This window comes from Lysinibacillus sp. GbtcB16 (genome assembly GCF_019091145.1).
Classification (GTDB): Bacteria; Bacillota; Bacilli; order Bacillales_A; family Planococcaceae; genus Lysinibacillus; species Lysinibacillus fusiformis.
On record NZ_JAGXJV010000001.1, the window covers coordinates 1034459 to 1149801 of the forward strand.

Genomic DNA, 115343 nt, shown 5'->3' on the forward strand with positions numbered 1-115343 from the left:
AGAAAAGGTACAAGCCATTTTTGATCAAGTAGAAGCGGGTACGCTAACGAAAGAAGAAGCGATGAAGCAACTTGATGCTGCGCTAGGGCTGAAGGACGATAAAAATAAAGTGAGTGGGCCAGCAAGTAAACCTGTAAAGTAGCTTTCAAGAAACCTCAAAAGCAGAGAAACTATCCATTATAAACCAAGTAACAGGTAACCTAATATGTAAGAAATAAAAGTAAAAGTGACAATATAGTAATAAGAATACAGAAGCACCGATACATTCGTAGTTTTTTTACATGTATTGGTGCTTTTTAAAATGAAAGTTATAAGAAAACCTACTGTTCGCAGCACGTCAACAAATATACAAATGCCATCCATTTACGTCCTTTATCTTTATTTTAGGGTGAAGCCTAATGATTCAATGATGATGGGCGTTCCTCTAAATAATGTGCCATCGTAAGGAGTAATGGTTAAGGCCGTGTTTGATAGGGAATAAATACCGCCCTCTTGCATAACGGCATTAATATACAAGTTGACATAGCCATTCGGTGTAAAAATCACGAATTCAGAAATGGGATCTGTCTGATCATTCCAAAAGAGAGTAGCGGGTAGGGTTGCTCCGTTTGTTAAATCAAGATCGCTTGTTAAAATATAAAAATATCTATTAATCGTTGGAATGACTACGCCTTCTGGGACAACTTCAATGGGAGGAACGATTGGACCGTAAGAGGCTTTTATACGGGGCCAAATAAATCGATCCTCATTGTTACAATCACAGCTTTTATTACTTATTTGACAATGTTTAGGGTTGACCATGTGTTATCACACTCCATTCTTGTAAATTTAACCTTTGCCCCGAATTCAGTTACTATAAAATATGAAGAAAATAATATTCAATCTAGTTGAGCATCTATCATTCGATAAGGATTATTTCAGACAATCATGCTTTTTTTATAAATGCTAGTTGGATAGAAGCGTTGGCATACATGCTTTTTACCGTAAATTAGTGTTATACTTTGCTAGTTGAATAAGGTAGAATACTAATTATGAATAATTAACGAAAAAGGGGTTACTGGTTTCATGAAAGATTTTGATCAACAATTGGAGGGGCTACTAAAGCAAGCCGCTTTGCAATACATAATATATCAGCATAATGGTGATACGGAGCGCATGGATAAAACATCACTTTTTGCTCGGAAAATTCAGCAAAAAGAGTATGTGATTGGGTTTGCAGGCCATTTCTCAGCCGGGAAGTCGAGTATGATTAATGCGCTGTCTGGCGAGAATTTATTAGCAGCAAGTCCGATTCCAACAAGTGCAAATATCGTTAAAGTGCATAAATCAGAGGAAGACTTTGCGATTGTTTATATGCACAATGAAAAGCCTGTTAAATTTGAGGCAGGTTATGATTTTAAAACAGTCAAAGAGCTTAGTAAAAATGGGGATTTGGTATCGCAAATTGAAATTGGTCATAGTGCGTCAACACTACCGTTTGGCGTTACCGTGATGGATACACCTGGAGTAGACTCCACAGATGATGCCCACCGTATGTCGACGGAATCTGCACTCCATATTGCCGATATCGTATTCTATACAATGGACTACAACCATGTGCAATCGGAGTTGAATTTCCAATTCACGAAGCAATTAATGAAATATAATCCAAATGTTTATTTGATTGTTAATATGATTGATAAGCATAAAGAAAATGAGTTGAGCTTTGAAGAGTTTAAAGCAACTGTTCATAATTCCTTTGCGGCGTGGGGCGTTGTGCCGAAGGGTGTATTTTTCACATCATTGAGAGAGCCTGACCACCCACATAACGATTTTGAAGCCGTCAAGAAAATTGTGATGGATAGTATGAACGATTGGCAGGATCAGCTTGTCCAAACAGCAACAAATACATTGCGTTTATTACAAAGCGAGCATGACCATTATTTAATGGAAGAAAAAGAGGATCGTCTAGCGTTAGATGAAGAGATTTTAAGTGCAGATGACTGGGCAAACCACCAAGATATTTTAGAGCAATACAACAAGTTAAATCGTCAAGTAGAGCTGTTCTCTGTCGAGGCGTGGAACGAAACATTTGAGGAGCAGCGCAAAGAATTGCTTGCCAATGCTGCCATTATGCCAGCTGACTTACGTGATCGCTTACGTCTTTATTTAGAAAGTATGCAGGAGGGCTTTAAGGTAGGAGGGCTCTTTACTGCGAAGAAAAAAACAGAGGAAGAGCGTTACCGTCGTAAAGAAGATGCTTATAGTGCCTATCAAAATGTTGTCCATGCGCAAATTACAGGGCATTTAAAGGGTCTTATGAAAAATGCATTGAAGGACGTCGGTGCCTTAAATGAAGAACGTGCGTCAGCTATTGACGCTTATCCATTTGACTTGCCTTTTACATTAATTGAACAGCAAGTTCAAACAGGAGCATTGTTAACAGGTGATGCAGTATTAAACTTTGCCAACCGCGTGGCAGAGGCAACAAAGCGCTATTTTATTCAGGAAACAGATAGCTGGAAAAAAGCACAAGCGACAACATTAGAAGCGGTTGCAACCGAAACGGCGGCTCCTTCGAAGTTAAAAATGGCAGGCATGCAGGATAAAGTGGATGCTATTAAGGCTGTACTTGAAATCGAAGGCTACCAACAATATAGTGCGAGCATTATGCATCAAGCGAGCAATGAAATCCGCAAAGTTGCCAATGAGCAGCTAACAAAGTGGGAAAATTCCTTTAAAGAGGATTTAGCAGAGATTCGTTTGTTTGATGAGTCCATGCTACAACCAAAAGAACAAGTCATTCAGCAAGAAGAAGCACAGCAAACTGTTAGTGCGACGAATCTGCCAATCGACGGTGTGATTAATCGTGCTCTACATACCGCCAATGCTGTAAAAGAAGTACAAGGTTTTGCTGAAGTTGCTCAATATCTAGAAAATAAAGTAGAACGCCTACAGAAAAAAGACTTTACGATTGCTTTGTTTGGGGCTTTTAGTGCTGGGAAATCATCCTTCTCGAATGCATTGATGGGAGCGAAGGTATTACCTGTATCGCCAAACCCAACAACCGCAGCTATCAATAAAATTCGTCCAGTTACACCAGAGCATCCTCACGAAACGGCCGATGTCCAGCTTAAAACAGCCGAACAAATGTTAGAGGATATTCAAGGGTCGTATGCAGCGATTGGCTTATCCGTCCACTCATTGGAGGAAGCGTATAATCGTGCTGACGAAGGGCTTGCTGTCCAGTTGACAGATGAGCGTTTAAATGTGCACAAATCATTTATTCGTGCCTATAAAGAGGGGTATCCAACGTTCAAGTCTGAGCTTGGAACTATTATTCGAGTGGATCGCGTTGAATTTGAAAAATTTGTTGCGCAAGAAAATAAATCATGCTTTGTGGACAATATCGACTTCTATTATGATAGTCCATTAACGCGCATGGGCGTTACATTGGTGGATACGCCAGGAGCAGACTCCATTAATGCTCGACATACAGGTGTAGCTTTTGAATATATTCGGAATGCGGATGCCATCCTATTTATTACGTATTATAATCATGCATTTGCCAAAGCTGACCGTGAGTTTTTAATTCAGCTTGGTCGTGTAAAAGATGCATTTGAACTGGATAAAATGTTCTTTATTGTAAATGCTATTGATTTAGCGACAACAGATGAGGAGCAGGAAGATGTAAAAGGCTATGTTCGTTCAGAATTACAGCGTTTTGGAATTCGATTCCCACGACTGTATGGTGTATCAAGTCTTCTAGCGTTAAATGAAAAGGTAGAAGGTTCAGACTTAGCATCTGGTATGCCACCGTTTGAAAATGACTTCCATACATTCTTAAATGATGAATTGAGTGCATTAGCAGTGCAGGCTCTTGCAGAGGAAGTTGATAAAACAGAGCAACGTTTAGCGGACCTTATTGCGCAAACAGAGGAAAACCTAAAACGTAAGGATGAACGTTTAGAGGAATTAACAGTACTTGAAAAGCATGTTCAATCGAAGTTTAGTGTGCTGAATACAAGTATGCTGGAAAGTGAGACAAAGCAAGAGCTTGATGAGCTTCTCTATTATGTTCTACAGCGTGTCTACTATCGTTACCCTGAATTCTTTAAGGAAGGGTATAATCCTTCAACATTTGCGGCTATGCCAGCACAGCAGGCATTGGATCATGCATTGAAGGAAGTAATGCAAAGCTTACGTTTCGACTTTACACAGGAAATGCGTGTTACAAACTTCCGTTTATCACAGTTTATTAGCAAGAAAATGCAGCATCGCTTTAAAGATGAAGTACGTGAGCTAAAAGAGCTTAACCGTAGCTTCTCGTTCTTAGCATTTGAATCTTCTGAGCCAAATTTACTTGATTTTGAAGGTCCATTTGGTGAGATTTCGAAATATGCGAGCGTAAAATCTCACTTCCGCAATCAAAAAGCTTTCTTTGAGAAGAATGAAAAAGTGAAGCTGAGCGAGGCATTAGAAACATTGACAAAACCAGATGCGCAGGATTATTTAGATGCACAGAAAGTTTCTCTCATGACATGGGCGATTACGTTTATTGCAGAGGAAGCAGAACAATTACGTTTATATATTTATCATCAAGCGCTTGAGCAAATCGAAACAGAAAGATTGGCGCTTCAAGAAGAAAGCCGTTTAGCTTCTTGGAAAGCGATTTACGCACAATTACAATACGCATGAGGTGATTCCTATGGGAAAAGTATTCAAATCAGTGGATGAAATTCAGTTTGATGGTGTCCGTTTTATCGATACTCGTTTTGATTTACAAGACAAAGAAGCTGGAAAAAAAGCATTTGAAGAAGGTCATGCAACAGGAGCCATCTATATTGATTTAGAGCAGCAGCTATCTGATATGGACAGTAAAGATGGTCGTCACCCAATGCCGAACAAAGAAAAACTAACGTCGGTATTTCAAGAATTAGGCTTACGTTATGAAGATCAAATCGTTATCTATGATCAAGGAGCAGCACCATTCGCTCCACGTGCTTGGTGGATGCTGACGTATGCTGGTTTCCCAAATGTGGTCATTGTTAATGGGGGCGCATCTGCATTGGAAATGAAAATACCGTTTACAAAGGATGTCGTTAAATACCCACCAACCTTCATTGATTTTGTCTGGAAGGATGAGCTTTACGCTCCACGCCAAGCGGTAAAGGCAATTGTGGACGGTGAAGTCAAAGCAACTTTACTAGATGCTCGTGCGGCTGAGCGTTACCGTGGGGAAGTCGAGCCATTAGATAAAGTAGCGGGCCATATACCAACCGCGAAAAACTTTGACTGGGAGCAATTAAAAAATGAGGGTCAATTGCAGGCCAATGATGCATTGCGTCAAAAAGTGACACCAGATGAACATATAGTTGTCTACTGTGGCAGTGGTGTAACCGCATCCCCACTCTATGCAGTATTAGCAGATGAAGGCTATGAAAACATCCAATTATATGTAGGTAGCTTTAGTGATTGGATTACACAATATGATGTTGAAAAAGGTACAAATGAGTAAGGATCACAGCAAAAACGCTCACTAAGGTGAGCGTTTTTTTGTGGAGAGGTGGATCTAGTACGGGGAGAATGGTGGATAGAATAACAAAAGTAACGGATAGAGCGGAAAAAGAGCTGTCTAGCTTGCTTGATATGCGTAGGTAGAGCTGCTAAATGCTTGAATCCTGGAAGCGGACGGATAGAAAGCCAAAAGTGACGGATAGAGCCAAAAACGTCTCCCGCCTAGCTCGCTCGAAACAAATAGAGAGAGTTGCTGAATCTATGGCTAAAATGCAAAAATAACGGAAAGCCAACCCTTAAAAAAGCCGATCAAAATCAAAATGACTCACCATTCATTTTATGCTACACTCTTTTAAAAGGGGGAAAGTGGATGTTTAAACGTGAGACGAGCATAGTTGTTCAACACCACGGTGATGTACAATGTGCACTTGGAAAGGTAGCAATTCAGGGCTTCGGTATGAGTGTGTATAGTTTTTTTGTGGATGGTTTATTAATTGATACAGGCTCAAATTCGCTGGCACAGGAGTTTCAATCTTTTTTTAAAGACTTACCAATGGAGCAAATTGCCTTAACTCATGCGCATGAGGATCATGCGGGAAATGCCGCGTGGCTTCAGCAACAAAGGGATGTACCTATTTATCTTCATGGTGAGTCTCTTCAGATTTGTACGAAGGATGGGGATTATCCTTTGTACCGTCAAGCATTATGGGGGGAGCGGCCAGCTTTTCTAGCGCAGCCGATAGGGACTACATTGCAGTCGAAAACAGCTGTCTGGGATGTTATTGAAACACCTGGACATACAACAGATCACCTAGCTTTCTATAATCGCCAAACAGGTGCTATGTTCACGGGAGATTTATACATTCAAACGAAAACCAAGGTAGTGCTCGATGAAGAAAATATTGTACATACCTTAGCTTCCTTAAAGAAATTATTAAACTATGACTTTAACGAAATTTATTGTTGTCATGCAGGCTATTTAGCCAATGGACGAAATAGAATACTAGAAAAAATAGCGTATATTGAAGAAATGGAAGAGAAGGTCCGTCACTTGTTTCAACAAGGTTATTCAGTAGAGGAGATGACGTCCAGTATTTTCCCTCGAGAATATCCCATTGTTAAAGTGTCTGGCGATCAATGGTCCTCTAAACATATAATCAATGCATTTATCCGTCACTTTACAAAAGAGTCCTTGCAATAGGACTCTTTTTTGTTGGGCTTAAAAGCTGTAATAGCAATAATAAAAAACTTTGTGAAAAAATGTGGATAAATTGTGACAAACTCAATTGGCTCAATGGATACGCTTACATAAGTTTGTGAAAAAAATCTCATTTACACAAGAAAAATACTATGTGAAATATTGAACAGCTTGAAAGGCGATAGTTGTACATTTTTCACTACTTCTTATAGGATGTTAATTATTTCGAAATAATTGATTGTGAAAAGTTTAATTTGACAGAAAAATGTATAAGAAGTCTTGTAACAATGCATTTTCCAAAGGAAAAATAAATTGACAGAAAATTCATTGACTATATTTTCACAAAGTAATATGATTCTAAAATATAATGAAAAACAAAGGGAAAAGGATGGGATGGAATGGATGTCATGAAGAAAGCTTTAGAAATGCATGCACACTATAGTGGTAAATTAGAGGTGATTTCAAAAGTACCAGTACAGGATTCTTATGATCTAAGCCTTGCTTATTCACCTGGAGTGGCCGCACCGTGTGTGGAAATTGAAAGAAATCCATCGTTGGTTTATGACTATACAATGAAGGGGAATATGGTGGCAGTTGTATCAGATGGTACAGCAGTTTTAGGATTGGGCGATATAGGGCCTAAAGCTGCATTACCAGTTATGGAAGGGAAAGCGATTTTGTTAAAGCGTTTTGCCAATGTTGATGCTTTTCCAATATGTTTAGATACAAAAAGTGCGGATGAAATCGTCAGCATTGTGAAGGCGCTTGCCCCTACGTTTGGGGCGGTAAATTTAGAGGATATTTCAGCACCTAGATGTTTTGAAATTGAGGATCGGCTGCGTCAGGAATGTGATATCCCGGTATTCCATGATGATCAGCATGGGACAGCAATTGTAGTAGGTGCCGCTATGATTAATGCCAATCGTATTGTGCAAAAGGATATTGCCACAATGAAGGTTGTCATCAATGGCGCTGGTGCGGCAGGGATCGCTATTTTACGAATCCTTGTGCAAATGGGTTATAAAAATATTTTTATGTGTGATACAAAAGGTATTATTTATGAGGGACGAAAAGAAGGGATGAATCCAATTAAAGAGGCGGTTGCTCATTTAACAAATCCAGAGAAAATACATGGTACGTTGAGTGACGCGCTCGTTGGTGCAGATGTCTTTATCGGTGTTTCGGTAGCTAATCTATTAACAGAGGCACATATTGCATCTATGAATGAAAACCCGGTGGTCTTTGCATTAGCTAACCCAAATCCAGAAATTACGTATGAAAATGCGAAGGCGTGGGGAGTACGAGTTATGGGTACAGGTCGTTCGGATTATCCCAATCAAATTAACAATGTCCTTGCCTTTCCTGGCATTTTCCGTGGGGCATTAGATGTACGTGCGACGGATATCAATGAAACCATGAAGCTCGCTGCAGTGGAAGCAATTGCTTCTCTTGTGAGTGATGAGGAGCTCGCGGAGGAATATATTGTTCCGAAATCTTTGGATGAGCGTGTTGTTGCAATTGTCTCTCGTGCAGTTAGCGGAGCAGCGGTCGAATCTGGCGTGTCGGAACTATTCCAACAAACTACTGCGCTATCAGTTTAACAAATAAAAGATATTGAAATACAGCAGATGTAGAAAAGCAAAGATATGCTTTTCTACATTTTTTTATCGAATTTGCTCGAAAAATGTTGTTGTTTAGTTTTTTATGTAATAAAATTGGTGAGTACAAGGTAATAACTTGTGCGGTAGATTAAAAAGTATAAATACATAATGTTGTAATGTTTTTAAATAAAAATAGGTCTTTAGTCTATAAAAGAGGAGATAAAATACATGAAAACATTCGTTCAATTCCGGTCCATTAAAGCCAAGTTGATTGCTTTCTCTTTATTGCTTTTAATGATTCCCCTTATTACTTTAGGCTATCTAAGCTATCAACAAAGTAAATCAAATTTAGAGTCGGTGGGAAAAGAAAATTTAAGAAACAGTGTGGAAATGACCATTGCCATGATTGAACAATTTAATCAAGAAGTAGAGGCAGGCAATTTATCTTTAGATGAAGCACAAGAGAAAGTGAAGGTCGCTATTTTAGGTGAAATGGATAGTGAAGGAAAGCGACCTATTAATAAAAATATTAAACTAGGTGAGAGTGGTTATATTTTTGTTGTGGACCAAAAAGGGAACTCTATTGCGCATCCAAATATCGAGGGAAATAATGTCTGGGATGAGCAGGATGACAATGGGGTTAAGTATATGCAGGAAATCATTGCGAAGGGGAATGAAGGTGGTGGATTTGCCTCGTATTCGTGGCCATTACCAAATTCTGATCAACTAGAAGAAAAAGGGGTCTATGCAGAAACGGATCCGTATTGGGGATGGGTGATTGGTGCCAGTACGTATTTAGCAGACTTTAATAAGCCCGCAGAGAGTATTTTGAAATTAACGCTTGTTGTGATTGGCGTGGCTATTATTATCGGGATATTTGTTATTTGGCAATACGCGAGTAGTATGGCTAAACCAATTAACCGAGTGGTCCAAGCGATGGAGCGATTTGCGGAGGGTGATTTGACGCAAGAAAGTATGTCGATTCGCTCAAAAGATGAAATTGGCAAACTGGCAAACGCTATGAATCAAATGCAAGCTAAATTGAAGGATATGATACACAATATTGCTCAAGCGTCTGATTTAATTAATACATCCAGTAAGGAGCTATCACAATCAGCTAATGAAGTGAATATGGGTGCCGAGCAAGTAGCAATTACGATGAATGAATTAGCATCTGGTGCAGAAGGACAAGCGCATCATTCTAATGAACTAACGTCCTTGATGGAACGTTTTACTGCGGATTTACGTGAAACAAATCAGCATGGGGAGCATATTCATCAATCTTCTGTTGAAGTATTAGGCTTAACCAATGAAGGAAGTCAGCTCATGACATCTTCGAATTCTCAAATGAGTAAGATTGATGGCATAGTACAAAATGCCGTAGAGAAAGTAAAAAATTTAGATGCCCAAGCACAGGAAATTTCAAAATTGGTGGTGGTCATTAAAGATATTGCCGATCAAACGAATTTATTAGCTTTAAATGCCGCGATTGAAGCTGCTAGAGCTGGGGAACATGGCAAAGGATTTGCGGTAGTTGCGGATGAAGTACGTAAGCTTGCAGAACAAGTAGCCTTTTCTGTCAATGATATTACATCAATTGTCACAAATATTCAGCAAGATTTTGATGTCGTTACGAGCTCATTAGAGGATGGCTATCAGGAAGTAAAAGAAGGTACCAATCAAATTAAAGCTACGAGTGAAACGTTTACGACGATTAGTCATTCTATTAATGATGTAGTAGAAAGTGTTCAATTGATTTCCAGCAATTTATCAAAAGTAACTGAAGATGGTCAAAAAATGAATAGCGCTATTCAAGAAATCGCTGCGGTCGCAGAAGAATCTGCGGCAGGTGTAGAGCAAACAACGGCGACAACAGAACAGACAAGTAGCTCAATGGAGGTTATGGCGGGGAAATCAGCCCAATTATCAACATTAGCTTTAGAATTAAAGACATTGATTGCCCAATTTAAACTATAAAAAAATCTCCCCCTCTCTTAAATGAGAGGGGAGATTTTTTTACATCATGCCAACACCAATAATCCCAACGAGAATAATGAAGAAAAGAACGAAGAACAAGATGAATAAAATAATTCCAGGAATAAAGATAGTGAAAAAGGCCATCCAATTAGAGATTTGGTGTGCTTCTGCTACCACACCGACTGAAATGACGAAAGACCAAATCGTTACAACAATAGAAGCTAAAATAGCTGGCCAAAAAATCCATGGCAGTGAGCCCATAAAGTTTGGATCTAGTAAAGATTCTGGTGAAGTGAATAACCATATTAAATAAAATGGAATAAGCACTATAAATGGTACAGCTGTAAGGCTCAGCCCTTTAAATAAGTCTGAATACGTGCCAGTACCCTTAAATAGTTTACCAAATAGCCATGTGATTAGAGCGGATATAGCTGTCCCGATAATACCAGCGATTGGAGCAAAAATTACACACAATAAAGCCAATAACCAAGGAGAAAGATCAGTGAAAATCTCCGAATCCGTCAGCCCTGACATGATAGAACCGATATAACCGATGGACATAATCAAAATAGCAAAGCCGATTGATTTTTCGTTAATCATATAGCGAGCGGTTTGCTTTGGATGTAACCAAACAGATATAAACGGATTCACCTTTGGCCTTTCTTCTTTCTGTGTGTCATTAAAGTTTTCCATCAAACTACCTCCAAAATAATAGAATAATTGCATGTTACGCATAGTTAGTATACGAGTGATACAGTGAAAAGTTTCGTAGAAAGTAAAAATAAGTTATTTTTATAACAAAAGAGCCGCACAAAGGCGGCTCTTATTAGTGACTTAACATCATTTTTTCAAGCTCTAATGGTTCAATGTATTGCTCACCTTTGTAAGCACGCATATTGCCACCAGAAATTTCATCGATTAATAAAATTTCGTTAGTTTGGGCATCACGGCCAAACTCCAATTTAATGTCATAAAGCGTTAAGCCCTTTTTAGCCAGCTCAGTTCCAACAAATGTAGAAATTTCAATTGTACGTTGTTTTAAAATGGCATATTCTTCGTGTGTTAACAGGTTCAACATGGCTAATGCATCTTCAGAGATCGGAGGATCTTGGCGCTCATCATCTTTAATGGTAACTTCCACAAAGGCATCAAGGTCTTGGCCTTCCTTCACATAGGCACCGTAGCGTCGTAAGAAGGAGCCAACAGCCTTAAAGCGGCATATTACTTCCAAACCGTTTCCGAAAACTGTTGCAGGCTTTACAGTCATTGTTGCATCATCAAAGTTGGCATCTACATAGTGAGTAGGAACACCTTGTTCATTTAATTTAGAATAGAAATAAGAAGTTAAGCGTAAACCCGCTAAGCCAGCCCCATCAATTGTTAAGCCAACCGTATTAGCGCCTGGGTCGAACACGCCGTTTTCACCTGTTACATCGTCTTTAAATTTTAATAAATAATGACCATCTTCTAATTTGAACACATTCTTCGTTTTCCCTGTATACATTAATTCCACAAAAAGACCTCCCAATATTCATAGTACTCTAAAATTATAACACGAATATTTTAAATGCTTAACATTAAAAATGTTCGTTTTGTGTGTTTATTTCTATCGTTTATTGCTGATTTATAATAAAAACACAAGGTGATAACGAATAATCGTCATCGCCTTGTGTTTTTGAAATGCTTCGTAAACTCGCTGGAGGATTTATGCTAGATAGCTAGGGCAGTTATTAATAAATGCCTTCAGCCAGCATTCCATCTGCCACTTTAATAAAGCCAGCGATGTTTGCCCCCATCACTAAGTTGCCAGGGAAGCCGTATTTTTCAGCAGCAGCTTTACTATCTGAATAAATATCTTTCATAATTTGATGAAGTTTCGCATCTACTTCTTCAAATGACCAAAATACGCGACTTGAATCTTGTGCCATTTCAAGAGCTGATACAGCAACTCCTCCAGCATTCGCTGCTTTTGCTGGTCCGAACAATACACCAGCATTTAAGAATTCATTAATTGCTTCAAGATCAGAAGGCATGTTGGCACCTTCGCCAATTGCTTTGACCCCATTAGAAATTAATGTACGAGCTGACTCACCATTAATTTCGTTTTGAGTAGCACATGGCAGAGCGATGTCACAAGGAATCGTCCAAATGCCTGTGCAGCCATTTGTAAAAGTAGCATTTGGTCGGTAACTTACGTAAGTTGAAATACGATCACCTTTAACTTCTTTAATTTCTTTAATAACATCTAAATCTAAGCCTTCTGGGTCATAAATATAGCCTGCGGAATCAGAGCAAGCAACTACTTTTGCACCATATTGTTGTGCTTTCTCAATCGCATACGTCGAAACATTTCCAGAACCAGAAACAACCACTGTTTTTCCTTCAAATGAATCGTTCGCATCTTTTAACATCTCATTCACGAAATAAACTGTACCATAACCCGTTGCCTCTTTACGTGCTAAGGACCCACCATAACCAGGGATTTTCCCAGTTAATACACCTGATTCACTAGCTTTAGTTAGACGTTTATATTGCCCCCATAAATAACCTACTTCACGAGCACCTACACCAATATCACCAGCAGGAACATCGACATCTGGACCAATATGGCGGTATAATTCAGTCATGAAGGCTTGGCAGAAACGCATGATTTCTGAATCTGACTTACCTTTCGGATCAAAGTTAGACCCACCTTTACCACCACCGATTGGTTGCCCTGTTAAAGCATTTTTAAAGATTTGTTCAAAGCCTAGGAATTTAATGATGGATTCATTTACCGAAGGGTGGAAGCGTAGGCCGCCTTTATAAGGCCCCATGACATTGCTATATTGTACACGATACCCGCGATTTACTTGCACTTGGTTCGTATCGTCTTGCCAAGCAACACGGAAAGAAATGATGCGATCAGGCTCAACAATACGAGATAAAATATTGGCCTTAATATATTCAGGATGTTGGACGAATACAGGTACTAATGAAATGAAAATTTCTTCAGCTGCTTGTAGAAACTCCGCTTGATGACAGTTCTGTTGTTTAAGTTGCTCGAATACGCCATCTACGTATTCTTTAGCTAATTGTTCATTGCTAACAGTTGTGATTGTCATAATAAAACCCCCATTTAGTTGATAGGTGTATCGTATATTTATTTTTCAAACTATTCAATAAAATACTTTTTTAGTTTGTGAAAAATTGAGCAAGAGGGGTTAGGAAAAAGATATTTTAAAATAACGTTAGGTGATAGTATTCATCTAATTATGAGAAAGGAATGATGCCTTATTGTGAAGGTTCTTATAGACGCTGATGCCTGTCCAGTAGTGGATTTGGCGCTATCTGTATCATCTGAGTTTGAGATTGAAACTATCTTGTTTTGCGATACATCCCATCGTGTAGAACGTGATAATGTAATAACAATTATGGTGCCGAAAGGTCCTGATTCGGTTGATTTTACGCTAGTGAACGCGCTTTCAAAACACGATATTGTCATAACACAGGATTATGGGCTAGCGGCAATGGTTTTAGCAAGAGGGGGGTATCCAATTGATCAAAATGGACGAGAAATGTCTAATGAAAATATCGAACGCTTGCTCGATATGCGTCATGTCGGTCAAAAAATTCGACGAGCAGGTGGACGCACCAAGGGCCCTAAAAAAAGGACACAAGAAAACAATATTTCGTTTGAAATGAAATTTCGACAAATTTGTGAACGAGCGATTTTTGCACAAAAAATGGAGGACTCTACAGGTGAAAAATGAACGTAAGTATGATCTTTTAGAGCAATTCCCACAGTTAAAATCGATGGCAGCTAAAGATGCTGTACTTTGGGAAAATACAAATTGGGTGAAACAGCCGGAAACATCGCTCTTTACTATGCAAGAAGTAAAGGAGGCAGAGGAAACGTTACAACGCTTTTCTTCATATTTAAAAGTGGCATTCCCTGAGCTTGAGGAAAGTAGTGGATTAATTGAATCAGACATTCTAGAAATTCCTGCTATGAAAAGCGCGCTTGAAAAAAAATATGGTGTGTTGATAGGAGGTCAGTTGCTTTTAAAATCGGATCATGCTTTACCTATCTCAGGCTCCATCAAAGCACGGGGAGGCATTTATGAGGTCTTAAAGCATGCTGAAAGGCTGGCATTAGCAAGTGGGAGGCTTCAAGTAACAGATGATTATGAGCGATTAGCATCAGCGGAGTTTCAGTCCTTCTTTCAGCAATATACCATTGCGGTTGGCTCTACTGGAAATTTAGGTTTAAGTATCGGCATTATAGGCAAGAAGCTCGGCTTTAATGTCGTTGTACATATGTCGAGTGATGCCAAGGAATGGAAAAAGACTTTACTTAGAGAGAAAGGTGCCACGGTAGTTGAATATGAGGCTGATTACAGTGTTGCCGTTGAACAGGGGCGTCAAGAAGCAGAATTAGATCCTATGTGTCATTTCATTGATGATGAAAATTCAAAGGATCTATTTGCAGGCTATGCAGTTGCAGCATTGCGTTTAAAAGGGCAATTAGAAAACATGAACATTCCAGTCAGTGCTACACATCCATTGTTTGTGTATTTACCGTGTGGGGTAGGGGGAGGACCAGGCGGTGTTGCCTACGGATTACGAGAAATATTTGGGGAACATGTGCATATTTTCTTCGCAGAACCTGTTGCCTCACCATGTATGACGCTAGGCTTAATGACTGGACTTCATGATGCTATCAGTGTAGAGGATATAGAATTAGATAATAAAACCGAAGCAGATGGTCTTGCAGTGGGTCGTGCCTCCAAGTTTGTAGGAAAAGTAATGGAGACGTATATAAGTGGCTGCTATACAGTGACAGATGAAGAGCTGTTTACCTCTTTAGGTTTAGCTATCGATAGCGAAAAACTATTTTTAGAGCCATCTGCACATGCAGGAATGTTTGGCGCTATTCGCTTGTCCCAAAAAGGTCAACACTATTTAGCTCAGCGCGGACTAACAAAGCATATGGCGCAGGCAACCCATCTTGTTTGGGCAACAGGTGGCAGCATGGTCCCAGATAGCATGCGTGCTACGTATTTGGCTAAGAGCAGAGAATTAGGTTGTTAAAGATGATACTTTTTGATCAAACAGGGAAAGTCTTGCCCCAATCAAGTTATTCAAAAGCGCAAAAACAGGTGAAGAAAAATTCTTCACCTGTTTTCTTATTAACGTTGCAATGCTTTACGTTGACCTGCTAAATATACCTCTTGGGCTGCAAGGACGCCTGCGCCTGGCTGGAAGTCATAAGCAAAGTCTTGGAGTGCCGCCTCCAATAAGGATACGGCTTGTAGTATATCACTTGGGAAGCAATAGCCCATATGGCCGAATCTGAAAATTTTACCTTGTAGATGACCAAGACCACCTGCAAAATCTAAGTGGTATTGCTGCTTAAGGTGCGTTAAAAATTCACCAAGCTCAATACCCTTTGGTGCCTTAATCGCTGTAATGGTAGGGGAGGCGTATTGATCTTCCGTTAAGAGCTCGATGTGTAAAGCTTTCATAGCACTACGTACCATGTTTTTCATCAGCTCGTGACGGGCAATGGTCTGTGAGAAGCCGCCTTCCTGTTCAATTAGCTGACAAACCTCATGCAGGCCATCAATCAGCGTGATAGCAGGAGTATTTGGCGTCATCCCCTTTTCTGCCCAACTACGATAACTTAATAGATTTAAATAATATGCTGGCGTTTGATTGTCTTCAATGACTTGCCAAGCTCGTTCGCTCACACTGATAAGAGAGAGTCCAGGCGGAAGCATCATCGCTTTTTGGGAGCCTGTCACGAGAATATCAATACCCCAAGCATCCATTTCAGCAGGCGCGCCACCGATGCAGCTTACGCCATCCACGATAACGAGAGCATCGGTTTCGTCATGAATCACTTGTGCTAATTCAGCGACTGGATTTAAAATGCCTGTAGATGTTTCGTTATATGTGACGAAAACCGCTTTAATATTTTGTAATGGCTGTAAAAATGCTCGTAGCTCCTCAGGAGTGCAAGCTTGTCCCCATACTTTTTCGAGCTTATGTACATGGAAGCCATATTGCTCACAAATGGAAACGAAATAGTCACCGAATGCTCCAACAGTAATGACCACAACTTCTTCACCAGCCGCAACCGTATTGACTGCCGCAGCTTCAAGTGCAGCTGTCCCGCCTGATGGCAAAAGTAAAATGTCCTGTGTCGTGCCAAAGACAGGCTTTACGGCTTCAATCGTCTCTCGGTATAATTCCACAAATTCTTGACTCCGATGACTAAAAATATCTCGATTCATCGCCAATTGAACTCTCTTTGGAATCGGTGTTGGTCCCGGATGTCTTAAAATATTTTCATACATATTATCAATCCCCTTTACTTGACAGAAATTCAAAATTTTCTAACTATAATAATAACATACTTCTTGTAGGGGCTAGCTGCTTTTTTATTAAATAAAGGAAGAGTTTGTCATGATACTAGAAATTGAAAAGGAGACCAAGCTGCATCAGGAACAGGGACATGTGAATTTTATTCAAACTGGAGCATTTCTTTTAGAGCTACTTGCTAGAATGGAGGAACCGCCAAACATCTTTTATTTAGAATATAGAATTCGATATTTAATCTATAATGGCACCCTAGCATTAAAAGGTATTCCTAAATCTACGCGGGATTATTATGTGAAAATACGCCAAAAAACCTCTTTAGTCTAAAGACTTAAAGAGGTTTTAGGATAGTGAACTAGGCAGCGAAAGGTCTGTTCATGCGCATTAAACCGTAAATCGCAAAGAACAACCCGCCTGTAATAACCATAAGAATCGTGTAAAGTACAGCCTTACCAGTTTCACCACACCAGCGATAGAATAGGCGATATGTGAAATACAATGTAAAGCCCACCATACCTAGAGATGCGAGGAAGCCGATAACTGGTATAAACGAAACGATAAACAAGCCTGCATAAATAAGGGTATTTTTTAGAGCTGTTGCACGAATCGTTTCTCGATTATCTCCACCGGCAGTCAGTAGGAAAAGGCTGTATACATTAATGATAGGAATCCAAGCAATATAGGCTACATCTCCAAAACCATTTGTTTTAGATGTCATAAAATAAATGAGTGCACTAATAATGTAGGCGATTAGCCCAAGAACAAGAGCTGCTAAAATTAGGATAATAAATAAGCCTCCCATGGCTGCATCCAAATCAGAGTAATAATAATTATAGTCCATCAGAAAAACCTCCCTTCTTAAGAAAATACCTCCTAATGATACCAATCCTATTATGTTTAATCTACAACCATTTATATGTAATATTTAGTAGAAACGGCACAAATGTACTAGAAAGAAATTTTTTATTCATTCTTTTATGATGATTTTTTGAGTAATGAAAGAAAGAAATGCAAAAAATATCCTTGGGAAAATGAATTTGCTAGTTTAGGAGAATCATTTTTAAAGTTTTTTACCTTGTACTGCTCACAAACATTACTATCCTATGTTTGTAGTGGCATCTGACATGCCATTTTATTCAGAAAAAAAGTCACCTTCCCATATAGAAAGGTGACAATTTTACATGTATTACATAAATTTGGCGATATGCTCTAGCTCAATACGTGAAGAATTATAGGCAGGGGCTGCTGCTTTACCAATCGCAATTAAAATAACGGGTACGATATGATCCGCTAATTCAAAATGTTTGGCGAAGGCTTCTTTATTGAATCCGCCCATTGGTACTGTATCATAGCCCATGTCTTTTGCTAAAAGCATGATTTGCATGGAAATGAGACCAGCATCAAATGTAACGATATTCTTTAAAACCTCTTGAGGAAGCTGAGAATATAAGTTCATAGAATTATTAATCATTAAATCCTTTGTTGCTTCATTAATATAACCAAGATCGAAATTTTTTGTAAAGATCGATTCAGCATTTTCGTACATTTTTGTATCGCCTAGGACAGCAATAACAGCTGAGGAAGTTTCCACTTGCTCTTGATTGTTAGCAATGGCACGTAACTCTTTTTTCATTGCCGCATCTTGAATGACTATAAAGCGCCATGGCTGTAAGTTACTTGAAGATGGTGCAGAAGTGGCTTCTACTAGTAGTTCCTCTAGTTGTTCTTGAGGAATTTTATAATTTTCGTCGTATTTACGAACAGATTTACGGTCATGCATAACTTTATTTAAATTGCTTTTTGTCACTGTCATTTATTTTGACTCCTTCATTATAAGATGCGTTTTTACTATACGATAAATGATTTCAAATTCCAAGTAAATTGCTCGAATTAAAGAGTCTTGAATATAGGATTTTCGATGAGGTGGTGATCGCCTAGATGTCATGACGCATCAAGCTCAAAATTGGCAAGAAGCAATCACTGCATTTTTCATGCTTTTGAAAGAATCTAGCTTTGGTCTTAGAAAATAGGTATTGGAACGAAGGACGGCGACTCTGCGAGAAAAGCGGAAGTCGAGGCTGTGGATAGAGGGGATATTTTCTGATGGGAGGGATGTAGCACGAAACCGTCCAGCCGTAGTGATAATCATTAAAAAAGACTATAGATCCACTCAAATTCTTTGAGCTTGTCTACAGTCTGAAGGGCAACCCTCACTATCTTAATTTAAATGCCTCCCATTCTATATGGCTAGTAGGGGCGGACGATTTGATGTGCTTCATCATTTTTTCAGGTCCACATAGATAAATACTTGTATGAGCTGGTATGGTCAGCTGGTCAAAAGAAAGTCTGTCCACCTGAGTAGTATCTATAAAAGTGACCGTAAATTGCTCATTGGATTGCGCATAGTTAAGTAAAAAATCTTTATAAACAACATTATTTACACCATGAAAGGAATAATATAAATCGATTTTCTTAGTTGGCTTTGTTTGCAAATAGGCGATAAATGGCGTAATGCCAATGCCCCCAGCAATCCAAAGTTGTTGATTGGCTCCTTTGGCAAAGTCAAAATGACCAAAAGGACCATCAATGGCAACAGGGGTATCCACTTGTATTTCATTGTAGACCTGCTTTGTAAAATCGCCGACTGCTTTAATCGTCACCCTAATTTTTTCTCCATCTCCACCAGAAATAGAAAAGGGGTGTGGTGCTTTTTCAATGCCTTCCTGAAAGATTTTTAGAAAGAGAAATTGTCCAGGGCGGTAATGAAGTTTTTTCGTGAGGGTTAGCTCTAATTCGATAACATGGGCATTCAATTTTTGAATGTTGGAAATAGTTCCGTTATACGGGAAGAACATATCTTGATACATAGTTATCATATACAGGGCAGACATAAATCCAATGGTTGTCGTAAGAGCTGTGAAAATACCTAATGCTGATGGCTGTAATAAATCATATTCGCTCGAAAAATAAGTATGGTAAATGCCTAATGTATAAGGAAGCAGCAATAAGCGGTGTAGCCAGCGCCAATGCTCATATTTTAAAAATTTTGCTAGGAATGCGAGGATGATCAAAATAATAAAGCCATATTGTGCGAGCTCACCAAGCTCTTTCGCCCATTCACGAAAAGATGTTTGTGGCCGATCTTCATCAGGAACCATCTTTTGCAATTGTCCATGAATAATGATGAACGCAAGTGAAAACATGGCTAAAACTTTATGATAAAAATTTAGGCGCTCTAGCCCATTAAACCAGCGCTCTAATATTTTCATTCTTGTAGAGAAAAGAAATACAAGGAAGAGTGCTGTAATCGCTAAGCCTCCAATAATATGGGCAAGCTTGTTCAGTGGATGAATGGGTGTCAGCGGTGTAGCAAAATACCAAAGGCATGCGCTACTTCCCATCGTTAAAATAACAAGTAGTAGTCCTCTATACGCTTTCATAAATAACCTCCATTCTTATTTTTAACCATATATTTTATGGCTATACAATTATTGGATGAAAATATTTTAGATCGTACGTTCGGAATGTATGTTCCCTTTTGGGCATATGTATGTTACATTAAGAAGGTTCGCAAAATGCGTAAGAAAGGTGGAAGTAATTTATGCAAGGGAATACCCATATTGTTGGGGGCATTACAGCAAGTCTAGCCTTTGCACAAATTTCTAATGATAATCCGCTTGTTTTGGTAGGGGCAGGCGTTATCGGTGCATTACTTCCAGATATTTGCCATGGTGGTAGCAAAATCGGAAGGAAGCTTCCCATCATTTCAAAAATGGTTAATTCGTTGTTTGGACATCGTTCCTTTACACATAGTTTACTGTTTTTATTTTTGATTGGGATGCTACTACATACATTTATACCGTATAAATCCATTACAATAGGTATTTTATTAGGGATGGCAAGCCATGTTTTACTGGATATGGGGACCAAAAAGGGTGTTAAGCTATTTTTCCCTGTATCCATTTCGGTGCGTCTACCACTTACTACAAAAACAGGTAGTAAAGTTGAAAAAGTAGTGTTTACATTGTTAACAATGCTTTCAGTCTTTTTTAGCTATGAAATTATTGTGCAGCTTCTTGCTACTATGTAAGCAAAGAAACCCCTAAGCGTGTAAGATGCTCCCCATCAGGTAGGCAGATAAAAACATCTGTTTATCTGTGGGGAGTATTTTTCGTAAGCTTTGTTTTTTGTGGTGAGTTGAAGCTTTGAAAGTATGCGAACCAATGGGGGATTGTCCGTAATTTTTATGGAGGTTTTTCATTAAAAAATATCTGAAACTAGCGATTGATCTTTGCGTAATGCAAACCTTTATAATAAGTGCTGCTCAAAAAGGAACCCCTGTACGAGAAAATTCTCATGCAGGGGTTTTATAGGTTGTGCATATTATTGGGTTATGCTAGAAATACAGGTCACTCATCAGTCAGCCTGTACCTCTTCGACCGTTTGTTCGACCTCTGTTCGCGTTATTTTTTCACGACCATCTTGCATGGCTTTCAATGTTTTATGCGCTAATGCAAGTGGTAATCGACAGAATAATAATACAGTCCGTTTATTAATATCTTTCATATAAAGATCAGCTTTCGCGAGATTTTCCTCTGCATAAGCAAATAAATCCTCGCGTGTCCAGCCGTCAGGAACGAAACTTACGCCACGCTCATCCATATCCTCATGCTGATTGCGTAAAATATTGACAGCCTGGAGACCTCGACCATAGCCAATTGCTAAATCGCGATCTGTTTGAATGTCTGCACCCCACGCCCAAAGCTCAGACAGCATTGTCCCAACAAGCCCTGCTACGTAGTATGTATAATCATCTAAATCCTCGCGTGTATGCACCTGCCAATTAGCTTTAGACCACTTCGCCATACCAAAGGCCATTTCACTTGTAGAAGCTTGGACAATTTTTCGAGATTCCTCAGGGCAGAATGTTAGCCAATCTGCTAAGCGAAGGGTTACCTCAGGTAACTGTGCCGCATAAGGCGCTAACAATTCTTGATATGCCTCATTATTAAATGTGTCCTTTAAAAGGTCACTAGTTGCTGATAATAAATCAAACTTTACATCATTGGAAAGCTGTTCATGATCTTCTATTTCATCAATGGCACGCATTGCTAAATAGGCAGCTGCTACCGATACCTTTAAATCATTCTTTAAGAAAGTGATAGGTATATAAAAAGTGCGACTTGTGTCTTTTAAAACTTGCATCGCCTCTTTATAAAGTCTTTTTTGATCTTTCACTTGTATTCCTCCGTTCAAATGGTTCCACATCTATAGTATATCGTATCGTAAAAATGGGGAAAGATAAAACAGATTGTTCATGAATATGGAGATATTCTTTGAAAACGGTTACTAAAAATGATATAGTTTAATAGTAAACTATTTAAACCTATACTTTTATTGTGGTCTAAAAGGGGCGGTTTATACTAGTACGACAGACAAATTTCAAGTGAGAGGAAGTATAAAGTAATGGGACGTTTAAATAATAAAATCGCAATGATTACAGGTGGAGCATCTGGAATGGGAGCAGCGATGGCAAAATTGTTTGCACAAGAAGGGGCTACAGTCATTGCAGCGGATATTAACGAGGAGAACCTAGCGAAAATTTCAGAGCTAGAAAATGTAGAGGGTATGAAATTAGATGTTTCTTCTGACGAAAACTGGGCAGAAGTGACAAAAGCGATTGTCGAAAAATATGGACGTATTGATATTTTAATTAACAATGCTGGTATTTCTTCGGAAAAAGGTCCAGATGAAATTACACAAGCGGACTGGACAATCATGCATAATATCAATGCTTTTGGTCCATTCCTTGGCATTAAACATGCAGCTAAATATATGAAGGAAGCAGGAAAGGGCTCAATCGTTAATACATCATCTTACACTGCGATTATTGGTGCAGGCTTCAATGCATATACGGCATCTAAAGGTTCTTTACGTGCTATTGCTCGTGCAGCAGCTTCCGAGCTTGGTGCTTTCAATGTCCGTGTCAATACAGTATTCCCAGGTGTTATTGAAACACCGATGACAGCAAAATTATCGGAAGCAAAAGAAGCAATGGATATGTTAGTAAAAACTACGCCAATGGGACGTCTTGGTCAACCAGAAGAAGTAGCGAATGCAATCTTATTTTTAGCATCCGATGAAGCCTCTTATATTACAGGTGCTGAATTAGTTATTGATGGTGGTTATTCAGCTCGTTAATTAATAGTAAAGAATAAGAAAGTGGAAATGCCTGTGTTCAAGCAGTGCATTTTCACTTTTTTTGTTTTTTTAGTAGAATGATGTTAAAGTATTATAATTCGTCAAGATTCCGCTGTTGATTAGAAAAATTTTGATAATTTTCGTGTTTTTTTCATGATTGTTTATGAAGTTATTGCACAATCATTTCAACAGCGTTAAAGTTTAGAAAGGGCGAAAATGTCATTACAAGATTTGGGGGACTGTACGAAGCATTATGGTTTCGTATAATAACTAGTTAGTCAGGATTTTGGCACACAAAAAACTCCTTGCAAAATCCTTGACACCAATGAAGGCATGAAACTTAAATAGTTGCCTGACTACTAGCGTAATGGTCATTAGGTAGATGAGATTACGTAATAAAGACAAAGGAGAATAGTATGCCAAAGGCTATAGGTATTGATGCAGGTGGCACATTGACAAAGGTTGCTTATTTAGATGAAGACAATGAACTTATTCTAACAACCTTCCCGTCAAATGATTTGCTATCTGTGAAAAATTGGATTATTGACCATCCAGATATTGAGGATATTGGTGTGACGGGGGGACGTACAGAACAATTACTTGATGTCATTAAAATGATGAAATCGATTCATTATATAGTAGAATTTGAAGCTACATTAAAAGGTGTTCGTTTTTTATTAAATAAAGAAGGCTACTTGTTTGAACGTAGTATGATTACTAATATCGGAACAGGAACTTCTATACATTATATGGAAGATAATACACATATACGCGTTGGTGGGACAGGCGTTGGTGGCGGTACATTAATAGGATTGTCAGCGCTTACAACAGGCATAACAGACTATAATGAAATTCGTGAAATGGCTGCTAACGGTAATCGAGAAGGTATCGATTTATTGGTCAAGGACATTTATCAAGGTATGGACACACCGATTGATGGTCATTTAACTGCCAGTAATTTTGGTAAAGTGGGCATTACACAATCATTGAAGCATCCTGCTGAGGATATTATTGCCACTGTACAGGGACTTGTTGGCGAAGTGATTACAACATTAAGTATTCAATATGCCGAGGAAAAAAATACACAGCATATCGTCTATATTGGATCAACTCTCAGCAATAATGAGCATCTTACCCGCGTAATTGCCAATTATACACGCACGAAAAAGCATACACCTGTCTTTATTAATGATCATGGCTTTTCTGGAGCTGTGGGAGCATTATTAAATATAACGGAATATACAATTGTTTAAAGACAGATAAGAATGAACATGACTAACTGGCGTTAGTGGTGTTCATTTTTTTTTACAAAAATGCCCGAAAAAAAGACCTCATATAAACGGTAGTACCTGAGCAAATTATAGATAGGAGGTGATATCTGTGGGCAACCGAAATAATAAAAACAGCAAAAAAACAATGAATGCCAGAACGCATAATCCTTTTGGCACCTACAAAAGCAAAGACCTCGATAGAAGTAATAGTAATAATAACAACCCGAATGACAACTTGAATGAGGAGTTCGCGGCAGAATTTGATGCGAAAGCCAAAAATAAAAACAATAAAACGAATCATGATAAAAATCAACAATCCAATAAAAAAAGCTAATTATTATTTGGAGGTGTAAGCAATGGCGAAGAAAAGAAAAACAAGCTTTAAAAAGAAGAAGAAAGAGGATACACATAAAAAGAATGATCGGGAAGAATACTCAGCAGAGTTTAACCAAGTCATTCATAATAATCCTCAACAGCCAAAACAATAAACACTCCAGCTCCATAAGTAAAAGCTTTTGGAGCTCTTATTTTTTACTTGGTTCATCATTCTATACCGTCTAATGAGGAGGGTTTTCTGTGAAAAAAGTGTATGTAATGCTTGGACTTCTGTTTGCCGTGCCATTACATATCCCTGAGATGGTTTTGGCACAGCAAGAAACACCTGCCTATGCGAAATGGGGAAAGATGGCGGTAGAAGAAGTGAAGGGGAAGTATCCTCATGCCAAGATTGTGGATTATTTACATGAGGGCAAGGAAGTACATGGGGCGTCAACCATTGAAAAATTTAAGCTTTGGCTGAAGCAACCTGACAAAGAATTTGGGGTTCATGTAAGAATTAGCTATTTAACCTCTACGCAAGAAGTAGAAAAAATTGAATTACAGGAAAGCCAGTCATAAAAAAGGGGATGCCTAAGCTTAGGCATCCTCAATGCTTATCCCTCTAATTTTTGAATAAATTCACGCATAAGCCCTGGTAAATCTGGCCAAGCATGTCCGCTTACTAAATTTCCATCTGTGTGAAGATTGGCATCAATATAAGTGGCTCCTGCTATTTGGACTTCAGGCTTGCAGGCAATATAAGCTGTTAGTTCGCGTCCTTTTAGTATATCGGGGATGGTAGCAAAAATTTGCGCTGCGTGACAAACAGCGGCAATCGGTTTATTGGTTTCAAAGAAATGGCTAACAAGTGTTGGTACATGCTCATTTAAACGAATATATTCTGGCGCCCTACCACCTGGAATTATTAATCCATCAAATTGTGATGGATCAACATCTGCAAAAGAAGCATGTGCCTCTAAGCCATAGGCAGGACGTTCAATATACGTATCGACGCCCTCTACAAAGTCATGTAAGACAGTTTGTAATTTCTTTGCGGATGGTGCAGCGATTGTGACATCAAAACCTGCCTCAAGACAACGATAATAAGGATAAAAAATCTCTAAAGCTTCTACTGCATCTCCTGCTATTATTAAAATCTTTTTCCCCATGATTCCATCTCCTTTTCATTGTGAATCTCCTTGTTAATTCGACATATGCAAAAAATTTCCTGCAAGCATAGAGCGACCTTTTGCCAAATTAGTTACTTTACAAAGAAAAAAATGAAGCGTATAGTTTATTTAGCTAGGTAAATAATTTCGAGAGGTAGATCATATGAATCCAATATTCCATGCTTTATTCCAAAAAAGCCGGTATTTAACGAACTGCTTAAATGAAGTTTTGAAGCAGCATCATTTATATAGCTCTCAGTGGACCATTTTATATTGCTTACATAAAAACGGTCCTATGACCTTAACGCAAATATGGAAATATTTAAATGTAGAGGCACCAAGCATCACCAGAGCTATCACACGATTAGAAACTTTAGGCTGGGTGGAACGATTAGACGGGGAGGATAAGCGTGAAAAAATTGTAACCTTAACTGCACAGGCCAATGAGCGCTTACCAGCCATTACAGAAACGATTTTAGCGTTTGAGGAAGAAATGGTAGGATCACTTACGGCTGAGGAACAGCAGCAGTTTATGATATTACTGGAAAAAATGAAAGGTTGATTGACATGCAGCAAGAGGAAAATACACAAATATGGACAAAGCGGTTCATTAGTCTCTTTTTAACAAATATCTCAGTCTTTTTTGTTTTCTATGGGCTAGTAACGACTTTGCCGCTTTATGCCATCGGTGAACTACACCAAACGGATAAGGAAGCTGGCTTATTATTGTCAGGTTTTTTACTTTCAGCAATTATTGTCCGTCCATTTTCAGGTAAATTATTAGATGTGTTTGGAAAGAAAAAATTGCTAGTGCTATCCATAGCCGGCTATTTTATTTGTACGGTTTTATATTTATTCATACATCCATTTGGACTTTTACTTGGTCTTCGTTTTATTCAGGGGATTTTCTTTAGTATTATTACAACAGCCGCAGGATCATTAGCTGCAGATATTGTACCAGCTAAGCGAAAAGGGGCAGGCTTAGGGTATTTCACGATGTCTACCAATCTAGCTGTTGTCATTGGGCCATTTATCGGTCTCTTATTAATTCAATATAGCACTTTTAACGTGTTATTTATTATCATGAGTATTTGTATACTAGCTGGGGGCATTTTAGCATTGACGGTTAATACCGACGATTTACCGCAGCCAACACATAAAGGGAAATTAACGTTCACCTTCCATGATTTATTTGAACGTAAGGCATTGCCCGTTGCAGCCATCGCTAGTTTAGTAGCTTTTTCCTATGCAAGTGTTTTATCATTTTTATCGGTTTATGCACAGCAGAAAGATTTAATGGCGGTTGCCAGTCTTTTTTATGCCGTGTTTGCAGCAGCTATGTTAATTACACGTCCATATACAGGTAAACTGTATGATACAAAGGGGCCTCAATTTGTCATACTTCCTGGTATTATTTCTTTTGCTATCGGACTTATCATGCTAGCCTTCGTTGAGGGACCTATCTTATTTTTGAGTGCAGCTATTTTTGTAGGCTTTGGCTACGGAGCGGTAACAACTAGCTTACAAGCTTTAGCCGTTCAATCAACAGCCATCCAACGAAGCGGGTACGCAACAGCAACCTATTTCACGATGTTTGATCTTGGAATTGCCCTAGGTTCTTATATATTAGGAATGGTAGCCGTACAGGCAGGGTATGCTTCTGTTTACTTATCGGGAGCCGGATTATTAGGAGTGGTCTTTATCATTTATCTCCTACGTCTTGCCAAGATAAAGCCGAAAAAAGTAGTGAATATATAGTAAAACAGTTGGGATCACCCAACTGTTTTTTTGCTTTTATAAACGACCATAGCCAACGAAATGTTTTTTCCAATAGGCATTATTTATATTAGCAATAGTAACGCCTCCATTACTAGCATTGATCATTTGATTATTGCCAATATAGATGCCGGCATGAGAAATTCCTGCTTTATATGTATTAGCAAAAAACACGATATCTCCGACTTGAGGAGAACTTACTTTTTTAGCGGACTGATAAAATCCTGCTGCTGTTTTACGTGGTGTTGACTTACCAGCTTGATTAAAGACATAGGTGATATAGCCTGAGCAGTCAAAGCCTGTGCTCGGTTTTACCCCACCAAATGTATATTTGACACCTAATTGTTGCTTGGCGACCTGTAGTAATTTGGACGACGCGTTCGGTGTGGTAGATAGTTGTTGATTGATCGTTAATTTTTGTCCAACATAAATATTGGAAGACGATAAATGATTTAAGTTCATCAATGTTTGATAGGATACACCGTGCTGATTGGCAATCTTCCATAAAGAATCACCAGATTGAACGGTATAGGTCGCAGCTGATGCTGATTCTACTGTTGAAAAAAGTACGGATGTGCTTAATGCCAATGCCGCTAATTTCATGCCCCATCTATACTTTTTACTGCTCTTCATGCTTTCTTTCCTCCTATAATGTTAAAATTTAATACAAAAATGATTTTAACATCATATTATTACAGTTAGGTGTCAATAAAATAACAATGTTGAGACTTTTTAGAATGGGATGAACATGGTTTTTTTCTGATGATTTAGGGCTATATGGAGGTAAACGATAACCTGCTGAAGTTTGATCTAATTGGAGAACAAAAGGTTTAAATACGAAGGGAGAAAACCAAATTACCAGATACTCAAATGAGTACCTGGTTTCATTTTATTCTAATCCTAATTGAGTTTTATTCATTAATTTACCACCTTGGAACATTAACGAGGCATTGGCACCTAAGGATTTACCATTATAAGTATACATAACGATATCCCCTGATTCAGAAAGAACCGCACCTTCGCCACCAAGGATATCGAATACTTGTTCTTTTGTCATTCCATTTTCTAACTTATTAAATTGCTCAAGAGTAATTTCAATATCAGACGTTTCAACACCGAATTGTGCTTTATTGATTAACTTACCACCTTGGAACATCATTGTAGACGATGACATGACTCCATCTGTTTCAAATTCGTACATAACAGTGTGGTGAGGTTCACCAGCTGAGCCTGTTTCGGACATAATATTGCCCTCGGCACCAACAATTTTTACAACTTCTTCGTATGTCATACCATCTTTAATTTGTTTGAATTTTTCTTCTGTCAATTTACCTTCTTCTTTTGCAGCTGGTGCGGATGCTTCTTGTTTAGAATCATTTGTTGATTCATCCTTTGTAGCGGTCTCTCCACATCCAGCTAAGCCAAGACTTAATAATAGTGCCGTGCTAAAAATGAGTTTTTTCTTCATAATGAATTCCCCTTTAATTAAAAGTATTATTAAATTGTATCAATAATGGAATGTATTGTCATTATGTAAAAAAACAACCTATTTTTATCAAGCATATCAGGACTAATTAATTTTTTCTTTAGGTACAATGGAGGTTTCAATTCCATTATTCCATGTTCTGAATAGCATGATGGCAAGACATAAAGCGATGATTACTGCACCCAATCCTACCCAATTCAAATTTAGGACGGAAGTATGGCTGATGACAAGCCCGCCTAATCCAGAGCCTAGCGCAAAACCAAATTGAATAAAGGACGTATTGATGCTTAAGGCCATGTCTGGATTTCGAGGAACCAAGGTGACCAAAAGCAACTGCTGAGCAGGGGAAATACTCCATGTTGCTAGCATGAATATCATGAGAACTAAGATCAACACAAAGAGATTGAAGCCCGCTAGCGTGAATAAAAGTAAGGTTACTCCCTGTAAGAACAGTCCGAAATAAATGGTGAATTTCGAACCTTTTGTATCTGCTAATTGTCCGCCCATTCTTGATCCCATGAAGCTACAAATTCCTGCTAGAAATAGAATGCCACTAATTTCAGTTATGGAAAGGGTGGATATGGCTTGCAAGAAGGGTGTAATATACGTGAATAGAGTAGCGTATCCACCGATATAAAATAAAGTAATAGCCAGGGCAGTGAGAATTTTTGAATCTTTTAAAATAGAGAGCTGCATTCTAAGGGTAACAGTTTCTTCTTCTTTGATTGCTGGAACCCTTTTATAAACGGTTAGCAATGGGAGAATCGTTAATAAACCGATCAAAATAAATAAAACTCTCCATCCAAACATCTCACTAAAAAAGGTACCGATCGGAACACCAAGCACGAGTGAGCTACTTAGACCCATCAAAATAATACCGATTGCACGGCCTCTTTTTTCTTTTTCAACTAGTCGTGTAGCTACTGCCATGGCTACCACTGTAGCAATTCCTCCGCTAACCCCTTGTAGAATTCGTATCCACAGAGCTGCTTCATAAGCAGGACTTATAAACATTAGTACGTTGCTGACAATAAACACACCTATAGTATTAATGAGTAACTTTTTACGGTCCATATTGATCGTGAGAGCGATTAGAATGGGCGCGATAATGGCCGCAGCGAGGGCAAATACAGTCACCAATAACCCAGCTTCCGAAACGGTTACTCCAAAGTCCACGGCAATCATTTCAATTACTCCTGTAATAATGTACTCAACAGTTCCGATAAGGAAAACAATAAATGCTAAAATATAGATGATCATATTATTTTTCAACACAACTCCCTCCGTCTTTTTAATTTCTCTCTAGAATGAGAATTTGTATTTCCATTAATTGTGCATCCTGTGACGTAGATAACGGTAAATATATTTCCCTACCAGGTTCGTTTTCTTTAATCTGATAGTTGTTTTTTTCAATCCATTTAGCTAAATCTACACAGGCTGTACTAGCAAAATGAGAATCCGAGCGAAAGGTCATGGTTGCCATCATCGGCTCAGGGGGAAGTATTCGTAATTGAAATGTATCTGGATACGTTGGAAGCTCCCGGCTTAAAAAATAACCGACTTCAAATTCGAACTCATCTTCTTGGTCCTCTATTTCTTTCCATAAAACGACCTGAGGACTTTGAGTCAATTGGCGAGTTTCCTTGAGTAATATGTGATTAAATGTCCGAAATAGATCCGGAATGTCTTCTTCTCTTCCGTGCGCCTTCAAAGAAAGGAACTGCTGGGCATCTTCAGCTTTGATCCTGATTTCTTGTAGGGTTTCTACTTGTCCCTCACTTTCTAAAAGCTGCATACGTTCCTCAATCCGAGCAAGCTTGGCTTGTTCCATATCGATAATGCGTTGGATTTCATTTTTTTTTAGCTTAAACATCCCTTGAATATCCTTGAATGTAATATCCTCATGGAGCAAATGAATGATTTGTGGTAAAGTGAATCCTAATTCCTTATAAATAAAAATTCGATTGATTTCAAGTAGCTGGTCTGCCGAATAGTAACGATAGCCAGTTTCGTGATCTACCTTTCTGGGCTTTAATAGGCCGATTTGATCATAGTAGCGCAATGTTTTTAAGGATACTTTGCTTAGCCTAGAAAACACACTAATTTTAAACAATATATCACCTCCAATCTCTATCATAATGGAAGTATATAGTTTCCCGTGCGGGGGAAAGTCAAGAGCAAAATAATTTTTATTCAAGCAGGAACATTTTTAGGTTTTGATCTATAAATTCAGAATCTGGCTTATGCTGTCCAATCCCGGCACAATGTCCCCATTTCGATTCGATAGGGAGGAAGCGGGCATTTGGCATATGTAGTGCATCATAGTTATTATCCTCTGGAGGAAAGAAAAGATCTGTACTTCCTGGCATGACCAATGCACGAGCTGTAATCTTGCTTAATGCCAGCTCGAAATCGCCATCATACAACGCATTGGCACTAATATTCCCCGTAATGCCAGTACGTAGCATGGAGATTAGATCATTGGCATCAAAGCTTAAAAACACTTGATCCCAGTAATCTACGAGATATTCCTCCAGCGTTTCATAGCCTTCTTGCTGATAGAGCTGTTCTAAATAATAAGCCTGTGAGAAGCCCCAAGCTGCATAGACGCGTCCCATGGCAGCCAATCCCACTTTAGGTTGCTCGGTGTAAAAGCCATTTTTCCAGCTAGAATCAGCTTGAAGGGCAGCAATCATTCCTTCAAATACAATCCTGGCATGGGGTCTGGTCATGGCAGTTCCTCCGAATGGAGCGATTCGTTCGACCATATCAGGGTAACTTGCTCCCCATTGAAAGGTTTGTACAGCCCCTAACGACCAACCAACGACGAGCGCTATTTTGGTAATACCAAAATTTTGAGTAACCAATTGATGCTGTAGTCGCACATTATCATAAATTGAAATGAGGGGAAAATTTGCTTGATCATAGGGCGCTGGTGTATTGCTTGGAGAAGAGGATAATCCATTGCCAAGCATATTTGGTATGATGATAAAATACTTTTCTGGGTCTAGTGCCTTACCAGTTCCGATTAACCATTCATTATCAGTATGCAAGCCTGCAAACCATGTGGGATAAACAATGACATTATTCTTTTCTGCATTGAGTGTCCCGTATGTTTTATAGGCGAGAACTGCATTTGGCAGTATGTCACCTGATTGTAGTTGAATGTCTCCCAGTTCATAAAGTTCATAATCTCTCATGTGAAAAACTCCTTTTCGTAATTAAAGATGGATTAAATGGCCTTTCTTGTCATTACTCTACGAGAATGCTATTGTGAAGTCAAAGAAACGTTTTTGAATAAAACATTCATTTTTTTTGAATTACGGGGTGAAATAAACATGGAATTACGTCAATTAAAAACCTTTTATACACTTGCTTCGACCCTCAGTTTTAGCCGTACTGCAGAAGTGCAAAACTATGTTCCATCAACGGTTACGATGCAAATGAAGGCATTGGAAGAAGAACTCGGTGTTAAGCTGGTGGATAGATTAGGAAAAAAAGTAATTCTGACCGATGCGGGTAGACGTTTTCTAGATTATGTAGTCAATATATTGGGTGAAATTGAAGAAGCGGAGCATGCCGTTAAACAATCTGGAGAAATGACGGGGACGTTGGTCATTAGTGCAGATGAAACGTTGTGTACGTATCGCTTGCCTGCTGTACTGCGTCTGTTTCGCTTACGATATCCAGGAATTCGGCTCATTTTTAAGCCGCTGTCTCATTCGAACTTGAAACAGAGTTTGCGAGAAGGGGACGCGGACATTATTTTTATGCTAGATGAGGACAAAAGCGAGATGGGATTTTGCGGAGAAAAAATGCAGGATGAGCCCTTTTATATTTTGGTAGCTCCCGATCATCCATTAGCTTCACGTACTAAATTGGATATTGAAGATTTTAATGGGGAGACCTTTTTGCTGACGGAAAAGGGGTGTTCCTATCGTACATTTTTTGAACGGAGTCTTTCACAAAAGGGCATGGGAGGAATTACCGAATTGGAATTTAACAGTGCAGAGGCGATAAAACAATGTGCGAAAATAGGAATGGGCATCGCCATACTGCCTGAAATGGCTGTGACAGCAGAATTGAGTAGGGGGGAACTGGTCTCGTTGCCATGGGATATGACAGCCACATCGTTTGCCACCCAAATGTTTTGGCATGAAGAAAAGTGGATTTCGCCTGCCATCCATGCTTTTTTAAACTTGGCACGAGACAGCTTTGTGAATAATAAATAAAAAAAGAGAGCAGTTACGTCTGCTCTCCTTTTAGTTTAGGTTCTTTTGTAAAAAAGCCTTTGTCCGTTCGTTTTGTGGGTTCGTAAAGAAGTTTTCCGGGTGGTCGGATTCGATAATTTGTCCATCATCCATAAAGACAACCTTATTGGCTACTTCTCGCGCAAAACCCATTTCATGTGTAACGACAATCATAGTCATATGGTCTTCAGCTAAGCTTTTCATGACCTTTAATACTTCTCCTGTCAGCTCTGGATCTAAGGCAGACGTTGGCTCGTCAAATAATAAAATTTGAGGGTTCATCATTAAAGCACGGGCAATTGCAACTCGTTGCTTTTGTCCACCGGATAGATTAGCTGGATAGGCGTTTGCCTTCTCGGAAAGTCCAATTTTTTTCAATAAATCTAGACAACGGCTCGAAATGGCTTCAGCTGATTCTTGTTTTAATAAGCGAGGGGCCATTTCAAGGTTTTGCTGCACGGTTAAGTGGGGGAATAGGTTAAAATGTTGAAAAACCATCCCCATTTTAGCTGTCAGGTTTTTGATTTCCTGAGGCTTGGCATAAACGCCGTCCTCCACAAGATAATCACCATCTACTAAAATGCTACCACCATCTATTTCTTCTAAATGAATTAAGCTTCGAAGCATTGTACTTTTACCAGATCCAGAGGGACCGATCACCGCAATGACATCGTTCTTTTCCACTGAAAATGAAATTTGTTTAAGAACCTCCACTTGATTGAAGGATTTCTTTAAGTTTGTTACTGCCATCAATGCCATATAGATCACCTCTATTCAAATTTAAAACGTTTTTCTAGCCATTTAAAGAATACGGTCAAGATCAGCGTCATGATTAAATAAATAGCACCAGCAATAAAGAAAGGTACAATCGTAAAGTCACGATTGACGGCTGTTTGTGCAAAATGTAGTAATTCTGGAACAGCTACAGCATAGAGCAGGGCTGTGTCCTTAATTAGCGTAACCGATTCATTCGATAAGGCTGGTAATGCTACGCGAAACATTTGTGGCAAAATGACACGTGTTGTTGTTTGCCATTTTGATAAACCGAGTACTTGTGCTGCCTCATATTGTCCTTTATCGATGGCGAGTAAACCACCACGAAAAATTTCAGCAAAGTAGGCAGCATAATTTAAAATAAAGCCAAGACATGCGGCTACAAAACGATCCAATACTAAATATTCACCGATTACTGGCAGCATAGGTAGACCAAAGCAAATTAATAATAATTGTAGTAATAGTGGCGTACCACGCATGATATAAATATACGTATGTGCAAGCCAAGAAAGTGGTTTAATACGACTTTTCACTGCGAGTGTTAGTAAAAAGCCAAATGGAATCGATATAAGAATGGCGATGAAAAACAGTATAACTGTCATTTTCGCGCCTTCTAGCATCGGCCATATCATAGTTTGCCAGTAATCTGCCATAGTGATGTCCCTCCAAAAAGAGTAAGAGTTTCGCAGAGGAAACTCTTACAATAAATATCCTGTCCTTATTTTAAAACTTTATCCTCACCGAACCATTTTGTTGAAATGTCAGCTGCTGTACCATCTTCATTCATTTTGTCTAATGCAGCTTGGAGTTTTTCCAATAATGCTTCGTTCCCTGGTTTTACACCAATACCGTATTGTTCGGGAGCAAGTGATTCCTCTAATAATTTAAATGTGTCAGGCTCTTGTGTCATGTAATATTCTGCTACAACAGCATCAATTACGACGGCATCAACACGACCTGTTTTTAAGTCTGATAAAGCTAAAACGTTATCCGAGAATTCTGTAATGGTTTTCACCTCTTTATGGATAGGGTTACCATTTAATGCATCTGCAGCGGAAGAAAGAGATTGAATGCCTACTTCTTTGCCCGCTAAATCATTTAATTTCACAATCTTAGAATCTGCTTTTGTCATAACCACTTGAGAGTTTTCAAGATAAGGCTTTGTAAATAATACTTTTTCTTTGCGCTCATCTGTAATGGTATAACCGTTCCAAATTAAATCAATACGTCCACTGAGTAATTCAGCCTCTTTCGTTTTCCAGTCGATTGGTTGGAATTCAGCTTCTACGCCCATATGCTCAGCTGCAGCACGTGCTAAATCAATATCGAATCCCACAATTTCATTTTTATCATCACGGAAGCCCATTGGTGCAAATTTATCGTCAATACCAATAATGATGGTTTCTTGATCAGCTGAAGATTGGTCTTTCTCTGCTGATTTTTCTTTTGATGTGCCACATGCTGCTAAAACAATTACAGCTGTTAGCATCATAACTAAAGTGATTATACGTTTCATCCTTAATTTCCCCCTATATAAATCTATCGCTTTCGTTTGCTAAACTACTAATGTGTTAAAGGATATCACCGAGGCTAATGGATGTCAATATCGTTTTGGATTAATCAGAAAATTTTATGCATTTTATAGCTAATTTAGGATGATCTTTGTAAGAAAATTGATTTCATAAAAATAATGGATTAGGGGAAATTAAGTATCTGAATAGAAGGTGAAAGAAAAGGGACTGTTATAGTTAACAGTCCTGTGGCATTGCATTGTTTAATGATTATTGTTTTGAATAGCTTTTCGTGCCAAGGCATCAGCAGCTTTGTTTTGAGAATCAGGCACCCATTTAATAAAAAATAAATCGAAGGTGTTGGCGAGCGATAATGCTTTTTCCAGAAAAGGTTTAAATTCCTCGTTTTTCACATATTCTTTTTCCATAGAAGCGACAACGATTTTAGAATCAGAGCGAACGGAAACAAGTGTAGAATTAAGCTTTTGTGCTTCCTCGAGTCCACGGACTAAAGCAGTAAATTCAGCAATGTGATTATTTGTTAGCCCGATATACTCACTAATTTGTATATGTTGACCCTCTCCTTTAATAAATATACCAATACCACTTGGACCAGGGTTTCCTGCACTAGCAGCATCTATATAAACCTCTAACATATCATCCCTACTTTACTATTTGACTTCCATATAATTGTACAACATGGGTACGCTGTAAAACACCTATGTGCTGGTCGTGATGTGCTTGAAAAAAATTGCTGAAGTGGATAAACAAAATAGTTGCTTGTTCAAAATGAACGCTTCATAATAGTAGGAAGTGAATTTTGGACGTGAAAGGAGCGAGAGTTCACATGGATAAAGTGACGGTTATGAAGGATATAGACGAACTGCATGATACGTATTGCGCAGATTGCTTAGTCATTCAGCAATTACGTAAAGAACGTGGTAAACCAGGAGCTCATCGCTTCTGTATTGAAGCTTGTTCAATTGGAGAAAAGCTACAGTTTTTAGGCGAAGAGCTTTTGAAAGTTTACAGTAAATAAATAGGCACCGTTTAGAAAAAGCTACATTTATCAGCAAATGCTAATAAATGTAGCTTCTTTTATAGGTTTATTTTGTTTCGACATAGCTATTTAAATCTTGGTAATACTTTGTAAGTGAAGAAGCGGAAATATCAAAAGTTGCGGCAATTTCTTTTACCGTCATAGAAAGAGATTCAAAGAGCTCTTTTTCCTGGCCATAACGAATTGCACCAGCAGCAATAGCCGCCTCTTTGCGCGCAGTAGGTTGTCCTTCTATTAAATAGTCCTCTAATAGCTCAAGTATTGGAGCTGTTTCACGATCATTTTGCTCCAAGAATTCTTTTACTTGTGTAAGGACTGTGCTTTCAAAATTAGTGAATTCTTCCCCTTTATAGCCGTTGGAGACAAGTAATTCCCAGAATGCAAGATGTTCTTCTTTTAAGAAAGCTCCAACCTTTTTCTCGGATGCTTCAAAGTTTTTCTTGAATTCTTCAAATACTTTTAAATGGTCCTCAGGGAAGAAAATCAATGTAGACACAGCTAAATAATGTGTCAATTTCTTCGTTCCATCCGGTAAAATAAAGGCAAAGACATGCATGCCTTCCGGAATTGGTTTATTATTTTCACGACGAATATAAAGCTCTTCATTTGTAAGTAAATGGCTAGCTTTAAAATATTTTTCCTCAACAACAGTTACCGTACCGATAAATAATGTAGGGTGAGACCAGTCTTCCAGTACTTTTACTGTTGAAGGTCTTACTGCTTTTTTCTTCGTTTTCTTTAAATAACTTTTCCAAATAGATGGCTCTTGATGGAAGAAAAAGTCGTCTAAAGCGATGGCTTCAATCAGCTCACGCTGTAGCACGCTCTCTAATTTAGGTTGCCATGTGCCTACATGCTCGATATAAGCACGAACATCTTTACGCTCAGGATACTCTAAGTAAAATGATTGTAGCACACGCTCTAATTCTTCGATTTGTACTGTTTCCACTGTTACTTGTTGTTTACCTTCACAACATTTTTTATATTTTTTGCCGCTACCGCATGGGCATGGATCATTACGTTTTACCATAATTAGAACACTTCCTTTGACAATTGTTAATCGTATATTGCTAAATAATTTGCGTACTATTAATAATAACGGTACTTTTGTATGAAGAAAAATGATTGTCTATTTTGAAATATCTAAAAAGTGTGGAGGGACGCCCTAATTCAAGTATATGTATGCACGTTTTCACTTAGAACTAAAAAAAGAAAACGATCTGTACTTTACAAGCACAGAACCGTTTTCTAGAACGTTTATGATTGTTGTACAGCCTCAATTTCTAGTGTAAGGCGCTCAAGCTCGTCTACTAAATGACCAATATAGGCAATCGTATCTCGAAGTGGTTGATCCGTTGTAATATCAACGCCTGCCATTTGTGCTAATTCCACAGGGGATTTTGTTCCACCAGCCTGTAGGACAGCTAACCATTCTTCAACAGCTGCATCACCTTCTTTTAAAATGCGCTGAGATACTTGTGTTGAAATAGTTAAGCCTGCACTATACGTGTATGGGTAAAGGCCCATATAATAATGAGGCTGACGCATCCACGTCAGTTCAGCACCTTCGGTAATATCTACTGCATCACCCCAGAATTCTTCTAGCACCGAACGTTTTAACTGGTTTAAAATATTCGCGTTGACAGATTCACCAGTGTCCACCAATTCATATACTTTCCGTTGGTACGCGGCTTCAAGTAAGTGTGTGACAAAGTTATGATAATACGTTTTAGAAACAATATTTGAAATCACCCAACGCTTAAAGCGCACATCTTCATTATGCGTTAATAAATAATTCGCTAGCAGCATTTCATTCATAGTAGATGGTGCTTCAATAAAGTATAGGGAAGGGCGACTGTTAAAATAGGATTGATGCGCATACGTATTCGCAAAATGTCCTGCATGACCAAGCTCATGAACGAGGGTAAAGACTTCATTCATACGTTCATTCCATGACATTAAAATATATGGGTGACTACCATAAGGACTTGAACAGAATGCCCCTGTGGATTTCCCTTTATTTGGTGCAAAGTCGATCCAACGTTCCTTGAAGGCTCTGTCCATTAGGTGATTGTAGTCTTCACCCATAACCGCTAATGATTTATCAACATATTCCTTCGCTTCGTCCATCGATAATTTTGGATCATAGGCAGAATCTAAAGCGATTTTCAAATCTGCAAATGTCATGTGCTCAATGCCATTCGCTTTTTGAATTAATTTTGCATATCGACGCATATGTGGGGCAAGCTCTTTTGAAATCAAATCGATTTGGCGATTATAAAGGGAGCGATCGACATCTTGATCGAATAGTAAATAATCAAAAATGGAATCAAAGCCTCGTAGATCCGCCATTGTTTTTTCTTGTTGAATATGTGTGTTGTAAACTTGTGCAGTTGTATGTTGATAATCACTCAACTTGCTTGAAAAAGCTTTAAAGGCAGCACGGCGAACTTCTGTATTGGCTTCAAACTCCCAATTATTTTCATAAAGGACAAAGCTTAACGGATGCTTTTCACCATCTGCTTCAAATTCACCAAAATTCATATCTACTAATTTCGTCGTATTATATGTTTCGTATGGCGCATCAAAAGTAGAACTAAAGGCAGCAAGCGTTTTTTCAACTTCTGGATGTAGCTGATGAGGTTTTCGTTTTAATAATTCCTCTAAATAATGTTTGTAAAGAGGGCTTAATGTTGCTGCTTCTTGTAGTATCTCTTCATCCAAAGCAAGTAATTCACTCCGTACGAATGATAAGGCACTGCTTATTTTACTGATAGCTGTACCAAATTTTGCAGCACGCATTTGGGCTACATCATCCGTTCGATCTACCTGTAGGTTTAAGCTCGCATACGTACCAATTGGAACAATACTTTTTTGCAAATTTTCGAAAGCCGTTAATACATCAATAACTTTTTGCGCATCTGTAATGGAGCCTTGATACGTTTGTTCAAAGCTAAGAGCTTCCTCTACAAGCTGTGCTAAAATAGGTTCAAAATCTGCATCATTTTTCAGTAAATCAGTTAAATCCCACGTTTCTTCTACTGCAACATCTTTTCGTAATGGTAAAACTTCCATTTATAAACACCCCTTTACATATAAGTGATTTCATTATAACGAAACTATTTCGGAAAGTGAAATAATTTAATAGAATAGTTGAAATATTCTTAAAGAAAACAGTCCTGTTTTTTAATCCAGTAAGTACGAGTATGTTTGAAATATTGCTAGACGGGAACAATATGTGTATAGCCAACATCATTTGTAACGCATACTAAAGGCTAGAACAATTGACACATTGGAGGAGAAGTAATTATGACACAAAACTTAAACAAACAATTAAATAAGCTAGTATCAACATGGTCAGTACTTTATACAAAGCTACACAATTATCATTGGTATGTCACAGGGCCCGCATTCTTTACACTGCATGCAAAATTTGAAGAATTGTATAATGAAACAACGTTGAATTTAGATGAAATTGCAGAACGTATTCTTTCGAAGGATGGCAAGCCTGTTGCGACTTTAAAAGAACATCTAGAGCTATCCTATGTAGAGGAAGCAACAGGAAATGAGTCGACGGAGGAAATGGTAGCAACGACGATTTCTGATTTCCAAAAGCTCATGAAAGCATTGAATTCCACAATGGAGCTAGCAGCAGAGGAAGGGGATGACCGTACAGAGGATTTACTGAATGCGATGTACCAATCCCTTGAAAAGCATACTTGGATGTTAAAAGCCTTCCTCGACAAATAAACGGTTTACAAGCATTCCCAGATAATTTGGGGATGCTTTTTTTTAGGTTTTTTATCTCTTTATGACAAAAAGAGTACTTGTATAAAAGCATAGTAACAATTATTACAGTTTGGTAACGAAGCGGCAAAAAGAGTTTGTTTCCCCATAGTCAGGGTAATTATTTAGTAAGCCATACAAATTAGGAGGAATTGAACATGAACATGATGAATGAACAAAATCCAAAAATTGAGGTGGCCCATACAAGGGACGAAATGCTTCATATTCTAGAAAATATGCGAACAGAAGGTTTCCATAAAGAGGATATCCATATTATTGCGAAAGACTCCCAGCAGTTGGAGGATGTGAAATGGGATGATGATGTCCACACACATGAGGCTGGTAACTGGGTGGACCAATTTAAATCTTGGTTTACAGGTGATTCCGCTGTAACAGAGGGCTTAAAACGCTTTAATCTTTCCGAAGGGCAAATCGCTTACTATGCTCATCTTGTAGAGCAGGGGAGTATCGTATTATTTGCAGAACGGGATGATGATTATGATACGCTACCATCACAACATCCGGAAACAGCTGCTGAGCAGGAAGAGCGTTTAAGACAAGAACGCCTGAATGAGGCTGAGCAACTTAGAAGATTTTTATAAAAGGAAAAAAGATTGATCATTGTGAATCACTCTGTTCAGACTGTAGACAAACTCAATGAATTTTGAGAGTTTGCCTACAGTCTTTTTTCTTTGACAATTGGACAATAAAATAAAGTAAAGATCGACACCGCCCGCAGAAAGCGTATACCAATAGTAGCTAGTGTATTACTAAAAATGGGTGATTGAAGGGATGACAACAGCCATCGAGAGTAAACTTCTCGATGGCTGTTACCCACAGTTTGAACAGAGTGATCATTGTGGATCACTCTTTAATGAATTACTTTTTCTGGTGCATCTTTTTTAATAAAGCGCAACACATGGAAATGCTCTAATTGAGCAAATAAATTACCAATCAAAATAAAGCTACCACCAATAACGAGTTTCACTGTCAATCCTTCACCAATGAACATCATCGCAAACATCGCTGCAAATATAGGTTCTAGGGAAAAAATTAGACCTGTATGTGTAGCAGAAGTATACTGTTGTGCAACAGTTTGACCAACGAAGCAAAACGCACTACAAATGATTCCAAGACCTAAAATAGCAATCCAGGATGTCGTATTATTTGGTAACGTAGGTGTTTCAAATAATAATGTTAAAATTAGCGCATAAATGCCAGCGAAACCTAATTGGTAAATACCGTATGAAATAGATTCCACATTCCGTGTAAATGAACTGTTTAAAAGTAAATAAATTGAATAGCATAGCGCAGCGATTGCTACTAATAAATCTCCTTTATGGAAGGAGAATGAACCTTGCGCCGTTAACACTGTTATACCAATCATCGTACAAATAATTGCAAAGCTGACGGCACTGGAAGGTAATTTTTTATCAATAAAGCTACTGAAAATCGGCACTAATACAACCGTTAGACTTAAAATAAAGCCTGCATTTGAAACTGAAGTGGACTGTAAGCCAAATAAGCTTAATGCGAACACAATGAATAATAAAAATCCTTGGATAGCTGCATATTTTAAAGTCTTACCATTTACCTTAATCATCCGTTTATAAAAAATAAGCCCTGCTACTAAAAATGCGATGATACAACGCAATGCCACCACATTATAAACAGCCAATGTTTCAAGCCCCATGACCATAAAGGTATAAGATAGTCCCCAAAACATTGTGACAATAACCATCAATACATTTGCTTTTCCTTGGATACTCATTATGTTCACCTACCATCTGTGTACTAAAACAGTTTTTATACTAAAAATTACTATATATCTTGTGTTGAGATTAGTAAAACGAATGTTTATAATGATTAGGATTAAAAAAATTCATGTATGTAGAGGTATTGCTGATGAGCTTAGTGAAATATGAGATTTTAACAAAGGTAGCAGAGGTAGCAAGCTTTACAAAAGCAGCAGATGCACTAGGTCTAACTCAGTCTGCTGTCAGTCACGCCGTGTCAAGTTTAGAAAAAGAATTTGGATTTGCGCTCATACATCGAAGTAGAGTGGGTGTCACACTGACAAGTGAGGGGCAAACCATGCTAAGGGCGATGCGTCAGGTTTTAGACGCACAGGAATTATTGCAACAAGAGGCAGCACATATTCATGGAGTAACAAGAGGAAATGTGCGTATTGGCGTTATTTCAAGTATATCTTCCAATTGGATGCCAGAAATTATTAGGATTATGGATAATCAGTTTCCTGGAATACAGGTGGAATTACGCGAGGGTGATTATTATGAAATTGAACAATGGCTACTCAGTGGGGAAATAGAGGCTGGATTTTTAAATGGTCAAAAATCTGAGCAATATCAATATACGGAATTACAGCAGGACCCTTTATTATGTATCGTTTCAGATCAAAGTCCACTATTTAATAAGTCTGAGATCGATATTGTTGATTTAGAAGATATGCCTTTTATTATGACTTCCTATAAAGGGACCAATGATGTCAAAGTTTTGTTGGAACAATATCATGTGAAGCCCAATATTCGCTTTGAGCTTTCAGAGGAGGTCGGCATTGTTTCTATGATTTCTCATCAACTTGGGATTAGTATTTTACCCCAATTGGTCATTCAGACTTTGCCGCCTACCTTAAGAGCGATTCCTCTGAAGCAAGGTGCCTACCGTACGATTGGAATTGCGATGAAGCATAATGCATCACCTGTAACGAAGAAATTTGCGGAAATTTTAAGTGCATGGCTGATGGAACAAAAAAATGCACTATGATGGAATCTATTGAAGCCTATCCTTGCATTACGGTAAAATAGTAGGTGTATATATTTTAGAAAATAGGTGAGTGGATGGGGACATTACAAGGTAAAACCGTACTCATTACAAGTGGGGGAACACTTGAAAAATGGGATCGTGTACGAGGGCATACGAATTTATCAAAAGGGACAATGGGCTGTTATTTAGCGGAGGCGGCACTCGCTGCTGGTGCTAATGTAGTATATATGCATGGTTATTTTGCACAGCTTCCAGTGAATCACGATCAAATGAAATTGATTAAATTTGAAGGTATTGAGGATTTAGGAGAAAAGGTTCGTCATGCTGTCCAACAAGAGCGTGTTGATATCGTTATTATGGCTGCGGCTGGCTCCGATTGGGTCATTGATAAAGTATATGATCAATCAGGCAACTTGATGGAGGGAGCGGGGAAAATGCCTTCAGATGAGCCACCTATTATTCATTTTAAAAAGGCGCCAAAAGTCTTAGGGCAAATTAAGGGCTGGCAACCGAATGTGACGTTAGTAGGGTTTAAGCTAGAAGCGACCGATGATGAGGAGTTTTTATTAGCACGTGCAAGACTGCGAATGGAAACAGCTCATGCTCAATTGATGGTAGCCAATAGCTCTCAATCTTTATATGACGGGGACGAGCCCCATTGGATTGTACCTGCTGATGGACAGCCTATGAAAGTAATGGGCAAGCAAAAAACAGCCGAAGCTTTAATGATATATTTACAACATCTATAAATATGAACTGTGTAGAGAAATATTTCTACACAGTTTTTTCTTGTTTAAAAGAGGTGTATCATTTAATATTTACTTAACGGTAGGTAAAAAAGGAGAATGATGATGGGGAATAAGGAACAAACTTTTCAAAAGATTATAGAAGTCGCTTATGTGATGTTTGCAGAAAAAGGGTTTGAAAAAACAAGTTTAGCCATGATTGCTGCAGAGGTCGGTATATCGAAACCAGCCATTTATTATTATTTTCAATCAAAGGATCAATTAATCACTTACTTATTTGATGAACTGTATAAAGTAATTCAACAGGATGTCGCAGTGGATTATAAAGAACTTTCTCGCGTTAATTTCAAGGAAAAATTACTAGAGTTGGGCTATAAGTCTATTGAGGCGCAGGGCAAGGATCCTTATTTTAATAAAATATTTAACCAATATATACTATTAGCAGCTCGCGATGAAAGCTATAAGAAACAATTAGTAGAGCTAGAAACCAGCTTTTTAACAAGCTTTGTTGAGGTTCTACAATATGGCGTGCGGTTAGGGGTTCTAGAGGATACTCCCAATATAGAAGCAAAGGCACAGATGCTAGCCTTGGTCTATGATAATATCGGTAATTTCATGTTAACAGGTAACCAATTGAACTACAGAGCTATTTGGAAGGAGGCTGTGCATAGCGTTATCCAAGGAGGCGGAGATGGCAAAAAGAGTTGATGATCGGCGCATTGAAGGCCTTGATTTTGCAAGAGCTCTCGCCATGTTTGGTATGTTCATTGTCAATTTTGGAGTCATAACGGGTTCTACAAAGAATGGTTCAACATGGTTGGTGGCCTTACAAAATCTATTTGAGGGGCGTGCCTCGGCCGTATTTGTCATGCTAGCAGGAATAGGAACAGCTTTAATGACTCGTCAGGCTAGAGAGACTAAGGACCCAATACTTCTTCGCAAGAATCGACTTACTTTGTGGAAGAGGTCGCTTTTGTTATTCGTGATAGGGATAGTCCTATATACGGTCGGCTGGACAGGAGATATCTTACATTATTATGGCGTGTATATGTTTGTTGCCGCATGTTTGATTGCCCAATCCAAGAAAATGATGATGTTCATAATCGGTGTCATCCTCATCCTTTCACAATGGCTCCATATTCAATTTAATTACCTTGCTGGGTGGCACCCAACATATGTATTACTTGAGTATCTTGATTTTTGGACACCGGCAGGATTTATAAGAAATTTGTTGTTTAATGGCTATCACCCACTATTTCCCTGGATTTGTTTCTTTCTAATTGGCATGGTAATCGGCTCATTAGATTTAACTAATCGCTCATTACGAAAAATCTTATGGGTGATGGGCTTATTGCTAGTCATAATGACGGAGACTTTTTCAACGCTATTTATTAAGATGACAACGATCCATTTCTTAGATGTAGAGAGTGCATTATATTTATTTGATACGGGACCGATTCCACCGAATATGATGTATGTACTATCTAATTCGGCGTCGGCAATTGTCCTTATCGTGGGCTCCATCTATCTTGTTGAGACATGTAAAAATAAAGTAATTGAAGCTTTGATCTTTACGGGACAATTGTCTTTAACGCATTATGTCGGCCATGTTTTTATTGGGATTGGAATATTAATTGTTTGCCAAAAGTTGGAGAATCAGACGCTTGCTTTTTCCATGCTATATGCCTGCTGTTACTTTGTAGGATGTGTGCTTGTTTCTGTCTGGTGGAGAGCTAAACATCGTCGAGGTCCCCTTGAATTCTTGATGAGGAAATGGAGTTCGTAATAAATTAATGGATTGCCATCTATTTTTCGTTGATTAGGCATAAAATACTTTAGATATAGATAGTTTTCTAATCTAAAATAATCATTACAAAGTATTCAGCTAGGTTTTCTAATATTTTGTATTGACAATCTTATAACAGAATTATAGAATTATTTTCAAGAAACGCAGTACTCTTATCAAGATAGGTGGAGGGACTTGACCCAATGAAGCCTCGGCAACCGAAACATAGGTGCCAATTCCAACAGATGTATCTGAGAGATAGGAGGGGCTATCAATCAGTTTGATGCATTGGCCTCTTTTGTACAACAAGGACGAAAAAGAAGGGGTGTATCGTATGGCTCAGTCGGCAAAGGTAGAAGATAAGAAATTAGAGGCTATTGCAAAGGCCATTCAAAATCTTGAATTTGGTGAAGTGCATATTACGATTCAGGATGGTGTGATTGTTCAAATTAATAGGCTTGAAAAGCAGAGATTTCCTCAGAAGAAATAAAGGATCATTTCAGTTGAACGATGTGGAAAGGCCACCAATAAGCATGGTTTCCGTTGCTTACAAGTGGCCCTTTTTTTATGGCAATTAGCTATAGAAGCTTTTTGGAATCTGACCGATATGACGGCGATGATAGAGAAGCGGCTCCTTTTGAGAGTTTGTAATATCTAGCACTTGCCCAATAAAAATAGTATGATCACCTGCATCTATTTGCTGAAAGGATTTACATTGTAAAATAGCTGCTGTATCATGTAAAATCGGTAGTCCTAAAGAAGAAGTGGACCATTTTGCTTGAGCAAAGCGATCTGGGACTTTACTTGCAAATAATGTACATAATTGCTCTTGATCACTTGCTAAAATATTGACAGCGAATTTTTCCGCACTCATAAAGTAAGGATGAAGCTGAGATTTTTTATCAAGTGACCATAAAATAAGTAGTGGGTCAATGGAAACAGATGCAAAAGAATTGACGGTTAAGCCAATTGGATTCGTTTCATGACATGCTGTAACAACTGTTACACCTGTAGGATAGTTACCTAATGCCAATTTAAAAGCAGCAACATGATCTGTCATTCAAATCACCTCTTTATAGTTAGTAATAAATTAGTTAACGGAGTTAGTAGGTAAATTGCACTTTTTTTCATACCATATAGTAACTCCTTTTCTTAAGTAAATATTAAATCAATTACACATCCAGGTAAAGCTAATGGGGGAAAGAAAGGGGAATTGCCATGACTTTATATTTTGATCATCTGGTACATCAAGTAGAATCACCGGAAAATATAAAGGTTTTCTTCAATAAACGAAATGTCCATACAGTGAACGGTGGTCAACACACAATGTGGGGGACTTACAATACACTAAGTTATTTTGGCTTAAGCTATATTGAACAAATCGCTATTTATGATCGTGATTTATTTGAGCAAGCAGCCCTGTACCCATATTCCCTACATTATACGTTTAAACGTGATCATGAGCGCCAAGGATTTTCACGAATTGCCTTACGCACCAAAAATATTGAAGACGAGGGTCAACGATTGCGTGCATTGGGCTATGAAGTATATGGTCCCGATGCTTGTAGCCGCACAAGACCGGACGGCACGATAATCGAATGGAAGCTATTGCATTTTGGCAGACCCGGCCTTTCAGTGGATTTTCCATTCTTAATTGAATGGGCAGATGGAGATGAGGAGCGTTTGTCTCAATTAAAGGCTAGTGGCGCGATTGATGAAAAACAAGCCATTACAATGGAATCCATTCAGTTTTTTGTCAAGGATGTGATGGAAACGGTGCAGCTTTGGCAGAAGGTATTGCAACTACCCGAGTTTGAGCAGCATGAGCAGTTTATGTCTCTACAGCTACCGAATATGCGCTTGGATTTTTATGAGGAAGCCTCAGCATCTAGCATGACGCTCGGTCATTTAAAAGAAGGGCCAATCGGTGTTACATTGAAGGATCCACACCGAACAAAGGAAACATTAGTGTGTCCAGGTGCTTTTTATTGGATTAATAGATAAATTAAAAATCCACTTCAATCGTTGAAGTGGATTTTTATGTGCAAACATGCAAAAAGTGGATTGAGCCATTTTCAAATACTTCATCCACTTACTATATCCTAGCTTATAATTTTACAACATTTGATGCTTGCGGGCCGCGATTGCCTTCCACAACATCAAATGAAACCTTTTGACCTTCTTCAAGTGTACGGAAGCCTTCCTCCTGGATGCCCGTAAAATGTACAAATACATCTTCTCCATCATCACATTCAATAAAGCCATAACCCTTTTCATTATTGAACCACTTTACGATCCCATGTTGCATAAGCATTCGCCTCCAATGCGCTTGAAAGTAAAATAAAGTTAAAGAAGTCGTGCTATCAATGAGAAAATGTGAAAAAATTGCATTTTCTCTTAGAACATACATGAATTGAACAAAAATGTCAATTGATTGTCGGAATGCTAGCATATCTGACTTTCTTTTTTTTCACAATTAAGACTATAATGGAAATGAACAACATAGAAAGTAGGATGCCAAATGACAACGAAAAATCAACCATTAACAGATTTAGAAATCGCGAGTCAAGCAGTGATCAAACCTATTACGGAAATTGCCAATGCTGCAGGTATTCCAGAGGATGCGCTTGAGCAGTATGGCCGCTACAAAGCGAAGATTGACCCATTAAAAATTACAGCTCAAGGTGAGGACGCAAAGGTTGTATTAGTGTCAGCTATTAGTCCAACCCCAGCAGGTGAAGGGAAGTCGACTGTGACTGTAGGACTAGCTGATGCCCTTCATCAATTAAATAAGAAAGTGATGGTAGCTTTACGTGAACCATCTCTTGGTCCAGTAATGGGCGTAAAAGGTGGCGCAACAGGCGGAGGCTATGCACAGGTAGTACCAATGGAGGATATTAACTTACACTTCACTGGTGACCTTCATGCGATAACAACAGCCAATAATGCTTTATCAGCTTTTATTGATAATCATATCCACCAAGGGAATGTCTTAAACATTGATCCACGACGTATTATTTGGAAACGTGTGATGGACTTGAATGATCGTTCATTACGGAAAGTGATTGTAGGATTAGGAGGGCCTGTTCAAGGCATGCCACGTGAAGACGGCTTTGATATTACGGTTGCCTCCGAAATTATGGCAGTGTTCTGTTTAGCAACAAGCATTGAGGATTTACGCGAGCGCATCGCTAGCATTGTAATTGGCTACACATTTGAGCGCGAGCCTGTTTTTGTGCGTGATTTACAGGTAGAGGGTGCCTTAACATTATTATTGAAGGATGCCTTTAAGCCAAACTTAGTACAAACATTAGAAGGGACACCAGCTATTATACATGGGGGTCCATTTGCTAATATTGCCCATGGCTGTAATTCCATTATGGCGACACAAACTGCTCGTAAGCTAGCTGATATTGTGGTGACAGAAGCGGGCTTCGGCTCTGATTTAGGTGCTGAAAAGTTCATGAACATTAAAGCTCGTAAAGCAGGCTTTAAGCCAAGTGCCGTTGTGATCGTAGCAACGATTCGTGCACTAAAAATGCATGGTGGTGTTCCAAAAACATCACTTGTCGGTGAAAATGTGGAAGCCCTGCTCCAAGGGATTGAAAATTTAGCTAAACACGTCGATACGGTACGTACATTTGGTGTTGAACCGATTATTGCATTAAATCGTTTCATTACAGACACAGAGGCAGAGCTAGAGGCCGTTCTAAACTGGTGCCAAGAAAATCATGTACGTATTGCCCGAACAAATGTCTGGGAAGAGGGCGGTAAAGGTGGAGTAGCCTTAGCTGAACAAGTACTAGCTGTGTTGGAAGAAGAAAACAACTTCTCACCATTATACGATGTAACAGAGTCCATTGAAGAAAAAGTGCGTACCATTGTACAAAAGGTATATGGTGGAAAAGATGTTCAATTCACTGACCAAGCTAAAAAACAAATGGCTCAAATCGAAAAATTCGGCTGGGATTCTCTACCGATTTGCATGGCGAAAACGCAATACTCTTTATCCGATCAACCTAGCTTACTTGGACGTCCAGAAGGCTTCACGGTCACAATTCGTGAGGTGATTCCAAAGCTTGGTGCTGGTTTCTTAGTTTGTCTGACAGGCGATATTATGACAATGCCAGGACTACCGAAAGCTCCTGCAGCCTTACGCATGAATGTCGATAATGACGGACATGCGGTAGGATTGTTCTAAATAAATGTTGAAAAGCTGCCCTTTACAAGAGGTGCAGCTTCTTTTTTTATTTATTAGCTGATAAAAGCCTAGTCATTTTAACATCTCCTTCCTCAAATACCACTAAAAAGGATTCTGATACCTTCCTTCTATACTTGATAACCTGTCGAAACATTCATCATCGCCATTTTTTTAGAAAATTTACGATTCTAGTTGAAAAACTAGGATTTTTTTCATGTGATTAAAAACTCGAGAAGCTTCCTTATATAAATGTGTTTGGTATTTTTTATCAATAGTTCTCTGTTATTGGAAGGAAAAAGCGGATTTTTACAAAGAGAAGCAATTGTCAAATGAATTTTTATTTAAAAAATACATTGAATTTTCTTTTTCTTTTAAATATAATTTACTTAATTCTAATTCGGAACACTGTTCCGATTATAGGAACACGGAGGGATGGAGTCTTGAAAATCGCAACAGATATTGGCGGTACTTTTACCGACCTAGTTTATACAGATGAGAAAGGAAATCTTCATTTTGACAAAGGGCATACGACGCCAGGTCATTTTGAGGATGGGATATTAAACGTATTAGGACGACATGTAACAGAGGATTCTCTCATTGAATCGTTTATCCATGGTTCTACGGTAATTATTAATACATTAACAGAGAGAAAAGGTGGCGTAGTCGGATTAATTACAACAAAAGGCTTCCGTGATATTTTAGAAATTGCACGTGGTAACCGACCCGACTTATATAATTTTAAATATAAAAAGCCAGAGCCATTTGTAGAGCGTTATTTACGACAAGAAATCGATGAGCGCATTGATTTTAAAGGAAATATTATGAAAGCGCTTAATAGGGACGAGGTTGGAGAGATTGTCCATCAATTTAAGGAATCAGGTGTAGAGGCAATTGCCATTTCGCTGATTCATGGCTATAAAAACCCTATTCACGAGCAGCAATTAAAAGAAGAAATATTAAAAATTTGGCCCGAGGTGTATATTACACTTTCAAGCGAAACGATTAAGGAATATCGTGAATATGAAAGAACAAATACAACGGTTTTAAATTCATATGTGAAGCCCATTGCTCACGCTTATTTAAAAAGCTTAAAAGAAAAATTGAGCACAGTTGGTATTACGGATCATTTAAAAATTATGCAATCAAATGGTGGGACAACAAGCTTTGATAAAGCGATGGAGTTACCAATCAATCTAGTAGAGTCTGGCCCTGTAGCAGGAATGTTTGGGGCAGCAAAATTAGGTGAGCTTCTAAATGAGTCCAATATTATTGCCTTTGATGTGGGTGGTACGACAGCGAAATGCTCACTTATTACAGATGGCAAAGTAAACGTTACGACAGATTACTATATTGAAAGAAATGAAAAATTTGCTGGCTATCCAATTAAAACTCCAGTTGTAGATATTGTTGAAATCGGCAATGGTGGGGGCTCTATCGCTCGTGTGGATCAGTTCGGTTCCTTAAAGGTTGGTCCGGATTCTGCTGGGGCAAACCCAGGTCCAGTAGCCTATGGGCTAGGCAATACACAGCCAACGATTACGGATGCTAATGTTTATTTAGGAAGATTATCATTAGCCAACTTCGATAATCCAGTTTCTATCGACAAAGTAGAGGAGGCACTTGTTGAAGCGATTGCGAAACCGTTTAATGTTTCAGCGGAAGAAGCAGCGCAAGGTATTTTAGATATTGCGAATTCCAATATGTTAAATGCGTTGAAGCTCATTTCCATTCGTAAAGGCTATGATCCAGAAGACTTTACAATGGTTGCCTTTGGCGGCGGTGGTCCACTCCACGCTATTAATTTAGCAGAGGAATTAGGCATGAAAAAGGTCATTATACCTTATGGGTCCTCTGTCTTTTCAGCATTAGGAATGATGATGACAGAATATCGACAAGACTATATCCAAACAAGTTTAATGGGCTTTGATCACACGCATCTTGCGGAAATTCAAGCGAATATTGATCAAGCTATTGAAAGTGCCTATGCTGACGCACCTTTATCGAAAGAGCATTATTATTTCGAAATTAATTATGATTTACGTTATAAAGGCCAAGAGCATGCAGTCAAATTGAACGCATCGAATATCACGATTGATGATGAAGGGCTTCTTCAATTGGCTGAAGCGTTCCATGTAAAGCATAAACAAGAATTTTCATTCGATTTACCAACTACTCCAATTGAATTAGTAAATCTACACATTACCATCTATGGAAAAGATGAGGCTGTTCAATTTAAAGAATTAGATTTCTCTCATATTGATGTGTCAACATGTATCAAAACAAAGCGCAACTTATATGTGAAAGAAAAGGGTTGGGTTGAAGTCAATGTTTATGACCAGCAAAAGCTTGCTCCTGAGTATGTCATTGCAGGTCCTGCTATCGTTGAAAACCCAACATCTACAGTCGTGATCAATGAAAAGCAATCCATAGAAATTGATAAATATGGCAATTTGATTGTAGAGATGGAGGGGAAATAAATCATGAAAAAAGACGTTTTTGCTGTAGAGATTATTCAGGATTCATTGCTAGCCATAGGGGATGAAATGTTTGTCGCGCTAGCTCGCTCTTCTATGAGTCCCGTCATCTATGAAGTATTAGACTATGCCTGTGGTTTAACAGATGCACAGGGTAATTTAATTAGCCAAGGAAATGGTGTTACAAGCTTTATTGGTATGCTAAGTCCAATGGTGCAGCGAGTCATTGAAAAATTCGATCATGGCCAAAATTTACATGAGGGCGATGTCATTATTATTAATGACCCGTATGTAGGGGGAGGCTCGCATTTATCCGATGTTGGCTTAGTGCTTCCGATTTTTTATAATGGTGAAATCATTGCTTACTCTGCCAATAAAGCACACTGGACAGAAGTTGGGGGCATGGACCCTGGTTCATTTACAAGTAATTCTAATGAAATCTATCAGGAAGGTCTACAACTGCCAGGTGTTAAACTTTATCATAAAGGTGAATTGAACGAAGCCATTTATGAGATTATCTCGACGAATGTTCGTTTACCAGAGCTATCTATCGGCGATATGTTTGCACAAGTAGCGGCTTTAAAAACAGGCGAAAAGCGAATTACAGAGCTTTGCCAGAAGTTTGGTGCTGAATCGGTGAAATTGTCCATTCAAAAACTATTGGACAAGGGTGAGAAAATTGTAGAGCTAGAGCTTCAGCATTTGCCAAAAGGTGAGTTTTACGCGGAGGACTTTATTGAGGGAGATCCATTAAAGGGTGGACCATACCCGATTAAAGTGAAAGTAACGATTAGTAATGAAGAATTTATTTGTGATTTTAGAGGCTCCCACCCAGCGGTGAATGTGCCGGTAAACTGTTCTAAATTTGGTTTAATGGCAAGTGTGCGTGTAATGTTCCTAGCATTACTAGGTGATATTGATGTCATTAATGAGGGAGTCTTTAAACGTTTAACTATTTTAACGGATGAAAATTCAATCGTCTCGGCTAAACGCCCACATCCAGTATCCATGAACTTTGAGGCACGTATTGGGGCAGCAGATTTAATTTGGAAAGCACTTGCGTCACATTTACCAGAAAGATTATCAGCAGGACACTTACAATCCGTTTGTACATTTATTCTGACAGGTAAAAATCCTGAAAATGATGAGTCATTCCTTATCGTTGAACCATCTGTTGGTGGTTGGGGAGCATCGAATGATGAAGATGGTCAAAGCGGGCAATATTGTATGGGAGATGGTGAAACTTATAATCTACCTGTGGAAATTGCCGAAACAAAATATGGCATTCAAATTGATGAGTATAGCTTAAACTGTGACGGTGCAGGTACAGGCCAATTTAGAGGTGGCTTAGGTGTACGTCGTGTATATACAATCAATAATGATGGTCAAAAGGTTTCAGTCAACTTAGGGAGACACCAATTCGCTCCATTTGGTTTAAGTGGAGGAGGCGAAGGGTCTCATAACTATTTAATCGTTCATAAAAAGGATGGCTCCACAATTGGACCAGTTGGCGTACTAGCCAATTATGAATTGCAAAAAGGCGATCGCATTGAGCTAGTTACGGCAACAGGTGGTGGCTATGGTAATCCACTTGAAAGAAGTCAAGAGGCTATTGAGCGTGATGTGTTAAATGAATATATTTCTGTAGAAGTAGCAAAAAAGCATTACGGTTATTAAAACGCTTAAAGGGAGAAATGAATGACTGTCAAGACATTAAAAAACTCATTAGATATACTAGAGTGTTTTGCGACGACAGAAAATGCAATAGGTGTTCGTGAAATTTCGCGCATGATGAAAATGCCGACAAGTGTCGTACAAAGAGCCATTAATACATTTACAGAAACGGGTTATTTAATTCAGGATGAAGGCACGAAAAAGTATAAATTAGGCTACAAAATGTTCCTTTTTTATGATGTGCTCTCACATACAATGGACCCACACTCGACTATTTATGAATTAATGCAAAATCTTGCAAGTGAAATAAACGAATCGGTGTTTCTCACTTATATGGACAATGAATATGGTGTCACAACAAAAATTGCCGAAAGTAATAAAAATGTAAAGTATGCGGTGTCTTTAGGAACAAAGACACCCCTTTACATCGGTGCTTCCTGTAAAGTCATGTTCGCCTTTTTAGAAGAAGATAGACAGCTTGAATTAATAGCATTTTTTCAAAGCAAGCAATCGAAAGAGGAGCATAATGAATTTCTTGAGACATTAAGGGAAGAGCTACAAAGTATACGCCAAAATAAATGGTGTGTAACCGTTGGAGAATACAATGAACACGCTTTTGGTATCAGTGTACCGTTATTCAACTATAAAAAAGAAATTATCGCATCTCTTACAATTTCTGGATTAGTATACGATATAGATGATCAAAGGGAGAAATATATGCTTGACCAGTTAGTGAAAGTAGTTCATCAGATACAATCGCATATTTCAAAACTATAACAGCAATAGGGGAGCTGACAGTATGAATAATAAAGTATTACACCCACGGGCTTTGGAGCCTGTAACGCTACTAATGATTGTTTTAACATCAGTCGTTGGGGCCATTATCGGGATACAGCTGATTACGACTTTGGGGATTTCTGCCAATACATCAATCGTTGGGGCAATATTTGCGATGATTTTAGGAAGAATTCCAATTGGCAAACTAATTGCATTTAAATCGGTGCATAGACAAAATATTATTCAAACGGCCATTTCATCAGCTACTTTTAGTGCAGCGAGTAGCTTAATGTTGCCAATTGGTATACCATACGTTTTAGGCTATGAAAATTTAGTATTACCGTTGTTTATCGGTGTTATTTTAGCGATGTTTGTGGATGCTTTATTATTATATAAATTTTTCGATACAAAAATTTTCCCAGCAGCAGGTACTTGGCCACCAGGGATTGCGACAGCTGAAGCAATTAAAGCTGGCGATAAAGGCGGTAAAAATGCCAAAGTATTAGTTGGTGGTGTATTAATCGGTATCGTGGGATCTGTTCTTAAAATTCCAATGTCAGCTTTTGGGGTAGCGTTTATCGGTAATATTTGGGCGCTTACGATGTTTGGGATTGGGCTTTTACTAAGAGGCTATTCGGTTCAATTATTTAATATTGATTTAAATGCTTATTATATTCCACATGGCATTATGATTGGTGCCGGTATCGTGGCTCTATTCCAAGTAGCATTCACCCTATTAGGGAAACGCGCTGCTAAAAAGTCAGAAGAGTTAAGCTATTCAAAAGATACGAAAGAAATTCGCCGAGGGTTCGGTGTTGGGTTTATTGCCTATTTAGCGATTGCCTTATTAATTGCAGTTTTAGGCGGTATTATTACACATATGTCATTTGGAATGTTAATAGGTTTCATCCTATTTGCAACTATCGCAGCATTTGTCCATGAGCTGATCGTTGGTATTGCGGCAATGCATGCTGGATGGTTCCCAGCGTTTGCAGTGGCATTTATTACACTGATTGTTGGTATTTTAATAGGCTTCCCTGCACCAGCTCTTGCTTTGTTAGCAGGTTACAGTGCAGCTACAGGGGTAGCATTTGCGGATATGGGTTATGATTTGAAAACTGGTTTTATTCTTCGTGGAAACGGTAGTGATCCAGCACTAGAAAAAGAAGGGCGTAAACAGCAAATGATCGCTGGTATGATTGCCTTCTCTATTTCTGCAATTGTTGTTTTACTATCCTACAAATCCTATTTTGCACAAGATTTAGTAGCACCTGTTAACCATGTTTATGCGGCAACTATTCAATCTGGTGTTACAGGGGATGTAGCGAAACAACTAATGATTTGGGCAATTCCAGGTGCATTGATCCAATTGATTGGTGGCTCGAAACGACAAATGGGTATTCTTTTTGCTACAGGTTTATTACTGATCAATCCGATTGCTGGATGGGCGGTATTAGCAGGTATCTTACTTCGTGTTATTTTCACATACGTGACGAAAGGTAAGAGAGAATCTGAAATGACTGTCTTTGCAGCAGGTGTTATTGCTGGGGATGCTTTATACAGCTTCTTCTCTTCTATTCTAAAAATAGGGAAATAGAAAGGAGTAATGCTCGATGGCAAAAGTATTAACGTATGAGGATGGGATTGCTGCTGTTTATGGAGGGGCAATCCTTGGTGGAGGCGGAGGTGGCCTCCTAGAGGAAGGGCTCAAACTGGTGGAGGAAATTTTTGCAGCCGGGGAACCTCAAATAGTCGATATGACAGAACTAGATGGCGAAGATTTAGTGGCGTGTGTGGCAATGGTAGGCGCACCTTCAGCAGTCGATCAATATATTTCGAACGAGCAGCTTTGCTGGAGCTATCGCAATATGAACACACATACCAATCACCGTCTAAAAGGCATCATTACCAATGAAAATGGTGCCATCACAACGATTAATGGCTGGTTGCAGTCAGTTTTATTAAAGGTGCCTGTCGTGGATGCTCCTTGTAATGGGCGGGCACATCCAACGGGAATTATGGGTTCCTTAAATCTTCATGAACAGCAAGACTATCAATCAGTGCAATTTTACGCAGGTGGCAAAGATGACTTTGCGGTCCAAGGGTTTGTGGAAGGCCCACTACAAAACACGGCTAAAACGGCACGACAAGCGTCTATTCTAGCAGGAGGGTTAGTAGGTGTGACGAGGAATCCTGTGACGATAGATTATTTACAGAAACATGGGGCACCGAATGCCATTACAATGGCTATTGAGCTTGGCTATCGTTTCCTCAATGGACAAACCTTTGACGATAAATTGACCCATATTTTACAGCAATTGAATGGGGTGCATATCGTAACGGGGAAGGTCCAACATTATTCATTAACGAAGGAAAATGGCTTTGACGTAGGGAAATTATCCGTTGGCGATTACGATTTGACTTTCTGGAATGAATACATGACGTTATCGAAAGAAGGACAGCTACAATCGAAATTTCCAGATCTTATCATGACATTTGATACGGAAAAGATGCTGCCAGTTCCAAGTGCGAGCATAAAAGAAGGCATGCATGTGGCGGTCATCCATGTTGATCAATCTCAATTAAAATTAAGTTCAACGATGCAAAATCAAGAACTATTAAAAGAAATTGATGAGGTCATCAAGGCCGTGTTGTAGGATCTACAAGTTAACTAGCAAATAACATAATAAAAGCTGCCATCATCTACATGACTGTAAGATGGGCAGCTTTTATTCGTCCTTCAGCGGGAAGGTATTACATTTTATCACGATCGTTCCTACTTCCTTTATAACTTCTAACAATTTGGCTTACATGAATCTTCATTGTATTTATACGACTCATTCACGTGGTTCTATAAACTGGAAGTCATCATCGTGTACGATTTTCATTAAAGGGAGGAGCTACGTTCATACAACTTGAAGAAGGTAACAACCAATAACGAAAAACAATTACACATGGCTTCCATTTAATAATAACCTTTTGGTCGTAAAAACAACTAACTTGTTGTTCACAATTTTCGGCTGTACATCATGCTATGCGGGTTAAACAAAGAATTTCTAAGGGAAAGTGTTCACTTTTATTTGTTTGATGATTGGTTTTCTTTACTTATGTCATCTTGCAAACATACTATTCAATTGTAAGCCCGCTGAAGTTGATATTCATTCTGTCAAACACATAGCTGTTTGTACATAGCTGAAAAATATGAGGTACAGAACAAATTGTTTGTTCTGCACGTTTATCATATAATATTCTGAAAAATTAGTCAATTGAAAAGGTGTTGATTTTTTATTTTTCGTAGGGGCTATAAATACAGTATAATCGTGTAGGAAGGGAATGAGTTTGAACTATGGATTATTTAATGAGTAAAGTACGTGAAATTTATGAACAGTTTGACGCTAGCCATGATTTCCAACATATTGAGCGTGTCTATCAAAATGCACTAGCGATTTTACATACAGAGCCAGCAGCAGATGCTGAAGTTGTTAAAATTGCAGTGCTGTTGCATGATGTGAGCGACAAAAAGTATACCGATAGTAAGGAACAGGAGGAACAGCTTATTGCAGAGCTCCCTGTTAGCGAGGAAAAAAAGCAACATATTCGAAATTGTATTGCACAAGTATCGTTTAATGGTGGAAATGAGCTAGAGGCTACATCCTTGGAAGCGAAAATCGTTCGCGATGCAGACCGTTTAGATGCAATTGGAGCTATTGGCATCGCACGAACATTTGCATATGGTGGTGCGAAAGACCGCAAGCTTTATGATAAGGATGAAGAAGCACGCACAAATATGTCGGAATCAGAATATCGTCAAAAAAATACGTCATCTGTCACTCACTTTTACGAAAAGCTATTGCTTCTAAAGGATTTAATGGTAACGGAAAAGGGCAAGCAAATGGCACTTGAACGTCATCAATTTATGGAAAGCTTTTTACAGCAATTACAACATGAAATAGGTCAATAGCATAAAGCACCGCCCTCAATGGAAGGGTGGTGCTTTATGTGATAGTGGGCTATTTCTTTCGTAGTACTAAAAATGTGAAAAGTATGTTCAGCCCTATAAAATAAAAATACCCGAAGGCAAGTAATAATGTATCCTTTATATGGGATACCTCCACATGGTCGATCAAAACAGCTTTAGAAAACTGTATCAACATTATACCGCAACCTAATGATAAGAGATTGAACAATGTAAATAAAAATTTCCCCTTCATTACACTGCGTTTGTTCATATTATTTTCTTTTATAAATACAAAATTTGCGAGGTATAGAAATAAATTAATAACAACAGCTAATTCCATCTAGTTGCTCCTGATATGTAATAGTTGGATATGGTTGACATAAGCATTTTATTGTTACTGAAAGTTTCTTTTGATGAAATCTGCAGTACTTGCATATTGGGCGATTTCATAGTTGGTAAATCGTAATGAATCGTCGGAACTCTCTTCTATAAAGCTATATTCAATACTTGCCTTTGGTTGAATTGTCTTTTCAAAGAGATTAAAAATGGACACGAAATCTTCCTCGAGGTATCTATTTGCTTGTGTTAAAGTATGGTCCTTAAAATAAATTTGGACAAATATATTCGTACATTCACCCTTTTGATTCATTTCTCTACAATTGAACCAACTATCGCCTTTGCCACTGGGAGAGTCAAATGTAAAACGGTCATTTTCGACTTTTTCTTTTTTGGATGCCCATTTTTTATTTTCATAATAACTAGCAACTGTCGCATTTGACTTCTTCATATAGAAGATATCAGTGACGTTCACATCGTCAATATTAGCCCCACTCTGTTTGATGAGCTTTTGTAATGCAAAAAAACGATCTAAGTCTGCTTCCTCAAAATGCGCAATATCTAATGCAGTAGGGGAATAAAGATTAGCCGATATACTATTTTCAGAGACGAAAAGTAAGTTATCCTCTTTCGAAGCAACAAAGCCAAGCTTTTCTATTTCTGGCATGACCTTTTTTAATTGATGAAGTTCACGATCAGCTTCTAGCATTCTAGCATAATTGTCCGTTAAACTACCTTCATGATCAATAATGACAGATAATGTTAGATCCTCATGATCTTTTGGATAGACCATATATTCTTGATCTGATGGAAAACCATTCGTAAGTCCTTTATTTTTTATGACAATATCCATGTCATATTTGTCTTTCATATAGGTTGTCACGCGCCGATCATCATTTTGAGTAAAAAAATATAGAAATATGGCGACGACAAATATAATCGGTAGCATGACAATAAACTTGGAAATTTTCATCATTTTGCTCCTTTTTATTAGCTTGGAATATTATGTTACACTACTGTATTAGACTTCTCAAATGGTAATTTGTACTAATTCACTACCGCTATTGAACAATAAATTCATCAAAAGAGGCAAGCTGCTGATTGAGCAGGACTAGAACAAAACATCATCAAACTATCCGTGTATTGACAGGAGAACGGGAACAACATTAGGACAAATTGTTGATAGTTTGTTGTTCTTTGTTTACATGTCAATTGATGTTATGATGAATAGTGGATATCAATAATCGTCTACATAAAAGTAGTGTGGGCATGAACAATACCTAACATGAAAGAGATGGAATCGTGGAATGAGTCATTTAATTGTACAAAATTTAACAAAAACTGTGGGCGATAAAACGCTTTTTGAAAATATTGAATTTACCATTTATGAGGGTGAGCGAGCAGGCCTAATCGGTATTAATGGTACGGGGAAATCAACCCTGTTATCAATCTTAGCAGAGGATATCGAAGCGGATACCCTCACAATGGATCGCCCCAATAAATACCGTGTCGCCTATTTACCACAGGAACCGACATTCCAATTAGGAGAAACGGTTTTACAAGCAGTCTTTGCGGGTGACTCACCGGTTTTACAACTGAATCGTCAATATGAGGAAACAGTTGCTGAACTAGCAGTAAATCCAACATCTGAAAGTTTGCAAAAGACTTTATTTGGCTTGCAGCAGCGTATGGATGAAGAGCAGGCATGGGATGTCAACGCGCTTGCAAAAACAGCCTTAACAAAGCTTGGCATTGAAACATTTGATAAAGAAGTGCTAACGCTATCAGGCGGCCAGCAAAAACGAGTAGCATTGGCTAAAGTATTAATTGAACCAGCAGATCTCTACCTATTAGATGAGCCGACCAACCATTTGGATGTGCAAGCAACAGAGTGGCTTCAAGAGATGGTGCTACGACTCAAGGGCGCAGTTATTTTTATTACCCATGATCGTTATTTCTTAGATGAATTATCGACACATATTTACGAGCTAGCCGATCAAACCCTGTATCGTCATACAGGAAATTATGGTGATTTTTTAGAGGCCCGCGCCATCCGTGAGGAAATGAAGGCGGCTTCTGCTCAGAAGGATCGCAACCGTTATCGTTCAGAGTTGAAATGGATTCGTCGCGGTGCGAAGGCACGCTCCACTAAACAAAAAGCGCGTATCCAACGCTTTGAAAAGTTAGAGGATAATTTAGAGCGTAAATCAGAGGACGTTTCATTGGAAATGGGACTAGCTACAACACGTTTAGGGCGTAAAGTGCTAGAGGCTGAAAGTATTTCGAAAGCATTTGGCCAGCAAAAGATTTTAGATAACTTTTCATTTTTACTCCAGCAAGGGGACCGTATTGGCATAATCGGCGCGAATGGTGTAGGAAAATCTACTTTATTGAACATGCTAGCAGGAGAGCTTTCACCTGACCAAGGAGAAATTCTTGTTGGATCAACAGTAAAGCTAGCTCATTTCAAGCAAACTTTACCGAAAATGAATGAAAATGAGCGTATGATTGAATATATACGTGAGGCTTCGAATGATATTACAGATGCAGAGGGTGTCCGCTATTCTGCGGCTCAAATGCTAGAGCGATTTTTATTTCCATTACATGCTCACGGTACACCAATTGGTAAATTATCAGGTGGTGAGCGCAAGCGCCTTCATTTATTACGTTTATTAATGGAGCAGCCTAATGTTTTATTATTGGACGAGCCAACCAATGATTTAGATATTGAAACATTGGGCGTGCTAGAGGATTTCATTGAGCATTTCCCAGGTGTAGTCATCACGATTTCACATGACCGTTTTTTCCTAGACCGCATTGCGAAAAAGCTATGGATCTTGGATGGCAAAGGGCAGGTAGAGGAAACGCTGGATCTGTATAGTGAGTATTTGGAGAAGCGTGAGCATACTCCTGCTACTGCAAAAGCTGAGGCACCGAAAGCTGAAAAGCCGAAGTCCGAAAAACCAAAATCCGATAAGAAAAAGCTATCGTTTAAAGAGCAAAAAGAATGGGAAACGATTGCAGATGATATTGAAAAAACAGAAACAGCTATTATGGAGACTGAAGAGGGAATCGCTAATGCTGGTTCAGATTTTACAAAACTACAGGAATTAACAGCTCAGCTTGATGGGCTCAATGCACAGTATGAACATCTGATTGAAAGATGGTCTTATTTAGATGAAATTGTTAATGGATAAGGAGCGATAGACATGAAGATTATTACAATTGAACCGACACCAAGTCCCAATTCTATGAAGATTGTTGTTGATACAGAGCTACCGTTCGGGAAAAGCTATAATTTTACAAAGGATAATAAAGATGAAGCCACTGGTGAAGCAGCAGCTATTTTAGCTATTGAAGGGATAAAGGGCGTTTATCATGTAGCTGATTTCTTTGCGGTGGAGCGTAATGCCAAATATGCATGGGAAGGTATTTTAGCAAGTATCCGTCAAGTATTAGGTGAAGACGTTGAAACGCAAGATGAAACAATAGTAGCTAACGAGTTTTACGGGGAAGTTTATGTCCATGTACAGTTTTATAAGCAAGTACCACTACAAGTAAAAGTGTTTGATAACCAACGTGAACATCGTGTGAGCTGTGGTGAACGTTTTGTAGATGCGTTTAATCAAATTATTGAATCAGCAGTAGATGAAAACTATATTTTCCAGCGTAAATGGATTGATTATGGTGTGCGCTATGGCGAACTAGAAGAAATTGCAGAAGCGGTCAAACAGGAAATTGATGTCACATATTCTGTAGAACGGTTAGAAGAAATTGTTGCTGCGATTAATAATGACGATGAAAAAGCTATCGTTCCATCAAATAAGCTGAAAATAACGGTGGAGCAGTTCCAACAACCGGAATGGGAGAAACGCTTCCAGTTATTAGACCAAATGGCTGATCCAGAGCTGGATGATTTACCTCTTTTAGATGTAGCTTTACAGGATGAGCAAATGTCGATTCGTCGTCTAGCAACGGTATATTTAGGGATGGTTGAAGATGTTACGGTTGTTCCGTATTTAGAAAGAGCCCTTCAGGATAAAAGTGCCGCCGTGCGACGTACAGCTGGCGACTGCATGAGCGACCTTGGCTTTGTAGAATTTGAAAGCGCCATGCAGCAAGCCTTACAAGATAAGAACAAATTGGTACGCTGGCGTGCAGCAATGTATTTATATGAGGTTGGTACAGAACAATCATTACCAGTATTAAAAGCGGCCGCAGATGATAAAGAATTTGAAGTGAAGCTACAAGTGAAAATGGCGATTGCCCGTATTGAGCAAGGTGAAGAGGCAAAGGGCTCCGTTTGGAAGCAAATGACTGAATCTCGCCAACAATAGTTATGTAAGAAAAAACCAGCAGCCGCTGGTTTTTTTATTTTGTGGTGAGAGTTTTATTCTAAGGAAATGAAGTCACTCAATATCCTCGATAATCATACATACTTCCTCTTCGAATTATCAAAAATTAGTGTAAAGTAGAAAAAAATGTTGTTTTTTAGCGATTTATTGCTAAACAAAAAGTTAAGGTCATTCTATGAATCATTAACATATTGTCTAGTTTCATAGAGAAGGGTCAATGTTAAAATAACATAAATTCAGAATATTCCCTAAAATAGGAGGTCCTTTGCATGACAGTAACTAGTTTAAAAACAACCAAATCGTATGTGCGAGATCGGGAGGCGGTCATCGCGTTAACACAAAAGCTAGTACGAATTGAAAGCGTTTACCGTGAGAATGATCCAAAGGGTAATGAAGAAGAGGTGGCACACGTTGTTGCGGCGTATTTACGGGATATTGGCATTGAAACGCATGTAGAGGAAGTTGTGCCTGGACGACCGAATGTTATTGGTATTATTGATTCGGGCAAGCCTGGGAAAACATTACTTTTTGAGGGGCATACAGATGTTGTGACGGAGGGTAATCGTGATGCATGGGCATACGATCCGTTTGGAGCAGAGATTGTTGAAGGGCGTATGTATGGCAGGGGAACAAATGATACGAAGGGCAATCTTGCTTGTATGATAACTGCCTGTCAATCATTACTACTAGATCAGGAAGAATTTACAGGCAAGATTATTTTATGTATCCCTTGCGATGAAGAGGGGCTCATGCTAGGTATAAAACATTTTATTAAAAACGGCTGGGCAGACGGAGTAGATGGGGCTATTATTTGCGAGCCACAGGAAAACAATGTATGTATTGCACAGCGTGGGGCCATTCGTTTACAGGTTGATATTTTCGGTAAGATGGCACATGGCGCGATCTCGTGGAGTGGCATTAATCCAAACTGGCGTATGGCACGGTTGATTGTAGAGCTGGAGAAACTAGAAAAAGAGGAGCAGGCTCGGTTAGGCCGTGACCCGATGCTGAATTGGCCATCTATTACGCCAACGATATTACGTGCGCCTGTTAAAGGAGATGCACAAATCAATGTCATTCCTGATCACTGTATGACGACGCTTGATATTCGTACGGTTCCTGCCCAAGATCATGATGAATTACTAGGAAAAATCGACGCAATTATTAAACGGTTACAGGCAGATGATCCAGATTTTAATGTGGAACTAACGATTCTTGATAATCGACCTGCTACAGCAACGGCTAAGGAGGAAGCTGTTGTACAGGCCATATACGAGGCCGTGGCAGAGGTGACAGAAAAGGAACCTAAATATAACGGTGTTCCTGGTGCAACAGATGGTACGTTTCTTCACGTCCATGGTATTCCAATTGTGACGGTTGGTGCAGGAGATCGCGAAATTCCTCATCAAATCAATGAATATGTAGATATTGAAGAATTGGCAGAGACAACAGCTATTTATCGTTTAGCGGCATTAAAATTTTTGGCTGGTGATGCACAATGACAACAATAAAAATGGCGGTTATACCAGGGGATGGCATTGGGAAAGAAGTGATGCAGGAAGCATTAAAGGTTGTAAAATGTGTGCAAGAACGGGATTCATCCCTACAAATTACAACGACGGTTTTTCCGTGGAGCTCTGATTATTATTTAGCGCACGGTCGTATGATGCCAGAGGATGCACTGGAGACACTACAAAAATATGATGCGATATTATTTGGAGCGATTGGTGATGCTCGCGTACCAGATGATGTCACGGTATGGGAACTCATTATGCCGATTCGGAAAAATTTCCAGCAGTATGTGAATTTCCGTCCTATTAAGTCATTGCCAGGGATTTCCTCACCTCTGGCTGGCGGGAACGAAATTGATTTTGTCATTTTCCGTGAAAATGCTGAGGGGGAATATTCGGATAGTGGGGGTCGACTATATCAACAGCAGCCTCAAGAAATGACGATTCAAAATACGATTATGACACGTATGGGGATTGAAAAAATTGTTCGAGCAGCCTGTGAATATGCTCAACAGCATGGGAAAACCAAGCTGACAAGTGCGACAAAATCTAATGCGATTATTCACTCCATGAAATTTTGGGATGAGCATACAAGAAAAACAGTGACACAAATTGCACCAGAACTACAGCTTGAAGCCATTTATATCGATGCATTAGTCGCTTATTTTGTCGAACGACCACAGGAATTTGAAGTCGTTGTAGCTTCCAATTTATTTGGCGATATTTTATCTGATTTAGGCTCTGCTATTGTTGGTGGGCTAGGCTTGTCCCCTTCTGCCAACTTAAATCCAGAGAAGACATTTCCATCTATGTTTGAGCCTGTGCATGGTTCAGCCCCAGATATAGCAGGCAAGGGTATTGCTAATCCAATTGCTCAAATATGGTCGCTCGCCTTACTGCTAGGACATCAAGGTAGAAAGGATTTAGAACATTTGATTGTCCAAGCTATTAGGAAAGTGCTAGAAGAAGGCGTCGTGAAAACAGCAGATATTGGTGGACAAGCAACAACGGCGCAAATGGGCGATGCGATTTGTCAGGAAATCATTCATATGACTTTAACAGCAGGGGGTGTATAGTATGACAACGGTGCCAAAGGTGATTGTTGTGACAGGTGCAGGTGGCGGAATGGGAAAAGCCATTATGGAAGAGCAGCTTAAGCAAGGTAATCTGGTCATAGGGCTTGATTTATCTGTTAAGGCGCTGTCCGATTTAACACATGATTCCCTGCAATGCTTTGAAGTCAATGTATTGCAGGAGGAGCGAGTGAATGACATCTTCCAGCAAATTGTTGATAAGTACGGGAGAATTGATGGGCTTGTCAATGCACTTGGAATTGCACAGGCAGCAACGCCAGTTGAACAAGTAACGATGGACGAGTGGAATCGCTTAATGGATGTCAATGTAAAAAGTTTATTTATTACAGCAAAAGCTGTTGTCCCCTTTATGAAAAAACAGCAAAAGGGGTCTATTGTTACGATTGCTTCCATATCAGCAGTTCGCCCTAGGCCTGGCTTACAAGCCTATATTGCATCGAAGGGTGCAGCGGAAAGCTTTACGAGAGGGCTAGCGATTGAGCTGGCACCAAACCAAATTCGTGTTAATACGATTCATCCTGGACCTGCCGATACACAAATGCTCGGGCAATTTACCGCACAGGGCGCCGATGTTGAGCAAACAAAGCAAAGTGTGTTTGTGCAATCTGTCCCATTAGGACGATTGGTTAAGCCATCTGATATAGCAGGAGCCGTTAGTTATTTATTGTCTGATGCAGCTAGCATGGTCACTGGGACGACCTTACATGTAGATGGTGGTCGAGGATTATAGGAGGGATACGATGAAAAATATTCCTATGTTGATTAATGGGGAATGGATTTATGGTGATGCAGAAGCATTGCTAGATGTGGGCAATCCATCAACGGGAGAAATCATTGCGCAAATTAGTAATGCCAGTCTAGCACATGTAGAAGAAGCGGTGCGATCAGCACGGAGAGCCTTTGAAAGTGATGAATGGCGTCAATGGAAGGCTTTTGAACGAGGCCAGTTATTAATCGACTTCGCTCATTATATTCGTCAGCATGCCGAGGAATGGAGTCTCCTAGAATGCCGGGACGTAGGTAAACCTTTAACGCAAGCAAGGGCAGATATTGAAGCGGCGGCTCGGTATTTTGAATTTTACGGTGGAGCGGCTGATAAGGTGATGGGGGATACGATTCCAATTGAGGATGGCCTATTGAATGCAGTAGTGCTCGAACCTGTTGGTATTACTGTACATATCGTGCCATGGAACTATCCAATTCAAATTACAGCACGAAGTGTCGCTGCAGCCATTGCTACAGGCAATGCAGTTATTGTGAAAAGTGCGGAAGATACGCCACTAACAACACATGCTATCACGGAGTGGCTTTCAGAAAAACTGCCAAAAGGGATCTTTCAACATATTACGGGCTTAGGACGAGATGTGGGTCCGTATTTAACATCACATCCTGATATTAATCATATTACCTTTACGGGGTCCGTTCCTACTGGGGTTGCAGTGATGAAGGCGGCAGCGGAAAATGTTGTCCCTGTAACATTAGAGCTTGGCGGAAAATCACCCAATATTGTTTTTGCGGATGCCAATTTAGAGCAAGCATTGGAGGGCGTAGTACGGGCTATTATTCAAAATTCAGGGCAAACATGTTCGGCTGGTGCTCGACTACTCATTGAAGAAAGTATAAAGGATACATTTCTCCCGCAATTAGTACAAAAATTTCAAGCGATACAGGTGGGGCCAGGTGAGGCGGACATGGATATGGGTCCGTTGCTCAATGAACGCCAGTATACAAAAATTACTACATTATTACAGCAAGCAAAGAAAGATGGCTATGTCATCACTGGTGGTGAGCCATTGACGATGGAAGGCTATGAAAATGGCTTCTATGTGCAGCCAACTATACTAGATGGTGTACAGCCGAATGATCCTTTAGCGCAGGAGGAAATTTTTGGACCCGTGCTGACGGTTTTAACATTTACGAGCGTGGAGGAAGCCATTACTCTTGCCAATAGCACAGATTATGGCTTAGTAGCGGGTGTTTGGTCACAGAATATTGATACAGCCCATTATGTGGCGAGTCGTGTGCAAGCAGGACAAGTATTTATTAATAATTATGGGGCAGCAGGTGGTATTCAAATGCCGTTCGGAGGCTATAAAAAAAGTGGGATTGGTCGAGAGAAGGGCTTTGTTGCTCTGCGGAACTATACGCAAATGAAAAATATTGCCATACGCTATGCACCACCTATTCAACGCTGACAGGGAGGGACGCCTATGGAACATGCAAAAGATAAACAAGTGCTCTTGGAGGTCAATCAATTATCGATCCGATTCCATTTGAAGAATGGCAAAGAGGCAAAAGTGGTAGACGATGTGAACTTTACTATTCATAAAGGAGAAACGGTTGCATTAGTGGGAGAATCGGGCAGTGGCAAAAGTATTACCTCCTTAGCAATTATGCGTTTACTGCCAATCCCTCCTGGGGAAATTACAGCAGGAACTATCAACTTAAACAGCAAAAATCTATTAGCCTATAAAAATAAAGAGATGAGCCATATTCGTGGTAATGAAATTAGTATGATTTTTCAAGAGCCTATGACTTCATTAGATCCGGTATTTACGATCGGCAATCAAATGATCGAAGGCATTCGTAGACATCAAAAGGTTTCAAAAAAAGATGCTTGGCAAAAAGCATTACAATTATTAAAGGAAGTGGGAATTGCCAACGCGGAGAAGGTAATTGCCGAATATCCTCACCAATTATCAGGGGGGATGAGGCAACGTGTCATGATTGCCATTGCGATGTCAAATAATCCCCAGCTATTAATTGCGGATGAGCCGACTACAGCATTGGATGTAACCGTACAGGCACAAATTTTAAAGCTGATGATGAAAATGAAGGAAGAACATCAATCAGCGATTTTATTCATTACTCATGATATGAGTGTTGTCGCAGAAACAGCGGACCGTGTCATGGTTATGTATGCGGGGCAAATAGTGGAGGAAGCTCCTGTAAGAGAGCTTTTTTTAAATCCTCAGCACCCTTATACGACAGCGCTGCTCAAAACAATGCCGAGTCTTGAAACAGAGGTGAAAAGACTGCCATCTATTCCTGGCACTGTGCCACCCGCATATGCATTACCAGAAGGTTGTCGCTTTGCACCACGATGCCCGCATGCTATGGCGCAATGCCATCAGGATAGTCCGACCATACACTATATTCAAGAGACACATAAAGTGCGCTGTCATTTATTCACAGAGAAGGGGGAGCTGGCACATGACGGAGAAAGAAGTTTTGCTGGAAATTAATCATTTAAAAGCTTACTTTCCTGTGAAGCGCAAGTCTATGAAAGAAGAGAAAAAGATGGTCAAAGCGGTCGATGATATTTCCATTGAAATTTATCGGGGAGAGACGCTAGGCATTGTAGGCGAATCTGGCTCAGGAAAATCTACATTTGGACGAACGATTTTGAAGCTCGTTGAACCAACAGCCGGAGAAGTATTATATAAAGGACAACCGATCCAGCATTTAAAGGGCAATAAGCTTCAATTTTATCGCAATCAAATGCAAATGATTTTTCAAGACCCCTTTGCCTCACTAAATCCTAGAATGCGCATTGGAGCGATTATTGAGGAACCGATGAAATTACAATTAACATTGACGAAGGAACAGCGAAAAGAGCGCGTGAAGGAATTGCTACAAAAGGTTGGACTTCCTGAGGATGCCATGCAAAAATTTCCTCATGAATTTTCAGGAGGTCAGCGACAAAGGATTGGGATTGCAAGAGCTCTTGCCATTCACCCTGAATTTATTATTGCGGATGAACCAGTATCGGCATTGGATGTGTCTGTGCAATCACAAGTCCTTAACTTAATGATGGATTTACAGGATGAATTTCAGTTAACTTATTTATTCATTTCCCACGATTTAAGCGTTGTGAAGCATATAAGTGATCGTGTGGCGGTGTTGTACTTAGGACGGGTTGTGGAAATAGGAACGAAAAAGGAGCTATACGCTCATCCATTACATCCTTATACACAAGCGCTGCTATCTGCTATTCCAGTGGTCAATTTTGATGAGTCAAAACAAGAAGTACTTTTACAAGGTGAACTACCTAGCCCGATTAATCCACCCATTGGCTGTGTTTTTCATACGCGTTGTCCACATGTCATGGAAAGGTGTCGGCAGGAGAGGCCTAAGCTTCAGGAGGAAAATGCAAATCAGCGAGTTGCTTGCTTTTTATATGATTAATAATCTGAATATTTAATTTATTTTAGAGTAGAGGTGTTGATATGTTTGGCAATATTACCGATGTTCCAGGTATCAAGGTGGGGCATCGTGAAAACGAAGAGGGGATTACAGGCTGTACGGCTCTATTAATGGAAGGCGGGGCAGTGTGTGGGGTAGATGTTCGAGGGTCTGCACCAGGTACTCGTGAAACGGATGCATTAGATCCCATCAATGAAATTGATCGTGTGCATGGTATTTGTCTGTCAGGGGGCAGTGCCTTTGGATTAGATGCTGCTACAGGAGTCATGCAATTTTTAGAGGAGCGAGGGATTGGGGTTGATGCAGGCGTTGCCAAAATTCCGATTGTGCCAAGTGCGGTCCTCTTTGACTTATTTATTGGCGATCCTCAAGCTCGACCTACAGCACTAATGGGCTATGAAGCGGCCCAAGCGGCCCAAGTAGGTTCATTTCAAAATGGCAATATTGGCGCGGGCTATGGGGCGACGGTAGGTAAACTGGCAGGACCAGACTTTGCCATGAAGGGTGGACTTGGCAGTGCATCTATTGCGGGCAAGGATGGGCTTATTGCTGGGGCTATTGTGGCTGTTAACGCAGTAGGTGATGTCAAGAATCCTAATACACGGCAAATTTTAGCGGGAGCGAGAAATCCTCAAACAGGACAGTGGCTGGATTGCTGTGCCTATCTCGAAGAGCATGCACAATCAGAGGCACTTGCTGGCACGAATACAACCATTGGCGTAGTAGCGTTGAATGCAAAATTAACGAAGGCAGAAGCAAAAAAGATTGCCCAGCTTACGCAAAACGCTCTTGCCCGAACGATTTATCCTGTCCATACGATGCTTGATGGCGATACTATTTTTGTGCTAGGTACAGGAGAGCAGACATTTGCGCTAGATTATTTGGGACATTTAGCGACTAAGGTGATGGAGGAAGCTATTCTTGCTGGTATTCAAGCGGCAGAGAAATTGGCAGGGGTGGAAAGCTATACAAGCATTCAAAAGATAAGCACTTAGGAGAAAAGGGGGAACGACAATGAATTTGAAAAACGGTGGGGTAATACTCTTAATGTTCATGATGGTATTTATCATAAGTGCATGTTCTAGTGATGGAGAGAAAGTTTCAACGAGCTCTAATAGCTCTGATGGACAAACTACAGCAGATGTGCCACAGGAAATTGTAGTGCGTGTAAATGATGATCCCGATTTTTTAGATCCACATAAGGCAACGGCTTCCATTTCGTATCAGATGATTATGAATTTATTTGAAGGACTAATGGCGCCAGAAACAAATGGTTCTTTAAAAGAAGGACTTGCAGAGAGCTATGAAGTTTCAGAGGATGGTTTAACGTATACATTCAAAATTCGCCAAGGTGTGAAATTCCATAATGGTGATGACTTAACGATGGACGATATTCAATATTCCTTTGATCGTTTAATGGGGAAAAACGGTGGGGAAAAAATGTCCAATAACTTCGATAACGTGGCATCAACTGAGGCACCAGATGCCAGCACATTTGTGATTAAGTTAAAGGAGCCTAATTCTAACTTCCTGTATTCATTAACGGCAAGACAATCAGCTATTATACCTAAAAGTAATGATGGGAAGCATAATGAGAATCCAATCGGAACAGGTCCTTTTGCCTTTGTGAAATACGCGCCAGGGACAAATTTAGAACTTAAGAAAAATGATCACTACTGGCAGGAAGGCTTACCTTATTTGAATAAAGTTACGTTTACCTTCCAATCAGATGATCAAGCAGCGATTATGAGCTTGATGGCAAATGAGGTTGATTTAACAAGTGTGCCATGGCATCGTGTGAGTGAGGTTGAAGGAGGCTACAATTTAATGCATCAAAATAATAACTCTTCTTTAATCATCACATTTAATGAAACAAAGGCACCATTCGATAACGTAAAAGTTAGACAGGCTATTAACTACGCGATTAGTAAATCCGATATTATTGATTCGGTATTTGCGGGCTATGCTGTCCCACTTGGTTCTAATATGAGTCCAGCGATGGGCGATTTCCAAAAGAAGGGCTTAGAAAGCATGTATGAACGCGATGTAGAAAAAGCGAAGGCATTATTGGCAGAGGCTGGTTATCCGGATGGCTTCAAAACAAAAATTACGGTATCTTCCCACAATGATATGTATTCGAATATAGCGCAAATTGCAGTTGCAAATTTGCAAGAGATTGGCATTGATGTAGAGATTGAGGTGGTGGAGTGGGGTATTTGGCTAGACCGTGTTTATTTTGGTCGTGACTATGAAATGACAACGATTGATTTAACAGGTCGTGCATCAGCCTACGAGGTGTTAAATGATTATATTTCTACAAATGATAGTGAAAATTTCTTCCTATTTAAAAATGACGAGTATGACAAAATTATGACGGATGTGCTAAAGGAAACAGATCAAGCCAAACAAATTGAGTACTACCATCGAGCACAGGAAATCTTAGCTGAGCAGGCTACTGCGGTTTATATTGCTGATTATCAAATTGTTTGGGGTGCTGACAAACAAGTGACGGGGCTTAAGAGCTATCCATTCTGGTTCCATGATATGTCAGAGGTTCAATTTTCAAACTAGAAAGGGATGAGTGCTCATGATGTATATTTTACGTCGTATCATCCTGTTAATAACAACCATCCTGCTAGTATCCATCATCACATTTGGTGTTTTTCAAATATTACCTGGAGATCCGGTACGAACGATGTTAGGGACAGAAGCGGATCCCACACAAATTGAAAATTTACGATCTGAACTCGGCTTAGATCGTCCTCTTTATGAACAATATGTGGATTGGATGAAGGGCTTATTGACAGGTCAGCTAGGCGATTCCATTCGTTTTTCAATGCCTGTAAAAGATTTATTATTTGATCGACTTCCTGTCACTATGTCGTTGGCGGGGATTACCTTGCTCATTGTTTTATTCATTTCCTTACCTTTAGGGATGTTTGCAGCAAGAAGGCAAAATAAAATAAGTGATGTGTCATTATCTACTGTGACACAAATTGGGATGGCTGTACCATCCTTTTGGTTAGGGATGATGCTTATTCTTTACGTGGGCTTACAGTTTAGCTTCTTTAAAATTAGTGGTTATATTCCATGGACACAGAGTGTTGCAGGGGCGCTCAGTACGCTCCTTCTCCCAGCCCTAACCATTGCGATACCACAAATTGCTGTGAACTTCCGCTATGTCCGTACAGCTATTCTAGAGCAGGTTCAGCTCGACTATGTACGCACAATTCGCAGTAAAGGAATGTCTGAACATAATGTCATGTATAAGCATGTATTGAAAAATTCCATGATTCCGATTTTAACCGTATTTGGCCTAATTATGGCGGAAGTTGTAGCGGGGACGATTATTGTGGAGCAAGTATTTTCTTTGCCTGGTATTGGACAGCTTCTCATAACGGCTATTAGTAACCGTGATTTTCCGCTTGTGCAGGGGATCGTCATGTATATTACGGTTGCTGTGGTTATGATAAATTTTATTGTCGATATTTTATATTCTGTATTAGATCCTAGAATCCGATTACGTTAAGAGGTGGATACAATGAAACAGCTACAACGTTATACGAAAAAACTGAATTTATCCATTGGTCTCCTCGTCATTGTCGGCTTTTTGCTCGTCATGTTGGTCAGCTTTTTTTATACACCTCATGATGTTAACGCCATGAACATACCTGAGAAATTGCGTGGGCCAGGTGGTGCTTATCTTTTTGGGACAGATGAATTCGGGCGTGATATTTTTAGCCGAATTATGAAGGGGACACAAACTGCTTTCGCTGTTGGATTATTAACTGTAGGAATTGGCACATTTTTTGGGATTACCATAGGTGGGATTGCAGGCTATGTTGGCGGCTGGATTGATGAAATATTTATGCGAACGATGGACGCATTAATGGCATTTCCGGGCATTATTTTAGCGTTAATGCTAGTAGCTGTTTTTGGCCCAGGGATTGTCAATACGGCCATAGCATTGGGCATTATCGCCATCCCTGCTATTGCTCGAATTGCGCGAAGCGGCTTTGTCCAACAACGTGATTCGGAGTATGTATTGGCAGCGAAATTAATTGGCGTTAAGCCTCATAGCATTATGTTTCGTCATATTTTACCTAATATATCATCGCAAATTATTGTCGCAGCGACGGTCACATTCGCAACTGCCATGCTAGCAGAGGCAGCACTAAGCTATTTAGGGCTTGGTGTTCAGCCACCAAACCCTAGCTGGGGCAGAATGTTAAAAGATTCACAGGCTTATTTAATCGGTGCCCCTTGGTATACGTATGCGCCTGGAGGAGCCATTACGATGCTTGTTCTTGGTCTATATATGCTTAGTAATGCCTTACGTGATTTTATGGACCCGCGTTCAAAATCGTAATAAATCAGGTGCTGTTTTTTGCAAAAGCTCATAGGCCTTGACTGCAATTTCAATGTTTAGTCGATGTGGCGCCTGTAAAAAATCAGCACCGAATATACTTTCTAGTCGTTCAATTCGTTTATAGAGCGTTTGACGGACGATAAACAATTGCTCAGCCGTATCATTTTTAGCTCCATTGCAAGCTAAGTAAACAGCTAATGTTTGGAATAAATCATGACCATTTTTTTGATCCAGCAATAATAGTTCTTGTAAATAATCTTTCACAAATTGTAATAGGGCGGTCTGCTCCTGCTGTAGTAATAACCGGAAGACACCTAAATCCTTATAATAAATGGAGCTAGTCAATTGATGATGTTGCATTTGAATAACCGATTTAGCCTCCTTATAGCCAAGATGGACACTTTCTATCGTTTGATAAACATTGCTAATCCCACAAGTAAGGGTGAGCTGTTCAAAAAATTGAGATGCTTTTCTAGCAACGATTTGTGATATCGCTTGATCAAAAGAATCTCGATTATCCTTCATATAATCTGCAGCAATATAGAAGGCTAAAATAATAATTTCATGCTGTCGTACTGAAACGGTAGGGAAGAATCCTAGCTTCTTTAATATGGAGCGGACATACATGGCATTTTGTAATTGAATTTCCTGCCACTCTTCCTCTGGTACTACTTTGGCTTCGTCATGTAGATTGAACACAACGACACGGTAAAATAAATTGCGACTTTCAATCGGTAAATAGCTTTGATAGTATTGGATATCAACAGGCTGGCCTTGAATTAACGCAAGAATAAATTCATCTTCACGGCTTTGTTGACGTTCCTGTAGCATGCGATTTCGCATTAAAATATGGGCAATCGACATCGTAGCACGTTCCAAGTTTAATAAGGTATAATCACTCGGTTTTGGCAGTCCAGAATGCATACATAAATAGCCCCAAACTTGCCCAAGGCCATTTACGGGGATAATGACAAAATGATCCTTGTCGATTGATAAAAGATGCAAGGGCTCCTGTAGTTCTAACTGCTGACAATGTTCTTCCATCATACGTAAATACTTTTTGGCTTCGACTGGATAATAAAAGCTTTTGGTATCTTCAGAGACAAATAAAAATGGTGCCTCGGTATCTTGATGAAGGACTTGTAAAATTTTTAAAATACCATTTGGCATTAGCGATAATTCCATAAATGTTTTGGAAAGGGTATCGAGTTGTGTAAGTGCCTGTTGATGTTGGTTAATTATGTACGTATGTAAATCTTGTGTAATATCGATAAAGCGTACTATTTCTTCAAAGACAATGATTGGGAAATGATGCGCATTCGCCATGGCAATCAGCTCGACGGGGACATGATCAAAATAGTCTCCAATTTCAATACAAAGCCCTGCTGCTTCATTCCGAATAAGGTTTTGTAAGTAGGCAATTTGTGTTTCGCGCTCTAACTGTAAACCGACACCGGTAGTTAAAATGAGCTCACCACCATTAATTAATGTATCAAAATCTTTAATTTCTAAAATATGTGTCCACTGAACTTGGCGTTCAAGGCCATGTTGTCCTGCTATTAGCTTCGCCGATTCAAAATATTTGCGCTTCAGGACATCACGTACGAGTAGAGGATGTTTCGACATAAATTAGCACCTGCCCTTCGAATGTACAATGTCTATTTTTTATTATGTTTGAGAAGTCAGAAAATTTCAACACGAATGAGAAGAAATTGACGAAAGACAAAAGACATCTAGGATACACGATTGGAGGTCATGATATGGAACGAAGTGATCAGTTCACCCATACCTTACAGCAAAAAGATCGTGAAAACGTTTGGCACCATATGTCCATTTATAACGACCATACACCCGTCATTATTGAACAGGGAGAAGGTGCCTGGATAACAGACAGTTTAGGCAATCGATTTTTAGATGGCATGTCAGGCTTATGGGCGGTCAATGTAGGTTATGGACGTGAGCGACTTGCTAAGGTCGCTTATGAGCAATTAAAAAAACTATGCTATGCTCCTTTAACTCAAAGCCATGAACCGGCTATTAGATTAGCTGAAAAAATCAACAGCTTATTAGAGGATGACTATATGATGTTTTATTCGAATAGTGGTTCTGATGCAAATGAAGTAGCGTTCAAGGTAATACGACAATACCATCAACAAAACGGGGAAGGGAACCGCTATAAAATGATTGCTCGTTATCGTGCCTACCATGGTAGCTCACTTGGAGCATTAGCCGCTACAGGCCAGGCATTACGTAAATATAAATATGAGCCCTTAACACCAGGCTTCCTGCATGTTGCCCCACCGGATCCTTATCGCCGTCCAAAAGGACAATCTATTGAAGCATATAATTTAGCAAGAGCACGTGACATCGAGGAAAAAATTATTTGGGAGCAAAAAGAAACAATTGCGGCAGTGATTATGGAGCCATTCATAACAGGTGGAGGTGTCTTAATTCCACAGCCAACATATGTTCAAGAAGTAGAGTGCATTTGTAGAAAATATGGGGTATTACTCATTATCGATGAAATTATTTGTGGTTTTGGGCGAACAGGTAAGCTATTTGGCCATCAGCATTTCGGTATTCGCCCAGATGTTATTACGATGGCGAAGGGACTCACTAGCGCCTATTTACCATTATCAATTACAGCAGTAAGAAAAGATATTTATGAAAAATTTAAAGAATCAGATGGCTATAGTCATTTTCGACATATTAATACGTTCGGTGGAAACCCAGCAGCCTGTGCAGTAGCATTAGAAAATATTAAGATCATTGAGGAAGAGGGACTAGTACAACGAGCAAAAGATTTGGGAATTCAATTACTCCATGACTTACAAGACTTATTAGAACTACCCTTTGTTGGTGATATACGAGGACTTGGGTTGCTCGTTGGTATCGAGCTTGTTGAAGATAAAGCCTCACAAAAACCTGCTAAGGAAGAACGTGTAGCAAGCATCATAGCTGCTTGTAAAGCGAATGGTTTAATTGTTGGGAAAAATGGCGATACAGTGGAGGGCTATAATAATATCATTACGTTAAGTCCACCACTTTGCTGTACCGATGAAGATCTTGAATTTATGGTAGCTGTTTTAAAAAAAGTATTTGCCACCCATGTCTAATAGGAGGCGATTCCAAATAGGGATAAATCAGGAATCGCCTTTAATAGTGTCGCTTCTGTCCTTTTTTTACAGCTTCCCAATCAATTTCAATATTTTGTAGGACGCGCGTGAGTAAATGGTGAATGCGATCGACTTCTTCGCTAGAAAAACCATCAAGTGCTCGTTCGTTGGAGTACTCGCCCTCCCGTTTTAAAAATGGATAGATGTCTAAGCTTTTATTAGTTGGGAAAAGTAATTTATTTTTCTTATTTCCTTGATCACTTCTTTTTTCAATAAAGCCTTTTGTTTCTAATTTTTGAATCGCCCGAGAAGCGGTTGTGCGATCGACCTTCAATAGCTCTGCCACTTTTTCTTGAATGATCCCAGGATTTTCGCAAATTCGGATTACATATAAATATTGACCCTTCGTTAAATCCAATTCCTTAAATTCTATATTACTAATCGAGTCTAATGCCCGTGCGATCGCACCAATTTCACGTAAGATTTCTTTCATTTTCTATCCTCCTGAGATTTTTATTGTATTTGCAATAAAAATCGTTCTATACTAATAGTATCATCTTCAGGCGAAAAATGCACCTGGAGAAGAGGATGATTGAAGTAAAACTAGGAGGCGTATTCATGAGCATAAAAAAAGTAACAACTGAAGCAGACTTACAAGTAGCATTTGATTTTAGACGAAAAGTTTTTATTGAAGAGCAACAAGTACCTGAGGTAGAAGAGTATGATGAATTTGATTCACTGCAAGCACCATGTGATCATATTCTTGTGTACTATAAGGAGCAGCCAGTAGGAACGGGTAGACTCCGTGTAGTCGAGGGCTATGGTAAATTGGAGCGTATTTGCATAGTAGAAGAGTTCCGTAAATTTGGGCTTGGCAAAGAAATCATTATGGGGTTAGAGCAAATTGCCCGCGATAATGGTCTGACAAAAGCTAAATTAAATGCTCAATCGTATGCAGAGGTTTTTTATGAAAAATTAGGCTATAAGCGTGTAGGGGAAGAGTTTATGGATTGTGGCATTCCCCATATTTTAATGAAGAAATATTGGTAAATGTGCTGGGAATGTCCACGTACTCTTTATTGAAGAAAGCATAAAGTTAATGGTCATTAAAAATACCTCCTCCTGTTGATCTTAGGGTGAGGTATTTTATGGTTAGCCTATGAAAGTTGGATATGTGTCATCATGCTTCATACGTCATTGTGTTGCTTATCTACCGCTAATTTCAGCTATTTGTTTATTTTTCTTTCACAACCGTACCCGCAAAGCTGTCATGGGGAAGGTATTGACCTTGCTGTTGCTCGAAAGCTTGGCGATTTTTTAAATAGTGAAATGAACTGATTGTGTCGCGATAAGCCATGCGTTTAATAATTTGACGGTCTGATAATGCATGACCCTCTTCATGTTCAAGTACTAGTCCCATTGCTTTGTAGCCAATGGTCTGTCCATTTTTACGAAGCTGTGCATACTCTAATGCCCATAACATGGCGGTCGGTGTAACGAGTGCATGAACCACCTCACTTTTCACTTTCTTTCGTAGAAAATACTCTACGCCTAATGTGACAGCTGTTGAAATAGCTGTATCCATTAAAAAAGCAATGGCTCGTTTTTTTGTTATCGATTCCATACAGGTCCTCCTTCCATTGATTTCTCACCAGTACATACGGAAAATAAGGATAAAAAGTTTCGAATGATGCTAGATTCATTCCAATAATTGTTCAGGATAAGAGGGGATTGCCCCGTGCTTCATTGTTGTGATTCCTGCGTAGCGGTTTGCAAAAGTAAGCAGTGATATCGCATGCTGTTCACAATAGGCCACCAAATGATCCACAGATAATTGATGTTGAAGGAATTGACTTAATATCGCTCCAATAAAAGCGTCCCCAGCACCAGTCGTATCAACTGCTTGTACGTTCTCAGCATTGACCTTACTATGACATTTTTTTGTATATAATGTTGCGCCTTCTGCTCCATGTGTAATGATAATCGTCTCTAGATGTCCCTGAAATAATGTGTGTACAGCCGACAATTCTTCTTCTATGGCTGTTAGAAATAACAGTTCTTCATTGGAGAGCTTTACAATATGGGCTTTTGGTAAAAAAGCTAGAATCGTTTCTCGACATGCCGTCTCATCCTGCCATAAAGGCAATCGCACATTCGGATCAAAGGAAACGATGCTGCCTGCTTGATGTGCCTGCTCAATAAAAGCTATATGGGCAGACTTCATCGGACTTACCACAAGATTAACAGAACAAAAATGAATGATATCTTTGTCGGTTAATAGTTGTGAGGGGAGATACTCTTGTTTATACAATAGATCTGCAGCATGACGTCGGTAAAATTGAAAATCACGCTCCCCAGTTTCAGAGAGTGCTACAAAAGCAAGGCTTGTTTCTCCCTCAGTCGTTTGACGAATATATTGTGTATCCACACCTGCTAGCTGCAAAGTCTTCTTCAGAAAATCACCAAACGCATCCTGCCCTACTTGTGTTAGGAGGGCAGCCTGTTGACCAAGCTTGGCACACACTGCTGCAACATTTGCAGGGGCTCCGCCAGCATGCTTCGTAAAATGCTCAATATGGGCTAGATCACCATGCTGCTGAGTTGGTGTGAAATCTATTAATAATTCGCCAATTGTAAAGAGTTTGCCCATTAGGATACCTCCTGTGGTAGCCGTTTCTTCTTTGGTGTATAGATCGTATAGAAAATCCCACCGAAGATGAATAGAATGCCTAATGTTTGCATAAAGTTCGGCATAAAATCAAGCAGCAGCATATCGAGTAAAATTGCGACAACTGGGTCGACGAATACTAATACGGAAACTAGAATGGTAGAAAGACTACGGATACTATCAAAAAATAAATAATAAACAAATCCAGTGTGAATAAATCCTGTCCCTAAAATATAGAACCAATTGGTTGAGGTTAAACCTTCAAAGAGCGAGAAATCAATGAAGGGCAGTAGTATTACAATGCCAACCGTTGTTTGTATATATGTTAAGGCGTAGGAGCTAAGGTTTGTAATGGTCTTGCTTGTTAGCATAGTAAGGGCATAAAACACCGCTGACAGTAAGGCCCAAACAAATCCTGATTGCATAAATTCAGAGAAAGATACAAAATTTTGAAGACCCATAATAAAAATACTACCAATAAAGCAAGTAATGGTTGCTACGAGTGCTCGAATGGTCATTTTTTCTTTTAAAAAGATAGCGCCTAAAATTAAGACAAAGATAGGAGCTAAATTATAGATAGAAATCGCAATTGAAATGGACATTTCCTCAAAGGCTTTAAATAAAAATACCCAATTTAACACTAGGAAAACGCCACAAATAATCGTTTGAATAATTTCTTTCCTTTCCCATTTCTCCGTTTTATGTCCACCTGTGATGAGCCACAATACTCCTAGAAAGAGGGTTGCGCAAATACATCTAACAAAAACAAGCTCTGTTGCAGGAACACCCGTATGAACGGTGAAAAAGCCGATGGAGCCAAAAAGTGCCATCGATACGGTTAGTTTAATAATGGCTGAGATGTTCATACAAAACCTTCTTTCTATTTTTTATTTGTAAATGTGAAAATGAAAGCTAGTAGGGTAAATCCCTACCAGCATTTATCTTGCTATCGCATTATTCGCGAATTTGCCCATTACCATATATAAAATATTTTGTAGAGGTGAGGGCAGGTAATCCCATCGGGCCACGCGCATGTAGCTTTTGCGTACTAATACCAATTTCTGCTCCATAGCCAAATTCAAAACCATCCGTGAAGCGGGTAGAAGCGTTATGATAAACTGCCGCTGCATCAACGCTGTTTAAAAACGTTTCCGCCACTAATGGATCTTCCGTAATAATCGCTTCAGAATGATTTGTCCCAAAATGATGAATATGCTCAATGGCCTCGTAAACATTTTCAACTAATTTAACACTTATTTTTAAATCAAGGAACTCAGTCGCATAGTCATCCTCAGTCGCTAGAAGGGCTCCAGAAAATGCTTCGCATACTCGCTCGTCACCAATAATCGTAACACCTGCTTTATGGAGCGAAGATAAAAGTTGCGTGCCATATGTTTTAAACCATACAGGGTGAATTAATAAGCTTTCTGCAGCATTACAAACAGAGGGACGCTGTGTTTTGGCATTCAAACAAATTTTTTCTGTCTTTATGTAATCCGCCATTTCGTCCACATAAATATGACAATTGCCTGCACCTGTTTCTAATACAGGGACAGAAGCTTCTCGGACGACTAAGTCTATAAGAGTCTTGCCGCCTCGAGGTATTAATACATCCAAGTACTCGTTTAAATGAAATAATTCCTTAGCTGTTTCGCGGCTCGTATCCTCAATTAGTTGGACAGCATCTGTCGGTAGAGACGTTTTTGCTAATGCACGATGAATACTTGCTACAAGGGCACTATTTGAAAACGTAGCAGATGAGCTCCCTCGTAAAATCACGGCATTGCCTGTTTTTAGGGAAAGTGTCGCGGCATCCACCGTAACATTCGGTCTTGCTTCATAGATCATTCCTATGACACCAAGTGGTACCATGCGTTTTTCAATATGGAGACCATTATCTTTATCTATACGTTCGATGACTGTGCCAACTGGGTCCTTGAGAGAGACAAGTAAATGAATGGCATCGACCATCGCCACAATGCGTTCCTCATTGAGCATGATACGGTCCAATGTAGAAGCCGACATCCCTTGTTGTTCTCCATTGACAAGGTCTTTCGCATTTTCTGCAATGATGTCATGTTGGTCCATCAATAGCTGTTCGGCAATTTTAGTTAGAGCTTCATTTTTCTCACAAGTCGTTTTAATATTTAATATATAGCTAGCGGCTTTGGCACGTTGGCCCTTTGTTTGAATTTCACTTACCATGTTTAGACCTCCTTATTTAGTTTGAATTTTCAGCCATTTATCTCTATGAATAACCTCGATCGGGCATTTCGAAAATGCATTTGACCGTTTGCCCATTGCGGACATCAATTCTTGTGAGGAATACAGCACTTCACCACGTCCAAGTAGACCTTGTTCACTATACACTTCAACTACATCTCCATTGTTAAAATCACCCTCCACCTGATAAACACCAGCAGGTAACAAGCTTTTACCATTGACCATAAGTGCTTGTTCGGCGCCACTATCTATAAAAATTTTACCAGAAACTTCCGTAAGTGCAATCCACTGTTTATGATTCTTTAACACGGCTAGGTCATCATGTCCAACATACGTGCCATCACCACGCCCTGCTAAAATATCAACAAGCTTTTGAGCGCCACTCCCTGTACCAATAAAAACTTTAACTCCTGCCTGTAAAGCTGTGCGGGCAGCCAGTAGCTTAGATGCCATGCCACCTGTACCCACCTTTGAACCTGTACCGTCTGCAAGGTTTAATAGGTCATCTGTAATGGATGTTAAGTAATCGATGCGCTCTGCATGAGGGTTTTTGCTAGGGTTGGCGTTATATAAGCCATTAACATCTGTTAAAATGATGAGTTGATCTGCATGTACCAGTCCACTAACAAGCGCAGACAGCATATCATTGTCGCCAAAGGTTAATTCACTTATAGAAACGGTATCATTTTCATTAATAATAGGTAGCATCGAGCGTTCAAGCAATTCCTCGAAAGTAGCATAGGCATTTTTATAGCATTCCTTTTTAGAAAAATCGGTACGCGTCAGTAAAATTTGAGCAGGCATTATATCATAAATACTAAATAAGGCACTATACGTTTGAATAAGCAAGCTTTGCCCAACTGCCGCCGCCGCCTGTTTGCCCTTTACCGTAACAGGACGAGCTGGGTAGCCAAGCTGTTTAAAGCCTGCTGCTACTGCACCTGATGATACAAGTAATACGTCATGTCCCTGATTCTTCAACTCCGCGATTGCCTGAACATGATCCATTAAGCGAACTTTATCGATTTCGCCTTTTGCATTTGTTAAGGAGCTACTCCCAATCTTGACGACAATTCTCTTTTTTTCCACCACAAGACCTCCAATTGTCAAAATAAAAACCCTTTCATCCTAAAAAAATTAGGACGAAAAGGGTTGCTTTCCGTGGTACCACCTACATTGAATATCGTGCGACATTCCACTTTCCTCATAACGCTAGAGACTGCGCCTAGTTTAGCTAGGACGATAGACAAAGTAGGTTCATTGGTCTTACTTGCACAATGTCTTGCAGCCGATGGACATCGCTCTCTGCTCAAGCAGTTACTAATTACTGGTCTTCGTTCGTTTTCTCATCATAAAGTTTTTCAACTATTGAGTAAAGAATGCACTACTTCCAAATGCCTGTCAAGATGATCGGGAAAATTACTTGAAAGTTTTGATAAATTAAGAAAAAAAGATAGAAATGGCATGATATTTTTATTTAAACCACCAAATGGCGATGAAAAGGGGGAGCATTGCTAGCATAATCACAAAGAAGCTCCATAGTACTTGTTTTCCTGAGGACATGTTTTTTGGCTTAATGCTCATTTGTTCATAAAGCTTGTTAATGGCACGTTGCTCTTTCGAATAAAGCATTGCTTGAAATTCTTCATAATCCTGAATATAGCTTGATGGGGGACGCGGACTAAAACGTAAATTTCTAATAGAGTCGGTAATATCTTTGTCATTCATCCAGTAGGTGATAACAGGAGCTAAGCCTGTATTTTGTGTAGCTTTTACTTGTATGTCATGGGACTTCATTTTATAGTAAACCTGACCGTGCTCATCTTCATACTGTGAAACAATATCACTAACTGCCATCTAATAATCACCTCTTATTGAAGTTGTCTATTTTATGATGAGTTTCTTCTATTATAATGTAATAAGGGAGAAAAGTATTGCTTAAACGAGCAATAATTGTGAAACGAATGTTCACGAAAATTTTTTAATAAAGTCATAAACTTACATCTAAAGTAAAGTACGGCATGTAGTATAATGAAAATAGTTTGTTAAAAGTAGTGGGGGAAGGGCATTATTGGAGGTTTCCAAGATGCATTGAGTCATTTACCTCCCAATCTTATTTTTTATAATATAGAAAAGGGATAGTAAAGAGTAATCTTCAATCCCTTGTGTAGTGATCACAGTCGTCAATTCATCACTTGAACATAGGGCGTTTCAAATGGTTATTTTGGGTATAGTATTTTTAGTACAAGCATGAATAATATTTTTTTGTTTAGTATTGTTGCAGGAAAGATAGATTCGTCATTATTGGAAAGCCTGTGCTTGCTAAGCGATTAAATATGGTTCAAGGTATCCTCTTTACTGATAGGGATACAGATTGCCATTAGCAAATATTAGGAGGAATTCACATGGCTATTTTACATATAACCTTTAGCTTAGCAACCCAGGGTTCCATGAAGCTTGCTATACGCCAACATCTTTTGCAACGTAATGAATCCGTTTTAAGTGTCCATGATGATTTCTCTATTGGACCTCTTCGCAGCTTAGAAGAGCGCATAGTATGGTTAAACACTCATATTATAAAGGATAATGAAGATCAGCAATTATACGTAGATATGTATGAAAGCTGGAAGAAAAAAATTGCCGAGCTGCCATGTGATGTGGATGTTTGGGTTTGGTATAGTCAAAATACACATGAACAGATTGGTTTGCGCTATGTCATGAGTGAGTTTATTCATAAATGTAGTATGGTTTATGGGATTGACGCAACAGATGGCCTGAAGCAAATTCAACCACATCTCGCTATTCGCCATACAGGGGAGCTTTCCTCAGACATGCTCATGAAGCTTCGTCCTTATGCAAAACGATTTTCGGTTAAGGAATGTCAACAGCTTGCCAAGGAATGGGAAGACCTTAAAGAACATGCAAGTCCACTCCGATTGTGGAAAGAGGGCATTGTACATGCTGAGGAAGATGCTTTGGATACGCTCATCATTGCCGCTGTGAAGGATATGCATGCACAACAAAATGAAGAATGGCTTTTACTTATGCCTATGATCAATACTATTAACGTCGCCATAGATGATTATATTAGTGATGAATTCATTATGAAACGCATAATGACTATAATTGAGCAAGGCTTCTTTCAGATAGAAGGAGATTTATCCGATTTCCATTCCTGTAGAGTGAAGTATATAGATGTATAATAAAAAGCGGTAGGCTGCATGGGCAACCTACCGTTTCAGTTTTCCTGAGAGGGAGGAGATATTTTTTTATCATAAAAATCAAAGACAAATTGTTGGAATTGACGAGCAGATGGTGACAAATAACGATTGTCTATCCAGGCCATGCCAATAATACGTTCACAAACCATATCCTCCACATGGATTTTGACGATTTTTTTCGGATTCAAATCCTCATCATCAGGTAGCAATGAAACACCGAGACCTGCACCAACAAAACCTGCAATGGTAGATACCTCATCACCTTCATAAGAAATTTTAGGCTTAATGCCCGCAGCATGTAACAAGCGATCAGCTGAGCGGCGGAGGGCATACCCTTTTTTCATCAGCACAAAGTTCTCATGCTCCAATTCTTTCATTTTTATGCTTTTGCGATGAGCAAGAGGATGATCAATTGGAACCATAATAAATAACTCATCTCGCCAAAGTTCTTTCCAGCTAACGGGAGGCTCTGTATCAATCGCAGCTAGTAAGCACAGGTCTAACTCTCCAGCAAGCAATTGTTTTAATTGAGAATGCGAGTAATTTTGGGTGAAATGAAAACGGATATGGGGGTGCTTCTGACGAAAAGCACGAATTAAGTCCGGCACAATACTAGTCCCAAGAGTGTGTAAAAAACCGAGTGACACATCCCCAAGCTCCGGATTATTAAGCTCTTGTAATTCTAAGACAGCTTTCTCATATTCTTTCCGCATTCGTTGCACACGATATAAAAAAAGTTCACCATAGCGATTGAGCATAATGGAACGTCCCTGCCTATCAAAAAGCGGTACACCTAGTTCTTCTTCCAGCTTTGAAATCGAACGACTTAGCGCTGGCTGAGAGATTGCCAAAGCTTCTGCAGCACGTGTCATATGTTCTAACTTTGCAACGGTTACAAAATATTCTAATTGTTGCCACTCCATTTTTTCACCTCTATTCTCGTAATTTTTAAGTTAACTGCATTATAACGGGAAACAGAGAGGAAGTATAGGTGGCAAAAACTTTTTAAAAAGACGTTGCCTTTAATTAGAAGAATGGAAAAGTTAAGTAGCAGAAAGTGTGATAGTACAGGTGTTAAGTTGACATCATTCATGCATGAGACACATTGATTTGATAAAAACTATAAATTGTACATTATGAATAAAGGGTGTTAAGATAGACACATAAAATACACAATTAATAATTTCCGTGAAGGGGATATCCTAAAATGAAGTTAACAAAGCCGCAACCTCTAACAATTGAGGGAGGCAAAAAAGCCGTACTATTATTGCATGGATTCACAGGTAGCACAAAAGATGTGAAAAAGCTAGGAGAATTTTTATCTCAACGAGGTTATACCGTTCATGCACCGATTTATAGTGGTCACGGAGTAGAACCAGAAGCATTATTAGAAACAAAACCAGAAGACTGGTGGAACGATGTTGTTGAAGGCTATAACTTCCTTCAAAGTAAAGGCTATGAAGAAATCGCAGTTGTTGGCATTTCACTAGGTGGTGTTTTCTCATTGAAAGTAGCAGAGACTTTTCCAGTAAAAGCATGTGTAGCGATGTGTGCACCGATTACACGTGATAACTCAAAAGGCTTATTTACACGCTTGTACCACTATGCTCGTTTATATAAACACTTTGAAAATAAATCAAAAGATCAAATTATTTCAGAATTACATGAATTACGTATTTCACCAAAAGATTCATTAGATGGTGTAACACGTTTAACGACTGAAACACGTGATGATTTATCTACAATTAAAGCTCCAACATTAGTACTTCAAGGGTCATTAGACGATGAGCTTTATCAGGAAAGTGCACCGTTTATTTTAAATACTGTAGAGACGGATGACAAAGAAATCATTTGGTATGAAAATTCAGGTCATATTATTACGTTAGATAAAGAACGTGACAAAGTATATGAAGATGTTTATAAATTTTTAGATCATATTGAATGGTCAGTTGCAAATTAAGGAAGGGCTGTCAGAGGGCAGCTCTTTTTTTTATGTACTAACTTTCTATATTCATAATGATATTCGAAAAAACTATTGTAATTATAATAAATGCTTGATAACATAATTGAATTGTAATGAAAAATCATTCGATTAAAATAATTTGCTATAGTTAAAAACTTCTAAGGAGCACATCAATTATGCAACAAAAAATACCTTTCTCAACCTATGCAGTCATCGGCACTATGTTATTTGGGCTGTATTTTGGAGCAGGGAATCTTATCTTTCCAATCCAATTAGGTCAACTAGCAGGGACCCATTTTTGGCTTGGGTTAATCGGATTTTTAGTCACAGCTATCGGTCTACCATTCCTCGGAATTTTAGCGATTGGTTTATCAGGTAGTAATGGCTTACGCGATTTAGCGAGCCGTGTTCATCCCGTCTTCGGTATTGTCTTTTCATTGGCCCTTTACTTAACAATTGGCCCGTTTTTTGCCATTCCACGTACGGCGACCGTCCCTTTTGTAGTGGGCTTTGAGCCATATATTCAAGCACAGCATGTTACATTATTGCTTGCCGTGTTTAGCTTCATTTTTTTCGCCATCGTTTTTTATTTCTCGTTAAATCCAGCAAAAATTATGGATTACATTGGTAAATATTTAACACCAGCCTTTTTAATTGTGTTATTCATTTTAATTATTACGAGTATCGTCAAGCCGATGGGTGATTTCCAGCAACCGATGGGTGATTATATAGATGGAGCCTTTATGACAGGCTTTAAAGAGGGCTATAATACGATGGATGCTTTAGCTTCGCTTGCCTTCGGGATTGTGGTCATTCATGCAATTAAAAGTGCAGGTATATCAGATCGGAAGGAAATAGCGAAGGCGACATGGACGTCAGGTATATTTGCAATGGCCCTAATGATGCTTATTTATGGCTTGATTACGTATATGGGTGCTTCCAGTATTTCAGCTGTAGGTACCTTTGATAATGGTGGTTTAATTTTTGCCGCAGTGGCTGACCATTATTTCGGTTCATTCGGTGCTATTTTATTAGCCGTTATCATTGTGCTCGCTTGTTTAAAGACAAGTATCGGCTTAATCACTTCATGTAGTGAATTTTTCCACGAAGTGTTTCCGAAGATTAGCTATAAATGGTTTGTATTTTTATTGTGTGTGGTATCCTTCGTCATTGCCAACTTCGGATTAAACAATATTATACAATTCGCCATCCCTGTTCTTATGTTCCTATATCCACTTGCGATTGTTTTAATATTACTGGCACTAAGCTCATCGTTCTTTCACAATAAGCAAACGGTGTATGCCATCGCGATGATTTTCACATTTTTCATTAGCGTAATAGACGGCTATAAAGCTTTAGTAGGAAGTGTGCCTGAAGCGCAATTACATGTATTTGATGTTGTAGAGAAGGCTTATTCTTCCATTTTACCATTTTATGATATAGGGTTAGGGTGGATATTGCCTGCGGTCATTGGAGCAATACTTGGAGCTCTAATTCCATCTAAAAAAGTACTATAATTAAAAGTAAGCACGCACAGAAAAAGACATCTGTGCGTGTTGTTTTTTTACGATATTAGTAAGCTGTCCATCCACCATCGACAGCAATAACTTGTCCGTTCACAAAGCTCGCTTCGTCTGAGCCAAGGAAAATAGCTAATTGAGCAATTTCCTCAGGTTGACCAGCACGAGGATTAATCGATAAACCAAGTGATTGGCGTGCTGCACCTGTTTGACTCATATTTGTCATGGAAGAGGCGATATTCGTCATAACTGCCCCTGGCGCAATACCATTACAGCGAATATTTTTATCTGCATACATAAAGGCTGTATTTTTAGTTAATCCAACAACGGCATGTTTAGACGCAGTGTATGCAGCTCCTGCACGTGCACCGTATAAGCCACCAGCAGAAATATTATTGACAAAGACACCATGTCCTTGGGCTAGGAAAATGTCTGTTGCCATACGCATTGAGCGCATCACAGCTGTTGTATTCACCGCAAATACTGTATCCCAACGATCATCAGAGATTTCTCCGACTGGTTCCATACCATCCATAATACCTGCATTATTGACTAAAATATCTAATTGTCCATAGTTACTTTTTGTTTCATCAAATAAACGTTGTAAGTCTTCTGTTGATGCGACATTTGTTTGAATGGCAAACGCTGTACCCCCAGCCGCTTGAATGCCTTCCACAACCGCTTGGGCACCTTCTAAATTTAAATCTGAAACGACAACCTTAGCACCTTCTTTTGCATAACCTTCTGCTATAGCTTTCCCCATCCCTGAAGCTGCACCTGTCACAATTGCTACTTTACCTTCTAATCTCATCTCAAAGACCTCCTCATACTATTTTTCGATAGATATTGAACATCTGTTCATTAAAATCATATAATAAATATGAAAGCGATTTCAATATGCAAAATATCCGGATGTGTTGAGTAATCAACACTTTTGGAAAAACTGTTTACTAAGGAGCTGAAAAAATTGTCTACAACGGATTTACGTATTATTAAAACAAAGCAAGCCTTACACGCCGCCTTATTGACACTACTTAGTCAAAAGCCTTTGGAGCAAATATCCATTGCAGAAATATGTAGAGAAGCCAAGGTGAATAGAGGAACCTTCTATTTGCATTACGAGCAAAAGGAAGGACTCTTTGAAGAATACTTTCAAGAAATTATGGAGGATTTATACCAATCCTACGAAGAGCCTTACCGTGCCGTAACAACATTGGATACACATCAACTAGATCCGAACACGATTCGTATTTTTCATCATATTGAACGCTTTAAAATGTTTTATCGTATTGTGTTTTCCAAAAACGTCCCATTGACGTATTATTACATGCTGTTTGACGGAATTTATTCATTGCTAAAGAGAGACATCACCTTGCATCACGAACATCAAATGACAGAATCAATTTCGATTGATTATTATAGCGCCTACCAAGCAAATGCGATTATCGGACTCATTATCCAATGGTACCGTGGCGACTTTAAGGACAGCGTAAGCGTCTTAAATCAGCAACTCGCCGCGATTTTGAAAAATGTCCGTAGTGGTGGATAGAGCGGGGATTAGTGGATGGAATTCCTAGGGTGAGGATTGAGCGTAAAAAGTGGAGATAGGGAGGAGAAAGTGGTGGAAAAAACGTTGAGAGTGACGGATAGAGCAAAAAAAGGTGATAGTCCGCTTGAAATGATGCGAAATGAAGAAATCAGTGGATAGAACGGTCGAAGTGACGGTTAAAACGCTCAAAGTGACGGATAGAGCAGAGAAAAGTGGTGGAAAAAACGCTCAAAGTAGTGGATAGCTCATTCAAAAACGGAGCCCCCCGTCCATCCAGCAAATGAACAGAGCAAGGGGCTATAACATACAACTAACTAGAGGTAAGAGCAGGAGCGGGTTTGATTGCTACGGTTACTGTAGCAATTGCCAGAGTGACTAGGATGATGATGGCTAAGGAGCTACTGTTTTGTAGTAAATTAGCGGCACTTCCTCCAAAAATAATAGTGTAATAGCCATCGGCACCGTAAGTAGCGGGAAGCAGGGCAGCTATTTGCTGGTAGCCTTCAGAAAGCATGGTTTTCGGAACGAGCACTCCAGAGGTTACTAATTGGAGGGATAGGGCACAAATATTAAAGACCATGCCGATATTTCCAAAGAGAATGACGAAAACTTGTGCGAGGCAAAGGAAAGCTAGGAACATCACAGATTGGAAGAAATAGATGGATAGAAAGCTTTCATTACTCGAAATAGTAAATAGATGCATTAAGCCGATTGTAAGGAGTGGTAAAGTGAGAGCGACTCCAATATTGAGCAACTGGCGTGCAAAGAATAATTGCCATTTTGAAACACTACTTTGTACCATTTGTGCGGCTTGCTGATGTTGCATAATCATCACCATAGCCCCTACAAAGGAGGAGATGATGACCATTAGTGGGACAAAGTTTGCTGCAAATCCCTCTACATCATTCGTTTTAACGATAGTCGCATCGACGGCATGATCTTTAACTGTCTTCATGGTTGTTTGGACAGATGCATTTATTTGCTGTGAGGTATTTTGCTCAAATGGAAGCAGGGCAAATTGTTGGGAAAACACCTCGATTGCCTGATTTTGTTGTAATGGGTAGAGCATTTGGTTCATTTCTTCTGTTAATTGCTTAGCTACGCCATCCATCATGTTTTTCGCAACACTAGCATTGGCCTGATTAATCGAATAAATGATTTCTGCTTTTTCTCTAGCCCTAAGCTGCTTCGTAAAATTAGCTGGAATTTGCATAATCATATTAATTTGCCGTTCATTGAGTGCTTGCTCGGCATCCTTCATAGAGGAATATTCTTTTAGCGTAAATGGAATGTTGTCCTTCATGTCCTTTACTATTTGCGACCCCATTTCTGTATCTTCTGTCAACAAGCCTATTGATAATTGATCAGCTCGCTCATTGACTCCGTCATAGGCTGTCATCCAAATTGTAAAGAAAATTAATTGAAAGGCAATTGCAGCAACAATGCCAATATATGTTTCTCGAATTCTCAATAAAGTTTGTAAACCTCTCATGTTTAAACCCCCTATAATAAAGTAAGTACTTACTTGCATCGAAAGGAAAAATTTTTTCTAGGAAACGAGTCCCCTAGAAAAAATAGCAACACTTGTCTGTAATAGTTCTTCGGTTGGTATGTCAGACACCATGGTACCAAGACGTGCACGTGACATAAAATGACCAAAGTTAAGCGCAATTAGTGATAACGCTGCAGCTTCAAAATCAACCTCTCTTATCTTCCCTCGTTGTTGCATTTCTTGGAAGTAATGGCATAGTTCCTTTTTGATTAGAAGAGGAATATTGGCAATTTCCTCACTGATTTCAGGAAACTGGATGGACTCCTTAAAGCCGATCATCACCAAGTCTTTAATCGACATTAAAAACTCAAAATGCTTTAATGAGAAGTTTAATAAATCTTTTTCTAAATCCCACGTAACATTTTGATGGATCTCCTTTTGTAAAAGGGGATAATACGAAAATTGTTCAACTATGGCTTTCAAGAGGCCACGCTTATTGCCAAAATGGCGGAAAAGTGTAACTTCATTGACGCCGGCTAATTCAGCAATCGTTTTCGTTGTGGCGGCAGTATAGCCCTTTTCACTAATTAATTGTAGAGCAGCTTCGATGATTCGTTCTGCAGTTCCCTTTGTTGTCAATCCTAAACTTCCTTTCGTGCAAGTAATCACTTACATGCTAGCATAGTGCATAATTCTCTGCAACAAAATAATTTGTTTCAAGGAAATAATCAACAACAAGAACATTGACAACTATATCGGCGGCTGATATATTTTAAATGTATCGGCTGACGATATATTGGTAGACGATATAAAGGGGGATTGTATGACACAGGAGCATCCGCCGTTAACTGAAGGCGTATATTATATTTTATTAGCATTGTATGAGCCTAGACATGGTTATGGCATCATGCAATTAGTAGAGGAAATGAGTAGTGGGCGAGTACGCTTAGGCGCAGGTACCATTTATGGGGCCATTAAAACTTTGCTTGAACGAGGCTGGATTGAGGCGCTCGACGAGGATGGCCGCAAGAAAGAATATGTAATTACAGAAACTGGGGAAAAGATAGTTGAATATGAAATTTTGAGATTAAGGGAACTTTTTGACAACGGTATCCGTATAACGAGAGGAGTTGAATAATATGCATAAATATCGTTTGATGATTAATCCATATGCAATTGAAAATTGGGTCAACAACATGGCTTGCCAGGGCTGGCATCTGAAAAAGTTTACATGGATTCGTTTTACGTTTGAACGTGGAGAAGCAGGCAGCTATATTTATCGCCATGATGAATTAGAGCGATTTGGCACTCATTACGAAGAGGACTATCTAGCATTTTTAAAAAGTTCAGGCATTGAACAAGTTGATCGCTCTGGTAATTTTGTGTTTTTTAGAAAAGCTTCCCAGGGAGGTCCGTTTGAGCTTTATACGGATAAAAAAACTAAAATAGGAAGCCTGTCAAAAAAGATGGCTCTCTTTTTCTCTCTTATTCTACTTAATTTATATTTTGGTATTTCAGGCTTGATCGGCGATTTTTCTCATGAAAAGACGAATTGGATAGGGTTTATTTTACATAGCTTACATCTAATTGTAGTCATCTTATTCTCTTTCCCATTATATAGGCTTAGACGAGTCCGCAATCGATTGAAGAAGGAATTAAATATATTTTCAGATTAGTGGACGTCCATTATTTTCTGGGAAATCAGAAAATAACAAAAAATATAGTGGGGTGAAAGGATGGAAAAAAGAATATACCGTTTTTTTATCGATTATGAAAAGGAAGAACGGTGGGTCAATGCAATGGCAGACCGGGGGTGGAATTTAAAAAAAGCAGTTGTAGGTTATTTTGTTTTTGAAAAAGGAGAACCACAACAATATATTTATCGGAATGAATTTGTGAATAGCAAATCGAAGGACTATTTTGAGTTTCTAGAGGCGATGAATATAGAGTGTGTGCACAAATTCGGTGTTTGGGCGTATTATCGAAAACTAAAGGAAGAAGGGCCATTTGAATTATTCTCAGATACTACCTCTAAAATTAGCTATATAAAGTCAATGAATCGTATTTTTATTGTACTGTTGCTATTTAATATAGTGGCTGGGCTTTATAATTTTTCGATTGGAGCTTGGGGACCTTCTGTAACAATCGTCAACACTAGTGTAGGATGTTTAAATTTTATCGTATCCATATTGGTGTGTATCTCTATATTTAAAAATGAAAACCGTAAAAAAAGATTGAAAGAAAATTTACATATATTCGAAGGATAAGGAGGATGACAACATGACTTTACAGTTACAGCATGTCACGAAGAAGTACAAGGATTTTACGGCTGTAGATGGATTGAATTTTACAATTGAAAAAGGTGAAATTTTTGGTCTGATTGGCCAAAATGGTGCAGGGAAAACAACTACTTTCCGTATGATTTTAGATTTACAGGAGACAACAGCAGGTACAATTACATGGAATGGTCAGCCAGTAAATGCGATTAACCGAGATGTGCTAGGATATTTACCTGAGGAACGTGGTATTTTCCCGACGATGAAAGTAGAGGAGCAGTTGTACTTTTTTGGTGAGCTACGTGGCATGAAAAAAGCCGAGCTGAAAAAGGAAATTGATTTTTGGATTCAACGTTTTGAGCTGGAAGAAAAACGAAAAGATAAGGCTGAAACACTATCAAAGGGGAACCAGCAAAAAGTACAGCTTATTGCTAGTTTTATCCATAAACCTGAATTTTTAATTTTGGATGAACCGTTTAGTGGATTGGATCCGGTTAATAAGGACTTACTGAAGGATGCCATTCTACTTTTAAAGGAGCAGGGTACAACAATTTTGTTCTCTAGTCACCAAATGGATAATGTGGAGGAACTTTGTGATCACTTATGCCTATTAAAAAGAGGTGTTTCTTTATTCTCTGGTAGTCTACTAGATTTAAAGAAACAATATGGCAAAACAAAACTGGCAGTACGGACAGATTGGTCAACAACACAGCTATTGGCGTTAGAAGGCGTCAGGGATGTACGTGTAGAGAAGGAACAAATAGTTCTTACATTAGTGGATGAAAGCTTTGCCCAAAGTATTTTTGAGCAGCTTTCCAATGGGAAGTATATTGAAAAATTCAGCCTGGATTATTTATCATTAGATGAAATCTTTAAAGATAAGGTAGGTGGCAATGTTGTCGAAGTTTAATTTATTGATGAAACAATTATATAAATCAAAAATAAAATCAAAATCCTTTATTTTAATGACATGTTTATATGTACTTGTAATGTCTGTAGCTGTTTTCTGGTCCGAAATTAAGGAACTATTTACAGGTGATGATGAAGCACAGCAAATTGCCATTATTAATGAGACATCTGCTGATTTAAGTGGTATCTTTGTTTCCAATGGGGATATGGCCTTTATCCAAGATGAAAAGGATAGACCGACACTTGAAAAAAAAGTGAAGGACGGCAAACTAGATGCCATAGTGACGATTAACGATCAAGGTGGTCAGCTACAAGCTGAAATTGCTACGTTTACACCACTGAAATTAAACGATCAATCGACATTGTCATCTTTATTGCAATATGCTGGTCAGCACTATGCGGTACAGCAATTATCACTTTCACCAGAGCAGGCAGCACAAATTATGGCTGCTCAAACTACGATTTCCACTAAAAACTTAAATGAGGAATCAACGGGTGGAAAAAGTGAAGAAGAAAAGCAATCAGGTTTAGTTGTTTCCTATGCAGTTGGAATTTTAATTTATTTCTTTATTTCTACATTCCTATCTATGATTACGACTGAAATTGCCTCTGAAAAAGGTTCAAGAGCAATGGAAATGCTTTTAGTAAGTGTCAAACCAACTACTCATTTTAAAGCAAAAATTGCAGGTGTTTTATTGCTTGCTTTAACGCAGATGGGCATTCTTGCAGCAGTATTCCTGATTTATGCTAAGCTCGTAAAAGGCGGTATCGTTTGGGATGCGGCTGCTAGCATTGTCAAAGAATTGTCTGTTGGCTATGTTATCTATGCCATTGTATTCCTATTGCTAACGGTTATCCTGTATCTTATCATTGGCGCATTATTTGGCTCATTAGTATCGAAAGTAGAAGAAGCAGGTCAGGTATTAATGCCTGCCATGATTATTACGATTATCGGCTTCTATGTCATGCTAACAGGGATGGGTAATCCAGATACAATCATTATTAAAATATTCTCTTATATTCCATTAACATCAGGAATGATCATGCCTATGAGGATAGGTGCTACAGATATCGGAGGGTTAGTTCCATTACTATCTTTAGGTATTTTAATCGCAACGATTATAGTCGTGTACCTATTTAGTTTATCGTTCTATAAACGTAGTGTACTGACATATAGCTCAGGCGGGGTCATTCAAAAAATTAAAACAGTTTTAAAGGTTACCACTTAAATGATAAGCAGCTACACGATGATGTAGCTGCTTTTTGGTTGTTTCATGCCAACGTTAGAAAACAATGTAAAGGAATTTGCGTAATCAGTCGAATTTTGTTTAGAAAGAAGCTATAATTTAATTAAGAGCTTGAAATTGGTTTTGTCTTTCTATCGGAAATGAAACCTTTTTCCAAAGTAATCGTAAGTAAATTGTAGAGATAAATTGCAGGGGGTAAAACGTATGTCTGAATTCAACAATGATCTTTTAAAATCCAAGGACCCATTCGCTACTGAAAATCCTTTATTACAACCTAATCCACTTATGCAACAAGAGCCTGAACAAAAGCCAGTACTTGTATCTGAGCAAGAGCTATCACAAATTGCGCAAAACCAGCTTATGTTAAAGAAAGATCCAGAGGTTCATGCACTTGCTAAACGAATTGATGTTAAAGATCAAATTGCCATGCTAGAGCTTGGGAAAGAAACAGCAAGTGGCATTTCTACGTTTTCTGATAAAATGCTGGCTACTATGAAGTCCAGCAAACTAGAAGAATCGAGTGTCCTTTTAAATAATCTCAATAAAATTATGGATAAATTTGATCCTCAAGATTTCTCGGAGGAGAAAAAAGGCGGCTTTATTTCCAAGCTCTTTAATAAAGGAAAAGAGCAATTGGAAAAGTTTCTATCTAAATATGACAGCATGAATAAGGAAGTAGATGTCATTTACCGCGAAATTCAAAAATATGAAGGTGAAATGAAGCGAAATACAATTGACCTTGAAAATCTATACGATCAAAATTTAAATTACTTCCAATCTTTAAGTAAGTTTGTCGCTGCGATTGAAGTCAAGATAGAAGATGTTCGTTCAACATTACCGGCCCTTGAACAAAAGGCTCAGACGGGCGATCAATTAGCGGCAATGGAATATGAAACAATGCTACGTGCAGTGGAATTATTAGAGCAACGTCGCTATGATTTAGAAATGGCGCAGCAAGTATCATTTCAATCTGCACCTCAAATACGTTTAATGCAGCAAGGTAATAACCATTTAATTGCGAAGATTAACTCAGCCTTTGTGACGACAATCCCTATTTTCAAACAAGGTTTAATTCATGCCGTTACTTTAAAGCGCCAAAAGCTTATTTCCGATTCTATGATTGAGCTAGATCGCCGTACGAATGAAATGCTTGTGCGCAATGCCGAAAACATTAGTAAAAACAGCGTTAATATAGCACGAGCAGCAGGTAGCCCGAGCATAAAAATTGAAACAATTGAAACAACATGGCAAACGATTATGTCTGGTATTCAAGAAACGAAGCAAATTCAAGCTGAAACAGCTAGAAGTCGTGAAGAAGGTCGTAAACGTATTGAACGTTTGCAATTAGAATATGAAAAATTGAAAAAAATGTAATACTCGAAGCTTCTTGTAGAAATTTTTGCAAGAAGCTTTTTTTATTTTGTATGTATTAATTGTTCTTTGACAAAAAGGAAAATACTGATTATGATAAAATTAAATGAGAATGATTATCAAATGAAAAAGGAAGCGAACAGATGTTATACAAAGCAATACGAATACATGAAATCATTCGTGGAGGAGTGAAATGATGACCAATAAAATAAAATCCTCTACATTGTCGTATGAGCCTTTTGAAGATGGAACGCTTGCTCTTCACGCAGCTGAAACTTTAATGCTTATTCCACAAAGCCGTTATTTAGAGTTATTGCATAAGGAAAAAGTGTATAGTGCGAGACATGCAGATTTAGATCATAAGCAAAATGGGATAGAACAAGAACGAAAAACATTAAAAAAGCAAAATGCAGTACTGACAGAGGACTTGCAAAAATCTAAGCAGCAAAACATTGTCCTGCAAAAAAAAGTAACGGAATATAATTGCGTGGTAGAGGAAATGCAGGTGCTCCGACAACAAAATACGGAGCTATTAATTGAACTGAGTAAATATACGTCCTTGTCGAGAGAGTCATTAACGGGACCGCTTAAGTCGATGATCCGAAATATGCGAGAGCAAGGGGTTGGTATAAAGGAAATCCATATTCGCATCAAACGCCAAATCAATCCAGATATTAGCTATAGTACAGTGCGTAAATATATCTCCGAGCTAGAATCAGAGCAGAAGAATGGACGTTGATCTAAGAAGTCTAGAAATTTAGCATTTACAGTTGCCATTCAAAGACCTATAATGAGTCTATTCTTTAACTAGTTTAATATTATGTGAGATCGCAATTGATTTCACTATGAGTAGGGAGCGTTAGTGGCAATGTCAAATGAGAAAAAAGGGGTTTTGGCGGCATTTTTTGCCTATGTCTTTTGGGGTGCCTTTCCTCTCTATTGGAAACTACTTGAACATGTACCAAGCATGGAGATTTTATTATCCCGAGTGATTTGGTCGTTTGTCTTTACTGTACTGGCTGTCATCGTATTTCGAATGCGTAAAGACCTTATCGCGGACTTAAAATATTTATGGTCACATCAAAAGCATTTCTGGCAGCTTGCGGGTGCCTCCTTCGTCATTTCAATGAACTGGTACTTGTATATTTGGGCAGTAACCCATAACCATTTAATTGAGACAAGCTTAGGCTATTATATTAATCCGCTCATATCTGTTATTTTTGGAGTAATTTTCTTTAAAGAATCGTTGAGTCGCGCACAATGGGTAGCGACAGGAATTGCCTTTATGGCAGTTATTATTTTAACGATCAATTATGGCTCAGTACCATGGGTAGCACTATTGATTGCGCTATCTTTTGCGATATACGGCGTATTGAAAAAGAAAATTACACTGGATGCGACGAGAGGATTAGCTATTGAAACATTATTAATCCTACCATTTGCTTTAGGCTATTATGTGTATCTATTTACAACCCATCAAGCTTCGTTTTTACATGTTGACGTAAAAACAGATATCTTGATGATTTTCAGTGGTTTAGTAACAGCTGTACCACTCATCCTATTTGCAAAAGGTGCACAAAATATTCCATTGTATTTATTGGGCTTTATTCAATATATTTCACCAACCATTGTATTGATTTTAGGTATCGTACTGTACAAAGAGCCATTTAGTCAGATAGAGCTTTTAGCATTTAGCATCATTTGGGGAGCATTATTACTATTCTCAGGTTCCAAGATTATAGAAACAAGAAAAGCTCATCATAAATCAGTAGACTTGTAGAATATTCTACAAGTCTTTTTTTATTCAATGGACAATATGGAGAGCGCACCTTTACAATTTAGTCAGCATATAGTAAGATGATGTCAATAATTAGATAACAATGATAAAAATTGAGAGGTGCTTTTTGTGAGTGCGGTAGGTTCTAACTAGGTAAAAATTACATGAAATAAATGATATGGCGACAGGGGATATATGTCATGAACAGACCCCTTATTTGGTCATGGATTTATTTCAAAACCTATGTAGATACCTACAATACTTTATCAAGCGGTGCATATATGGATGAAACTTCTGAAAATGAGGTTTTATTTGTAGTGCTATGAACACTCGCCTTTTGAAGATAGAGCTGTGGGGATTCCTCACAGCTTTTTTTAGTTTATTTAACACTTCATTGCTATCTAATATTGGGTAGGTATCTTCATGAATGATAAATATCAGAATGAGGAGCATATACAAATGAATTTTACTACGCTAGAGAAGTTACAATACCAAGAATTAAAAGATATCGTTAAATCCTATTGTGTAAGTGGATTGGGCAAACAGTTATTAGATAAATTAATGCCAAGCTCAAACTTAGCAGTTGTAAAAACTCGCTTGAATGAAACAACTGAGGCACGGGTAATCGTAGATGCGGAGGGTCATGTCCCATTTCTAGGCGTATCCAATATTGAACATATCATGACCAAATTGGCAAAAGGTATGATTTTGGACCCCAGTGAGCTCATCAGTATGTCAGACTTTTTACGAGGCTGTCGTAACATTAAAAAATTCATGTTGGATAAGGAATTTTTTGCGCCAGTTCTTTCATCTTACGCAAATTCGATGGCTGAATTTAAAAGTGTGGAAGAAGAAATTAATTTTGCCATAAAAGCTAATCGCGTTGATTCAGCTGCTAGTCGAGAATTGAAGCGGATTCGTCATCATATCGAAACGACAGAGGAAAAAATAAAAGACCGCTTAACAAAATTCTTGAACAACAGTGCCAATAAAACGTATATACAAGAGTTCTTTATTAGTCAAAAGGATGAACGCTATACGATTCCAATTAAGGCTTCCTATAAAAATCATGTACAAGGGACGATAGTGGAAATCTCCTCAAAGGGTGCAACTGTTTTTATGGAGCCAAGTGTGGTCGCTAAATTAAATGGAGAATTAGCTACTTCAAAGGCTGAAGAGGCGGTGGAGGAGTATCAGATTTTAGCATCTTTATCTGGGCTTTTAATGGATCATCTTCAAGCTCTCCATATTAATATGGAGTTGATTAGCCAATATGATATGGTTTTTGCTAAAGCAAAATTTAGTAAACAAATTGGCGGTATGGAGCCACGCCTCAATGATTATGGCTTCATCCAAGTAATCAATGGTAGACATCCTTTATTACCAGGGAATGCTGTGCCACTTCAATTTACGATTGGAAAAGATTATAGGAGTCTAATTATTACTGGACCAAACGCAGGCGGGAAAACCGTCGTGTTGAAAACAATTGGCTTATTAACATTGGCGACAATGTCCGGCTTTCATATCGTGGCAGATGAGGGCACTGAATTGGCTATATTCGATCATATCTTTGTCGATATAGGTGACAATCAAAGTATGGAAAATGCGCTAAGTACGTTTTCATCACATATGAAAAATCTCTCCGACATTATGAGAGCATCCAATAACCATACGCTATTATTATTTGATGAGATCGGCAGTGGTACTGAGCCGAATGAAGGTGCGGCACTGGCTATTGCGATTTTGGAAGAGTTCTATCAAATGGGATGTATGACAGTAGCGACAACACATTACGGAGAAATTAAACGATTTTCAGAGATGCATCCAGACTTTATGAATGCGGCTATGCGATTTAATAGTGAAACATTAGAGCCTTTGTATCAGTTAATGATTGGAACGTCTGGAGAGAGTAATGCTCTTTGGATTTCTAAAAAAATGAATGTCCGTGCAGAGGTTTTGCAACGAGCACAGGATTATATGGATAATAAGGATTATCAGCTGACTCGGGTGCAGGATAGTAAAATTCGTAAGCCGAAAGAAGAGAAAGCTGGCAGGGCAGCAATCATTAAATTTGCCAAAGGGGATCGTGTGAAATTATTGGATCATGATGATGTCGGGCTTGTTTATCAAGAGATGAATCAGTTCTATAATGTCACTGTGTACTATAAGGGTCAAATGCTAGAGGTTCATGTGAAACGACTTACATTAGAGCTACCGGCAACCGAATTATATCCTGAAGGATATGATCTTGAGACCTTATTTGTCGACTATCAAGAACGTAAGCTTCAGCATGATATTGAGCGAGGGTCCAAAAAAGCATTACGCAAAATTCATAAGCAAATCAAAGAAGATCAGCAAAAGTAAAAACAAGGGATTGCACGAAGCGGTGCAATCCCTTTCATATTAAGAAGTAGAATCAATCTGTGCCTTAATCGTCATATAGACTTCTTCGATTTTGCGTTTATAAGGCAAATCAACTAAATCCAGTGAATCGTTGTATGCCATTTTCGCAATATCATAGGCGGTTGTCAGTTCCCCGAAATGCGCATAGCAAAGAGCCTTATAGGAAAAGCATTCATTTAAGCCTAAAATATCATATGGATGGCTGACGAAAACAGGTGATGCTTGAAAATGCTCAAATGCAGCCCTTGCCTCCTCATAACGACCAAGTAAATATAAGGACTTTCCTTTTTCCGCATAATAATAGTTTGAATCCAAAATTTCTAAATCCTCATGCTTGAGCTCATTAAAGCTCTCAATTTCTATTAACGCCTGCTCATAATTAAACATGTAATTATTATAATAATGTGCCCGTAAAATATAGATGAAAGCATCTACTAGTACGCGTTCGGCAAATGCCCGATATTGCTCCAGCTTCATAAACATATGCTCAGCTTGTTCAAAGTCATGGTCAATCATCGCGCAATAAGCACCGATACGATACATATCATCGATTTGATAAAACAGTTGGTTTTTATGAGCATTCGCAATGGTTTCGTTGATTAATTTTTTCCCTTCTTCATGTTCTCCGATGGCGAGCTGTAAAATGCTTGTATAATAAGCCATTAATAAAGCATCCCGAGAATCAAGCTGATAATCCTCTTGTTCAATAATTTCTTGCGCCTGTAAAATACAGGCATAGGCCAAGTCATATTGACGTTTTTCCGCCAATATGTTCATTTGCAGGATGAATGTTTTGAACCAATGGCTAAGTAAATTAATTTCCTTAAAGATAGTGCGGGCTTGAAGGAGGGATGTTTCCCATGAAGCTAATCCTACTTCATACTGTGTGACAGCATATATATACAATAAACGGCCTGCTTCGTAGCTATCAGGAAGGCCCTCTACTGCTGGTTTTATCAAATCAACAATTTCTTGATGACGAACTATATCTCCCCATTTTACCTCTGCAAATAAAATTTCAACCTGCTCTAAAAGTGAACGAATGGATGAAGGGGTTACTTCTTCGAGTAATTCACTAGGCTTGACACCTAACCTTTCGGCAATATAGTCAAGGCTTTCCATAGAGGGCTTGGCCTTTTCATTTTCTATTTGACTCAGCATTCCTTTTGTTAGACGATCACCGGCAAGCGCCTCTAATGTTAATTTTTGTTCTTTCCTTAATTTACGAATTCGTGCGCCTAGAGAGTTCACTGCCTCGCCTCCTTTTGTTTAATTATATTAAACTTTTTCTTGCGTGAAAAGGGGGAGCTGTGTTATATTTTGTTTAATAAAATTAAACTTTTTAATTTAGTTAAAATACGGAGGGGTTTTGAGATGAATGAAGTGGAGAAATTAAAAAAGGCGACCTATCATTTATGGACATTTACAGCGAGTAAAATGATTGCCATGCTAGGGGCAAATGTCATGGCGTTTGGTTTTAGCTTGTATATATTAGCCATGACAGGGTCCGCCATGAGCTTTGCGACCAATATGATTTGTTCTGTGTTACCTCGTGCTCTCGTAGCACCATTGGCTGGGTATGTCGCGGATAATTTTTCAAAAAAACGAACAATTTTATTAGCGCAGGCAGGAACTATTTTGACCGTAGGGGGATTACTGATTTATACAGAAACAGTAGGGATGTCTGTTTATGCTATTTACATAGCTACTGTATTTAATACGATATGTTCCGCATTTTCAGGGGTTACGTTTTCATCTGCAATTGCTACACTTGTTAATCCAGAACGTTTACAGCGCGCGATGTCTTTTAATCAATTATCGATGTCGGTGGCTGCCATTGGGGGACCCGTCATTGGCGGTATGATGTATGGATTTTTCAATATTGACGTATTTTTAATGGTAAATATCGGAGCGTATATCATAGCGTTTTGCTTAGAGGCAACAATGAATTTTAAACTCTATAGTACAAGAGGAGAAGATGAAAAGAAGGAAAAAGTGTGGGAAGGGCTTAAAGGCGGCTTCTATTATATAAAACAGCGTAAAGTCATAAAAACAATCATGTGGGTGGCATTATGGATTAATCTATTCTTTTCCGCCATCGCTGTTGGAGGAACGTTTATTATCATTGAATTGCTAAAAGTAGAATCAACGCATTTTGGTTTTATTCAGGCATCAGGTGCAGCGGGTATGCTTATCGCTTCCATTTATTTTGCGACAAGACCAGAAGTCAAAGCACCATTACGTTTCTCAAGAATTAGCTTATTGCTGTTGGCAGGTAGTCTTGCTTTAGCCGTGATTCCATTAGTCACGAATTTTTCCTATATCGCAATTGTTAGTTTTTATCTAATCATTTATTTTATTTTCGCCATTTTCGAAATGGGTATTAATATGCCAATAGGGGTCTATATGCAAAAAACCATCTCGGAAGAATTCCGCGGCCGCGTTTTCGGACTAATGGAAACAATGGCAATGTCCATGATGCCAATTGGTATGGTTGTGTATGGAGTATTATACGATGCTATACCAGCCACGATCATATTGCCTGTTACAAGCGTCATTATCATTATCATTTCACTAGTGATGCTACGTACTTCTATCTTAAAAGAAGCACATCCAGAGTATTATGAAAAAGAAGCCATCACAAAAAGCGTGCCTCATTCAACAACATAAATGCATGCTTATGACTGTAGACAAAAGCTATCGTGACGTCATGATAGCTTTTGCTTTTTTCTTTTTATAAGAGTACTGCAACCGCCTGAAGTAGCAGATCTCAACAGCTTTCCTGTTTTAATGAGCTTAGCGATCCTCGATCACGATATAGGTGGCTTGAACAGGGCCATGAACACCAACGATTAAAATCATTTCGATATCTGCAGAGTTACTAGGACCTGTAATGAAGTTAATACAAGAAGGAATTTTTTCTCCATTTTTGATTTTTTCACGAATCCACTGTGCTGCTTGTGTCATACGTGGAACAATTGTACTTTTCGGGATCAAAATGATTGATTTTTTAGGTAAGAAGCTAATACTTCTTCCTTGATCTTTACTGCTAAAAAGGATAGCGGTCCCTGACTCAGCTAGCGTCATCTCGCTAATAGTCAAACCGATATTTGCTTTTTCAGCCTGTTGAATATTTTCCTCTGGTTGCTGAGAATTCCATTCATAATATTGAATATTAGCTTGTGGCCATTTTTCTGTCATTAACTTAGATAATCCGTAATCTTGAAATCGTTCATCCTTAGAAGTAATGACGGATTGTCCGCCGTAATGGTCCACCACAGATTGTAGATCTTGAGAAAGCTTCGCACAATTCGAAATCACGATATTCGTATGAATATTGGCGCATTGTTTCGTGAAAATCTCTAGTAATTCGTCTCTTGTGGCATCTTTTAATGTACGGTTTTGTGGTTGGTACTGCCAAGTGGGGCGTGGAAGCGTTGTAATAGGTGAACGCCCTAACTGCTGTGCAATGTTTGCTAAAAAATCCTCTCGATGCTGAATGGTACCAGTCATGATTCTTCATCTCCTTTTGTACGGTGCTTCATCCAATTTCGGAAACTGTTTTTATTCGGTGCAGGGAAATCCCGTGCTTCAGTCCATGCTTTTAAAGGACCTGGACCTTTCGTAATCGTATGGTCTTTCGTAAATGGAGACATTGCAGAAGCGGCCATTTTTGTAGCCATTTTATACAAAGTAGGGGAAGAAGCCCCTAAGCCAAATGCCTTCATTACTAGCTTTTCGGAAACAGGTGCTTTGCCTTCATTTTCAACGATGACCTGACGATGTCTATGAATAAGCTGATGTAAAGGAATTTTTACAGGGCAAGCATCTGTACAGGCACCACATAGCGTTGAGGCATAGGGGAGCTCTTTAAAATCATCATAGCCTCCTAATAACGGAGAGAGAACCACACCAACAGGGCCCGAATAGATAGAGCCATACGTATGCCCACCTACATGACGATAAACAGGACAAGCGTTGACACAGGCGGCACAGCGAATGCATTGTAAGATAGGCTGAAATTCGCCACCAAGTATGGCAGAGCGACCATTATCCACTATGACTAAATGGAATTCCTCAGGTCCATCTGAATCACCCTCGTCTTTAATTCCTGTAAGCGTAGTAATATAGCTTGTCAGCTTTTGACCTACAGCACTACGTGTTAATAAGCTAACAAGAACTTCCATTTCTTCAAAGGTAGGAACAATTCTTTCCATTCCCATAACAGTGACTTGAGTTTTTGGTAGAGCCGTAACTAAATCAGCATTACCTTCATTGGTGACTAGAGTAATCGTTCCACTTTCAGCAATAGCAAAATTACAGCCTGTTATACCGATATCAGCAGTTAAATATTCATCGCGTAGTTTATCACGCACATAAAGAGCAAGCTCCTCTGGCTTTTCCGATTGAGTGTAGCCTTGTTTTTCTTTAAACACATCTCGAATTTGCTCTTTGTTTTTATGCAGAGCAGGAGCCACAATATGAGATGGGGGCTCGTGATCTGCAACCTGCAAAATGTATTCACCTAAGTCCGTTTCTATCACTTCACAGCCTAATTCCTCTAAAGCAGCATTCAGGTTAATTTCCTCGGTTACCATCGATTTTGATTTAACAATTTTAGCGGCATTTTTCTTTTTCGCAATACCTTGAATATAGGCTGTCGCTTCTTGAGCAGTTTGAGCAAAGAAAACATGGCCACCTCTTTTGGCAATATTTTCACTTAATTGGTATAGATAATAATCTAGGTTTTCTAAAACATGTTTACGTATTTCTTCTCCATGTGAACGCCATTCTTCCCAATCTCCAAGTTCCAGAGTTTGCTGTAGACGACGAGTTTGAAAGCGGTCCTGAGCATTAGAAACAGCATTACGCATAAATGGATTGTCAAGCTCTTTTGTAACACGGTCTGAAAAGCGATCATTACTAGTTTTCATGGCCATTAATGTTTCCCCCTCTTATCGGCAATTTAAAACCTCTGCAATATGCATCACTTTAATCGGTTTGCCTTGGCGATGAATACGACCACCAATATTAATTAAACAGCCAGCATCTGCTCCAATTAAATAATCCGCCCCTGTCTCCTCTACATGATGGACCTTTTCATGAACCATTTCGCTAGAAATATTGGCCATTTTGACATAGAATGTGCCACCAAACCCACAGCACCTATCTTTTCCAGGAAGCGCCACATACTGTAAACCTTCGACGTTTTGTAATAACTTCAATGGAGCCTCAGTCACACCGAGGAGGCGAGTCATATGGCAGGAAGTATGGTAAGTAGCTTTGCCCTCTAAATGTGCTCCAACATCCTCTATCTTTAAAACGTTGACAATAAATTCAGTAAATTCATATGTTTTGGCTGCCAATGCCTTTGCTTTTGATTCCCATAGAGGATCCCCCTTAAAAACCTCTGGATATTCCTTAAACATATAAGCACAAGAACCAGAGGGAGAAACGACGTATTCGGCATGCTCGAAGGCAGTGATCATTCTTTTCATCGCATTTTTTGATTCTTTCACATAGCCACTATTATAAGCAGGCTGTCCACAGCAAATTTGTTCCTCAGGAAAATCAATTTCACAGCCAAGTCTTTCTAATACTTCCACTACGGCTTTCCCTACATCTCCCTGAAACAAATCCACTAGGCAAGTAGCAAAGAGAGTTACTTTCATATGCATCGCTCCTTTTATAAACAACAGGTCATCAGATGACTTATACTATATGTATCATACTACAATTTTTTCTAAGAAAGAAGGTGTTTTGATGGAATTTTCAGAAAAAATAAAACAACCTAGTCGAGAGCTAGGCTGTTTTAAAGTGGATGAGAGTCGGTTGTTTCATAATACTGCAATAGAACCTTTTCAACATTGCTTAAATGAAGGGTCATTGCCTGCTTAGCTGATTCTTCATTTTGCTGCTGAATAGCAAGGAAGATTTTCATATGTTCCTCATATAGTTGCTCGCTTGTTGTTTTTTTAGAGTACAACCAAATGCGGCGTGTTTCTTTCATCGTATCAATCATCAGGCCAGAAATTTGATCTAGAATCGTAGCAAGTAGGGGATTTTGGGAGGCAGTCGCAATCGCCACATGAAATTGATAATCCACCTTTTCACCAAGTTCACCATCTCCATGGGCTTGCTTCATGTCATCTAAAATTTGAACCATTGCTTGAATATCCTGTTCGGTACGGTTGATAGCGGCACTGGCGGCTGCTCCTACTTCAATGATCTTGCGCACCTCTAATAAACGGGCAATATCAAGTTTATTCGATAACATGGCTGTAGATAATGGAAAATCCAGTCTATTTGGAGGCACACTTTTAACAAAAGTCCCAGAGCCTTGTTTGATTTCAATCAATCCCATTGCCTTTAAGGCAGACAGCGCCTCTCGCACAGCAGAACGGCTAACTTGTAATTGTTCAGCAAGCTGTTCCACCGAGTCCAGTCGATCACCAGGCTTTAAAACACCCGCTCTTATTTTCTCATGCAAAATTTCGGACACTTCTTCATAGATTTTTTTAGGTTTAATTTTTCTTAATTCCAAGGAGCTACACCTCTTTTTTTCAATCAAATGCGCGTTTGTTATGAATAGTATACATGAAGATTAGTGAATCACTCACTAATTAACCATATATCGACTATAAAAAAGGGGTGCAGAGCTGATTTAAATGAGATTTGCCATCCTATTTGATGATGTAGAATAATGGCGAATTTTGTTGACAGAAAATCAACAGGGGCGCATAATGCAGAAGTAGCTTATTAAGTGTTCTACATGTATGGGAAGGACTTTTCAGAAATCTCATCATTTTGCCATGAAACGTTCACAATCAGGAAGGGCGCAATTTATCATGTTTTTTGGTACGATGGATGCAGTAACTGTAAGGAGCGATCGAAAATATGGGATCAGATATTAACGTATTTTTAGCTTTTGGTGCAGGGTTTTTAAGTTTTATTTCACCATGTACCCTCCCATTGTATCCAGCATTTTTATCGTACATAACGGGTATGACATTAGATGAGCTAAAATCAGAAAAAGGGATGCTACAAAAGCGTGCCATTTTCCACACACTATTCTTTTTACTAGGATTTTCAATTATTTTTATCATAATTGGACTAAGTGCCTCATATGCGGCAGAGTTTTTCCTGAACTATCAAACTTTACTACGTCAGGTTGGTGCCATTTTAATCGTAGTATTTGGATTAATGATTGTAGGATTACTACAAATTGATTTCCTCATGAAGGATCGAAAGTTTCAATTTAAAAATCGACCATCTGGCTATTTGGGATCCGTTTTAATTGGTATTGCCTTTGCGGCAGGATGGACACCATGTACAGGACCAATTTTAGCTTCTATTATAATGTTGGCTAGTACAAACCCAGGAGCGGGCTTTAGCTATATGTTCGCCTATTATTTAGGGTTCGCGATTCCATTCTTTGTGTTATCGTTCTTTATTTCACGCATGACATGGATTCGCACACACAGCCAAAAAATCGTGAAAATCGGTGGTTATATAATGATTGCCGTGGGTATTTTGTTATTCTTTGATGGATTAACGTATATTACTCGTATATTACAGCCTATTTTCGGTGGATTTACAGGCTTTTAATTTGATACACTAAAGAGGCATACCGTACTTTAACGTGGAGGGAGATGAACATGTGCCTACAGTTTTAGTAGTGGATGATACGCTATTTATGCGTGTTGCAATCAGTAATATGTTTTCAGAATGGGGTTACGAGGTAGTAGGTAAGGCAGCAAATGGTAAAGAAGCTGTGGCTATGTATCGAGAGTTACAACCAGACTTAGTAACAATGGATGTAACGATGCCCGTTATGACTGGTATTGCGGCAGTAAAAAAAATTATCCCAGAGTTTCCAAATGCAAAAATAATTATGGTAACAGCATTAGGCCAACAAAAGTTAATTGTAGAAGCGATTGAAAGTGGGGCAAAAGATTTTATTACCAAGCCCTTTGAGCCAGAAAGATTAAGAGCCGTCGCTGACCAATTACTTGGACAAAATTGCTAATTTGACATTAGAGGAGGATCTTTTATGTTAAGCAATATCCCTTCTCACTATTATGTTATTGGGTCAACCATTATGGCCATTCTTATGGGTAGCTTTGTCATGGTCATACGTATGAGAGCTTCCAAAATGCCAACAAATGAGAAGAAAATTATTATTCCGCCAATCGCGATGTCTTCTGGTGCGCTCATGTTTTTATTTGAACAATTCCGAGTGCCACCCATGCAAATATTAGAAGCAGCCGCTGTAGGAATGGTATTCTCGACCATTTTAATTGCCACTTCCAAATTTGAAGTGAAGGGTCGAGATATTTATTTAAAACGTTCAAAAGCATTCGTTTTTATATTATTTGGTTTATTAATATTCCGGGTAGTGGCCAAAATGATTTTAAGCAACTCCATCGATGTCGGCGAATTAGCAGGCATGTTCTGGATCCTAGCCTTCGCCATGTTAGTACCTTGGCGAATCGCCATGCTACTCCAGTTTAAAAAAATCAAAAAAACAATTCCCCAACTACACTAGTACTCAAACTAGTGTAGTTTTTTTATGCTCTCGAGTTGGCGGTGGGTTGGATTGGTGGTGGGTGCAATGAGAAATAAGGACGGTTCGGCAGAAGTGATGGATAGAGCTCCAAAAGTGGCTGCATAGGCAAAAGTGGCGGATAAAACAAGAGAAGTGACGGATAGGATCGCGAAAGTGGTGGATAGAGCCAGCAAAGTGACGGATAGAGTATCAAAAGAGGCTGCCTCGGCAAAAACGGTGGATAAAACGAGCGAAGTGCTGGATAGAACCGCAAAAGTGATGGATAGAATCGCAAAAGTGCAGAATAAAACCGCGAATAAGGATGCCCCGCTAAAAAAGTAACATAGAAGACGATGGAACAATAACCCCATTCAATCCCCAAAAAAACGCTGCACAAGCGTATGTGCAGCGTAGCTTTCTTTATTCAAATAAATGTTCGTAGGGGGCGATGTCAATTTGCATTTGCTCTAATTTTTTGCGTAAAAATTTGTGATCGCGTTTCGGTGTTGCTTGGATGTAGCCGCGAATGATTAGGTCATTATTAATAGCAGGTGCTTTTTCCTCTAAAGCGAGCTCGCCAATTTTCCCTGCAATTTTTTCCTTTGCTACTTGTCTAAAGAGCTCTGGGACAGGGCTTACAAGCTCATAGAGTAACTCTTTTTCAGCTTGTCCCCATAAATGGATTGTTTTATCTAAATAAAATTCCTGCCAATCTAAATCAGACTTTCCATCCTGCTTTGGGAGTGCTTTTAAAAACTTGCGGAACATGAAAAAGCCGCCAATCGCCATCAATGAAATGAGGACAACTACCCAAAATAAAATAAACCATAAAAACCAACCTTGTAACAAATCGTTCACCTCTTTGCCTTCTCTGATTCTATTATAAGAGCTTCCGAAAGAAAATTCATCCTATAATGTCCCTTTTTTAGCAATTCGTCTTTATATAGTGTTTGAAGGGAGGTGAGATGTATGGCAAATGAGAATTTTTTACATGCTACCCTAAGACTTAAATATGTGGAAGGCTACAATGAGCAAAACGAGCCAACATTCACTACTAAATCGTATCGTAATATTGCTAAGACACATAGCGTAGAAGATTTAGTAGCTGTCGCACAAGGGATGGCCAGTCTATCATCACAAGCACTGGCTGGTATCGAAAAGCAAGAGACAAGCGAATTAACTTAAGGGGGATCAGAAGATGGCACAAGTTTTAGAGTTACAATTTGTGACAGTGGATGGTAAAACATCTACGCTGACGATTGATGCACCGAAGCCAGCTATTACCGCAACAGACATTCAAAAGGTCATGCAAACTATAGTAACTAAAAATGTATTTTCTGGACAAGGTGGCGCCTTAGCAGCTATTAAAGGCGCTCGTATTGTAGAACGAAAAGTAATAGAATTCGATGTAGCAACAGAATAATGCGAAAATGGTCTTTGCTATGAAAAATGCAAAGGCCATTTTTACCTAAGTGAAAGGGGGCATAACGATGGAACAGTGGTTAAGCATGATTTCAGATATCGGTTTCCCGATAATAGTGTCCTTTTATTTATTACAGCGTGTCGAGGAAAAGCTTGATGCGATACATGAGGCACTTGTTTCCTTAAAATGAAATTAATTTCACAAATATGTACGAAAGCTGTCACCTAGAAGTTCTTGTCAACGCTTACAGCCTAAGTTAGGATGAGGGTAGTGTAGGTTAGGGAGAGTGTTAACATGAAACATAAACTAATTGGGCTAATATTGCTTTTAGCCTGTGCGACTGTTCTAGGCGCCTGTGGGAATTCCAAATTTAAAGCAGATTATAGTTTGGAAATACCTGATTTTAAACATGTCAATCAACGTGGAGAGACGGTTTCGCTTGAAAGTTTAAAAGGCAAGCCATGGATTGGTATGTACATTTTCACGAATTGTGTATCGATTTGCCCACCAATGTCCTTGAATATGGCACAGGTCCAAGAAAAGCTACAGAAAAAAGGAGTAGAGGATTATAATATCGTCGCCTTTTCCGTAGATCCAGATGTTGATACGCCGGAAGTATTAGCCAACTATATTAGTAAATATAATGTGCCAGATGATTCTAAATGGAATCTTCTTACTGGATATTCACAAAAATATATTGAACAGTTTGCGGTTAAAAATACGAAAATTTTAGTGAAAAACGATCCTAACAGTGATCAAGTTATCCATGGTAATCAATTTTTCCTAGTCGATAAAGATGGAACAATCGTTAAAATGTATAATGGCTTTGCTGAAAAGATTGAAGATGTACCAATTGATACAATAGCTTCTGATATTGAAACCTATATTGATGAAAATTTATAATTAGCAACCGTCTCGAACTTTTGAGACGGTTTTTAATTGTATGACGACTATTAGCTGGTAAACAGTAAGATTTTCTATTTATAATAATAAAAAAGAGGGGATGGGGGTTTGCTTATGACGATTGCACAAACGTATTTACAGGTCATCCAAAAAAGGTTTAACAATGTGAAAGAGCTAGGGGATGGGGCACTGGCCCAACTAGAAGGGGCTGAGTTGCACTGGGCATATAATGAAGAATCCAATAGTGTCGCGGTCATTGTTAAACATGTTAGTGGTAATATGATTTCGCGCTGGACTGATTTTTTAACGACAGATGGTGAGAAAACTACACGAAATCGAGATGATGAGTTTATTAATAGTCTGTCTACAAAAGAAGCCATTCTTGCAGTTTGGGAAGAGGGCTGGCAAGTATTTTTAGATGCATTGGCGGGTATTACAGAATCCGATTTGCAGGGGTATGTCACAATCAGAGGGGAAAAGCTAGCGGTAATTGATGCGATAGAAAGGCAAATGGCTCATTATTCACAGCATATTGGCCAAATGATTTATATCGCGAAGCAAGTAAAGGGATCCGACTGGCAAACGTTAAGTATAGCAAGAGGACAGTCGCAAGCGTTTAACAAGGCCATGCTTGAAAACAGCCATGAAAAATAAGAGAAATCGTAGCAATTAGTAGTTGCTACGATCTTTTTTATGATAAATAAAGCTTGTACATCGCAGTCTCCGAATCAATGGCTTGAGCTAGTTCAAATGCTTCCTGCTGATTTTTATGATGAGAGATGATCTCATAGAAAAAGCGAATTAGAAACATAAGATTGGCGTTACCATCGATATAGTCATCTGGTGCTAAATAGGAGAGGCAGCCACTTTGCAAAAATGCTGTTGCGAGCTGTTCGCACCCTAATGTACAGCCTGCTGCAATAACCTTTACACCTTGGAGGCGGCTATAAGTTTGTACATCCAATGGACCAAAGTATATACTCTTTGGTTCATTAACTTCATAAACATCCTCCCCTAGCTCAGGTAGACAAAACCGTCCTTCATCTCCGTGAAAGTTCAAAATTAGATAATCCATCTTGCCATGAAGATCAACGCCTGATAAAACATCAATCAAATCATTGGGTCTACCAATTAAATGAAGTGTTACCCTTGCACCAAAGGATTCAAGTGCAGCTCGGAGGGCCATTGATTCGAAATCACAATCAGGTCCTACTACTACATTAACGTATAATTCTGGCTTGCTCATTTGCCATCCCACCTCCATCCTTTAGTATAGATGAAACTTATTGGATGAGTAAACCGTATATTACAATAATTACTATATATGTAAAGGTTAAAGGAGTTGTAGCTATGAAACGGGTTGGACATTTACTTACATTACTACTTGGCATGACGTTAAGCCTCATCACCCTCTTACTGTTTTTGGACAATGAGAGGCAAAGAGACGAACTAGTATCTCTTCCGTATAGTCAATTTCAAACTATCCAACAGGCATGGTATATGTCTGGAAGTGATGGCAAGGAGCAATATTTATATCCATTAAAGCAAGTGTTCTACCTTAACCGTTATGAGGTAAAAGATACAGAACACCTTCAACAAGCTTTACGGACTAAGAAAGTCCCTATCAGTCGACCCGCCCAACCTACCCCAACAAGTGATTTATATATACGCTTCGATAATGGTAAGGAGATGGCCATTAAGGTGATGGTCGAGGATGAACAATTATTCCTCATGGATCAAAAAACGATGCAGTATTATCAACTGCCAACAGCAGAAGTGGTAGGTTATTTTCGTTGGTTGAATGAAGAAAGCCGAATGCCGTTGTTATTATTTATTATTTATACTATTTTATTTTTTAGTATAGCTTATCTGCTTGCAAAGAAATTAATAGGAGGTACATCGAAAACTACTCCGACAAAATTAATCAAACAGAAAGGGAAGCGACTGACTGCTGATTTTCTGCTTCCTATCATCCTACCATTAATCATCACCATTTCGATGCAAATATATGGGGCTCAGCATAGCTTATTATTATTAAGTGTCATGATGCTTACATCAGGTATTCGAGAATATGTTGAAAAAAGAGAGCTTTTCATGAAAATGGTCCTGCTTCTCCTGCTCTTTTTGTTTTATCTCCATGGCTTTCAATGGATTATTTCTTATTTCAACTAGCGAAATAGTGGATATTATTGTCAATAGTTTTCAGGTGGAGTTTGCATTATTGTT

Annotated in this window: 116 protein-coding genes and 1 riboswitch; of the genes, 72 read left to right on the plus strand and 44 right to left on the minus strand. The window is 38.9% G+C overall.

The genetic code is table 11. The features are described 5' to 3' along the window. Positions 1-378 precede the first annotated feature (378 nt). Positions 379-801 (minus strand): DUF4183 domain-containing protein, encoded by a 423-nt coding sequence (locus tag KVT27_RS04985; RefSeq protein ID WP_208704447.1) that lies wholly within the window; start codon positions 799-801, stop codon positions 379-381. A 264-nt stretch (positions 802-1065) separates the two neighbouring features. Between KVT27_RS04985 and KVT27_RS04990 the strand changes: the two genes are divergently transcribed. From KVT27_RS04990 to KVT27_RS05010, 5 genes are all read left to right on the plus strand, one after another. Further along, entirely contained in the window at positions 1066-4677 is a 3612-nt protein-coding gene (locus KVT27_RS04990) for a dynamin family protein (protein ID WP_217580858.1), read from the plus strand. 10 nt (positions 4678-4687) lie between these two features. Beyond that, positions 4688-5497 (plus strand): sulfurtransferase, encoded by an 810-nt coding sequence (locus KVT27_RS04995; protein ID WP_036124906.1) that lies wholly within the window; start codon positions 4688-4690, stop codon positions 5495-5497. Positions 5498-5866: 369 nt separating this feature from the next. Beyond that, positions 5867-6697, plus strand: coding sequence for an MBL fold metallo-hydrolase (locus KVT27_RS05000; RefSeq protein WP_036146548.1), 831 nt, complete (start codon positions 5867-5869; stop codon positions 6695-6697). Positions 6698-7092: 395 nt separating this feature from the next. After that, positions 7093-8295, plus strand: coding sequence for an NAD(P)-dependent malic enzyme (locus KVT27_RS05005; protein WP_150907834.1), 1203 nt, complete (start codon positions 7093-7095; stop codon positions 8293-8295). Between the two features lie 228 nt (positions 8296-8523). Continuing rightward, positions 8524-10272, plus strand: a complete 1749-nt coding sequence (locus KVT27_RS05010) for a methyl-accepting chemotaxis protein (protein WP_036124910.1) — start codon at positions 8524-8526, stop codon at positions 10270-10272. A gap of 39 nt (positions 10273-10311) precedes the next feature. Here KVT27_RS05010 and KVT27_RS05015 read toward each other — a convergent pair whose 3' ends face one another. The 3 genes from KVT27_RS05015 to gdhA all read right to left on the minus strand — a co-directional run bounded on the left by KVT27_RS05015 (position 10312) and on the right by gdhA (position 13376). Next, positions 10312-10965, minus strand: a complete 654-nt coding sequence (locus KVT27_RS05015) for a Yip1 family protein (protein WP_036146542.1) — start codon at positions 10963-10965, stop codon at positions 10312-10314. 133 nt (positions 10966-11098) lie between these two features. Next, the gene (locus KVT27_RS05020) at positions 11099-11785 is read right to left on the minus strand and encodes a phosphoribosylaminoimidazolesuccinocarboxamide synthase (protein ID WP_036146539.1); all 687 of its coding nucleotides are present in this window, start codon (positions 11783-11785) and stop codon (positions 11099-11101) included. A 217-nt stretch (positions 11786-12002) separates the two neighbouring features. Next, positions 12003-13376 (minus strand): NADP-specific glutamate dehydrogenase, encoded by a 1374-nt coding sequence (gene gdhA / locus KVT27_RS05025; protein WP_036124917.1) that lies wholly within the window; start codon positions 13374-13376, stop codon positions 12003-12005. Positions 13377-13550: 174 nt separating this feature from the next. Here gdhA and KVT27_RS05030 point away from each other — a divergent pair, with 174 nt between their 5' ends. Both KVT27_RS05030 and KVT27_RS05035 read left to right on the plus strand, forming a co-directional pair. Continuing rightward, positions 13551-14024 (plus strand): YaiI/YqxD family protein, encoded by a 474-nt coding sequence (locus tag KVT27_RS05030; protein WP_008181474.1) that lies wholly within the window; start codon positions 13551-13553, stop codon positions 14022-14024. Further along, complete coding sequence (locus KVT27_RS05035) at positions 14014-15345, plus strand: D-serine ammonia-lyase (RefSeq protein WP_150907833.1); 1332 nt, start codon at positions 14014-14016, stop codon at positions 15343-15345. The genes KVT27_RS05030 and KVT27_RS05035 overlap by 11 nt, the downstream gene beginning before the upstream one ends. Before the next feature lie 98 nt (positions 15346-15443). On the opposite strand, the gene KVT27_RS05040 is transcribed toward KVT27_RS05035, so the two are convergent. Continuing rightward, positions 15444-16613 (minus strand): pyridoxal-phosphate-dependent aminotransferase family protein, encoded by a 1170-nt coding sequence (locus KVT27_RS05040; protein ID WP_217580860.1) that lies wholly within the window; start codon positions 16611-16613, stop codon positions 15444-15446. Between the two features lie 109 nt (positions 16614-16722). Here KVT27_RS05040 and KVT27_RS05045 point away from each other — a divergent pair, with 109 nt between their 5' ends. Continuing rightward, complete coding sequence (locus KVT27_RS05045) at positions 16723-16962, plus strand: DUF3658 domain-containing protein (protein ID WP_217580862.1); 240 nt, start codon at positions 16723-16725, stop codon at positions 16960-16962. A 28-nt stretch (positions 16963-16990) separates the two neighbouring features. Here the strand turns inward: KVT27_RS05045 and KVT27_RS05050 are convergent, their stop codons facing one another. The 3 genes from KVT27_RS05050 to KVT27_RS05060 all read right to left on the minus strand — a co-directional run bounded on the left by KVT27_RS05050 (position 16991) and on the right by KVT27_RS05060 (position 20075). After that, positions 16991-17476, minus strand: a complete 486-nt coding sequence (locus tag KVT27_RS05050) for a hypothetical protein (protein ID WP_036146529.1) — start codon at positions 17474-17476, stop codon at positions 16991-16993. A 345-nt stretch (positions 17477-17821) separates the two neighbouring features. Further along, positions 17822-18448, minus strand: a complete 627-nt coding sequence (locus KVT27_RS05055) for a nitroreductase family protein (protein WP_217580864.1) — start codon at positions 18446-18448, stop codon at positions 17822-17824. Positions 18449-18848: 400 nt separating this feature from the next. Further along, positions 18849-20075 carry a ferredoxin reductase family protein gene (locus KVT27_RS05060; protein WP_217580867.1) on the minus strand — a complete coding sequence of 409 codons (1227 nt, stop codon included), beginning with the start codon at positions 20073-20075 and terminating at the stop codon, positions 18849-18851. Between the two features lie 161 nt (positions 20076-20236). On the opposite strand from KVT27_RS05060, the gene KVT27_RS05065 reads away from it, so the two are divergent. Then, a complete protein-coding gene (locus KVT27_RS05065; protein ID WP_036146523.1) occupies positions 20237-20725 on the plus strand; it encodes a metal-dependent hydrolase in 489 nt (162 codons plus the stop codon). Positions 20726-21051: 326 nt separating this feature from the next. Here KVT27_RS05065 and KVT27_RS05070 read toward each other — a convergent pair whose 3' ends face one another. Then, positions 21052-21873, minus strand: coding sequence for a squalene/phytoene synthase family protein (locus KVT27_RS05070; protein ID WP_081937017.1), 822 nt, complete (start codon positions 21871-21873; stop codon positions 21052-21054). 228 nt (positions 21874-22101) lie between these two features. Between KVT27_RS05070 and KVT27_RS05075 the strand changes: the two genes are divergently transcribed. The 5 genes from KVT27_RS05075 to KVT27_RS05090 all read left to right on the plus strand — a co-directional run bounded on the left by KVT27_RS05075 (position 22102) and on the right by KVT27_RS05090 (position 25004). After that, the gene (locus KVT27_RS05075; RefSeq protein WP_008181884.1) at positions 22102-22836 is read left to right on the plus strand and encodes an SDR family NAD(P)-dependent oxidoreductase; all 735 of its coding nucleotides are present in this window, start codon (positions 22102-22104) and stop codon (positions 22834-22836) included. A gap of 416 nt (positions 22837-23252) precedes the next feature. Next, positions 23253-24089: a type II pantothenate kinase gene (gene coaW, locus KVT27_RS05080; RefSeq protein ID WP_036124931.1), complete on the plus strand. Its 837-nt coding sequence runs from the start codon at positions 23253-23255 to the stop codon at positions 24087-24089. Between the two features lie 127 nt (positions 24090-24216). After that, positions 24217-24441 (plus strand): hypothetical protein, encoded by a 225-nt coding sequence (locus KVT27_RS05085; protein WP_025115069.1) that lies wholly within the window; start codon positions 24217-24219, stop codon positions 24439-24441. A gap of 22 nt (positions 24442-24463) precedes the next feature. Next, positions 24464-24595 carry a hypothetical protein gene (locus KVT27_RS26995; RefSeq protein ID WP_004269370.1) on the plus strand — a complete coding sequence of 44 codons (132 nt, stop codon included), beginning with the start codon at positions 24464-24466 and terminating at the stop codon, positions 24593-24595. A gap of 88 nt (positions 24596-24683) precedes the next feature. Continuing rightward, positions 24684-25004 carry a DUF3889 domain-containing protein gene (locus tag KVT27_RS05090; protein ID WP_008181862.1) on the plus strand — a complete coding sequence of 107 codons (321 nt, stop codon included), beginning with the start codon at positions 24684-24686 and terminating at the stop codon, positions 25002-25004. A gap of 35 nt (positions 25005-25039) precedes the next feature. Here the strand turns inward: KVT27_RS05090 and KVT27_RS05095 are convergent, their stop codons facing one another. Then, positions 25040-25594, minus strand: coding sequence for a DJ-1/PfpI family protein (locus tag KVT27_RS05095; protein ID WP_036146518.1), 555 nt, complete (start codon positions 25592-25594; stop codon positions 25040-25042). A 163-nt stretch (positions 25595-25757) separates the two neighbouring features. Here KVT27_RS05095 and KVT27_RS05100 point away from each other — a divergent pair, with 163 nt between their 5' ends. Together KVT27_RS05100 and KVT27_RS05105 are read left to right on the plus strand one after the other, a co-directional pair. Beyond that, positions 25758-26156, plus strand: coding sequence for a MarR family winged helix-turn-helix transcriptional regulator (locus KVT27_RS05100; RefSeq protein WP_008181866.1), 399 nt, complete (start codon positions 25758-25760; stop codon positions 26154-26156). Between the two features lie 5 nt (positions 26157-26161). Continuing rightward, entirely contained in the window at positions 26162-27352 is a 1191-nt protein-coding gene (locus KVT27_RS05105) for an MFS transporter (RefSeq protein WP_036127806.1), read from the plus strand. Between the two features lie 36 nt (positions 27353-27388). Here KVT27_RS05105 and KVT27_RS05110 read toward each other — a convergent pair whose 3' ends face one another. The 5 genes from KVT27_RS05110 to KVT27_RS05130 all read right to left on the minus strand — a co-directional run bounded on the left by KVT27_RS05110 (position 27389) and on the right by KVT27_RS05130 (position 32056). Next, positions 27389-28003 carry a C40 family peptidase gene (locus KVT27_RS05110; RefSeq protein WP_036124938.1) on the minus strand — a complete coding sequence of 205 codons (615 nt, stop codon included), beginning with the start codon at positions 28001-28003 and terminating at the stop codon, positions 27389-27391. Between the two features lie 256 nt (positions 28004-28259). Beyond that, positions 28260-28838 (minus strand): DUF3862 domain-containing protein, encoded by a 579-nt coding sequence (locus KVT27_RS05115; RefSeq protein WP_036124939.1) that lies wholly within the window; start codon positions 28836-28838, stop codon positions 28260-28262. Between the two features lie 102 nt (positions 28839-28940). Then, positions 28941-30128, minus strand: a complete 1188-nt coding sequence (locus tag KVT27_RS05120) for an MFS transporter (RefSeq protein ID WP_217580869.1) — start codon at positions 30126-30128, stop codon at positions 28941-28943. A gap of 19 nt (positions 30129-30147) precedes the next feature. Further along, positions 30148-30969 (minus strand): MerR family transcriptional regulator, encoded by an 822-nt coding sequence (locus tag KVT27_RS05125; protein WP_217580871.1) that lies wholly within the window; start codon positions 30967-30969, stop codon positions 30148-30150. 76 nt (positions 30970-31045) lie between these two features. Then, the gene (locus KVT27_RS05130; RefSeq protein ID WP_217580873.1) at positions 31046-32056 is read right to left on the minus strand and encodes an alpha/beta fold hydrolase; all 1011 of its coding nucleotides are present in this window, start codon (positions 32054-32056) and stop codon (positions 31046-31048) included. A 138-nt stretch (positions 32057-32194) separates the two neighbouring features. On the opposite strand from KVT27_RS05130, the gene KVT27_RS05135 reads away from it, so the two are divergent. After that, positions 32195-33088, plus strand: a complete 894-nt coding sequence (locus tag KVT27_RS05135; protein ID WP_217580875.1) for a LysR family transcriptional regulator — start codon at positions 32195-32197, stop codon at positions 33086-33088. A gap of 30 nt (positions 33089-33118) precedes the next feature. Here KVT27_RS05135 and KVT27_RS05140 read toward each other — a convergent pair whose 3' ends face one another. From KVT27_RS05140 to KVT27_RS05155, 4 genes are all read right to left on the minus strand, one after another. After that, positions 33119-33865 (minus strand): amino acid ABC transporter ATP-binding protein, encoded by a 747-nt coding sequence (locus KVT27_RS05140; protein WP_036224829.1) that lies wholly within the window; start codon positions 33863-33865, stop codon positions 33119-33121. An 11-nt stretch (positions 33866-33876) separates the two neighbouring features. Beyond that, the gene (locus KVT27_RS05145) at positions 33877-34533 is read right to left on the minus strand and encodes an amino acid ABC transporter permease (RefSeq protein WP_008181970.1); all 657 of its coding nucleotides are present in this window, start codon (positions 34531-34533) and stop codon (positions 33877-33879) included. Between the two features lie 65 nt (positions 34534-34598). Next, a complete protein-coding gene (locus KVT27_RS05150; RefSeq protein ID WP_036146502.1) occupies positions 34599-35396 on the minus strand; it encodes an amino acid ABC transporter substrate-binding protein in 798 nt (265 codons plus the stop codon). 258 nt (positions 35397-35654) lie between these two features. Beyond that, the gene (locus KVT27_RS05155; RefSeq protein WP_025115054.1) at positions 35655-36047 is read right to left on the minus strand and encodes a ribonuclease HI family protein; all 393 of its coding nucleotides are present in this window, start codon (positions 36045-36047) and stop codon (positions 35655-35657) included. A gap of 191 nt (positions 36048-36238) precedes the next feature. On the opposite strand from KVT27_RS05155, the gene KVT27_RS05160 reads away from it, so the two are divergent. Further along, positions 36239-36430: a zinc-finger domain-containing protein gene (locus tag KVT27_RS05160; RefSeq protein WP_012293843.1), complete on the plus strand. Its 192-nt coding sequence runs from the start codon at positions 36239-36241 to the stop codon at positions 36428-36430. Positions 36431-36497: 67 nt separating this feature from the next. On the opposite strand, the gene KVT27_RS05165 is transcribed toward KVT27_RS05160, so the two are convergent. Both KVT27_RS05165 and pepF read right to left on the minus strand, forming a co-directional pair. After that, the gene (locus tag KVT27_RS05165) at positions 36498-37481 is read right to left on the minus strand and encodes an SEC-C domain-containing protein (RefSeq protein WP_036124948.1); all 984 of its coding nucleotides are present in this window, start codon (positions 37479-37481) and stop codon (positions 36498-36500) included. A gap of 227 nt (positions 37482-37708) precedes the next feature. Then, positions 37709-39526 carry an oligoendopeptidase F gene (gene pepF / locus KVT27_RS05170; RefSeq protein ID WP_036146499.1) on the minus strand — a complete coding sequence of 606 codons (1818 nt, stop codon included), beginning with the start codon at positions 39524-39526 and terminating at the stop codon, positions 37709-37711. Between the two features lie 234 nt (positions 39527-39760). Here pepF and KVT27_RS05175 point away from each other — a divergent pair, with 234 nt between their 5' ends. Further along, the gene (locus KVT27_RS05175; RefSeq protein ID WP_008181825.1) at positions 39761-40201 is read left to right on the plus strand and encodes a Dps family protein; all 441 of its coding nucleotides are present in this window, start codon (positions 39761-39763) and stop codon (positions 40199-40201) included. Positions 40202-40395: 194 nt separating this feature from the next. Beyond that, a complete protein-coding gene (locus KVT27_RS05180; protein ID WP_254636048.1) occupies positions 40396-40839 on the plus strand; it encodes a general stress protein in 444 nt (147 codons plus the stop codon). Positions 40840-41108: 269 nt separating this feature from the next. Here KVT27_RS05180 and KVT27_RS05185 read toward each other — a convergent pair whose 3' ends face one another. Further along, positions 41109-42008: a DMT family transporter gene (locus KVT27_RS05185; protein ID WP_217580877.1), complete on the minus strand. Its 900-nt coding sequence runs from the start codon at positions 42006-42008 to the stop codon at positions 41109-41111. A 134-nt stretch (positions 42009-42142) separates the two neighbouring features. Here KVT27_RS05185 and KVT27_RS05190 point away from each other — a divergent pair, with 134 nt between their 5' ends. The 5 genes from KVT27_RS05190 (at position 42143) to KVT27_RS05210 (ending at position 46043) form a co-directional block, all read left to right on the plus strand. Continuing rightward, positions 42143-43021 (plus strand): LysR family transcriptional regulator, encoded by an 879-nt coding sequence (locus tag KVT27_RS05190; protein WP_036146496.1) that lies wholly within the window; start codon positions 42143-42145, stop codon positions 43019-43021. Positions 43022-43095: 74 nt separating this feature from the next. Then, positions 43096-43770, plus strand: a complete 675-nt coding sequence (locus KVT27_RS05195; protein WP_036124957.1) for a phosphopantothenoylcysteine decarboxylase domain-containing protein — start codon at positions 43096-43098, stop codon at positions 43768-43770. A gap of 102 nt (positions 43771-43872) precedes the next feature. Continuing rightward, positions 43873-44475 carry a TetR/AcrR family transcriptional regulator gene (locus KVT27_RS05200; RefSeq protein ID WP_036124958.1) on the plus strand — a complete coding sequence of 201 codons (603 nt, stop codon included), beginning with the start codon at positions 43873-43875 and terminating at the stop codon, positions 44473-44475. Beyond that, complete coding sequence (locus KVT27_RS05205; protein ID WP_217580879.1) at positions 44459-45553, plus strand: DUF418 domain-containing protein; 1095 nt, start codon at positions 44459-44461, stop codon at positions 45551-45553. Before KVT27_RS05200 ends, KVT27_RS05205 begins: the two co-directional genes overlap by 17 nt. A gap of 170 nt (positions 45554-45723) precedes the next feature. Continuing rightward, positions 45724-45818: riboswitch (SAM riboswitch) on the plus strand. A 69-nt stretch (positions 45819-45887) separates the two neighbouring features. Next, a complete protein-coding gene (locus KVT27_RS05210; protein WP_080709351.1) occupies positions 45888-46043 on the plus strand; it encodes a YezD family protein in 156 nt (51 codons plus the stop codon). Positions 46044-46127: 84 nt separating this feature from the next. Here the strand turns inward: KVT27_RS05210 and KVT27_RS05215 are convergent, their stop codons facing one another. Continuing rightward, positions 46128-46613, minus strand: a complete 486-nt coding sequence (locus KVT27_RS05215) for a flavin reductase family protein (protein ID WP_008180194.1) — start codon at positions 46611-46613, stop codon at positions 46128-46130. A gap of 158 nt (positions 46614-46771) precedes the next feature. Between KVT27_RS05215 and KVT27_RS05220 the strand changes: the two genes are divergently transcribed. Then, positions 46772-47557: a VOC family protein gene (locus tag KVT27_RS05220; protein WP_036124965.1), complete on the plus strand. Its 786-nt coding sequence runs from the start codon at positions 46772-46774 to the stop codon at positions 47555-47557. A gap of 103 nt (positions 47558-47660) precedes the next feature. Here KVT27_RS05220 and KVT27_RS05225 read toward each other — a convergent pair whose 3' ends face one another. Then, on the minus strand, positions 47661-47861 hold the full coding sequence (locus KVT27_RS05225) for a cold-shock protein (protein ID WP_008180199.1): 201 nt from the start codon (positions 47859-47861) through the stop codon (positions 47661-47663). Positions 47862-48074: 213 nt separating this feature from the next. On the opposite strand from KVT27_RS05225, the gene KVT27_RS05230 reads away from it, so the two are divergent. From KVT27_RS05230 to KVT27_RS05260, 7 genes are all read left to right on the plus strand, one after another. Then, the gene (locus KVT27_RS05230) at positions 48075-49754 is read left to right on the plus strand and encodes a formate--tetrahydrofolate ligase (RefSeq protein WP_008180201.1); all 1680 of its coding nucleotides are present in this window, start codon (positions 48075-48077) and stop codon (positions 49752-49754) included. Positions 49755-50194: 440 nt separating this feature from the next. Continuing rightward, positions 50195-52231, plus strand: coding sequence for a hydantoinase/oxoprolinase family protein (locus KVT27_RS05235; RefSeq protein ID WP_036146487.1), 2037 nt, complete (start codon positions 50195-50197; stop codon positions 52229-52231). Positions 52232-52234: 3 nt separating this feature from the next. Then, positions 52235-53905, plus strand: a complete 1671-nt coding sequence (locus KVT27_RS05240) for a hydantoinase B/oxoprolinase family protein (RefSeq protein WP_036124968.1) — start codon at positions 52235-52237, stop codon at positions 53903-53905. Between the two features lie 21 nt (positions 53906-53926). Further along, the gene (locus KVT27_RS05245) at positions 53927-54679 is read left to right on the plus strand and encodes an IclR family transcriptional regulator (RefSeq protein ID WP_036124970.1); all 753 of its coding nucleotides are present in this window, start codon (positions 53927-53929) and stop codon (positions 54677-54679) included. A 22-nt stretch (positions 54680-54701) separates the two neighbouring features. Beyond that, the gene (locus KVT27_RS05250; protein ID WP_036124973.1) at positions 54702-56276 is read left to right on the plus strand and encodes an OPT/YSL family transporter; all 1575 of its coding nucleotides are present in this window, start codon (positions 54702-54704) and stop codon (positions 56274-56276) included. 16 nt (positions 56277-56292) lie between these two features. Further along, entirely contained in the window at positions 56293-57336 is a 1044-nt protein-coding gene (locus KVT27_RS05255; RefSeq protein ID WP_217580881.1) for an S-methyl thiohydantoin desulfurase domain-containing protein, read from the plus strand. Positions 57337-58025: 689 nt separating this feature from the next. Continuing rightward, a complete protein-coding gene (locus KVT27_RS05260) occupies positions 58026-58640 on the plus strand; it encodes an HD domain-containing protein (RefSeq protein ID WP_080709342.1) in 615 nt (204 codons plus the stop codon). 391 nt (positions 58641-59031) lie between these two features. Here KVT27_RS05260 and KVT27_RS05265 read toward each other — a convergent pair whose 3' ends face one another. Next, the gene (locus KVT27_RS05265; protein WP_217580883.1) at positions 59032-59946 is read right to left on the minus strand and encodes a hypothetical protein; all 915 of its coding nucleotides are present in this window, start codon (positions 59944-59946) and stop codon (positions 59032-59034) included. Positions 59947-60280: 334 nt separating this feature from the next. Here KVT27_RS05265 and KVT27_RS05270 point away from each other — a divergent pair, with 334 nt between their 5' ends. The 12 genes from KVT27_RS05270 to KVT27_RS05325 all read left to right on the plus strand — a co-directional run bounded on the left by KVT27_RS05270 (position 60281) and on the right by KVT27_RS05325 (position 74508). Next, positions 60281-62170 carry an ABC-F family ATP-binding cassette domain-containing protein gene (locus KVT27_RS05270; RefSeq protein WP_217580885.1) on the plus strand — a complete coding sequence of 630 codons (1890 nt, stop codon included), beginning with the start codon at positions 60281-60283 and terminating at the stop codon, positions 62168-62170. A gap of 12 nt (positions 62171-62182) precedes the next feature. Beyond that, positions 62183-63310, plus strand: coding sequence for a conserved virulence factor C family protein (locus KVT27_RS05275; RefSeq protein ID WP_036146473.1), 1128 nt, complete (start codon positions 62183-62185; stop codon positions 63308-63310). Positions 63311-63597: 287 nt separating this feature from the next. Further along, positions 63598-64830: a M20 family metallopeptidase gene (locus KVT27_RS05280; RefSeq protein WP_036124988.1), complete on the plus strand. Its 1233-nt coding sequence runs from the start codon at positions 63598-63600 to the stop codon at positions 64828-64830. Next, positions 64827-65915, plus strand: a complete 1089-nt coding sequence (locus KVT27_RS05285; RefSeq protein WP_036124990.1) for a tartrate dehydrogenase — start codon at positions 64827-64829, stop codon at positions 65913-65915. The genes KVT27_RS05280 and KVT27_RS05285 overlap by 4 nt, the downstream gene beginning before the upstream one ends. A 1-nt stretch (position 65916) precedes the next feature. Further along, positions 65917-66663 (plus strand): SDR family NAD(P)-dependent oxidoreductase, encoded by a 747-nt coding sequence (locus KVT27_RS05290; protein ID WP_217580887.1) that lies wholly within the window; start codon positions 65917-65919, stop codon positions 66661-66663. 10 nt (positions 66664-66673) lie between these two features. Further along, positions 66674-68128 carry an aldehyde dehydrogenase family protein gene (locus KVT27_RS05295; RefSeq protein WP_036124993.1) on the plus strand — a complete coding sequence of 485 codons (1455 nt, stop codon included), beginning with the start codon at positions 66674-66676 and terminating at the stop codon, positions 68126-68128. 15 nt (positions 68129-68143) lie between these two features. Then, the gene (locus KVT27_RS05300; protein ID WP_036146467.1) at positions 68144-69178 is read left to right on the plus strand and encodes an ABC transporter ATP-binding protein; all 1035 of its coding nucleotides are present in this window, start codon (positions 68144-68146) and stop codon (positions 69176-69178) included. Further along, a complete protein-coding gene (locus KVT27_RS05305; protein ID WP_217580888.1) occupies positions 69147-70121 on the plus strand; it encodes an ABC transporter ATP-binding protein in 975 nt (324 codons plus the stop codon). The genes KVT27_RS05300 and KVT27_RS05305 overlap by 32 nt, the downstream gene beginning before the upstream one ends. A gap of 41 nt (positions 70122-70162) precedes the next feature. Continuing rightward, entirely contained in the window at positions 70163-71134 is a 972-nt protein-coding gene (locus KVT27_RS05310; RefSeq protein WP_036124998.1) for a P1 family peptidase, read from the plus strand. Positions 71135-71153: 19 nt separating this feature from the next. Further along, positions 71154-72710 (plus strand): ABC transporter substrate-binding protein, encoded by a 1557-nt coding sequence (locus KVT27_RS05315; protein ID WP_254636049.1) that lies wholly within the window; start codon positions 71154-71156, stop codon positions 72708-72710. A 16-nt stretch (positions 72711-72726) separates the two neighbouring features. Beyond that, the gene (locus KVT27_RS05320) at positions 72727-73668 is read left to right on the plus strand and encodes an ABC transporter permease (RefSeq protein WP_036125000.1); all 942 of its coding nucleotides are present in this window, start codon (positions 72727-72729) and stop codon (positions 73666-73668) included. A 12-nt stretch (positions 73669-73680) separates the two neighbouring features. Further along, the gene (locus KVT27_RS05325) at positions 73681-74508 is read left to right on the plus strand and encodes an ABC transporter permease (protein ID WP_036125002.1); all 828 of its coding nucleotides are present in this window, start codon (positions 73681-73683) and stop codon (positions 74506-74508) included. On the opposite strand, the gene KVT27_RS05330 is transcribed toward KVT27_RS05325, so the two are convergent. Then, the gene (locus KVT27_RS05330) at positions 74497-76134 is read right to left on the minus strand and encodes a PucR family transcriptional regulator (protein ID WP_036146460.1); all 1638 of its coding nucleotides are present in this window, start codon (positions 76132-76134) and stop codon (positions 74497-74499) included. The two genes, KVT27_RS05325 and KVT27_RS05330, sit on opposite strands and share 12 nt — an antisense overlap. Before the next feature lie 134 nt (positions 76135-76268). Between KVT27_RS05330 and KVT27_RS05335 the strand changes: the two genes are divergently transcribed. Further along, positions 76269-77624 (plus strand): aspartate aminotransferase family protein, encoded by a 1356-nt coding sequence (locus KVT27_RS05335; protein WP_217580889.1) that lies wholly within the window; start codon positions 76269-76271, stop codon positions 77622-77624. Positions 77625-77664: 40 nt separating this feature from the next. On the opposite strand, the gene KVT27_RS05340 is transcribed toward KVT27_RS05335, so the two are convergent. Next, the gene (locus tag KVT27_RS05340; RefSeq protein ID WP_217580890.1) at positions 77665-78117 is read right to left on the minus strand and encodes a MarR family winged helix-turn-helix transcriptional regulator; all 453 of its coding nucleotides are present in this window, start codon (positions 78115-78117) and stop codon (positions 77665-77667) included. Positions 78118-78242: 125 nt separating this feature from the next. Here KVT27_RS05340 and KVT27_RS05345 point away from each other — a divergent pair, with 125 nt between their 5' ends. Further along, positions 78243-78674, plus strand: a complete 432-nt coding sequence (locus KVT27_RS05345; RefSeq protein ID WP_217580891.1) for a GNAT family N-acetyltransferase — start codon at positions 78243-78245, stop codon at positions 78672-78674. 184 nt (positions 78675-78858) lie between these two features. Here the strand turns inward: KVT27_RS05345 and KVT27_RS05350 are convergent, their stop codons facing one another. The 6 genes from KVT27_RS05350 to KVT27_RS05375 form a co-directional block, all read right to left on the minus strand. Continuing rightward, positions 78859-79248 carry an RDD family protein gene (locus tag KVT27_RS05350; RefSeq protein WP_217580892.1) on the minus strand — a complete coding sequence of 130 codons (390 nt, stop codon included), beginning with the start codon at positions 79246-79248 and terminating at the stop codon, positions 78859-78861. Positions 79249-79323: 75 nt separating this feature from the next. Beyond that, complete coding sequence (locus KVT27_RS05355) at positions 79324-80274, minus strand: carbohydrate kinase family protein (RefSeq protein ID WP_036146452.1); 951 nt, start codon at positions 80272-80274, stop codon at positions 79324-79326. Further along, the gene (locus tag KVT27_RS05360; protein WP_036125016.1) at positions 80274-81158 is read right to left on the minus strand and encodes a DMT family transporter; all 885 of its coding nucleotides are present in this window, start codon (positions 81156-81158) and stop codon (positions 80274-80276) included. Before KVT27_RS05360 ends, KVT27_RS05355 begins: the two co-directional genes overlap by 1 nt. Before the next feature lie 88 nt (positions 81159-81246). Then, entirely contained in the window at positions 81247-82497 is a 1251-nt protein-coding gene (locus KVT27_RS05365; RefSeq protein ID WP_036146449.1) for a glutamate-5-semialdehyde dehydrogenase, read from the minus strand. A 12-nt stretch (positions 82498-82509) separates the two neighbouring features. After that, positions 82510-83604, minus strand: coding sequence for a glutamate 5-kinase (gene proB / locus KVT27_RS05370; protein ID WP_036125019.1), 1095 nt, complete (start codon positions 83602-83604; stop codon positions 82510-82512). Between the two features lie 384 nt (positions 83605-83988). Beyond that, positions 83989-84372 carry a hypothetical protein gene (locus KVT27_RS05375; protein ID WP_036146446.1) on the minus strand — a complete coding sequence of 128 codons (384 nt, stop codon included), beginning with the start codon at positions 84370-84372 and terminating at the stop codon, positions 83989-83991. A gap of 548 nt (positions 84373-84920) precedes the next feature. Here KVT27_RS05375 and KVT27_RS05380 point away from each other — a divergent pair. Continuing rightward, positions 84921-85718: a DUF1835 domain-containing protein gene (locus KVT27_RS05380; RefSeq protein ID WP_217580893.1), complete on the plus strand. Its 798-nt coding sequence runs from the start codon at positions 84921-84923 to the stop codon at positions 85716-85718. Between the two features lie 35 nt (positions 85719-85753). On the opposite strand, the gene KVT27_RS05385 is transcribed toward KVT27_RS05380, so the two are convergent. Then, on the minus strand, positions 85754-86659 hold the full coding sequence (locus tag KVT27_RS05385) for a LysR family transcriptional regulator (RefSeq protein ID WP_036125024.1): 906 nt from the start codon (positions 86657-86659) through the stop codon (positions 85754-85756). Positions 86660-86943: 284 nt separating this feature from the next. Between KVT27_RS05385 and KVT27_RS05390 the strand changes: the two genes are divergently transcribed. Then, a complete protein-coding gene (locus KVT27_RS05390) occupies positions 86944-87696 on the plus strand; it encodes an alpha/beta hydrolase (protein ID WP_031419567.1) in 753 nt (250 codons plus the stop codon). A gap of 179 nt (positions 87697-87875) precedes the next feature. After that, entirely contained in the window at positions 87876-89216 is a 1341-nt protein-coding gene (gene brnQ, locus KVT27_RS05395; protein WP_217580894.1) for a branched-chain amino acid transport system II carrier protein, read from the plus strand. Positions 89217-89271: 55 nt separating this feature from the next. On the opposite strand, the gene KVT27_RS05400 is transcribed toward brnQ, so the two are convergent. Beyond that, positions 89272-90030, minus strand: coding sequence for an SDR family oxidoreductase (locus KVT27_RS05400; protein ID WP_036125029.1), 759 nt, complete (start codon positions 90028-90030; stop codon positions 89272-89274). A gap of 156 nt (positions 90031-90186) precedes the next feature. On the opposite strand from KVT27_RS05400, the gene KVT27_RS05405 reads away from it, so the two are divergent. After that, positions 90187-90768 carry a TetR/AcrR family transcriptional regulator gene (locus KVT27_RS05405; protein ID WP_036224926.1) on the plus strand — a complete coding sequence of 194 codons (582 nt, stop codon included), beginning with the start codon at positions 90187-90189 and terminating at the stop codon, positions 90766-90768. A 310-nt stretch (positions 90769-91078) separates the two neighbouring features. Here KVT27_RS05405 and KVT27_RS05410 read toward each other — a convergent pair whose 3' ends face one another. After that, positions 91079-92260, minus strand: coding sequence for a YhgE/Pip domain-containing protein (locus tag KVT27_RS05410; protein WP_217580895.1), 1182 nt, complete (start codon positions 92258-92260; stop codon positions 91079-91081). A gap of 57 nt (positions 92261-92317) precedes the next feature. Then, entirely contained in the window at positions 92318-92899 is a 582-nt protein-coding gene (locus tag KVT27_RS05415; protein WP_036125034.1) for a TetR/AcrR family transcriptional regulator, read from the minus strand. 184 nt (positions 92900-93083) lie between these two features. Between KVT27_RS05415 and KVT27_RS05420 the strand changes: the two genes are divergently transcribed. The 10 genes from KVT27_RS05420 (at position 93084) to KVT27_RS05460 (ending at position 102204) form a co-directional block, all read left to right on the plus strand. Further along, a complete protein-coding gene (locus KVT27_RS05420) occupies positions 93084-93398 on the plus strand; it encodes a PadR family transcriptional regulator (protein ID WP_025115003.1) in 315 nt (104 codons plus the stop codon). 1 nt (position 93399) lies between these two features. Continuing rightward, complete coding sequence (locus KVT27_RS05425; RefSeq protein ID WP_036125040.1) at positions 93400-93936, plus strand: DUF2812 domain-containing protein; 537 nt, start codon at positions 93400-93402, stop codon at positions 93934-93936. A 60-nt stretch (positions 93937-93996) separates the two neighbouring features. After that, the gene (locus KVT27_RS05430; protein ID WP_036125042.1) at positions 93997-94527 is read left to right on the plus strand and encodes a DUF2812 domain-containing protein; all 531 of its coding nucleotides are present in this window, start codon (positions 93997-93999) and stop codon (positions 94525-94527) included. Between the two features lie 13 nt (positions 94528-94540). After that, on the plus strand, positions 94541-95446 hold the full coding sequence (locus tag KVT27_RS05435) for an ABC transporter ATP-binding protein (protein WP_217580896.1): 906 nt from the start codon (positions 94541-94543) through the stop codon (positions 95444-95446). Continuing rightward, on the plus strand, positions 95430-96674 hold the full coding sequence (locus tag KVT27_RS05440) for an ABC transporter permease (RefSeq protein ID WP_081937015.1): 1245 nt from the start codon (positions 95430-95432) through the stop codon (positions 96672-96674). The genes KVT27_RS05435 and KVT27_RS05440 overlap by 17 nt, the downstream gene beginning before the upstream one ends. Before the next feature lie 222 nt (positions 96675-96896). Continuing rightward, the gene (locus KVT27_RS05445; RefSeq protein WP_036125048.1) at positions 96897-98066 is read left to right on the plus strand and encodes a toxic anion resistance protein; all 1170 of its coding nucleotides are present in this window, start codon (positions 96897-96899) and stop codon (positions 98064-98066) included. A 193-nt stretch (positions 98067-98259) separates the two neighbouring features. Next, positions 98260-98802, plus strand: coding sequence for a hypothetical protein (locus KVT27_RS05450; RefSeq protein WP_036146624.1), 543 nt, complete (start codon positions 98260-98262; stop codon positions 98800-98802). Positions 98803-98931: 129 nt separating this feature from the next. Continuing rightward, positions 98932-99843, plus strand: coding sequence for an EamA family transporter RarD (rarD, locus tag KVT27_RS05455; protein ID WP_217580897.1), 912 nt, complete (start codon positions 98932-98934; stop codon positions 99841-99843). A gap of 197 nt (positions 99844-100040) precedes the next feature. Next, positions 100041-100166, plus strand: coding sequence for a hypothetical protein (locus KVT27_RS27000; RefSeq protein ID WP_012293905.1), 126 nt, complete (start codon positions 100041-100043; stop codon positions 100164-100166). 133 nt (positions 100167-100299) lie between these two features. Then, positions 100300-102204, plus strand: coding sequence for an endonuclease MutS2 (locus KVT27_RS05460; RefSeq protein WP_217580898.1), 1905 nt, complete (start codon positions 100300-100302; stop codon positions 102202-102204). Between the two features lie 39 nt (positions 102205-102243). On the opposite strand, the gene KVT27_RS05465 is transcribed toward KVT27_RS05460, so the two are convergent. Then, complete coding sequence (locus tag KVT27_RS05465; protein ID WP_036125053.1) at positions 102244-103494, minus strand: helix-turn-helix domain-containing protein; 1251 nt, start codon at positions 103492-103494, stop codon at positions 102244-102246. A 123-nt stretch (positions 103495-103617) separates the two neighbouring features. On the opposite strand from KVT27_RS05465, the gene KVT27_RS05470 reads away from it, so the two are divergent. Next, positions 103618-104913, plus strand: coding sequence for an MFS transporter (locus KVT27_RS05470; RefSeq protein WP_217580899.1), 1296 nt, complete (start codon positions 103618-103620; stop codon positions 104911-104913). Between the two features lie 126 nt (positions 104914-105039). On the opposite strand, the gene KVT27_RS05475 is transcribed toward KVT27_RS05470, so the two are convergent. From KVT27_RS05475 to KVT27_RS05490, 4 genes are all read right to left on the minus strand, one after another. Then, a complete protein-coding gene (locus KVT27_RS05475) occupies positions 105040-105756 on the minus strand; it encodes a LutC/YkgG family protein (protein WP_036146412.1) in 717 nt (238 codons plus the stop codon). Beyond that, a complete protein-coding gene (locus KVT27_RS05480) occupies positions 105753-107183 on the minus strand; it encodes a LutB/LldF family L-lactate oxidation iron-sulfur protein (RefSeq protein WP_217580900.1) in 1431 nt (476 codons plus the stop codon). Before KVT27_RS05480 ends, KVT27_RS05475 begins: the two co-directional genes overlap by 4 nt. 15 nt (positions 107184-107198) lie before the next feature. After that, a complete protein-coding gene (locus KVT27_RS05485; protein WP_217580901.1) occupies positions 107199-107915 on the minus strand; it encodes a (Fe-S)-binding protein in 717 nt (238 codons plus the stop codon). A 140-nt stretch (positions 107916-108055) separates the two neighbouring features. Beyond that, the gene (locus KVT27_RS05490; protein ID WP_036125063.1) at positions 108056-108787 is read right to left on the minus strand and encodes a FadR/GntR family transcriptional regulator; all 732 of its coding nucleotides are present in this window, start codon (positions 108785-108787) and stop codon (positions 108056-108058) included. A 353-nt stretch (positions 108788-109140) separates the two neighbouring features. On the opposite strand from KVT27_RS05490, the gene KVT27_RS05495 reads away from it, so the two are divergent. The 4 genes from KVT27_RS05495 to KVT27_RS05510 all read left to right on the plus strand — a co-directional run bounded on the left by KVT27_RS05495 (position 109141) and on the right by KVT27_RS05510 (position 111133). Then, entirely contained in the window at positions 109141-109851 is a 711-nt protein-coding gene (locus KVT27_RS05495; RefSeq protein ID WP_008175625.1) for a cytochrome c biogenesis CcdA family protein, read from the plus strand. A gap of 34 nt (positions 109852-109885) precedes the next feature. Further along, the gene (locus tag KVT27_RS05500) at positions 109886-110272 is read left to right on the plus strand and encodes a response regulator (protein WP_008175626.1); all 387 of its coding nucleotides are present in this window, start codon (positions 109886-109888) and stop codon (positions 110270-110272) included. Between the two features lie 24 nt (positions 110273-110296). Further along, positions 110297-110791 (plus strand): CcdC family protein, encoded by a 495-nt coding sequence (locus KVT27_RS05505; RefSeq protein WP_036224969.1) that lies wholly within the window; start codon positions 110297-110299, stop codon positions 110789-110791. A 132-nt stretch (positions 110792-110923) separates the two neighbouring features. Continuing rightward, complete coding sequence (locus KVT27_RS05510; RefSeq protein WP_217580902.1) at positions 110924-111133, plus strand: hypothetical protein; 210 nt, start codon at positions 110924-110926, stop codon at positions 111131-111133. 78 nt (positions 111134-111211) lie between these two features. Here KVT27_RS05510 and KVT27_RS05515 read toward each other — a convergent pair whose 3' ends face one another. Continuing rightward, a complete protein-coding gene (locus tag KVT27_RS05515) occupies positions 111212-111640 on the minus strand; it encodes a DUF2621 domain-containing protein (protein WP_008175629.1) in 429 nt (142 codons plus the stop codon). Between the two features lie 120 nt (positions 111641-111760). Between KVT27_RS05515 and KVT27_RS05520 the strand changes: the two genes are divergently transcribed. From KVT27_RS05520 to KVT27_RS05540, 5 genes are all read left to right on the plus strand, one after another. After that, on the plus strand, positions 111761-111976 hold the full coding sequence (locus tag KVT27_RS05520; RefSeq protein ID WP_036125071.1) for a DUF1659 domain-containing protein: 216 nt from the start codon (positions 111761-111763) through the stop codon (positions 111974-111976). A 13-nt stretch (positions 111977-111989) separates the two neighbouring features. Beyond that, a complete protein-coding gene (locus tag KVT27_RS05525) occupies positions 111990-112214 on the plus strand; it encodes a DUF2922 domain-containing protein (protein WP_217580903.1) in 225 nt (74 codons plus the stop codon). Positions 112215-112281: 67 nt separating this feature from the next. Beyond that, positions 112282-112404: a YvrJ family protein gene (locus tag KVT27_RS05530; RefSeq protein WP_082011593.1), complete on the plus strand. Its 123-nt coding sequence runs from the start codon at positions 112282-112284 to the stop codon at positions 112402-112404. A 104-nt stretch (positions 112405-112508) separates the two neighbouring features. Next, positions 112509-113117, plus strand: a complete 609-nt coding sequence (locus KVT27_RS05535) for an SCO family protein (protein ID WP_217580904.1) — start codon at positions 112509-112511, stop codon at positions 113115-113117. A gap of 114 nt (positions 113118-113231) precedes the next feature. Next, positions 113232-113771, plus strand: coding sequence for a DUF1572 family protein (locus KVT27_RS05540; RefSeq protein WP_036224978.1), 540 nt, complete (start codon positions 113232-113234; stop codon positions 113769-113771). A 37-nt stretch (positions 113772-113808) separates the two neighbouring features. Here KVT27_RS05540 and KVT27_RS05545 read toward each other — a convergent pair whose 3' ends face one another. Next, positions 113809-114363, minus strand: coding sequence for a hypothetical protein (locus KVT27_RS05545; RefSeq protein WP_036125075.1), 555 nt, complete (start codon positions 114361-114363; stop codon positions 113809-113811). A gap of 104 nt (positions 114364-114467) precedes the next feature. Between KVT27_RS05545 and KVT27_RS05550 the strand changes: the two genes are divergently transcribed. Beyond that, positions 114468-115289, plus strand: coding sequence for a hypothetical protein (locus KVT27_RS05550; protein WP_036125078.1), 822 nt, complete (start codon positions 114468-114470; stop codon positions 115287-115289). Positions 115290-115343 lie beyond the last annotated feature (54 nt).

Coding starts and splice junctions, on each gene's coding strand:
- KVT27_RS04985 (WP_208704447.1), bottom strand. CDS start 801: ATGGTCAACCCTAAACATTGTCAAATAAGTAATAAAAGCTGTGATTGT.
- KVT27_RS04990 (WP_217580858.1), top strand. CDS start 1,066: ATGAAAGATTTTGATCAACAATTGGAGGGGCTACTAAAGCAAGCCGCT.
- KVT27_RS04995 (WP_036124906.1), top strand. CDS start 4,688: ATGGGAAAAGTATTCAAATCAGTGGATGAAATTCAGTTTGATGGTGTC.
- KVT27_RS05000 (WP_036146548.1), top strand. CDS start 5,867: ATGTTTAAACGTGAGACGAGCATAGTTGTTCAACACCACGGTGATGTA.
- KVT27_RS05005 (WP_150907834.1), top strand. CDS start 7,093: ATGGATGTCATGAAGAAAGCTTTAGAAATGCATGCACACTATAGTGGT.
- KVT27_RS05010 (WP_036124910.1), top strand. CDS start 8,524: ATGAAAACATTCGTTCAATTCCGGTCCATTAAAGCCAAGTTGATTGCT.
- KVT27_RS05015 (WP_036146542.1), bottom strand. CDS start 10,965: ATGGAAAACTTTAATGACACACAGAAAGAAGAAAGGCCAAAGGTGAAT.
- gdhA (WP_036124917.1), bottom strand. CDS start 13,376: ATGACAATCACAACTGTTAGCAATGAACAATTAGCTAAAGAATACGTA.
- KVT27_RS05040 (WP_217580860.1), bottom strand. CDS start 16,613: ATGTATGAAAATATTTTAAGACATCCGGGACCAACACCGATTCCAAAG.
- KVT27_RS05045 (WP_217580862.1), top strand. CDS start 16,723: ATGATACTAGAAATTGAAAAGGAGACCAAGCTGCATCAGGAACAGGGA.
- KVT27_RS05050 (WP_036146529.1), bottom strand. CDS start 17,476: ATGGACTATAATTATTATTACTCTGATTTGGATGCAGCCATGGGAGGC.
- KVT27_RS05055 (WP_217580864.1), bottom strand. CDS start 18,448: ATGACAGTGACAAAAAGCAATTTAAATAAAGTTATGCATGACCGTAAA.
- KVT27_RS05060 (WP_217580867.1), bottom strand. CDS start 20,075: ATGAAAGCGTATAGAGGACTACTACTTGTTATTTTAACGATGGGAAGT.
- KVT27_RS05065 (WP_036146523.1), top strand. CDS start 20,237: ATGCAAGGGAATACCCATATTGTTGGGGGCATTACAGCAAGTCTAGCC.
- KVT27_RS05075 (WP_008181884.1), top strand. CDS start 22,102: ATGGGACGTTTAAATAATAAAATCGCAATGATTACAGGTGGAGCATCT.
- coaW (WP_036124931.1), top strand. CDS start 23,253: ATGCCAAAGGCTATAGGTATTGATGCAGGTGGCACATTGACAAAGGTT.
- KVT27_RS26995 (WP_004269370.1), top strand. CDS start 24,464: ATGGCGAAGAAAAGAAAAACAAGCTTTAAAAAGAAGAAGAAAGAGGAT.
- KVT27_RS05095 (WP_036146518.1), bottom strand. CDS start 25,594: ATGGGGAAAAAGATTTTAATAATAGCAGGAGATGCAGTAGAAGCTTTA.
- KVT27_RS05100 (WP_008181866.1), top strand. CDS start 25,758: ATGAATCCAATATTCCATGCTTTATTCCAAAAAAGCCGGTATTTAACG.
- KVT27_RS05105 (WP_036127806.1), top strand. CDS start 26,162: ATGCAGCAAGAGGAAAATACACAAATATGGACAAAGCGGTTCATTAGT.
- KVT27_RS05110 (WP_036124938.1), bottom strand. CDS start 28,003: ATGAAGAGCAGTAAAAAGTATAGATGGGGCATGAAATTAGCGGCATTG.
- KVT27_RS05115 (WP_036124939.1), bottom strand. CDS start 28,838: ATGAAGAAAAAACTCATTTTTAGCACGGCACTATTATTAAGTCTTGGC.
- KVT27_RS05130 (WP_217580873.1), bottom strand. CDS start 32,056: ATGAGAGATTATGAACTTTATGAACTGGGAGACATTCAACTACAATCA.
- KVT27_RS05135 (WP_217580875.1), top strand. CDS start 32,195: ATGGAATTACGTCAATTAAAAACCTTTTATACACTTGCTTCGACCCTC.
- KVT27_RS05140 (WP_036224829.1), bottom strand. CDS start 33,865: ATGGCATTGATGGCAGTAACAAACTTAAAGAAATCCTTCAATCAAGTG.
- KVT27_RS05145 (WP_008181970.1), bottom strand. CDS start 34,533: ATGGCAGATTACTGGCAAACTATGATATGGCCGATGCTAGAAGGCGCG.
- KVT27_RS05150 (WP_036146502.1), bottom strand. CDS start 35,396: ATGAAACGTATAATCACTTTAGTTATGATGCTAACAGCTGTAATTGTT.
- KVT27_RS05155 (WP_025115054.1), bottom strand. CDS start 36,047: ATGTTAGAGGTTTATATAGATGCTGCTAGTGCAGGAAACCCTGGTCCA.
- KVT27_RS05160 (WP_012293843.1), top strand. CDS start 36,239: ATGGATAAAGTGACGGTTATGAAGGATATAGACGAACTGCATGATACG.
- KVT27_RS05165 (WP_036124948.1), bottom strand. CDS start 37,481: ATGGTAAAACGTAATGATCCATGCCCATGCGGTAGCGGCAAAAAATAT.
- pepF (WP_036146499.1), bottom strand. CDS start 39,526: ATGGAAGTTTTACCATTACGAAAAGATGTTGCAGTAGAAGAAACGTGG.
- KVT27_RS05175 (WP_008181825.1), top strand. CDS start 39,761: ATGACACAAAACTTAAACAAACAATTAAATAAGCTAGTATCAACATGG.
- KVT27_RS05180 (WP_254636048.1), top strand. CDS start 40,396: ATGAACATGATGAATGAACAAAATCCAAAAATTGAGGTGGCCCATACA.
- KVT27_RS05185 (WP_217580877.1), bottom strand. CDS start 42,008: ATGAGTATCCAAGGAAAAGCAAATGTATTGATGGTTATTGTCACAATG.
- KVT27_RS05190 (WP_036146496.1), top strand. CDS start 42,143: ATGAGCTTAGTGAAATATGAGATTTTAACAAAGGTAGCAGAGGTAGCA.
- KVT27_RS05195 (WP_036124957.1), top strand. CDS start 43,096: ATGGGGACATTACAAGGTAAAACCGTACTCATTACAAGTGGGGGAACA.
- KVT27_RS05200 (WP_036124958.1), top strand. CDS start 43,873: ATGGGGAATAAGGAACAAACTTTTCAAAAGATTATAGAAGTCGCTTAT.
- KVT27_RS05205 (WP_217580879.1), top strand. CDS start 44,459: ATGGCAAAAAGAGTTGATGATCGGCGCATTGAAGGCCTTGATTTTGCA.
- KVT27_RS05210 (WP_080709351.1), top strand. CDS start 45,888: ATGGCTCAGTCGGCAAAGGTAGAAGATAAGAAATTAGAGGCTATTGCA.
- KVT27_RS05215 (WP_008180194.1), bottom strand. CDS start 46,613: ATGACAGATCATGTTGCTGCTTTTAAATTGGCATTAGGTAACTATCCT.
- KVT27_RS05220 (WP_036124965.1), top strand. CDS start 46,772: ATGACTTTATATTTTGATCATCTGGTACATCAAGTAGAATCACCGGAA.
- KVT27_RS05225 (WP_008180199.1), bottom strand. CDS start 47,861: ATGCAACATGGGATCGTAAAGTGGTTCAATAATGAAAAGGGTTATGGC.
- KVT27_RS05230 (WP_008180201.1), top strand. CDS start 48,075: ATGACAACGAAAAATCAACCATTAACAGATTTAGAAATCGCGAGTCAA.
- KVT27_RS05240 (WP_036124968.1), top strand. CDS start 52,235: ATGAAAAAAGACGTTTTTGCTGTAGAGATTATTCAGGATTCATTGCTA.
- KVT27_RS05245 (WP_036124970.1), top strand. CDS start 53,927: ATGACTGTCAAGACATTAAAAAACTCATTAGATATACTAGAGTGTTTT.
- KVT27_RS05250 (WP_036124973.1), top strand. CDS start 54,702: ATGAATAATAAAGTATTACACCCACGGGCTTTGGAGCCTGTAACGCTA.
- KVT27_RS05255 (WP_217580881.1), top strand. CDS start 56,293: ATGGCAAAAGTATTAACGTATGAGGATGGGATTGCTGCTGTTTATGGA.
- KVT27_RS05260 (WP_080709342.1), top strand. CDS start 58,026: ATGGATTATTTAATGAGTAAAGTACGTGAAATTTATGAACAGTTTGAC.
- KVT27_RS05265 (WP_217580883.1), bottom strand. CDS start 59,946: ATGAAAATTTCCAAGTTTATTGTCATGCTACCGATTATATTTGTCGTC.
- KVT27_RS05270 (WP_217580885.1), top strand. CDS start 60,281: ATGAGTCATTTAATTGTACAAAATTTAACAAAAACTGTGGGCGATAAA.
- KVT27_RS05275 (WP_036146473.1), top strand. CDS start 62,183: ATGAAGATTATTACAATTGAACCGACACCAAGTCCCAATTCTATGAAG.
- KVT27_RS05280 (WP_036124988.1), top strand. CDS start 63,598: ATGACAGTAACTAGTTTAAAAACAACCAAATCGTATGTGCGAGATCGG.
- KVT27_RS05285 (WP_036124990.1), top strand. CDS start 64,827: ATGACAACAATAAAAATGGCGGTTATACCAGGGGATGGCATTGGGAAA.
- KVT27_RS05290 (WP_217580887.1), top strand. CDS start 65,917: ATGACAACGGTGCCAAAGGTGATTGTTGTGACAGGTGCAGGTGGCGGA.
- KVT27_RS05295 (WP_036124993.1), top strand. CDS start 66,674: ATGAAAAATATTCCTATGTTGATTAATGGGGAATGGATTTATGGTGAT.
- KVT27_RS05300 (WP_036146467.1), top strand. CDS start 68,144: ATGGAACATGCAAAAGATAAACAAGTGCTCTTGGAGGTCAATCAATTA.
- KVT27_RS05305 (WP_217580888.1), top strand. CDS start 69,147: ATGACGGAGAAAGAAGTTTTGCTGGAAATTAATCATTTAAAAGCTTAC.
- KVT27_RS05310 (WP_036124998.1), top strand. CDS start 70,163: ATGTTTGGCAATATTACCGATGTTCCAGGTATCAAGGTGGGGCATCGT.
- KVT27_RS05315 (WP_254636049.1), top strand. CDS start 71,154: ATGAATTTGAAAAACGGTGGGGTAATACTCTTAATGTTCATGATGGTA.
- KVT27_RS05320 (WP_036125000.1), top strand. CDS start 72,727: ATGATGTATATTTTACGTCGTATCATCCTGTTAATAACAACCATCCTG.
- KVT27_RS05325 (WP_036125002.1), top strand. CDS start 73,681: ATGAAACAGCTACAACGTTATACGAAAAAACTGAATTTATCCATTGGT.
- KVT27_RS05330 (WP_036146460.1), bottom strand. CDS start 76,134: ATGTCGAAACATCCTCTACTCGTACGTGATGTCCTGAAGCGCAAATAT.
- KVT27_RS05335 (WP_217580889.1), top strand. CDS start 76,269: ATGGAACGAAGTGATCAGTTCACCCATACCTTACAGCAAAAAGATCGT.
- KVT27_RS05340 (WP_217580890.1), bottom strand. CDS start 78,117: ATGAAAGAAATCTTACGTGAAATTGGTGCGATCGCACGGGCATTAGAC.
- KVT27_RS05345 (WP_217580891.1), top strand. CDS start 78,243: ATGAGCATAAAAAAAGTAACAACTGAAGCAGACTTACAAGTAGCATTT.
- KVT27_RS05350 (WP_217580892.1), bottom strand. CDS start 79,248: ATGGAATCGATAACAAAAAAACGAGCCATTGCTTTTTTAATGGATACA.
- KVT27_RS05355 (WP_036146452.1), bottom strand. CDS start 80,274: ATGGGCAAACTCTTTACAATTGGCGAATTATTAATAGATTTCACACCA.
- KVT27_RS05360 (WP_036125016.1), bottom strand. CDS start 81,158: ATGAACATCTCAGCCATTATTAAACTAACCGTATCGATGGCACTTTTT.
- KVT27_RS05365 (WP_036146449.1), bottom strand. CDS start 82,497: ATGGTAAGTGAAATTCAAACAAAGGGCCAACGTGCCAAAGCCGCTAGC.
- KVT27_RS05375 (WP_036146446.1), bottom strand. CDS start 84,372: ATGGCAGTTAGTGATATTGTTTCACAGTATGAAGATGAGCACGGTCAG.
- KVT27_RS05380 (WP_217580893.1), top strand. CDS start 84,921: ATGGCTATTTTACATATAACCTTTAGCTTAGCAACCCAGGGTTCCATG.
- KVT27_RS05385 (WP_036125024.1), bottom strand. CDS start 86,659: ATGGAGTGGCAACAATTAGAATATTTTGTAACCGTTGCAAAGTTAGAA.
- KVT27_RS05390 (WP_031419567.1), top strand. CDS start 86,944: ATGAAGTTAACAAAGCCGCAACCTCTAACAATTGAGGGAGGCAAAAAA.
- brnQ (WP_217580894.1), top strand. CDS start 87,876: ATGCAACAAAAAATACCTTTCTCAACCTATGCAGTCATCGGCACTATG.
- KVT27_RS05400 (WP_036125029.1), bottom strand. CDS start 90,030: ATGAGATTAGAAGGTAAAGTAGCAATTGTGACAGGTGCAGCTTCAGGG.
- KVT27_RS05410 (WP_217580895.1), bottom strand. CDS start 92,260: ATGAGAGGTTTACAAACTTTATTGAGAATTCGAGAAACATATATTGGC.
- KVT27_RS05420 (WP_025115003.1), top strand. CDS start 93,084: ATGACACAGGAGCATCCGCCGTTAACTGAAGGCGTATATTATATTTTA.
- KVT27_RS05425 (WP_036125040.1), top strand. CDS start 93,400: ATGCATAAATATCGTTTGATGATTAATCCATATGCAATTGAAAATTGG.
- KVT27_RS05430 (WP_036125042.1), top strand. CDS start 93,997: ATGGAAAAAAGAATATACCGTTTTTTTATCGATTATGAAAAGGAAGAA.
- KVT27_RS05435 (WP_217580896.1), top strand. CDS start 94,541: ATGACTTTACAGTTACAGCATGTCACGAAGAAGTACAAGGATTTTACG.
- KVT27_RS05440 (WP_081937015.1), top strand. CDS start 95,430: ATGTTGTCGAAGTTTAATTTATTGATGAAACAATTATATAAATCAAAA.
- KVT27_RS05445 (WP_036125048.1), top strand. CDS start 96,897: ATGTCTGAATTCAACAATGATCTTTTAAAATCCAAGGACCCATTCGCT.
- KVT27_RS05450 (WP_036146624.1), top strand. CDS start 98,260: ATGACCAATAAAATAAAATCCTCTACATTGTCGTATGAGCCTTTTGAA.
- rarD (WP_217580897.1), top strand. CDS start 98,932: ATGTCAAATGAGAAAAAAGGGGTTTTGGCGGCATTTTTTGCCTATGTC.
- KVT27_RS27000 (WP_012293905.1), top strand. CDS start 100,041: ATGAACAGACCCCTTATTTGGTCATGGATTTATTTCAAAACCTATGTA.
- KVT27_RS05460 (WP_217580898.1), top strand. CDS start 100,300: ATGAATTTTACTACGCTAGAGAAGTTACAATACCAAGAATTAAAAGAT.
- KVT27_RS05470 (WP_217580899.1), top strand. CDS start 103,618: ATGAATGAAGTGGAGAAATTAAAAAAGGCGACCTATCATTTATGGACA.
- KVT27_RS05475 (WP_036146412.1), bottom strand. CDS start 105,756: ATGACTGGTACCATTCAGCATCGAGAGGATTTTTTAGCAAACATTGCA.
- KVT27_RS05480 (WP_217580900.1), bottom strand. CDS start 107,183: ATGGCCATGAAAACTAGTAATGATCGCTTTTCAGACCGTGTTACAAAA.
- KVT27_RS05485 (WP_217580901.1), bottom strand. CDS start 107,915: ATGAAAGTAACTCTCTTTGCTACTTGCCTAGTGGATTTGTTTCAGGGA.
- KVT27_RS05495 (WP_008175625.1), top strand. CDS start 109,141: ATGGGATCAGATATTAACGTATTTTTAGCTTTTGGTGCAGGGTTTTTA.
- KVT27_RS05505 (WP_036224969.1), top strand. CDS start 110,297: ATGTTAAGCAATATCCCTTCTCACTATTATGTTATTGGGTCAACCATT.
- KVT27_RS05520 (WP_036125071.1), top strand. CDS start 111,761: ATGGCAAATGAGAATTTTTTACATGCTACCCTAAGACTTAAATATGTG.
- KVT27_RS05525 (WP_217580903.1), top strand. CDS start 111,990: ATGGCACAAGTTTTAGAGTTACAATTTGTGACAGTGGATGGTAAAACA.
- KVT27_RS05530 (WP_082011593.1), top strand. CDS start 112,282: ATGGAACAGTGGTTAAGCATGATTTCAGATATCGGTTTCCCGATAATA.
- KVT27_RS05535 (WP_217580904.1), top strand. CDS start 112,509: ATGAAACATAAACTAATTGGGCTAATATTGCTTTTAGCCTGTGCGACT.
- KVT27_RS05540 (WP_036224978.1), top strand. CDS start 113,232: ATGACGATTGCACAAACGTATTTACAGGTCATCCAAAAAAGGTTTAAC.
- KVT27_RS05545 (WP_036125075.1), bottom strand. CDS start 114,363: ATGAGCAAGCCAGAATTATACGTTAATGTAGTAGTAGGACCTGATTGT.
- KVT27_RS05550 (WP_036125078.1), top strand. CDS start 114,468: ATGAAACGGGTTGGACATTTACTTACATTACTACTTGGCATGACGTTA.